Origin of the sequence: Mesorhizobium humile, from assembly GCF_033977215.1 — a bacterium.
Taxonomy (GTDB): domain Bacteria; phylum Pseudomonadota; class Alphaproteobacteria; order Rhizobiales; family Rhizobiaceae; genus Mesorhizobium; species Mesorhizobium humile.
Genome location: NZ_JAVIIV010000009.1, coordinates 1 through 111387, shown reverse-complemented (window position 1 = coordinate 111387; position 111387 = coordinate 1). Strand labels below are relative to the sequence as shown.

Annotated in this window: 112 protein-coding genes, 1 tRNA gene and 1 pseudogene (1 of these 114 only partly in view); 63 read left to right on the top strand and 51 right to left on the bottom strand. The window is 63.9% G+C overall.

What is annotated here, in order from left to right; genetic code table 11:
* Together RFM52_RS15655 and RFM52_RS15650 are read left to right on the top strand one after the other, a co-directional pair.
* Window positions 1-771 carry the final stretch of a glucan ABC transporter ATP-binding protein/ permease gene (locus tag RFM52_RS15655; protein WP_320297356.1) on the top strand. It extends 999 nt beyond the left edge of the window, so 771 of the gene's 1770 nt are visible here — the last part of the coding sequence; its start codon lies off the left edge, out of view; its stop codon occupies window positions 769-771.
* A gap of 69 nt (window positions 772-840) precedes the next feature.
* Window positions 841-1593, top strand: coding sequence for a heme ABC transporter permease (locus tag RFM52_RS15650; RefSeq protein ID WP_320297355.1), 753 nt, complete (start codon window positions 841-843; stop codon window positions 1591-1593).
* A 157-nt stretch (window positions 1594-1750) separates the two neighbouring features.
* Here the strand turns inward: RFM52_RS15650 and RFM52_RS15645 are convergent, their stop codons facing one another.
* Complete coding sequence (locus tag RFM52_RS15645) at window positions 1751-2809, bottom strand: D-TA family PLP-dependent enzyme (protein ID WP_320297354.1); 1059 nt, start codon at window positions 2807-2809, stop codon at window positions 1751-1753.
* 190 nt (window positions 2810-2999) lie between these two features.
* Here RFM52_RS15645 and RFM52_RS15640 point away from each other — a divergent pair, with 190 nt between their 5' ends.
* Window positions 3000-3686, top strand: coding sequence for a D-lyxose/D-mannose family sugar isomerase (locus RFM52_RS15640; RefSeq protein WP_320297353.1), 687 nt, complete (start codon window positions 3000-3002; stop codon window positions 3684-3686).
* 15 nt (window positions 3687-3701) lie between these two features.
* Here the strand turns inward: RFM52_RS15640 and RFM52_RS15635 are convergent, their stop codons facing one another.
* The 6 genes from RFM52_RS15635 to RFM52_RS15610 are packed head-to-tail and all read right to left on the bottom strand — an operon-like array spanning window position 3702 to window position 9655.
* Window positions 3702-4580: an RDD family protein gene (locus RFM52_RS15635; protein WP_320297352.1), complete on the bottom strand. Its 879-nt coding sequence runs from the start codon at window positions 4578-4580 to the stop codon at window positions 3702-3704.
* A complete protein-coding gene (locus RFM52_RS15630) occupies window positions 4567-5583 on the bottom strand; it encodes a stage II sporulation protein M (protein WP_320327857.1) in 1017 nt (338 codons plus the stop codon). The genes RFM52_RS15635 and RFM52_RS15630 overlap by 14 nt, the downstream gene beginning before the upstream one ends.
* On the bottom strand, window positions 5580-6884 hold the full coding sequence (locus tag RFM52_RS15625) for a DUF58 domain-containing protein (RefSeq protein ID WP_320297350.1): 1305 nt from the start codon (window positions 6882-6884) through the stop codon (window positions 5580-5582). Before RFM52_RS15625 ends, RFM52_RS15630 begins: the two co-directional genes overlap by 4 nt.
* Window positions 6881-7837: an AAA family ATPase gene (locus RFM52_RS15620; RefSeq protein ID WP_320297349.1), complete on the bottom strand. Its 957-nt coding sequence runs from the start codon at window positions 7835-7837 to the stop codon at window positions 6881-6883. Before RFM52_RS15620 ends, RFM52_RS15625 begins: the two co-directional genes overlap by 4 nt.
* On the bottom strand, window positions 7824-9038 hold the full coding sequence (locus tag RFM52_RS15615; RefSeq protein WP_320297348.1) for a DUF4350 domain-containing protein: 1215 nt from the start codon (window positions 9036-9038) through the stop codon (window positions 7824-7826). Before RFM52_RS15615 ends, RFM52_RS15620 begins: the two co-directional genes overlap by 14 nt.
* A complete protein-coding gene (locus tag RFM52_RS15610; RefSeq protein ID WP_320297347.1) occupies window positions 9035-9655 on the bottom strand; it encodes a hypothetical protein in 621 nt (206 codons plus the stop codon). Before RFM52_RS15610 ends, RFM52_RS15615 begins: the two co-directional genes overlap by 4 nt.
* A gap of 149 nt (window positions 9656-9804) precedes the next feature.
* Between RFM52_RS15610 and RFM52_RS15605 the strand changes: the two genes are divergently transcribed.
* Complete coding sequence (locus RFM52_RS15605; protein WP_320297346.1) at window positions 9805-10587, top strand: YciC family protein; 783 nt, start codon at window positions 9805-9807, stop codon at window positions 10585-10587.
* 135 nt (window positions 10588-10722) lie between these two features.
* Here the strand turns inward: RFM52_RS15605 and RFM52_RS15600 are convergent, their stop codons facing one another.
* The 4 genes from RFM52_RS15600 to RFM52_RS15585 form a co-directional block, all read right to left on the bottom strand.
* Window positions 10723-12408 carry a tetratricopeptide repeat protein gene (locus RFM52_RS15600; RefSeq protein WP_320297460.1) on the bottom strand — a complete coding sequence of 562 codons (1686 nt, stop codon included), beginning with the start codon at window positions 12406-12408 and terminating at the stop codon, window positions 10723-10725.
* A gap of 79 nt (window positions 12409-12487) precedes the next feature.
* The gene (locus RFM52_RS15595) at window positions 12488-13612 is read right to left on the bottom strand and encodes an NAD(P)/FAD-dependent oxidoreductase (protein ID WP_320297345.1); all 1125 of its coding nucleotides are present in this window, start codon (window positions 13610-13612) and stop codon (window positions 12488-12490) included.
* Window positions 13613-13685: 73 nt separating this feature from the next.
* A complete protein-coding gene (locus tag RFM52_RS15590; protein WP_320297344.1) occupies window positions 13686-15200 on the bottom strand; it encodes an amino acid ABC transporter permease/ATP-binding protein in 1515 nt (504 codons plus the stop codon).
* Window positions 15201-15304: 104 nt separating this feature from the next.
* Window positions 15305-16141: an ABC transporter substrate-binding protein gene (locus RFM52_RS15585; RefSeq protein ID WP_320297343.1), complete on the bottom strand. Its 837-nt coding sequence runs from the start codon at window positions 16139-16141 to the stop codon at window positions 15305-15307.
* Between the two features lie 192 nt (window positions 16142-16333).
* Between RFM52_RS15585 and RFM52_RS15580 the strand changes: the two genes are divergently transcribed.
* Complete coding sequence (locus RFM52_RS15580) at window positions 16334-17410, top strand: LacI family DNA-binding transcriptional regulator (protein ID WP_320297459.1); 1077 nt, start codon at window positions 16334-16336, stop codon at window positions 17408-17410.
* 61 nt (window positions 17411-17471) lie between these two features.
* On the opposite strand, the gene RFM52_RS15575 is transcribed toward RFM52_RS15580, so the two are convergent.
* From RFM52_RS15575 to RFM52_RS15550, 6 genes are all read right to left on the bottom strand, one after another.
* Complete coding sequence (locus tag RFM52_RS15575; protein ID WP_320297342.1) at window positions 17472-19112, bottom strand: ABC transporter substrate-binding protein; 1641 nt, start codon at window positions 19110-19112, stop codon at window positions 17472-17474.
* A gap of 350 nt (window positions 19113-19462) precedes the next feature.
* A complete protein-coding gene (locus RFM52_RS15570) occupies window positions 19463-20506 on the bottom strand; it encodes an alpha/beta hydrolase (protein ID WP_320297341.1) in 1044 nt (347 codons plus the stop codon).
* Between the two features lie 5 nt (window positions 20507-20511).
* The gene (locus RFM52_RS15565) at window positions 20512-21189 is read right to left on the bottom strand and encodes an isochorismatase family protein (RefSeq protein ID WP_320297340.1); all 678 of its coding nucleotides are present in this window, start codon (window positions 21187-21189) and stop codon (window positions 20512-20514) included.
* Window positions 21190-21466: 277 nt separating this feature from the next.
* Window positions 21467-22762 (bottom strand): M24 family metallopeptidase, encoded by a 1296-nt coding sequence (locus RFM52_RS15560; protein WP_320297339.1) that lies wholly within the window; start codon window positions 22760-22762, stop codon window positions 21467-21469.
* A 294-nt stretch (window positions 22763-23056) separates the two neighbouring features.
* Window positions 23057-24034 carry a GlxA family transcriptional regulator gene (locus RFM52_RS15555; RefSeq protein ID WP_320297338.1) on the bottom strand — a complete coding sequence of 326 codons (978 nt, stop codon included), beginning with the start codon at window positions 24032-24034 and terminating at the stop codon, window positions 23057-23059.
* The gene (locus tag RFM52_RS15550; RefSeq protein WP_320297337.1) at window positions 24031-24459 is read right to left on the bottom strand and encodes an NUDIX hydrolase; all 429 of its coding nucleotides are present in this window, start codon (window positions 24457-24459) and stop codon (window positions 24031-24033) included. Before RFM52_RS15550 ends, RFM52_RS15555 begins: the two co-directional genes overlap by 4 nt.
* Window positions 24460-24639: 180 nt before the next feature.
* Between RFM52_RS15550 and RFM52_RS15545 the strand changes: the two genes are divergently transcribed.
* Genes RFM52_RS15545 through RFM52_RS15535 form a run of 3 tightly spaced genes read left to right on the top strand, consistent with a single transcriptional unit; the run spans window position 24640 to window position 26041 of the window.
* Complete coding sequence (locus RFM52_RS15545) at window positions 24640-24948, top strand: type II toxin-antitoxin system TacA family antitoxin (protein WP_320297336.1); 309 nt, start codon at window positions 24640-24642, stop codon at window positions 24946-24948.
* Window positions 24945-25496 (top strand): GNAT family N-acetyltransferase, encoded by a 552-nt coding sequence (locus RFM52_RS15540; RefSeq protein WP_320297335.1) that lies wholly within the window; start codon window positions 24945-24947, stop codon window positions 25494-25496. The genes RFM52_RS15545 and RFM52_RS15540 overlap by 4 nt, the downstream gene beginning before the upstream one ends.
* 35 nt (window positions 25497-25531) lie before the next feature.
* A complete protein-coding gene (locus RFM52_RS15535) occupies window positions 25532-26041 on the top strand; it encodes a GAF domain-containing protein (protein ID WP_320297334.1) in 510 nt (169 codons plus the stop codon).
* Between the two features lie 25 nt (window positions 26042-26066).
* On the opposite strand, the gene RFM52_RS15530 is transcribed toward RFM52_RS15535, so the two are convergent.
* On the bottom strand, window positions 26067-27119 hold the full coding sequence (locus RFM52_RS15530; protein WP_430699281.1) for a YeiH family protein: 1053 nt from the start codon (window positions 27117-27119) through the stop codon (window positions 26067-26069).
* Window positions 27120-27473: 354 nt separating this feature from the next.
* Here RFM52_RS15530 and RFM52_RS15525 point away from each other — a divergent pair, with 354 nt between their 5' ends.
* The 4 genes from RFM52_RS15525 (at window position 27474) to RFM52_RS15510 (ending at window position 30763) form a co-directional block, all read left to right on the top strand.
* A complete protein-coding gene (locus tag RFM52_RS15525) occupies window positions 27474-27938 on the top strand; it encodes a GNAT family N-acetyltransferase (protein WP_320297333.1) in 465 nt (154 codons plus the stop codon).
* A gap of 28 nt (window positions 27939-27966) precedes the next feature.
* Window positions 27967-28350, top strand: coding sequence for an ACT domain-containing protein (locus RFM52_RS15520; RefSeq protein ID WP_320297332.1), 384 nt, complete (start codon window positions 27967-27969; stop codon window positions 28348-28350).
* A gap of 163 nt (window positions 28351-28513) precedes the next feature.
* The gene (locus RFM52_RS15515) at window positions 28514-29947 is read left to right on the top strand and encodes an aldehyde dehydrogenase family protein (protein WP_320297331.1); all 1434 of its coding nucleotides are present in this window, start codon (window positions 28514-28516) and stop codon (window positions 29945-29947) included.
* Window positions 29948-30244: 297 nt separating this feature from the next.
* Entirely contained in the window at window positions 30245-30763 is a 519-nt protein-coding gene (locus tag RFM52_RS15510) for a DUF2867 domain-containing protein (RefSeq protein ID WP_320297330.1), read from the top strand.
* A gap of 240 nt (window positions 30764-31003) precedes the next feature.
* Here RFM52_RS15510 and RFM52_RS15505 read toward each other — a convergent pair whose 3' ends face one another.
* On the bottom strand, window positions 31004-31435 hold the full coding sequence (locus RFM52_RS15505) for a hypothetical protein (RefSeq protein ID WP_320297329.1): 432 nt from the start codon (window positions 31433-31435) through the stop codon (window positions 31004-31006).
* Between the two features lie 69 nt (window positions 31436-31504).
* Between RFM52_RS15505 and RFM52_RS15500 the strand changes: the two genes are divergently transcribed.
* Window positions 31505-31678 carry a hypothetical protein gene (locus RFM52_RS15500; protein ID WP_320327856.1) on the top strand — a complete coding sequence of 58 codons (174 nt, stop codon included), beginning with the start codon at window positions 31505-31507 and terminating at the stop codon, window positions 31676-31678.
* 130 nt (window positions 31679-31808) lie between these two features.
* On the opposite strand, the gene RFM52_RS15495 is transcribed toward RFM52_RS15500, so the two are convergent.
* The 3 genes from RFM52_RS15495 to RFM52_RS15485 all read right to left on the bottom strand — a co-directional run bounded on the left by RFM52_RS15495 (window position 31809) and on the right by RFM52_RS15485 (window position 33754).
* Complete coding sequence (locus tag RFM52_RS15495; protein WP_320297327.1) at window positions 31809-32042, bottom strand: hypothetical protein; 234 nt, start codon at window positions 32040-32042, stop codon at window positions 31809-31811.
* Between the two features lie 560 nt (window positions 32043-32602).
* A tRNA-Gln gene (locus RFM52_RS15490) sits at window positions 32603-32676 on the bottom strand.
* Window positions 32677-32821: 145 nt separating this feature from the next.
* The gene (locus tag RFM52_RS15485) at window positions 32822-33754 is read right to left on the bottom strand and encodes a lysylphosphatidylglycerol synthase transmembrane domain-containing protein (protein ID WP_320297326.1); all 933 of its coding nucleotides are present in this window, start codon (window positions 33752-33754) and stop codon (window positions 32822-32824) included.
* Window positions 33755-34018: 264 nt separating this feature from the next.
* Between RFM52_RS15485 and RFM52_RS15480 the strand changes: the two genes are divergently transcribed.
* Both RFM52_RS15480 and RFM52_RS15475 read left to right on the top strand, forming a co-directional pair.
* On the top strand, window positions 34019-35380 hold the full coding sequence (locus RFM52_RS15480; protein ID WP_320297325.1) for a Ppx/GppA phosphatase family protein: 1362 nt from the start codon (window positions 34019-34021) through the stop codon (window positions 35378-35380).
* On the top strand, window positions 35377-36072 hold the full coding sequence (locus tag RFM52_RS15475) for an RlmE family RNA methyltransferase (RefSeq protein ID WP_320297324.1): 696 nt from the start codon (window positions 35377-35379) through the stop codon (window positions 36070-36072). Before RFM52_RS15480 ends, RFM52_RS15475 begins: the two co-directional genes overlap by 4 nt.
* A 159-nt stretch (window positions 36073-36231) precedes the next feature.
* Here the strand turns inward: RFM52_RS15475 and RFM52_RS15470 are convergent, their stop codons facing one another.
* Entirely contained in the window at window positions 36232-37653 is a 1422-nt protein-coding gene (locus RFM52_RS15470; protein ID WP_320297323.1) for an MFS transporter, read from the bottom strand.
* A gap of 208 nt (window positions 37654-37861) precedes the next feature.
* On the opposite strand from RFM52_RS15470, the gene RFM52_RS15465 reads away from it, so the two are divergent.
* From RFM52_RS15465 to RFM52_RS15450, 4 genes are all read left to right on the top strand, one after another.
* Window positions 37862-38098, top strand: a complete 237-nt coding sequence (locus RFM52_RS15465; RefSeq protein WP_320297322.1) for a type II toxin-antitoxin system Phd/YefM family antitoxin — start codon at window positions 37862-37864, stop codon at window positions 38096-38098.
* Between the two features lie 165 nt (window positions 38099-38263).
* Window positions 38264-39766, top strand: a complete 1503-nt coding sequence (gene guaB / locus RFM52_RS15460) for an IMP dehydrogenase (protein WP_320297321.1) — start codon at window positions 38264-38266, stop codon at window positions 39764-39766.
* 43 nt (window positions 39767-39809) lie between these two features.
* A complete protein-coding gene (locus RFM52_RS15455) occupies window positions 39810-40358 on the top strand; it encodes a hypothetical protein (protein WP_320297320.1) in 549 nt (182 codons plus the stop codon).
* A 20-nt stretch (window positions 40359-40378) separates the two neighbouring features.
* On the top strand, window positions 40379-40798 hold the full coding sequence (locus tag RFM52_RS15450) for an MAPEG family protein (RefSeq protein WP_320297319.1): 420 nt from the start codon (window positions 40379-40381) through the stop codon (window positions 40796-40798).
* A 7-nt stretch (window positions 40799-40805) separates the two neighbouring features.
* On the opposite strand, the gene rnd is transcribed toward RFM52_RS15450, so the two are convergent.
* Together rnd and RFM52_RS15440 are read right to left on the bottom strand one after the other, a co-directional pair.
* On the bottom strand, window positions 40806-41957 hold the full coding sequence (rnd, locus tag RFM52_RS15445) for a ribonuclease D (protein ID WP_320297318.1): 1152 nt from the start codon (window positions 41955-41957) through the stop codon (window positions 40806-40808).
* Between the two features lie 129 nt (window positions 41958-42086).
* Window positions 42087-43298 carry an MFS transporter gene (locus RFM52_RS15440; protein WP_320297317.1) on the bottom strand — a complete coding sequence of 404 codons (1212 nt, stop codon included), beginning with the start codon at window positions 43296-43298 and terminating at the stop codon, window positions 42087-42089.
* A 111-nt stretch (window positions 43299-43409) separates the two neighbouring features.
* Between RFM52_RS15440 and RFM52_RS15435 the strand changes: the two genes are divergently transcribed.
* Together RFM52_RS15435 and aspS are read left to right on the top strand one after the other, a co-directional pair.
* Window positions 43410-44168, top strand: coding sequence for a DeoR/GlpR family DNA-binding transcription regulator (locus RFM52_RS15435; RefSeq protein WP_320297316.1), 759 nt, complete (start codon window positions 43410-43412; stop codon window positions 44166-44168).
* A gap of 114 nt (window positions 44169-44282) precedes the next feature.
* Entirely contained in the window at window positions 44283-46079 is a 1797-nt protein-coding gene (gene aspS, locus RFM52_RS15430) for an aspartate--tRNA ligase (RefSeq protein ID WP_320297315.1), read from the top strand.
* 97 nt (window positions 46080-46176) lie between these two features.
* On the opposite strand, the gene RFM52_RS15425 is transcribed toward aspS, so the two are convergent.
* Window positions 46177-47367, bottom strand: a complete 1191-nt coding sequence (locus tag RFM52_RS15425; RefSeq protein ID WP_320297314.1) for a hypothetical protein — start codon at window positions 47365-47367, stop codon at window positions 46177-46179.
* A 416-nt stretch (window positions 47368-47783) separates the two neighbouring features.
* Between RFM52_RS15425 and parC the strand changes: the two genes are divergently transcribed.
* Window positions 47784-50039, top strand: coding sequence for a DNA topoisomerase IV subunit A (gene parC, locus RFM52_RS15420; protein ID WP_320297313.1), 2256 nt, complete (start codon window positions 47784-47786; stop codon window positions 50037-50039).
* Window positions 50040-50270: 231 nt separating this feature from the next.
* Window positions 50271-51470 (top strand): AI-2E family transporter, encoded by a 1200-nt coding sequence (locus RFM52_RS15415; RefSeq protein ID WP_320297312.1) that lies wholly within the window; start codon window positions 50271-50273, stop codon window positions 51468-51470.
* On the opposite strand, the gene RFM52_RS15410 is transcribed toward RFM52_RS15415, so the two are convergent.
* The 4 genes from RFM52_RS15410 to RFM52_RS15395 form a co-directional block, all read right to left on the bottom strand.
* Window positions 51458-52354 carry a DMT family transporter gene (locus RFM52_RS15410; protein ID WP_320297311.1) on the bottom strand — a complete coding sequence of 299 codons (897 nt, stop codon included), beginning with the start codon at window positions 52352-52354 and terminating at the stop codon, window positions 51458-51460. The two genes, RFM52_RS15415 and RFM52_RS15410, sit on opposite strands and share 13 nt — an antisense overlap.
* A gap of 124 nt (window positions 52355-52478) precedes the next feature.
* A complete protein-coding gene (locus RFM52_RS15405) occupies window positions 52479-53243 on the bottom strand; it encodes an arginyltransferase (protein ID WP_320297310.1) in 765 nt (254 codons plus the stop codon).
* Window positions 53244-53391: 148 nt separating this feature from the next.
* Window positions 53392-53862 carry an RDD family protein gene (locus tag RFM52_RS15400; RefSeq protein ID WP_320297309.1) on the bottom strand — a complete coding sequence of 157 codons (471 nt, stop codon included), beginning with the start codon at window positions 53860-53862 and terminating at the stop codon, window positions 53392-53394.
* Window positions 53863-53970: 108 nt separating this feature from the next.
* Window positions 53971-54654, bottom strand: coding sequence for a methyltransferase family protein (locus tag RFM52_RS15395; protein ID WP_320297308.1), 684 nt, complete (start codon window positions 54652-54654; stop codon window positions 53971-53973).
* Between the two features lie 193 nt (window positions 54655-54847).
* Between RFM52_RS15395 and sthA the strand changes: the two genes are divergently transcribed.
* Window positions 54848-56236, top strand: coding sequence for a Si-specific NAD(P)(+) transhydrogenase (sthA, locus tag RFM52_RS15390; protein ID WP_320297307.1), 1389 nt, complete (start codon window positions 54848-54850; stop codon window positions 56234-56236).
* A 69-nt stretch (window positions 56237-56305) separates the two neighbouring features.
* Here sthA and RFM52_RS15385 read toward each other — a convergent pair whose 3' ends face one another.
* The 5 genes from RFM52_RS15385 to RFM52_RS15365 all read right to left on the bottom strand — a co-directional run bounded on the left by RFM52_RS15385 (window position 56306) and on the right by RFM52_RS15365 (window position 61607).
* Window positions 56306-57412, bottom strand: coding sequence for a type 2 periplasmic-binding domain-containing protein (locus RFM52_RS15385; RefSeq protein WP_320297306.1), 1107 nt, complete (start codon window positions 57410-57412; stop codon window positions 56306-56308).
* Window positions 57412-58029 carry a 5-bromo-4-chloroindolyl phosphate hydrolysis family protein gene (locus RFM52_RS15380; protein ID WP_320297305.1) on the bottom strand — a complete coding sequence of 206 codons (618 nt, stop codon included), beginning with the start codon at window positions 58027-58029 and terminating at the stop codon, window positions 57412-57414. The genes RFM52_RS15385 and RFM52_RS15380 overlap by 1 nt, the downstream gene beginning before the upstream one ends.
* A gap of 8 nt (window positions 58030-58037) precedes the next feature.
* On the bottom strand, window positions 58038-59609 hold the full coding sequence (locus RFM52_RS15375) for a VWA domain-containing protein (RefSeq protein ID WP_320297304.1): 1572 nt from the start codon (window positions 59607-59609) through the stop codon (window positions 58038-58040).
* A 120-nt stretch (window positions 59610-59729) separates the two neighbouring features.
* Window positions 59730-60809 carry a toxic anion resistance protein gene (locus RFM52_RS15370; RefSeq protein ID WP_320297303.1) on the bottom strand — a complete coding sequence of 360 codons (1080 nt, stop codon included), beginning with the start codon at window positions 60807-60809 and terminating at the stop codon, window positions 59730-59732.
* Window positions 60810-60902: 93 nt separating this feature from the next.
* Window positions 60903-61607, bottom strand: coding sequence for an alpha/beta hydrolase (locus RFM52_RS15365; protein WP_320297302.1), 705 nt, complete (start codon window positions 61605-61607; stop codon window positions 60903-60905).
* Between the two features lie 198 nt (window positions 61608-61805).
* Between RFM52_RS15365 and RFM52_RS15360 the strand changes: the two genes are divergently transcribed.
* Window positions 61806-63002, top strand: coding sequence for an OpgC family protein (locus RFM52_RS15360; RefSeq protein ID WP_320297301.1), 1197 nt, complete (start codon window positions 61806-61808; stop codon window positions 63000-63002).
* Between the two features lie 54 nt (window positions 63003-63056).
* Here RFM52_RS15360 and RFM52_RS15355 read toward each other — a convergent pair whose 3' ends face one another.
* Window positions 63057-64289, bottom strand: a complete 1233-nt coding sequence (locus RFM52_RS15355) for a serine hydrolase domain-containing protein (protein ID WP_320297300.1) — start codon at window positions 64287-64289, stop codon at window positions 63057-63059.
* 100 nt (window positions 64290-64389) lie between these two features.
* On the bottom strand, window positions 64390-65469 hold the full coding sequence (locus tag RFM52_RS15350; protein WP_320297299.1) for a LacI family DNA-binding transcriptional regulator: 1080 nt from the start codon (window positions 65467-65469) through the stop codon (window positions 64390-64392).
* Window positions 65470-65638: 169 nt separating this feature from the next.
* Here RFM52_RS15350 and RFM52_RS15345 point away from each other — a divergent pair, with 169 nt between their 5' ends.
* The gene (locus tag RFM52_RS15345) at window positions 65639-65782 is read left to right on the top strand and encodes a hypothetical protein (RefSeq protein ID WP_320297298.1); all 144 of its coding nucleotides are present in this window, start codon (window positions 65639-65641) and stop codon (window positions 65780-65782) included.
* A 59-nt stretch (window positions 65783-65841) separates the two neighbouring features.
* Entirely contained in the window at window positions 65842-65979 is a 138-nt protein-coding gene (locus RFM52_RS15340) for a hypothetical protein (RefSeq protein WP_320297297.1), read from the top strand.
* 17 nt (window positions 65980-65996) lie between these two features.
* Here the strand turns inward: RFM52_RS15340 and RFM52_RS15335 are convergent, their stop codons facing one another.
* Window positions 65997-66371, bottom strand: coding sequence for a DUF423 domain-containing protein (locus tag RFM52_RS15335; RefSeq protein ID WP_320297296.1), 375 nt, complete (start codon window positions 66369-66371; stop codon window positions 65997-65999).
* A gap of 37 nt (window positions 66372-66408) precedes the next feature.
* The gene (locus tag RFM52_RS15330; RefSeq protein WP_320297295.1) at window positions 66409-67656 is read right to left on the bottom strand and encodes an MFS transporter; all 1248 of its coding nucleotides are present in this window, start codon (window positions 67654-67656) and stop codon (window positions 66409-66411) included.
* A gap of 115 nt (window positions 67657-67771) precedes the next feature.
* On the opposite strand from RFM52_RS15330, the gene RFM52_RS15325 reads away from it, so the two are divergent.
* A complete protein-coding gene (locus RFM52_RS15325; RefSeq protein WP_320297294.1) occupies window positions 67772-68437 on the top strand; it encodes a GntR family transcriptional regulator in 666 nt (221 codons plus the stop codon).
* Window positions 68438-68552: 115 nt separating this feature from the next.
* A complete protein-coding gene (locus RFM52_RS15320; protein ID WP_320297293.1) occupies window positions 68553-69524 on the top strand; it encodes a glycosyl transferase family 90 in 972 nt (323 codons plus the stop codon).
* Between the two features lie 5 nt (window positions 69525-69529).
* Here the strand turns inward: RFM52_RS15320 and RFM52_RS15315 are convergent, their stop codons facing one another.
* A complete protein-coding gene (locus RFM52_RS15315) occupies window positions 69530-70573 on the bottom strand; it encodes an aldo/keto reductase (protein ID WP_320297292.1) in 1044 nt (347 codons plus the stop codon).
* A 254-nt stretch (window positions 70574-70827) separates the two neighbouring features.
* Here RFM52_RS15315 and ppk2 point away from each other — a divergent pair, with 254 nt between their 5' ends.
* On the top strand, window positions 70828-71748 hold the full coding sequence (ppk2, locus tag RFM52_RS15310) for a polyphosphate kinase 2 (protein ID WP_320297291.1): 921 nt from the start codon (window positions 70828-70830) through the stop codon (window positions 71746-71748).
* Between the two features lie 201 nt (window positions 71749-71949).
* Here ppk2 and RFM52_RS15305 read toward each other — a convergent pair whose 3' ends face one another.
* The 4 genes and pseudogenes from RFM52_RS15305 to RFM52_RS15290 all read right to left on the bottom strand — a co-directional run bounded on the left by RFM52_RS15305 (window position 71950) and on the right by RFM52_RS15290 (window position 75067).
* Complete coding sequence (locus RFM52_RS15305; RefSeq protein WP_320297290.1) at window positions 71950-72594, bottom strand: dihydrofolate reductase family protein; 645 nt, start codon at window positions 72592-72594, stop codon at window positions 71950-71952.
* Between the two features lie 158 nt (window positions 72595-72752).
* Window positions 72753-73048 (bottom strand): annotated as a pseudogene (locus tag RFM52_RS15300) (nucleotidyltransferase family protein).
* 49 nt (window positions 73049-73097) lie between these two features.
* Window positions 73098-74129 (bottom strand): porphobilinogen synthase, encoded by a 1032-nt coding sequence (gene hemB, locus RFM52_RS15295; protein WP_320297289.1) that lies wholly within the window; start codon window positions 74127-74129, stop codon window positions 73098-73100.
* 125 nt (window positions 74130-74254) lie between these two features.
* The gene (locus RFM52_RS15290; protein ID WP_320297288.1) at window positions 74255-75067 is read right to left on the bottom strand and encodes a DUF2066 domain-containing protein; all 813 of its coding nucleotides are present in this window, start codon (window positions 75065-75067) and stop codon (window positions 74255-74257) included.
* A 165-nt stretch (window positions 75068-75232) separates the two neighbouring features.
* Here RFM52_RS15290 and RFM52_RS15285 point away from each other — a divergent pair, with 165 nt between their 5' ends.
* The 15 genes from RFM52_RS15285 to RFM52_RS15210 all read left to right on the top strand — a co-directional run bounded on the left by RFM52_RS15285 (window position 75233) and on the right by RFM52_RS15210 (window position 88956).
* Window positions 75233-76276 (top strand): enoyl-CoA hydratase/isomerase family protein, encoded by a 1044-nt coding sequence (locus tag RFM52_RS15285; RefSeq protein WP_320297287.1) that lies wholly within the window; start codon window positions 75233-75235, stop codon window positions 76274-76276.
* Window positions 76273-76695: a DUF6163 family protein gene (locus RFM52_RS15280; RefSeq protein ID WP_320297286.1), complete on the top strand. Its 423-nt coding sequence runs from the start codon at window positions 76273-76275 to the stop codon at window positions 76693-76695. The genes RFM52_RS15285 and RFM52_RS15280 overlap by 4 nt, the downstream gene beginning before the upstream one ends.
* 300 nt (window positions 76696-76995) lie before the next feature.
* Complete coding sequence (gene ldtR, locus RFM52_RS15275) at window positions 76996-77511, top strand: transcriptional regulator LdtR (protein ID WP_040983294.1); 516 nt, start codon at window positions 76996-76998, stop codon at window positions 77509-77511.
* Between the two features lie 407 nt (window positions 77512-77918).
* Window positions 77919-79172: a L,D-transpeptidase family protein gene (locus RFM52_RS15270; RefSeq protein WP_320297285.1), complete on the top strand. Its 1254-nt coding sequence runs from the start codon at window positions 77919-77921 to the stop codon at window positions 79170-79172.
* A gap of 280 nt (window positions 79173-79452) precedes the next feature.
* A complete protein-coding gene (locus tag RFM52_RS15265; RefSeq protein WP_320297284.1) occupies window positions 79453-81093 on the top strand; it encodes a Na+/H+ antiporter in 1641 nt (546 codons plus the stop codon).
* Window positions 81094-81218: 125 nt separating this feature from the next.
* Entirely contained in the window at window positions 81219-82532 is a 1314-nt protein-coding gene (glyA, locus tag RFM52_RS15260; RefSeq protein ID WP_320297283.1) for a serine hydroxymethyltransferase, read from the top strand.
* A 110-nt stretch (window positions 82533-82642) separates the two neighbouring features.
* Window positions 82643-83230: a hypothetical protein gene (locus tag RFM52_RS15255; RefSeq protein ID WP_430699280.1), complete on the top strand. Its 588-nt coding sequence runs from the start codon at window positions 82643-82645 to the stop codon at window positions 83228-83230.
* Window positions 83231-83342: 112 nt separating this feature from the next.
* Window positions 83343-83822, top strand: a complete 480-nt coding sequence (gene nrdR, locus RFM52_RS15250) for a transcriptional regulator NrdR (RefSeq protein WP_320297281.1) — start codon at window positions 83343-83345, stop codon at window positions 83820-83822.
* A 2-nt stretch (window positions 83823-83824) separates the two neighbouring features.
* Window positions 83825-84952: a bifunctional diaminohydroxyphosphoribosylaminopyrimidine deaminase/5-amino-6-(5-phosphoribosylamino)uracil reductase RibD gene (gene ribD, locus RFM52_RS15245; RefSeq protein WP_320297280.1), complete on the top strand. Its 1128-nt coding sequence runs from the start codon at window positions 83825-83827 to the stop codon at window positions 84950-84952.
* A 61-nt stretch (window positions 84953-85013) separates the two neighbouring features.
* Entirely contained in the window at window positions 85014-85631 is a 618-nt protein-coding gene (locus RFM52_RS15240) for a riboflavin synthase (RefSeq protein ID WP_320297279.1), read from the top strand.
* Window positions 85632-85690: 59 nt separating this feature from the next.
* Window positions 85691-85981 (top strand): type II toxin-antitoxin system TacA family antitoxin, encoded by a 291-nt coding sequence (locus tag RFM52_RS15235; RefSeq protein WP_320297278.1) that lies wholly within the window; start codon window positions 85691-85693, stop codon window positions 85979-85981.
* Between the two features lie 39 nt (window positions 85982-86020).
* Window positions 86021-86497, top strand: coding sequence for a GNAT family N-acetyltransferase (locus tag RFM52_RS15230; protein ID WP_430699278.1), 477 nt, complete (start codon window positions 86021-86023; stop codon window positions 86495-86497).
* Between the two features lie 256 nt (window positions 86498-86753).
* A complete protein-coding gene (ribH, locus tag RFM52_RS15220) occupies window positions 86754-87248 on the top strand; it encodes a 6,7-dimethyl-8-ribityllumazine synthase (protein ID WP_320297276.1) in 495 nt (164 codons plus the stop codon).
* Window positions 87245-87739, top strand: coding sequence for a transcription antitermination factor NusB (gene nusB / locus RFM52_RS15215; protein WP_320297275.1), 495 nt, complete (start codon window positions 87245-87247; stop codon window positions 87737-87739). Before ribH ends, nusB begins: the two co-directional genes overlap by 4 nt.
* Window positions 87736-88956, top strand: coding sequence for an MFS transporter (locus tag RFM52_RS15210; RefSeq protein ID WP_320297274.1), 1221 nt, complete (start codon window positions 87736-87738; stop codon window positions 88954-88956). The genes nusB and RFM52_RS15210 overlap by 4 nt, the downstream gene beginning before the upstream one ends.
* Before the next feature lie 162 nt (window positions 88957-89118).
* Here RFM52_RS15210 and RFM52_RS15205 read toward each other — a convergent pair whose 3' ends face one another.
* Window positions 89119-89691 carry an NADPH-dependent FMN reductase gene (locus RFM52_RS15205; RefSeq protein WP_320297273.1) on the bottom strand — a complete coding sequence of 191 codons (573 nt, stop codon included), beginning with the start codon at window positions 89689-89691 and terminating at the stop codon, window positions 89119-89121.
* 239 nt (window positions 89692-89930) lie between these two features.
* On the opposite strand from RFM52_RS15205, the gene osmF reads away from it, so the two are divergent.
* The 5 genes from osmF (at window position 89931) to RFM52_RS15180 (ending at window position 96303) form a co-directional block, all read left to right on the top strand.
* A complete protein-coding gene (gene osmF / locus RFM52_RS15200; RefSeq protein ID WP_320297272.1) occupies window positions 89931-90842 on the top strand; it encodes a glycine betaine ABC transporter substrate-binding protein OsmF in 912 nt (303 codons plus the stop codon).
* Window positions 90843-91055: 213 nt separating this feature from the next.
* Entirely contained in the window at window positions 91056-92222 is a 1167-nt protein-coding gene (locus RFM52_RS15195; protein ID WP_320297271.1) for an ABC transporter permease, read from the top strand.
* A complete protein-coding gene (locus tag RFM52_RS15190; protein WP_320297270.1) occupies window positions 92219-93160 on the top strand; it encodes an ABC transporter ATP-binding protein in 942 nt (313 codons plus the stop codon). The genes RFM52_RS15195 and RFM52_RS15190 overlap by 4 nt, the downstream gene beginning before the upstream one ends.
* Window positions 93157-93906, top strand: a complete 750-nt coding sequence (locus RFM52_RS15185; protein ID WP_320297269.1) for an ABC transporter permease — start codon at window positions 93157-93159, stop codon at window positions 93904-93906. The genes RFM52_RS15190 and RFM52_RS15185 overlap by 4 nt, the downstream gene beginning before the upstream one ends.
* A 255-nt stretch (window positions 93907-94161) precedes the next feature.
* The gene (locus RFM52_RS15180; protein WP_320297268.1) at window positions 94162-96303 is read left to right on the top strand and encodes a sodium-translocating pyrophosphatase; all 2142 of its coding nucleotides are present in this window, start codon (window positions 94162-94164) and stop codon (window positions 96301-96303) included.
* Window positions 96304-96358: 55 nt separating this feature from the next.
* Here RFM52_RS15180 and RFM52_RS15175 read toward each other — a convergent pair whose 3' ends face one another.
* The 3 genes from RFM52_RS15175 to RFM52_RS15165 all read right to left on the bottom strand — a co-directional run bounded on the left by RFM52_RS15175 (window position 96359) and on the right by RFM52_RS15165 (window position 98570).
* Window positions 96359-97351: a glycosyltransferase family 2 protein gene (locus tag RFM52_RS15175; RefSeq protein ID WP_320297267.1), complete on the bottom strand. Its 993-nt coding sequence runs from the start codon at window positions 97349-97351 to the stop codon at window positions 96359-96361.
* Window position 97352: 1 nt separating this feature from the next.
* Window positions 97353-97898 carry a dTDP-4-dehydrorhamnose 3,5-epimerase family protein gene (locus RFM52_RS15170; RefSeq protein WP_320297266.1) on the bottom strand — a complete coding sequence of 182 codons (546 nt, stop codon included), beginning with the start codon at window positions 97896-97898 and terminating at the stop codon, window positions 97353-97355.
* A gap of 156 nt (window positions 97899-98054) precedes the next feature.
* A complete protein-coding gene (locus RFM52_RS15165) occupies window positions 98055-98570 on the bottom strand; it encodes an outer membrane protein assembly factor BamE (RefSeq protein WP_320297265.1) in 516 nt (171 codons plus the stop codon).
* 117 nt (window positions 98571-98687) lie between these two features.
* On the opposite strand from RFM52_RS15165, the gene RFM52_RS15160 reads away from it, so the two are divergent.
* From RFM52_RS15160 to RFM52_RS15130, 7 genes are all read left to right on the top strand, one after another.
* Complete coding sequence (locus RFM52_RS15160; protein WP_320297457.1) at window positions 98688-99230, top strand: ubiquinol-cytochrome C chaperone family protein; 543 nt, start codon at window positions 98688-98690, stop codon at window positions 99228-99230.
* 11 nt (window positions 99231-99241) lie between these two features.
* Window positions 99242-99790, top strand: a complete 549-nt coding sequence (locus RFM52_RS15155; protein WP_320297264.1) for a YceD family protein — start codon at window positions 99242-99244, stop codon at window positions 99788-99790.
* Between the two features lie 130 nt (window positions 99791-99920).
* Window positions 99921-100988: a phosphate acyltransferase PlsX gene (gene plsX / locus RFM52_RS15150; protein WP_320297263.1), complete on the top strand. Its 1068-nt coding sequence runs from the start codon at window positions 99921-99923 to the stop codon at window positions 100986-100988.
* A 9-nt stretch (window positions 100989-100997) separates the two neighbouring features.
* Window positions 100998-101969, top strand: a complete 972-nt coding sequence (locus RFM52_RS15145) for a beta-ketoacyl-ACP synthase III (RefSeq protein WP_320297262.1) — start codon at window positions 100998-101000, stop codon at window positions 101967-101969.
* 105 nt (window positions 101970-102074) lie between these two features.
* On the top strand, window positions 102075-102398 hold the full coding sequence (locus RFM52_RS15140; protein ID WP_320233628.1) for an integration host factor subunit alpha: 324 nt from the start codon (window positions 102075-102077) through the stop codon (window positions 102396-102398).
* A gap of 131 nt (window positions 102399-102529) precedes the next feature.
* Complete coding sequence (locus RFM52_RS15135) at window positions 102530-103069, top strand: MerR family transcriptional regulator (RefSeq protein ID WP_042640150.1); 540 nt, start codon at window positions 102530-102532, stop codon at window positions 103067-103069.
* 94 nt (window positions 103070-103163) lie between these two features.
* Complete coding sequence (locus RFM52_RS15130; protein ID WP_320297261.1) at window positions 103164-103466, top strand: ElaB/YgaM/YqjD family protein; 303 nt, start codon at window positions 103164-103166, stop codon at window positions 103464-103466.
* Between the two features lie 221 nt (window positions 103467-103687).
* Here the strand turns inward: RFM52_RS15130 and RFM52_RS15125 are convergent, their stop codons facing one another.
* The 3 genes from RFM52_RS15125 to RFM52_RS15115 form a co-directional block, all read right to left on the bottom strand.
* Complete coding sequence (locus tag RFM52_RS15125; RefSeq protein WP_320297260.1) at window positions 103688-104677, bottom strand: ATP-grasp fold amidoligase family protein; 990 nt, start codon at window positions 104675-104677, stop codon at window positions 103688-103690.
* Between the two features lie 114 nt (window positions 104678-104791).
* The gene (locus RFM52_RS15120; protein WP_320297259.1) at window positions 104792-105004 is read right to left on the bottom strand and encodes a hypothetical protein; all 213 of its coding nucleotides are present in this window, start codon (window positions 105002-105004) and stop codon (window positions 104792-104794) included.
* A 221-nt stretch (window positions 105005-105225) separates the two neighbouring features.
* Window positions 105226-105834 (bottom strand): hypothetical protein, encoded by a 609-nt coding sequence (locus RFM52_RS15115; RefSeq protein ID WP_320297258.1) that lies wholly within the window; start codon window positions 105832-105834, stop codon window positions 105226-105228.
* A gap of 298 nt (window positions 105835-106132) precedes the next feature.
* On the opposite strand from RFM52_RS15115, the gene RFM52_RS15110 reads away from it, so the two are divergent.
* The 6 genes from RFM52_RS15110 to RFM52_RS15085 form a co-directional block, all read left to right on the top strand.
* Complete coding sequence (locus RFM52_RS15110; RefSeq protein WP_320297257.1) at window positions 106133-106399, top strand: helix-turn-helix domain-containing protein; 267 nt, start codon at window positions 106133-106135, stop codon at window positions 106397-106399.
* A 153-nt stretch (window positions 106400-106552) separates the two neighbouring features.
* Window positions 106553-107011, top strand: coding sequence for a YbaK/EbsC family protein (locus tag RFM52_RS15105; protein WP_320297256.1), 459 nt, complete (start codon window positions 106553-106555; stop codon window positions 107009-107011).
* Window positions 107012-107315: 304 nt separating this feature from the next.
* Complete coding sequence (locus RFM52_RS15100) at window positions 107316-108644, top strand: NAD(P)H-dependent oxidoreductase (protein WP_320297255.1); 1329 nt, start codon at window positions 107316-107318, stop codon at window positions 108642-108644.
* A gap of 2 nt (window positions 108645-108646) precedes the next feature.
* Window positions 108647-109693, top strand: coding sequence for a thiamine pyrophosphate-dependent dehydrogenase E1 component subunit alpha (locus RFM52_RS15095; protein WP_320297254.1), 1047 nt, complete (start codon window positions 108647-108649; stop codon window positions 109691-109693).
* The gene (locus RFM52_RS15090) at window positions 109693-110691 is read left to right on the top strand and encodes an alpha-ketoacid dehydrogenase subunit beta (RefSeq protein ID WP_320297253.1); all 999 of its coding nucleotides are present in this window, start codon (window positions 109693-109695) and stop codon (window positions 110689-110691) included. The genes RFM52_RS15095 and RFM52_RS15090 overlap by 1 nt, the downstream gene beginning before the upstream one ends.
* A gap of 3 nt (window positions 110692-110694) precedes the next feature.
* A partial coding sequence (locus tag RFM52_RS15085; protein WP_320327855.1) for a biotin/lipoyl-containing protein occupies window positions 110695-111387 on the top strand: 693 nt, incomplete at its 3' end.

The window sequence follows — 111387 nt, the reverse complement described above, 5'->3', positions numbered from 1 at the left end:
CATGTGCGCTTCGAGGACGTCAGCTTCGAGTTCGCCAATTCCGGCCACGGCATCGAGGACGTCTCCTTCGAGGTCCAGGCTGGCCAGACCGTTGCGATCGTCGGCCCGACCGGCGCCGGCAAGACGACGCTCATCAATCTCTTGCAGCGCGTCTTCACGCCATCCAGCGGCCGTATCCTGATCGACGGCATCGACACCCGCACGGTGACCCGCAAGTCGCTGCGCCATTCGATCGCCACCGTCTTCCAGGACGCCGGCCTGCTCAACCGCTCGATCGAGGACAACATCCGCGTCGGCCGCGCCGATGCGAGCAATGACGAGGTGCACGCTGCTGCCAATGCCGCCGCCGCACAGGACTTCATCCTGTCCAAGAGCTGCGGCTACGACACCGTCGTCGGCGAGCGTGGCGGCCAGCTCTCGGGCGGCGAACGCCAGCGTATCGCCATTGCCCGCGCCGTGCTGAAGGACGCCCCGATCCTGGTGCTCGACGAGGCGACCAGCGCGCTCGACGTCGAGACCGAGGACCGCGTCAAGGAAGCGATCGACGAGCTGCGCCGCAACCGCACGACCTTCATCATCGCCCACCGTCTGACCACGGTCCGCGACGCCGACCTCGTCGTCTTCATGGACAAGGGCAAGGTGGTCGAGTTCGGCGGCTTCACCGAGCTATCGCTGCGCAACGGCCGCTTCGCCAGCCTGCTGCGCGCCGGCGGCCTGCTCAACGACGAAGAGGTCCGCCGCCTCAGCCGTGCGGTCAACGAAGCGGCGTAAGTTCTTCCCTTCTCCCACAAGGGAGAAGGGGAATTGCCCCCGACACACTGCCGGTCTATTTAGATCGGCATGAGCGATACCACCTCACGGCTTGCCGCCTGGACCGATCTCGCCAACCCGACGCGCTTCGTCGGGCTGGCGGACAAGGTCATTCCGTGGCTGGCGGCGGTCGCGGCGATTCTGCTCGCCGTTGGCCTCTATATGAGCTTCACCGCGCCGGAGGATTTCCAGCAAGGCATCACGGTGCGCATCATGTATATCCACGTGCCTTTCGCCTGGCTCGCCATGATGTGCTACACGATCATGGCGCTCTCGGCGCTTGGCACGCTGGTCTGGCGTCATCCGCTGGCCGATGTCGCGCTGAAATCTGCGGCCCCGATCGGCGCCACCTTCACAGCGCTGGCGTTGATCACCGGCTCCATTTGGGGCAAGCCGATGTGGGGCACCTGGTGGGTGTGGGACGCCCGGCTGACCTCGGTGTTTGTGCTCTTCCTGATGTATCTCGGCATCATTGCGCTGACGCGCGCGCTGGACGATGCCGGCCGCGCCGCCTGGGCCGCCGCCATCATCACGCTGGTCGGCTTCATCAACATCCCGATCATCAAATTCTCGGTCGACTGGTGGAATACGCTGCACCAGCCGGCTTCCGTTTTCCGCCTCGGCGGCCCGACCATCGATCCCTCGATGCTGTGGCCGCTCGCCGTGATGGCGCTCGGCTTCACGGTGCTGTTCTTCGCGCTGCATCTGATGGCGATACGCACGGAGATTTTCCGGCGCCGCGTCACCGCGATGCGCAGGGTTGCGGCAAGGCAGGCCGCTTAACCTTCTCCCCTTGTGGGAGAAGGTGGATCGGCGCGTCAGCGTCGAGACGGATGAGGGGTGTTCCAGCGGAGTGAGGCGCTGGTTTTCCCTGGAGCACCCCTCATCCGTCGCCTTCGGCGACACCTTCTCCCACAAGGGGAGAAGGGAAGGGCGCTCCTCACCCCATCCGCCCCCTTGCCGCAACCGGCAGCGTTTCCAGCACCTTGTCGCCGTCGATCAGATGCACCTGGTCGAACAAATTCGTCACCACGCAGCAATGGTCGGGAACGACGCGCACGCGCTCGCCGATGTGCAATGCGGCGCCGTCCGATAGCGTGACGGTGCCGTGCTCTTCGCTCAAGCCAGTGACGCGGGCGCCGGGCACGCCCAGCAACTCGCCGAACTCCGGCAGCCCCAGCGTATCGGAGGACAGTGCCTTGCTCCCGCTGTCCAGGATGGCTCGGGTCGGGGTCGGATGGCTGACCACCGTGGCGAGTACCGTCAGCGCGCAATCGTTCAGCGTGCCGACGCCTTTGGCGACCTGGTAGCGATCGAGATAGATGTAGGTGCCGGGCCGATATTCGGTGACGACGCTGTCCTCGCCGGAACGCCACATGTCCGGCGTGCCGCCGCTGGAGATGCGCTCGCATGCGAGGCCGGCCGCCGCAAGCGCGTCGCGCGCGGCCTTCAGCCACGCTTCCGCCTCGGCGGCGCGGCCCGCGGCCGGATAGGTCATCAGCCCGCCGAAGGCGAGCCCCTTGGCCTTGTCGATCACTTTCGCCAGCGCCAGTGCATCGTCGGCGCTCTGCACGCCGCAGCGGCCCATGCCGGTGTCGCACTCGACCAGAACCTGCAACGGATGGTCGGTATCCGTGAAGGTGGCGGCAAGGCCTTCCAGCGTCTCACGGCTGTCCGCCGTCACCGACAGCGTCACGCGCCCATGCAATGCCTTCAGCCGCTCCAGCTTGGCGCGGCCAAGGATGTTGTAGGGCAGAAAAATGTCGGTCAGCCCGGCATCGGCCATCACCTCGGCCTCGCCGATCTTCTGGCAGGTGATACCGACGGCGCCGGCCCCGACCTGCTTCTTCGCCCAATAAGGCAGCTTGTGCGTCTTGATATGCGGTCGCAGCTTCAACCCATGTGCGTCGGCATGCGCCTGCGCCTTTTTGATGTTGGCTTCGGCGCGTGCCGCATCGATAAGGATCGCCGGCGTGTCGAGGTCGTCTATGCTTGGCATGAGATCACCGTCCAAAGCATGCCTGCCGATTCCGGCACGAGGACATGCGCTTCAAAAACCGACTGGGTTATGGCCCCGATCCGGCCAGATGTCACGGTCCAGAACCGCCGGTTTGCGTCGACAGCGGATCGGCATTGGGTTATTCGGAAGGGCAGATTTCAGCAGGCAGCGGCCGGAAGGAAAAGAACCCATGAAGCGCTCAAAGATCAACGACATCATCCGCGAAGCCGACGCCTTCATCCGCTCCTTCGGCTACATCATGCCGCCCTTCGCCTATTGGTCGCCGGAAGAGATGAAGGCGCACAAGACCGACTCCTCGGCCATCTTCACCTCGCGCCTCGGCTGGGACATCACCGACTACGGCCAGGAGAAGTTCGACGAGCTCGGCCTGTTCCTGTTCACCGTGCGCAACGGCCGCTACGAAGACATGAAGCTCGGCATGGGCATGCTCTATGCCGAGAAGATCATGATTTCGCGCAAGGATCAGCTGTCGCCGATGCACCGCCACAACATCAAGGCCGAGGACATCATCAACCGCGGCGGCGGCAAGCTGGTGCTGGAACTGTTCATGCACGACCGCGACGGCGGCATCGACCCGAAGGCCGAAGTCTCGGTACCGGTCGACGGGACCATCACCAGATTGCCGGCCGGCGGCCTGCTGAAGCTCGATCCCGGCCAGAGCGTGACACTGCTGCCCGGCGTCTGGCACGCCTTCTGGGCCGAGGGCAAGGATGTGCTGATCGGCGAGGTTTCCACCGTCAATGACGACCTCACCGACAACGTCTTTCGCGAGCCGATCGGCCGCTTCTCCAACATCGACGAGGACGTCGCGCCGGTGCACCTCTTGGTGTCGGACTATGAGAAGTGGGTCGGGTAGGCGAGGGACGCTTCGCTACCGCGCATACTTGTCCGCCTTGCGGTTCCCAAGCAGCAGCTTGCGCTCCAGATGGGCGCGGAGCTCGCCGTAATAGGCGGTGAGAAAAGCTTTTGAATCGATCGGCTCGACCCTGGCGCCGATCTTGCGGGCGATGGTCTCCGCCACCGCCTTCAGCGCGGAATAGTCGTCGCGGCGCAGCACTTCCTCCAGCTTCTGCAGTTCGGCGATGCCATAGGCGTCGAGCTGCGCCGGACTGAATTGGAAGCGGGCCGCGACCGGATCCTTGCGCTGCGAAAGGTCTTCGAGCAGCGCCACTTTTGGCGCCTCGACCACCCAGGTGCCGGCGAGCAGGTCGCCGATTCTGAGCCGGTCGCGGTTGAACAGCGGGAACAGCGAGAACAGCAGCGCCCAGACCAGGCCGAAGATGGTGGTCAGCGTGTCGGCGACATCGGCGCTGGCGCGCGCGGCGAGGATCGACAGCGGCAGGAAAACTTCGATCTCGCGCATCAGGTTGCGCGCGATGACCTGGTCGAGCGTGAGGCCGGCGCCACTGCGCGACGCGACCCTCACGCCAACCATGCGCTTGCCCGGTGTGGCTGCCCGCCGGCCCGCTTCGAAGGCGATGAAATAGACGTTCCGCAGAAAGAAGATGAAGATGATCCAGACGATGAACAGCGGTTCGGCATCCTGCACGCCAAGCCCACCAAGGCCGAACAACGCGACGAGGCTCACCACGATCGCCGCCACGATGATGAGCACCACATCGAGCAGGAAGCCGGAGGCGCGGGTGCCGGCATCCGCCAGCTTCACCCTGAGGTCGACGCCCTCCGGCGTGACCAGCGGACGGATCAGCGCTGCCGGGTCCTTGACCTTCGCTGCCCTAGCGGTCGCCATGCCGCACCATCCGGAACAGGTAGAAATAACAGATCCAAAAGGCCAGCATGCCGCCGCCTATCGAATAGCGGGTGAGGTCGCTGGTGATCGTCTGCCGGCCGATGCCTTCCAACAGTCCGGCGAAAAGCAGCATCACCGTGACGCCGATCATGGCGGTCGCCGCCACGCGACCGGCCCGCGCTGCGGCCGCCATACGGGTCAGTTCGCCGGGAAAGGCGATGCTGGTGCCGATGCGCATGCCGGCAGCACCCGCGATGGCGATGGCGAACAGCTCCGTCGTGCCGTGGATCGAAAGCCAGCCGCCGAGCTCGAAGCCAAGGCCCTTGGCGGCATAGATATGGAAGATGGCGCCGAGCATGCAGCCATTCATCAGGATGATCAGCACGCTCGGCACGGCGAAGGCGAAGCCCAGCGCGAAGGCCAGGATCGAGACCTGCGTGTTGTGGGTGAAGAGATAGGCGGCAAAGCCCGACAGAAAATGGTCGCCGCCGCCGTAAAGCACGGCCCGCAGCGTCTCGGTCGACGAATCCGGGTTGCGCCCGCCCGCCAGGCTCGGCGCGATGATGGCGTCGTACCAGCGCTTGTCGGAGGCGACCAGCCAATAGCCGGCGATGGCGCCGATCACCGTCAACCCGACCGATGTCCACACCTCGCGCCAAAGGTCGCGGATCGCCGCCGGCCAATCATGCAGGAAAAAGTCGCCGATGCGTGTCCTCAACGATCGCCGCGCGCCGTAGAGATAGAAATAGCCGCGCAGGCACAGCGCCTCTAGATAGGCGATCAGCGCGCTGTCGAGCGAGGTCGCGCGCGCTACCGAAAGCGAGGACAGCGCCGAACGGTAGAGGAGCGGCAGCGACAGGAGTTCGTCTTCCGACAGCGCGCGCGGCGCACGCTTCTCGACGCGCGCCAGCAGCGCCTCGAAGGCTTTCCAGTCGGCTTCGCGCTCCTGGCGGAAGCTTGCCAGCGACTGGCGCACCGCATCGGTGCCGGCCGACAGCGTCATAGAAGGTTCTCCTCCTTGAGCTGGATATAGCGCTCGACCAGCGCCGGGCCGAGCCGCTGATGATCGGCCTCGATGACATGCGCGCCAAGCAGCCTGAGCCTGCCGATCACCACCTGCCGCTGCCGCAGGAGGTCGCCGGCGGTGACGGAGCGGGCGACATCCTCGGGCGCCGCTGGCGCCATGTCGGCCAACGTTTCGAGCTCCACATCCTTCATCAGCATGAAGAGCACCAGATGCCGTTCGGTCAGCCGGCCCACGGTGCGCAGCATCAGCTCGGCGCTGATCGGATCGACGAAATCGGTGAAGACGATGACCAGCGAGCGCCGGTCGAGCCTGGCCGAAAGCGTAGTGAGCGCCAGGGTGAAGTTGGTTTCCTCGGTCGAATAATCGATCTCGGTGGCGCGCTTCTGGATCATGGTGAAGCTCGGCGAGCCGCGCACCGCGCCGCTGGAGACGCGCGGCCTGGCGTCGAAGGAAAACAGGCTGACGAGATCGCCGCCCTTGAGCGCGATGAAGGCCGACAGAAGTGCTGCCGTCACCGCACGGTCGACTTTCGGCACGCCGTCGACGGGCTCGCACATCAGCCGGCCGCTATCGATGGCCAGGACGATGTTGTTGTTCTCCTCGATCCGGAATTCGCGCGCCAGAAGCTTGCCGTGGCGGGCGCTGCGCTTCCAGTCGATCATGCGCCGGCCCATGCCGGGCTGGTAGTCCTTCAGCGCCTCGAACTCGCGGCCCTGGCCGGCGCGCTTCTGTGCATGGCCGTCGGCAAGCGCGGAGCGCTGCAGAAGCGTGATCGCTTCGTCGCGCGCGCTGCTGACGTCGGGCAGCACCGCGACCTTGCGATCGACCCGCAGAACGACCTGGTTCCAGATCAGCCCGAACGGACCCTGCCAGCGCAGCCACAACCGGTCGAAACTGGGGATGCCGCGGCGGATGGCCTCGAATTCGAGGTCGAGCGTGCCGCCATTGGCCGGCAGCGCGCCGCCGGTGCCGGCGACCGGCTGGAGCCGCTGGTCATGCCCGACACGCGCCTGCAGGCGCCGCGGCTTGGCGCCGAAACCCGCCGCGATGTGCAGCGTGAAGCGCCCGCCGACGCCGACCTGCGGCGGCGCCGTCAGCGTGGCGTTGAGCGAGGCGCGGCCTCGCCCGGCGGCGGCGTCCACCGCCAGGAAGGCGAGCAGCAGGCAGATCCACAACAGGCCGAGATACCAGACATGCGGCAGAGCGAGCGCGATCAGGAAGGCGGGGATCGCCCCCGCCGCCGCTGCCCAGACCGCTCTGCCGCTCGGATAGATCAACGCGGCGCTTCCGTGTGGTCGACGAGGTCGGAGACGATCTGCTCGACCAGCCGTCCGTCGATCTGCGCTGCCGGCGAGAGAACGACGCGGTGGCGCAGCGCCGGCACGGCCAAAGCCTTGACGTCGTCCGGGATGACGTAGCTGCGACCGTCGAGCGCCGCCCTGGCGCGCGCGGCGCGCGCCAGCATGGCGCCCGCGCGCGGGCTGGCGCCGACCTCGAGGTCAGGACTTTCGCGCGTGCCGCGCACGAGTGCTGCGATATAGCCGACGATATCGTCGACCAGCGTGACCTCGCCGACCGTGGCAAGGGCGGCTTCCAGCGTCTTGCGGTCGGTCCGCGCCTTGATGCCGTATTGCTCGATATCGTGCGAGGCCGAGCCGCCGCCGTGATGGATGATGATGGCGCGCTCTTCCCGGAGGTCCGGATAGCTCACCCGATGCTTGAACAGGAAGCGGTCGAGCTGCGCTTCGGGCAGCGGATAGACGCCCTGATGCTCGATCGGGTTCTGCGTCGCCACCACCATGAAATTCCGGCCAAGCGAATGCGTGGTGCCGTCGAAGGTGACGGCATGCTCCTGCATGGCCTCGAGGAGTGCTGCCTGCGTCTTCGGCGGCGTGCGGTTGATTTCGTCGGCAAGCAGAAGGTCGCAGAAGATCGGGCCGCGCGTCAGCGTGAACTGCCCGCTCTGGAAATTGTAGATGTTGGCGCCGACGATATCGCCAGGCATCAGGTCGGGCGTGAACTGGATGCGGCCATAGGCGACGCCGAGCGCTTGCGCGAAGCAGCGCGCCGTCATCGTCTTGGCGGTGCCCGGCGGGCCTTCGAGCAGGATGTGCCCGCCAGCAAACAGCGCAGTCAGCATCAGGTCGACGGTATCGCGCTGCCCGGTAATCGCTTTCGCTACTTCTTCCCTGATCGCGTTCGCCAGGGCCTTCACTTCATCGACGTTCACCGAGCCTCCTTGCCGTCCAGTCATGCAGCTTTTCCGCTGCTTCATGCATTCCGGCCAAACTATTGGAATCATTCACTGCCTTGAACCGCGCGGTGAAGCCGTGCGCTTCATCCTTGTCGCGGGAGTCCAGCCAGCGGTCGAGCGCCTCGCCTTGCAGCCCGTGCGGCGCGCCAAGCAAGGCAGCGGCGCGTTGGCGCATCAGCGCCGCATAGCGGTCGCCAAGCTCTTGCAGCCGCCCGGCGCGCCTCAGCAGCATCGCCGTGGTGTCGACCAGCGCCCGCTTGCCGAAGGCGATGGCGCGGCCTTCCGCACGCGGCGGGCCGAAGCGGCCGAGCCCATGCAGGAAGGCGAGCCCGGCGGCCACCAGCACCGACAGCGTCAGCGCCAGGAAGGGCGGTTCGACCAACAGCTTGGCAAGATCGTATTTCTGGCCGATGCCGTGCAGCGTCAGGTCGAACATGACGGCGCCCTTGGCGGGCTCGATCATGGCGATCATGTCGAGCGCGGCGGCTGCCGTCTGTTCGTCCTTCAGCCCGGCATTGTTGATGAAATCGGGATCGGTGAGGATGTAGAAGGGCTCGTTGTCGAGTTCGGTCAGGATAGCCCTGCCGTCGCCGGCCGCGATCAGCGGATGGTCGTCCGCCACCCATTGCAGGTCCTCCGGCGCGGGCACCGTTCGGCCGGCGATATTGATCTGCGAGAGCGTGTTCTTCGCCTCGCCGAGCTTCGCCTTGGCGATGCGGCCGAGCCAGTCGTTGACGACCGTGTTGGGCAGCCGCTCGACCTTGGTCTCCCAGCCGTCATGGCTGAACAAGGGAAAGGTCTGCCATTTCGGCAGCACGAAGAGCGTGTCCTTGCCCGAGCGCAGCTTGATGATGTGGTCGAGCGCGGCCGGGTCGCTGCCCGGTGCGATGGTGACGACGAGCAGGAAAGTCGAGGCCAGCGGGGACGCCAGGTCCTTCTCGCCGCGTTCCATCGGCGGCGCTTGTCCGTTGGTCAGCTTCAGCCATTCGACAAGCCCGGCATAGCCGGTGCCGCCCTTCGAGAACGGCGTGCCGCCGCCTTCGGGTTCGCGGAAATCGGGGGCATAGGTGGACAAAAGGAAAAACCCGGCCGCCGCCAGCAGGCTGGCGAAAATGCCCCAGAACAGGGTTTTGCGGCTGAACGGTTCTTGCGCTGCCCCTGTCACCTGCGCGGTCATGCCCAGGCATCCGGAAAGGCGAAACGCTCATAGGCGCCGCGCGCCTGCCGCCAGCCCTCGACTCCGACGGGACGGCGGGCAAACAAGGCTGCCTCGACGATGCGGGCGATCTCGCTGAAGGCGGCGCGGGGCCGGGTGGGGATGGAGCCCGCGCCGGCGATATCGCGCGCGGTGAGCGACGGCCGCAGGAAATCGGGCAGCCGCGTGGCGATGTCGGCGACGCTGCGGCGAAGCAACAGATGCACCGCCTCGTCATATTCGCCGCGCGCTGCCAGCGCATCGGCCTCGGAGAGCAGGATCTGGGCGGCGCCCGCGTCAGGACGCCACTCTTCCTTCGCTTCGGTCTCTTCGCGTTTCCGCCGCCATGGCAGGCGCCAGGCAACGCCTTTGGCCTCGAGGAAAAGCAGGAAAGCAATGATCGCGACGCCGACAATCACCGCGCCCCAGAACAGGTAGATCATATACGGACCGAGCTTTGCCAGGCCGTCCAGAAACGGCTTCAGCCACGCCGGCGGCTCGGGCCGCACATAGGTCGGCAGCCCGAACTGGATCGAATCGTCGGCCAGCAGCTGCTTGTGCAACTGCGCCAGTCGTCCGGTCCCCTCCGTCGCTGTCACCCGCTCGTTCCCCCTGCAACCTGCGGTTCGGGGCCGACACTGGCAATACGCCATGACAATTGCAAGCGCACTGGACGTAGCCCTTTAATCTTGGCAAATTTACTTTGAAGTCACCGATTGGACACGGCGGTGACTCGGGGGAAATTATCATGACGACTGCGACATTGGGACAACCCGGCAGATTCGAGATCGGCAGGGTATTCAGCAACACCTTCGGCGTGATTGGCCGAAACATCGGACTTTGCGTGGGGTTGGCGGCTTTGTTTGCGGGTCTGCCGGCATTGCTCATCAGGCTGTGGACCCAGCCGCAGATCGACGCGATGATGCAGCGCGACCCCGCCGCCATGGCCGACCCAAGCGCCATGTTCCGCAATTCCTACATCACCATCTTCGCCGGGCTGATCTCGTTCATATGCGCGCTGCTGCTGCAATCGGCGCTGGTGCGGGCGACCATCGAGGACCTCAACGGCAAGCGGCCGTCCTTCGGCGACTGCATCCAGATTGCGATCCGCTTTCTGCTGCCGACGCTCGCGGTCGGCCTTCTCGTCGGTCTCGGCGCGGGTATCGGCCTGATGCTGTTGATCGCGCCGGGCATCATCCTGTGGCTCGGCTGGTCGATGTCGGTGCCGGTCCTGATCCAGGAGCGTCGGGGCGTGTTCGGCTCCATGTCGCGCAGCCGGGCTCTGACCAAGGGCAGCCGCTGGTCGCTTTTCGGCCTGTTCCTCATTCTCATCATCATCGCGATGATCATCCAGTGGGGGATACTGCTCATTCTCGTGCTGTTCGGCGGCATCATCGCCGAGATCGGAGCGGCGCTGGTACAGACCGTGGTGTCGATGGTGCTGTCGATCGCGACGGCGGTGAGCTACGTCGAACTGCGCCAGGCCAAGGAAGGTGCAAGCATCGACGAACTGGCGGAGATCTTCTCGTAGCGGCTGGCGCCGTCGTCGCGGAGCAACAGCACGCCTAGAGCAATTCCAGGAAAAGTGTGAGCGGTTTTCCGTCCGGAATTGCGTCAAAACAAGGAGATAGAGCGTTCCACCGTTTCCCTGAAACGGTGGAACGCCCTAGTGACAGCAGCAATGATCCGCTGGCACGCTCGTCCTGCAGAGGCAGGACGAGGTGATCGCCACATCCGCCTTGGCCAGCGCCGTGGCAAGCTTCGCCTGCAACCTGGGCAGTTCCTCTTTCTCGCCGCGCCGCTTCAGGCATTCGACCAAGCCGTGCAGCGCCCAGACATTGTCCGGATGCTGGGCGCAGCGTTGCACGGCGCCGCTCAGGCCCAGATCGTCGCGATAGACCTGCTCGGCCTCGGCCGCGTGGCCCTGGTCGAGCAGGAGTGCCGCCAGCGCATGGCGCGGCGGATGCATCCAGGCCCATGGCTCGGTGTAGGAGAGATTGTCGTCGATCTCGACTGCGCGGCGCAGATGCGAGTAGGCCTCGTCGTGACGGCCCTGGTGATAGGCGAGCTCGCCGTCGAGCAGCGCCGCGCCCACGGCGAGCGAGGCTTTCGTAGGGTTGCTTAAGAATCGGCGCTCGGGCGGAATACTCTCGATTTGCCGGCTAAACAACTCGCGTTCGCGCTCGGCGGAAGCGAAGTCGCGCAGCGTCGCATGCGCCACGCCCTTGGCGTAGTGCTGCAGCGCGGCGGTCACAACATAGAGGTCGGGCTCGCTATTCATCGGCTCGTCGATGATCTCGCGCCAGCGCCCGAAGCGCACCTGCACATGCGATTTCATCGCGTGATAGCCCTCGACCGTCTGCGTCAGCTTCGGCCGCTCGGGGATGCTGACGACGTCGCGCGTCACCAGGTTGCGCACCTTGTCGGCCGCCCACAGAGCAGGGCGGTACTGGCCAAGAAACATGCAGGTGAACATCATTAGATGCAGGTCGTGGCAGCATCCAAGCAGGTAATAGGTCGGCTCGCCGGCATAGGCGAGGTAGAGGTCGTTGGCGCGCGCCGCCTTCTCGCTGGCGATCTTCGCCTTCTCATACTCGCCGCAGAGCACGTAAATGTGCCCCGGCATATGGTTCATGTGACCGGCATCGGGGCACATCGTGACCAGCCGCTCCGCCGAGCGCATGCCGCGCTCCGGCTGCGTCGACATTTCGAGCAGGTGGATGTGGAGATGAAGCGCCGCCGGATGCGGCGCGGCGCCTGCCTCATCCGAGAGCCGGATCGAACGTTCGCAGATGTCCAACGCCTCCAGCACATCGGAATTCGGCGCCGGCGCGCCGGTCTTGAGGTTCCACAGGCGCCGCACCGTGCGCATCATCAGCGCCTCGACCGTCAGCGCCATCACGTCATGGTCGTCGGGAAACGCGCGAAAAACTTGCCGCATGGCGGCGGCATAGGCGTCGTCCCACTTTTCGAACTCCGCGGCGCTCACGCCGTGCGGCTGCTGGAAGCGGGCGGCCAGCGCATCGATCAGCCGCTGCTCGACAGGGCTGGCGCTCGCCGCATTGGCTTGCGCCAGCCGCACATGCTCGAAGCAGCGCCTGGCGACATGATCGGCCTCGGCCTTGCCATGTTCCTTCCAGGTGAGGTTATAGAAAGGCCCGGCGGCATAGGCGATGCCCCAATGCACGAAGGCGCAAGCTGGATCGGTCTCCAGCGCCTTCTCGAAGCACTTTATGCCTTCCTCGTGGTTGAAGCCGTAGCACCAGTTCAGCCCGATATCGAACCAGCGCTGCGTTTCGGGGGAGGACGTGGAGATGGGGCGGCGATAAGTGCCGAGGTCGAAATGATCCATGCCTTGCTGCTTCTCGCATTCCGTGCGGGCGGACCCGGCGCAATCTGAGCCGAAACGCAACAGCTTGGCAAACGGCTTCTCAGCCATCGAAGCGCGAGGGGCGAAACGGCTCGAGCAAGGGATTGGCCGTCCCGCTGACGATCTCGCCGGCCAGCAGTTCGCCTGCGATGAGCCCCAGCGTCGCGCCACTGTGACTGAAGACGACATGATAACCCGGAATATCGGTCAATTGGCCGACGACCGGTTCGCCGTCCGCCGGAATCGGCTTCGGCCCCACGTGAAGGCTCTGCAGGACAAGCCTCGGGTTGCCCTCCAGCACCGAGGAGGCTTCCTTGAGCAGCCCTGCGATCGTGGACGGCTTTGCCTCGTATGTGCCATCGTCTCGCACGATGACTTCCTCTTCCGACCATGCCGAATCCAGCGCGAAGGCGCCGTTCGGAGTGGGCCTGATGGCGACGCGAGGGGTGTTGAGCACGGCACGCAGCGGATGCGGAACCGGTTTGCTGAAAACCAGCAGCGCACGTGTCGTGCCGTCGCCTATATGCCTGCCGACCTTGGCAGCCATTGCCGGCACTGCCGGGCCGGTCGCGACCACCACGACATCGGCACCGACCACCTCGCCGGAAGTGGTCTTCACGCCGCTGACGCGGCCGTTGGCGAGTGTGACGTCGGCGGAGCCGGCGTCGCTGAGAATGCGGCCGCCGCGTTCGCGAAATTCCGCCAAGAGGAGGTTAATCAATGAAGGCAGGTCTACCCAGCCTTCGCCGGCATTGAAGATGGCGCCCTGGGGCGAGACAGCGCGCGGGTCGACACCAGGCGTGACGGCGCTGAGTTCAGAAGGCGCGAGTAGCTGTGTCTGGTAGCCAATAGACTGCTCGTGCCGGTGGATCTCCGCTATCTGGTTGGAAGCATCGTCGGCGTCCCAGGTCAGGCCGCCGTCGAACCGCAGCCAGGCGCTGCAATCATGACTGGCCGCAAAAGCCTTGTAGCGTTCAAGGCCTTGAATACGCAGCTTGTGATACGCCGCGGAGCGCTTCCGCGCCGAATTGAGCCAGGCCAGCGAGCGCGACGATGCCCCGTTGGCGACGGCGCCGTCGTTCACAATGGTGGTTTGGACGCCGAGGCGAGCGAGGTGGAAGGCTGTGGAGACGCCAAAGACGCCGGCGCCGACGACGACGGCCTTGAGGGCGGTGTTATTGGTCATGGAAGCAACTTTCGATGGTTCGGACGATGAGTTCTATTGGATATCGGAACGATAGGTTGGGGGCCGACATCGTTCACAGCACCTCGGCCAGGAATTGCTTCAGTCGCGGGCTCTTCGGCCTGTCGAAGACTTCGGCTGGCGGACCGACCTCGACGATGCGGCCCTCGTCCATGAACGCGACCTGGTCGGCGACCTTGCGGGCGAAACCCATCTCGTGGGTGACGACGATCATCGTCATACCGCGTCGCCCCAGATCGGCCATCAGGTTGAGCACGCCTTTGACGAGTTCGGGATCGAGCGCGCTGGTGACTTCGTCGAAGAGGATGACCTCGGGTTCCATGGCGAGAGCCCGCGCGATTGCAACGCGCTGCTGCTGGCCGCCCGAAAGGCGGCTCGGCCGGTAGTCCGCGCGGGCGGCGAGACCCACTTCCGTCAGGCGTCCCTCGGCAAGTCGCCTGGCCTGGCTTTGCGCCATGCCTTTTATCCTGGTCAGCGCCAGCATGACGTTCTCTATTGCCGTATGGTTCGGGAACAGGTTGAAATGCTGGAACACCATGCCGACACGTCGCCGCAACTTCTCCGGTCGCATCGCCAGGATGCTCTCGCCGTCGAGCATCACGTCGCCGCCTTTGGGTTCGACGAGCCGGTTGAGGCAGCGCAGCAGGGTCGATTTCCCTGAGCCGGACGGGCCGATGATGCAGGTGACCGTCCCCGGCTCCACCTTGAGCCGGATCTGCTTGAGAACCTGATGCTCGCCATAGGCCATGTCGAGATCGCGGACTTCGAGGCTGCCGGCCTTGATGGCTGGTTCCTTCTCGGCCTTGGCCACTGAATCCTTCAGTTCGCCCACTTCGACGAGGCCGCTGACAACGCCGCCCGCCTTCTGTTTGCCGAGGCGCAGCCGGTTGTCGATGTAGTTGACCACATGGGTCAGTGGGACGGTGATGACGAGATAGAAGACGCCGGCCAGGAGCAGCGGCGACAGATTGCCGGTTACGACCGCCTGGTCCTGGCCGATGCGGAATATCTCTCGTTCTGAGGCCAGCAGGCCGAGAAAGTAGACGAGGCTGGAATCCTTTACGTTGCCGATGAACTGATTGACCAGCGCCGGAAGCACGCGGCGTATGCCCTGTGGGATTACGATCAGCCGCATGCCCTGGTTGTAGCTCATGCTGAGCGCGCGGCAGGCTTCCATCTGGCCGCTTTCGACGCTCTGGATACCCGAGCGGAAGATCTCGCCGATATAGGCGCCGGCAATCAGGCTGAGCGCCAGGATGCCGAGCGGGTAGGGCGAGGGGCCGAAAATCTCACGCCCGATACGGGCGAATCCCTGGCCGATCAACAGGATGGTGAGGATGGCGGGGAGGCCGCGAAAGATGTCGGTATAGACGCGTGCCGGGATGCGCAGCCAGGCGGAGCGGGAGATGCCCATCACGGCGATCACCATCCCAATCAGGACGCCGAGGACCGTCGATGCGGCGGCGAGGATCAGCGTATTCTTCAGTCCGACCGCCAGCAGCGATGGCAGCACCGATGCCATCGCGTCCCAGTCGAAGAAACTTCGTTGAAGATTTGCGAGCCAGTCCATCCGTCATCCTGCCTTGCGAGGCGGCGCAAATTGCCGCTCGGCCGATCATTTGCCGTCTGCCAAGGGAATGGCCACCGGCATTCGCGCCGGCGGCCGAGCCCAGGTCAGTTCTTCTTGGGCAGGTATTGATCCGGCATCGGGGATCCGGGGAACCATTTCTGGTAGAGGTCCCGCCAGGTGCCGTCCTGCATGGCTTCGTGGATGCCCTTGTTGAGCGCCTCGCGGAACGCGTCGTTGCCTTTGCGCACCACAAATCCAGCGGGTGCGTCGAACGACGGGATGTTGACGGCGATCTTCAGGCTCGGATAGCGCTCGCCATATTGCTTGGCGGCTTCATAGTCGAGGAAGTGACCGTCGATCGTGCCGTTGTTGAGCGCGGCGATGGCCGAGTTGTTATCCGGGAATTTCACCAGGTCCGTGTTCTTGAAATTCTTGGTCGCGTAAATCTCCTGCAGCGTCCCCTGGACGACGCCCAGCCGCTTGCCGGCAAGGCCGTCGGCGGAGGTGATCTTGGGGTCCGACGTCAGCACCGACAGATATCCGGCGAGATAGCCGTCTGAGAAATCGACGGTCTTCTTCCGCTGCTCGGTCGTTCCGATCGCGGCGACCGCGACGTCGAAGCGCTGGTTGGCGACCGATGGCATCAGCGCCGAGAATTCCTGGCCGGTGAAGGTCACCTGGTCCGGCTTGAAGCCCATCCGGCCCACCACGTTCAGGAAGAATTCGAGATCGAAACCGGTGAACTTGCCGTCGGCCGTGGTGAAGGCATAGGGCTTGGCATCTCCCATCGTGCCGACGCTGATCGTCTTTGGGTCTATGAGATTGTATGGGTTGTCCGTCGCCCAGGCCTTGGGCAGCGATAGGACTGCAAGTGCGACTGCCAAGATCAAGGAGCCGACGCGCTGACGCCGGCTTGATATGAAAAGACCTCTGATATTCATGGTTGTTCTCCACTCTGAAGATCGGCCCGTGCGGGGGCACAGCGAACAATTTTCTGTACGGCCTGCGATCCGGCGCCTGTCGCGCTCTTGTTATCGTGAGACCGGTCTCAAGTTGGCTTGAGACCGGTCTCTTGACATTTGTAGGCACGACGACGAGCATCCGTCAACGAATTTGAGAGTGACTTGTCCACAATGAAGCGGCCGCCCAAGATTTCCTCAATCACCGTTAGCGACGTAGCCCGGGAGGCGAAGGTTTCGAAGGCGACCGCCGCGCGCGTTCTGGGCGGCTATGGCCGGGTCAGTCAGGCGGTGCACGTGGCCGTGTTGGAAGCGGCGAAGGCGCTGGACTATCGGCCGAATGAGCTGGCGCGCAGCATGACGACCGGCCGTTCGGGCAGTATCGGCGTCGTCGTCGGTGATATCGAAAATCCCTTCTTCTCGCTCGCGGTGCGTGGCATCAGCGATATCGCGCGGTTGTCGGGCATCAACGTCATCCTGGCCAACTCGGGTGAGGAGGTCGAAGCGGAAAGGAACGCCATACGCGTGCTCCTGGCAAAGCAGGTCGACGGCCTGATCGTCACGCCCGCCCAAGCTGGAGACATCGCCCACCTCCGGGAGATTTCCTGCCCGCTGACGCTGCTCGACCGGGCACTGCCGGAGCTCGATGTCGACACGGTCACGGTCGATGACCGCGACGCCGCGCTACGCGCCACGCGCATGTTGACCGAAGCCGGGCACCGTAGAATCGCCTATGTCACCGCCGCGGTGCTGTCCGGGGATTTTCGCGGTGCCGCCTCAAGGATCAATACTTCCACGGTGCGCGAGCGCATACTGGGCTTCCTCGAAGCCTGCCGCGAAGCCGGCATCGAGGATGCGGAGCGCAACATCCGTTTCGGCAGCAGGCGGTCGGAGAGGTCGCATGCCTCGCTGGTGCAGTTGCTCCGGAGCGCCGACAGGCCAACCGCAATCCTGGCCTCCGACAGCGTCGTGGCGCTCGATCTCTTCAAGGCGATCCGGGAATGCGGCCTCGGCATTCCACGGGACATATCGCTGGTGACCTTCCATGATGCCGACTGGACCAGCGTGACGACGCCCCCGATTACCGTGATCGATCAGCCGGTCTACGCGCTCGGAAAATCGGCGGCGGAGCTGCTAATCCGCCGCCTGAAAGGCGATGACCGGCCACCTGAAAGGATAGTCCTGCCGACGACGATCATCGAGCGGATGTCGGTAGGTGGCCCCCTGACCCAATCGGACGATCGATCCTGACCCGTGCAGGCCGCCACAAACGGCCCGGAAGGCCGCGCCGGCCGTCTCAGTTCCGGAAGGATCAGCTCTCCAGCCAGACTTTTTCGAAATGCTGCTCGAGCGCCTGGTGCTGTTCGCAGCCCTGCACGCCCTTGCGATAGGTGCGGTAGACCGAGCGCCAATAGGGTTGGATGATGATGCCGGAGTCGCGCAGGTTCTGTTCGATCTTGGCCATGATCTCCTTGCGCGCCGCCGCGTCCGGGGTCGCCAACGCCTTGTCGAGAAGCTCGTCGAACTCCTTGTTCGCATAGGCGCTTTCGTTCCACGCCGCGCCCGACTTGTAGGCGAGTGCCAGCACCTGGACACCGAGCGGACGTCCCAGCCACTCGGTGCAGGAATAGGGGAACTTGGCCCAGTCGTTCCAGAAGGTCGCGGCCGGCAGAACGGTGCGCTTGATCTTGAGGCCAGCCTCGCGGATTTGAGCGGCGATCGCGTCGGCGGTGCTCTTTTGCCATTCGATGTCGACAGAGATCAGCTCATATTCATGGTCGGCCTTGCCGGCTTCCGAGATCAGCTTCTTGGCCTGGTCGACATCGCGTTTGGCAGGGCCGATATCCGCGAATTCGGGATGCATCGGGCCGACATGGTGGTTGTCGGCCGGCTTTCCGCGGCCGTCGATGCCGAGCTTCAGCACCGCCGCATTGTCGACGGCGAGCTGGGCGGCCCGCCGCACCTTGACGTCGTCATAGGGCGCATTGCCGACGTTGAAGCGCGCGACGATGGTCGAGCCGGTGGCGATTTCCGAATTCTGCAGGCCCATCTTGTCCGTCTGCGAGACTGCGTCCGACGCGGTCTCGTGGTCGGTGTCGATCTCGCCGGATTCGAAGGCCGACAGCGTGGCGTTGGGATCCGAGCCGTAGTCGACCCATTTGATGCCGTCGAGGTGGAACTCGCCCTTCCACCAGGGCTTGTCCTTGCGCTTCACCTCGGCGCCCGTCTCGGCGTCCCAGCTCACCAGCTCGCAAGGGCCGGTGGTGATGGCCAGGGCCTTCTTCGGGTCGGCATCACCCTCATAGGAGCGGTGCATGATCAGTGCCGGATAGTCGGCCATGCCGGCGATCAGCGAAATGTCGGGCTTCGGCAGGTTGAGCTTGACGGTGTAGTCGTCGACCTTCTGGATGCCGCCGTCGACAGGTTTCTTGGTGTCGGCGTTGACCAGCGCGCCCATGCGCGCCGCGACCGAATTGCCGGCGACCGAGGCATCGCACCAGCGGTTGAGATTGTGGATCACGTCGTCGGCGTTGAAAATGTCGCCGTTCGACCAGGTGATGCCCTTGCGCACGTGAAGCGTGATCGTCTTGGCGTCGTCGCTGGTCTCCCAGCTTTCCAGCAGCCAGGGTTCGAAGGAAAAGTCGGTTTTCCAGCGCACGAGATATTCGTTGCACTGGCGCGCGACATTCGACATCTCGACGCCGTCAAAGGTGCGCGGATCCTTGAAACCCTTGACGTTCATCGCGACGCGGAGCACGCCGCCCTTTTTCGGCTCGGCGGCACGGGCAGGCGAGGGAGCGATCCCGCCCAGCGCCATCGCGCCGGCGGCGCTGACGCCGAAGCCGGCCATCAAAGCCAGATATTCGCGCCGGCTGATCGCGCCGGTCTTGAAATCGGCGGCGATCGGCTTGGCCTGCGGGTGCAGTTTTCTGTCGGTCAGCATGAATTTCATCGTCGTTCCCTCTGTGTTGGCGCATGTTGCCCGCGCGGCGGTCTGTTGGGGCAACGAGTTGCACGAAGCCAACGGTCGCCCCGGGATCGCGAGGCGGGGGCGGATGCGACCGCCAGGGCGCCGTTGCCTGCGAGGGAATGATAGGTCCGCTTCCCGCGGCGAAATGGTTGGATTTCCGCAGTTCTTGTGCGCTGTTCCGCAAGGCGTTGATACAGCTGATCTCCCCCTTGTGAGAGTTGAGGAGCGATCCGCGCAGCGGACGGGAAGCCAATTGCTTGGCTTTCCGAGCGACGAAAGCCGCCCAGCGTCTCAGGTATTCAGCGCCGCTGCGATAGACGAATGGTTCTGGCTCAAGATTCCGAGAAGCCGCGATCCTTCGCGCCCCCCTCTGGCCTGCCGGCCATCTCACCCACGCGGGGGGAGATCAGCGCGTTACCGCCGGCACCCAGCTTGCCGATGTCGCCGATAATCCTAGCAAACGCCTCCGCCGCCCTTGGCACCGTTGCACGCGCCCGCAGAAAACTGTGCACCAGCCGCTTCTCTTCGCGCCACAAGGCCTGTCCGCCAGATGCAACAATCCGGTCGCGATAGGCTTCGCCGTCCGAGGAGAGCGGATCGCATTCGGCGGTGACGATGATCGTCGGCGGCAGGCCGGAGAAATCCCGGTCTTTGAGCGGCGAGAAGGTCGGGTCGTCCTGTGGCTGCCCGGGTGCGGAACGGACGCGCCGATAGAAGTCGATGTCGGCGAGCGTCAGCAGCGGCGCTTCGGCGTGCTCGATGTAAGAGCGCCCGCTCTCGTCGCCGCCCAGCCCGGGATAGATCAGCATCTGGCCTATCGCATGTCGCGGATGGCGGCGCGTCGCCTGCGCCACCGCGGCGGCGAGATTGCCGCCGGCGCTTTCGCCGCAAAGGACGATCGGCAGCGTGCCGGTCGCGGCGACCCTCTCGAACACGGCAAAAGCATCGTCGAAGGCGGCTGGATGCAGATGCTCCGGCGCCAGCCGGTAGTCGGCCGAGACCACCTCGAAACCGGTGCCGGCGCAGATCTCGGCGCAGATGTCGTCATGGCTGTCGAGGTCGCCGAGCACAAAGCCGCCGCCGTGATAATAGACGACAATCGCCGCTGCCGGCTTGCCCGCCATGCGGTAGCGCCGGACCGGGATCGCATGCGCGGCCGTGGCGACGAGGCTGTCACTGGTGGTCACGCCTTCCGGGCGGCCCAGGTGGAATGCCACGCACATCCGGTTGTAGACCGCCCGCTGCTCGGCGATCGGCGCGGCGACAATCTCCGGCGGGTACCAACTGTTGACCTTGTCGATATAGTCCCACAGCTCCGGATCGAGCCGATCGGCATATTTGCCGCGGCTCGCCGGATTGCTTGGGTTGCTGGCCACCGCCGTCAGAGCTCGGCGTAAAGCCGCGCCGCGTTCTCGAAGGTGAAGCGCAGCGGCACCGAGCCTTCGACCTGCCACACATTCACCGTGTCGCCGGCCATGAGCCGGCAGGCGTCGAGCGTGTTGGTGACGGCGCCGCCATAGAGCCGGTTGGCGAGGTTGAGGATGCCGGTCTGGTGCATGGCGGCACTGGCGCTGCCGCAGGCATCCTTGACCAGCAGCACGCGAAACCCGCGCGCCACTGCATCCTTCACCGTGGCGTCGATGCAGGCCTCGGTCCAGACGCCGGCGATCACCAGCCATTCGATGCCGGCGGCCTTTAGCTTGTCGCCAAAATCGTTCTTGCCGAAGGCGCTGGCTTCCTGCTTGACCAGCATGGCTTCGTTGTCCTGCGGGGCCACTTCATGGCAGATCGCGGTCAGCGGATCGTCCTTGTCGGAGAAAGCCGACTTGCCGCTCTCGTCGACGGGATGGAAAGGCCGCGCCGCCGCGAGATCGACGATATAGGCCCAGTGGTGCAGCGGCACGAAATTGCGCCGCGCCGCCTCCTGCAGGCGCTGGACATTGGCGAGGATGTCGCCAAAACCTTCGACCAGATAGCGCTTGTCCTTGCGATGCTCCTCCTGGAGATCGATGAACACCGCGGCCACGGTGCCGCGTCGGATGGAAATGGGCGTTTTCATGCGGATGCCCGAACTTCGTCATTCCAGGGCGAAGCAGCCGCGTAGCGGCGTCGCGAAGACCCTGGATTCCATGCCGTTACCTTGGTTGTCGATCGCTGCCTAACAGAATTCCGCACCGTGGCGAAGCGGAGACGGAACGGCATGGATTCCAGGGTCTGCGCCGCGTCGCTTCGCTCCTTGCTCCGCCCTGGAATGACGACGGCAGGTACGCCACGGCTAGTCTCGAAGCCTTGCGGTATTGCGCACCGGCTGGCAGTGGACGCCGACATCACTTCGCTCATTCCAAAAACTCGTCTTCATAAGGGAAGCGCGAGAGCAGCTCGGTGCCGGTCTCGGTGATCAGGATCTCGTCCTCGAGCTTGACGCCCTCGCGGCCGCCTTTCTCGCCGATATAGCTTTCGACGCTGACCACCATTCCGGGCACGATGATGCCGTCGCGACCATAGGTCTCGTAGTCCATCGAATGCGCGATGAAGGGCGTCTCGCCGTGCATGCCGACGCCGTGCATGACCGACGTGTAGCGCTGGTCGACAAAACGGTCCGGGATCTTCCACGCCTTCTCAGCGATCTCGCGGAAGGCCATGCCGGGCTTCACGATGCCGATATTGTGCTGAACCTGGTCGTGCGCCATGCGGTAGAGCGACTTCTGGTAGGGCGTCGGTCTGCCCGGGCCGCAGCGGAAGGTACGCGAGAAGTCGGAATAATAGCCGTAGCAGCCGATCGTGTCGGTATCGAGCGCGACAAGCTCGCCCGGCCTGATCTTGCGACCGCTCGCCTCGTTGAACCATGGATTGGTGCGCTGCCCCGAGGTGAGCAGCCGGGTCTCGATGAACTCGCCGCCTTGGCGGATGACCTCGCCATACATGATGGCGAACAGCTCGTTTTCGGAAACGCCGGGCTTGATCGCCTCACGCACGGCCGCCACCGCAGCCTCGGCACCGGCCATCGAGGCCTGCAGGCACTTCACTTCCTCCGGCGTCTTCACCGCGCGTACGGCCAGGATCTCGCCCTGGCAGTCCTTGACCTCGCAGCCGCGCTTTTCCAGCGCCAGCGCCTGCAGATGGCTGCAGCGGTCGAGGCCGAGCTTCATCGAGCCACCGCCATGCTTCTTGAGCAACTCGGCGATCTCGTCGGCGAAGGGCCCGGCCGTCTCGTCGTCGCGACCGGAGACGGACGACCAGACGAGCTTGGAAGGCCGCGCCTCGTCGATCGTGTCGAGCACCATCGAGACATGGTAGCTCTGCGGATATTCGAACAGCACGACCGGCCCTTCGGTCGGGACGAAGAAGTATCGCGTCGAGTTGCGCAGGAAATAGCCGAACATGTTGCGCGAGCCGGTGGCGTAACGCTGGTTGTAGGGGTCGAACAGCACGACGCCGCCATAGCCCGCCTCGCGCATCCAGGCGCGCAGCTTGGCCAGCCGCCCTTTGCGCAGCGCGTCCGCGTCGATGAAGGACGGCTCGGTGTCGGACAGCCACATGCCGCCGGCCGGATCGGCCGCGACCGGGTGGCGCATGCGGTCCTTGAAGTCCACATCCTCGGTGCTGTCGGGGTCGAAAACGACGATGCTCATGCGGGGCCTCCTGATGCGGAGACCATAGCCGGATGGCGTTTGGAGCTTGTGCGGCATTCCGCAGATGTTGTGCTGAGTGCCGCAGAGATGTCGGCGGGACAGCACCCCTCCCTGTCCTGCCGGACATCTCCCCCGCAAGGGGGGAGATTGGATGTCGCCGTCACTTTCGCCAATGGCCGACGTTGCAGGAACAGTGCCGTCGGCGGGACTGCTGATCTCCCCCCTTGCGGGGGAGATGGCCGGCAGGCCAGAGGGGGGTGTGAAGGAACTCGGCGTGGTAGGAAGAAGGCGCGTCTAATGCCTTCGCACCGCCTTCGGCGCGTGCCCATGCTCTTCCCGAAACGCTCTCGCAAAGCTCGACATCGAAGCAAACCCGCAGGCCAGGGCCACGTCGCGCACCATCAGCGTCGAATGCGCCAACAAATCGGCCGCCCGCTTCAGCCTGAGCCGCCGGTAATATCCGTTGGGCGAGACATCCAGCTCGGCCCGGAAATTGCGCTCGAGCTTGTCGGACGACACCCCGAGCCGTTCCGCCAGCTCAGCCATGCCGAGCCTTTCCTCCACCGCGTCCTCCATGATGGCGATGGCCGACAGCACCAGCTCGTTCTGGACGCCGGTGCGCAGCCTGAGCGGCATCAGCTTGCGGTCGACGCTGGAGCGCAAGGGAGAGTGCACGAACCATTCGGCGACGCCCGCCGCGATCTCGGCGCCACAGTCGCGCGTGATGATTTCCAGCATCATGTCGAGGCTGCCGACGCCGCCGGCGGAGGTGAAGCGCTTGCGGTCGATGACGAAGAGATCGCGCTTCAGCTCGATATCCGGAAAAGCCTCGGTGAAGGCGGCCTGGCTGGTCCAGTGCAAGGTGCAGGCATGGCCGTCGAGCAGGCCGGCCCGGGCGAGGAAGAAGGCGGCGTCGGCGACAGCGCCGATATGCGCGCCGCCGCGCAGGCTTTTGCGAATCCAGCTCATCGCCTCGTCGGCCACGACATGGTCGGCGTCGCCGCCCGAGCAGACCACTATGCGGTCGACCTTCGGCGCGTCCGCCGCGGAAAAGCCCGGCTGGATGACGACGCCGTTGGAGGCTTCGACCGTGCCACGGTCGGCGCCGACGATCACCCAGCGATAGCAGTCGCGCCTGGCAAGCACGTTGGCGGCGCGCAGCGGCTCGATGACGGACGAAAACGCCATCATCGGAAAGCCGGGAAAGACCAGCACGGCGAAGGTGAGGGGCGCTCCGCCCGCCTCCTGTTTTGGCTGGTTGCGTGAACTCATGGCTGACGACCGTAACGCGGCAGCACGATATCGGCGGTCAGCGGCGCGAGCTCCATGCCGCTTGCCAGTTCCGGGTTCAGCCAGATCATCTCCTCGATCTCGGCCGCCGGAACCGGCTCGCCGGTGATGGAGAGTTCGAACAGCTCGGCCTCGACGCGGGCATCCGGCTCATTGGCGGCAGGCGCCGAGAAGGAGCCGAGATGGAAGGCCGCGGCCGGATCGACGGCCACGCCCAGCTCCTCGCGCAATTCGCGGGCAAGGGCGGCGGCCGGCAACTCGCCCGGCTCGATCTTGCCGCCGGCCTGCATGAAGGCGCTGGTGCCGCGCTTGCGCACCAGAAGCAGCCTGCCGCCGTCGTCGCGGATGACAGCGGCGGCGATTCGGATCGTCCTGGCCCTCGCTGTTCTGGAGTGGCTGGTGGTCACGATAGGCAGTTTCCCGGCGGCGTTTTGGTGGCAGAGAGGCCGGACTGTATCGGGCGCCTCAGTGTTCTTGCAACGGAGAAACGACCAGGATGTGTCTGTGGCTGCCGCAACTCGCACTTGTGCGATTTCCTTGATTTGTACGCCGATGCGACGTACATATATACACAAAGGAGCAGGAGCATGGAAACTTTCCGTGATGAAATTCCAGAGATCGAGGAGCGCAGCAGCGAGCGGATGAACTTCCGCACAAAACCGCGCATCAAGAAAGCGATTCAGCAAGCCGCGGCTCTTGCCGGTGTCGATGACTCGGTTTTCACGATGAATGCCGCATACAGGGCCGCCATGGAAACGATAGAGGCTCATGAGCGCACCGCTCTGCGGCCTGTTGATCATGCTGCCTTCTTTGCGGCCCTCGACAATCCCCCGCAGCCGACGGATCGGCTACGGGCGTCGTTTGCCCGCTATGCCAAAACCGTCATTTCCAAGTGACGCGACAGCCTGAAGTCGCCAACATCATAGAGCCGTTCGATCCCGAAAAGCATGATCGAACGGCTTTTTCCTGTGGCGCGGATCAGGTCGACAATTTCTTCAAAAAGACAGCCAACAAGCTATCCAAAGCCGACAATCTTCGTGTCATCGTGATGCTCGGTTCAGCTGAAGACCTGATCGGCTTTTACGCCATCAATTCGCACTCGGTGGATTATAGCGAATTGCCGCACAAATATGGGAGAACCCGGCCGGGGCATGGGAGCATCCCTGCGGCCTATCTGTCGATGATGGGCGTCGATCTGCGATACACGGGCAAAGGATATGGCGGCGATCTTTTGCTTGACGCGCTGGCACGCATAGCGAGGGTTGCCGACCAAATCGGTATTGCTGTTGTCATGCTGGATGTGCTGGATTGCGGCGACCCGGCCAAGGTAGCGCGCAGGAAAAAGCTCTATGTCGATCATGGTTTCACCGCATTGCCATCCAACGAATTACGACTGTTCCTGCCCATCAAAACCGTTCAGGAACTGATGAGCCACAACCAGTAAGCCGCGCGGCTGGCTTGCAACGGAGAGATCAAGCGATGTTTGCGGCAACGGCAATCGACACGAGCAACAAGCCGGCCTTCTACAAGGAGTTGGCCACGCAATTGAAAGCATTGCTGGAAGGCGAGGGCGATTCCGTCGCCAACGCCGCCAACACGGCTGCGCTGATCTACCAGATGGTGCCCGACCTCAACTGGGCCGGCTTCTATTTCCTCGCCTCCGAGGACGAACTGGTGCTCGGGCCTTTCCAGGGCAAGCCCGCCTGCGTTCGCATCGCCGTCGGCAAGGGCGTCTGCGGCAAAGCCATCGAGCTCGACATGTCGATGCTGGTCAAGGACGTCAACGAATTTCCCGGCCACATCGCCTGCGATGCCGATTCGCGTTCCGAGCTGGTCGTGCTTTTGCGCGATGCCGAAGGCGCCTTCGGCGTGCTCGACCTCGACAGCCCGCTGCCTGGGCGCTTCGACAAGGAAGACCAGGCCGGCATCGAGAAGTTGGCCGCGATCTATGTCGCGGCGTGTGAGTTAGAGGACGATGACGAGGACTAAGAGGTAAGGCGACCCTACCTCGATCTCAGGCGAACCGCACCAGCACCAGGCTGAAGCCGGCGATGAAGATAAAGGCCGAGAAGGCCAGCATCAGCGGCCGCAGGCCACGCGAGCGCAGTTGGGAAATGTCGGCCTGAAGGCCCATGGCGGCGAGCCCCATGGTCAGCATCACCTGAGCGGCCAGGGCGATTGCGGCATGGAACTGGGCCGGGATCGCGACCAGGCTGTTCAGCGCCACGACCGCGACGAAAGCAGCCACGAACCAGGGCATCGGCGGCTTGGCGCCGGATGCGTCGGTGTTGCCACGGCGCGCCATCAGGCCGAGCGCGATCACCATCGGCGCCAGCATGGCGACACGCGTCAGTTTGGCGACGGTCGCTGTCTCGCCGGAGAGCGTGCCGTTTTGGAAGCCGGCGCCGATCACTTGCGCCACCTCATGGATCGAGGCGCCGGCCCAGAGGCCGAAGGCGTGCTGGTCGAGGCCGAAGACCGGCGCCAGCAGCGGAAAGCCGAGCATGGCGACGGTGCCGAACAGCGTGATGGCGGCGACGGCGTAGGTGACATCCTCGTCGCGCGCATCGGTGACGATGTTGGTGGCGACGATCGCCGAGGCGCCGCAGATCGAGGTGCCGGCGGCGATCAACTGCGCGAGCTTGCGGTCGACGCCGATCAGCCGGCCGAGCGTGACGGTGAAGAGGAAGGTGGCGCCGAGCGTGGCCGCGACGACGCCGACGCCGCTCAGGCCGATGCCCGCCACCTGGCCGAGGGTGAGCTGGAAGCCGAGCAGCACGATGGCGAAGCGCAGCAGGCGCTTTTGCGAAAAGGCGATGCCGGCCTTGGCGTGGGCGGGCATGCCGAGCACGTTGGAATAGACCATGCCGGCGACGACGGCGAGGATCATCGGGCTGAACAGCGTGAGACCGGAGAAGCCGCGCGCCGAATAAGCGACGCTGGTGATCATCGCCACCAGCACCAGTCCCGGCACGACGCCGGTTGAGATCGAGGTCAGGGCGGGGCGCTTGTGCCCGGCTTTGGCCGAATTCAGGCCGTTTGGAAGATCGTTCGCGGTGGCGGGCAGGAAAGACAATTGAATTCTCCAGACACTTTCGCCGCCGAAATGCCATTCCAGAACCAATCTTTCCAACGAATTATTCGAGTTACAATGATCGATTTTTACGAACGATGCGGAGCCGTTCGCTGGATGAGCTATACGCCTGCCCGTCGGCGCTGCCGGCTTGACAGCGTCTCGGCTCCCGGTCCAACTTCCCGCCATGACCGCCTTTTTCGCAAATCCGCAGCGACGCCGCCGTTCGAAGGAGCGGCAAGCTGATTGCGTGAAGACAAAGGCCGGCTAACAAGTCACCCCGGTTCGTCCATCCCAGCCCCGCCCATCGCAACGATCGGCGGGTTTTTTGCATTTTGGAGTGTCTGAATGAGCGTCGTTTCTACCCTGGAGTTTCGGCCGGCCACGCCAGCGGATGCCGCGGCCATCAAGGCTGTCGTGCGCGAAGCCTATGCCAAATGGGTGCCGGTGATCGGCCGCGAACCCTTGCCGATGCGCGTCGATTACGACAAGGCCCTCCGCGAGCATCGGTTCGAGCTCGCCATCGAGAACGGCCGCATCGTCGGCCTGATCGAAACGATGGCGCATGAGGATCATATCTGGATCGAGAATGTGGCCGTGGCTCCCGCGGCGCAGGGCAGGGGTATCGGGCGCAAGCTGCTCGACAGCGCCGAGCGCGCGGCGCTTCAAGCCGGCTTTCGCGAGCTTCGCCTGCTGACCAACGGCGCCTTCGAGGCCAATGTGTCGCTGTACGAAAGGCACGGCTATGCGGTCGACCGTGAGGAGCCGTTCATGAACGGCACGACGGTCTATATGAGCAAGAGCCTTCCGTGACTGCGCCACCAAGGATGGAGTTCGACGAATGGCTGCGCGGATCCGACTGAAGCAACTCCCCGGTCTTTATGCGATTTCACGGCTTGAAGCTGGCGAAACTATTCCCGACTGGGCGGACGGAGCAGGCTTCGTCAGCATCACCAGGACGCAGGACGAACTGTCGATTGTCTGTTTGCAGGAGCGTGTCCCGGCTGCCGTCAGGCAGGACAAGGATTGGGTCGCCTTCAAATTCGAAGGCCCCTTTGCCTTCGGCGAAACCGGCATCGTGCTGTCGGTCGTCAGGCCGCTGTCGGAAAATGGCCTGGGCGTCTTTGTCGTCTCCACCTTCGACGGCGACCACCTGTTGGTGAAGGCCGCGGACGGGGGCGCGGCGATACGCTTGCTGGGGGAGGCAGGGCATAGGCTGCTCTAGTCGAGAATGCGGCGGCGACACCAGCTCTGGCGCAATGCCCGACGCGCTGGCTCAAGCACTTCTCGCTTGCGTTTGACAGAGCACATGCCGCATCGTTATTTCTGGCGATATACGACGACCACCTCACCACAATCGAGCAAAGCGGCCCGCAGGGAGCGAAACCATGTCACACAATCTGCAATTCTATATCGACAGCGCCTGGGTCGATCCGGTGGTGCCGAACACGCTCGACGTCATCGACCCTTCGAACGAGGACGCTTTCGCGCAGATTTCGCTCGGCTCCAAGGCGGATGTCGACAAGGCGGTGGCCGCCGCCAAGCGCGCTTTCAACACGTTCGGCTTCACCTCGGTCGAGGAGCGGCTCGATATCCTCAACCGCGTCATCGAAATCTATAAGAAGCGCAGCAAGGACCTGGCGCTCGCCGTCTCGCGCGAGATGGGCGCGCCGCGCCAGATGGCGCTGGACAGCCAGGTCGGCGTTGGCCAGGCGCATCTGGAAAAGATGGCCGAGGTGCTGAAGACCTTCCAGTTCCGCCATGTCAAAGGCTCCTCGCTCATCGTCAAGGAGCCGATCGGCGTCGTCGGCCTGATCACGCCGTGGAACTGGCCGCTGAACCAGATCACCTGCAAGGTCGGCCCGGCGCTTGCCGCCGGTTGCACCATGGTGCTCAAGCCGTCCGAGATCGCGCCGCTCGACGCCATCATCTTCGCCGAGATCGTCGATGAGGCTGGCGTGCCGAAGGGCGTCTTCAACCTCGTCAATGGCGACGGCCCGGGCGTCGGCCAGGCTTTGGCCAGCCATCCCGATGTCGACATGATGTCCTTCACCGGATCGACCCGCGCCGGCATCCTGGTCGCCAAGGCGGCGGCCGACACGGTCAAGCGCGTGCATCAGGAACTGGGCGGGAAGTCGGCCAACATCCTGTTCCCCGATGTCGATCTGGAGCGGGCCGTGACCAAGGGCGTCGCCGGCTGCTTCGGCAACAGCGGCCAGTCCTGCAACGCGCCGACCCGCATGTTCGTGCCGCGCGACCTTCACGACGAGGCGGCCGGCTATGCCAGGAAGGCGGCGGAGAAATTCACCGTCGGCCCGGCCGATGCGCCGGCGTCCAAGCTCGGCCCGGTGGTCAGCCAGATCCAGTTCGACAAGATCCAGGACCTGATCCAGAGCGGTGTCGACGAGGGCGCCACGCTGGTCGCCGGCGGCCCCGGCCGGCCGGCCGAGCTCAATCGCGGCTACTACGTCCGCCCGACCGTCTTCGCCAATGTCACGCACGACATGCGCATCGCCAGGGAGGAGATCTTCGGGCCGGTGCTGTCGATCATGCCGTACGACACGGTGGAGCAGGCGGTCGAGCAGGCCAACGACACGGTCTACGGCCTCGCCTCCTACATCCAGGCCAGGGATATCGAGAAGGCGCGCGACGTGGCGGCACGCATGCGTTCCGGCAATGTCTACATCAACTACCCGACCTGGGACGCCGGCCTGCCCTTCGGCGGCTACAAGCAATCCGGCAATGGCCGCGAATACGCCGAATACGGCCTGGAGGATTTCCTCGAGATCAAGGGCATCGCCGGCTACGAGGCTGCGGAGTAAGCGCCTGGAGAACCAGGCCTCCGAAGAGCTTGGGAAGGGCGCGGTCTCGGCCGCGCCTTTTCATTTGGGCTGAGAGCCTCACTCGAAATTAGGATCCATCCATTGTTGGCTTGCGACCGCGCCGCTTGGGCTGCGGTAGCAACGGCTCTTCAGAGCGTATTCTTCACCGGACAAATCACTTGTATAGCGCTCACGCACAATATTATATCGTTTCCGATCGGCTTCCGTTCCAGGGCATGTCCTCCCTCACCGCTATTGGCAAGCTGTCGCGGAAACTGCCACGATTGAGCTTTCAGCATGGGTTTAGACCGCAAACCGCGGGTACGCCGGACGACGCCGCCGTCGGAAAGTATCGTTGCGAGCTGGTACGAGAACGCCAGTTCACTCGATAGCTACAGCATTGACTTGATTGCATCGGAACGGTCGAGCATGCGCGAGTTGGCGACGCGGACACTCGTCAATCCACCCGCGTGGCAAAAGGCGTTGATCGCGCTGCGCGACGCCATGGTTATGCCCTTTGGCATCAAAACCTCCGATACGGTCAGGGCGTCCCAGGACAGCCGTGAACGGGTGGACTTCTTCCCGGTGCACTGGGAGGGCAAGGACGAAATTGTGCTCGGCACGGATGACCGACACCTGGACTTCCGGCTATCTCTGCTCCGACGCCATTCTCCAACGGGTACGTTGCTCATCGCGACAACCGTTGTGCATTCCCACAATGCCTTGGGCTTCACCTATCTCAACGCAATCAGGCCTTTTCATCACCTCGTGGTCAGGGCCAACCTGGCACGCTGCGCACAAACGCACATGCAATAGAGCTGCAGGAACCTCGAATTTTAAACGATAAAATACGGCAGGGGCGCTCCCAGCTGCCGGCGATGCGGGCTGCATCCTTTCGAGACGTCAGCAGGAGGGTGTTGCCTCTCTATTCCGGTCAATCCGGCGCCGTCTGGTGATCAGGGCAATCCCACTCGCTGGGACGAGGAGCATCGCTTCGAACAGAAAGAAGCCCCGCCGGCGAGATGCCTGCGGGGCTTTTTTCAGCGGACGTGCCGATCAGCGACGATCGCCGCGGCTGCCATGGTGGCCGCCATTGTTCGCGGCGCCCAGGCACATGCCATAGTAATCGTCGTGGTTGCTGCACGAATTGACGGTCGTCTGCTGAGCATAAGCCGAACCGGCCAGGCCGGAGACGGCAACAACGGCGAGAATTACATTGCGAACGATCTTGGACATTTCGTTTTTTCCTCTGTTTAAATTCCGGTCGCGCCGGTCGATAGCGGTTTTCCCGCAGTTTGGTTTCGGTTTGATGGCGCTTGAGCGCGAATTTGTTTCGAAATGGCAACTTGTCATACGGCAGCGGGCCCAGCCGGCCGACGCCTCGCAAGCTGTGACGGGCTCGTTTGCATGCAAATGTTTCAGCGGCAGCCGGTTCTCGTTACGGGCCTCGCGCTTGCGTGCAATGCGCCGGAAACGGTGGTCGATCATTTAGATCGCCATGGTGAAGGCGGCGGGGATTGCCTCCGCGACAGCCATGGCGAGCCAGGGATGAAGTCTATGTCGATAATGAAGACGTTGAACCGCATGGGTGCGGCCTTGAAATATGCGCAGGATGCCCGCAAGACCACGCGGATGCGGAACGGTCTGCCGTCCGACAACCAGTTGGATATTTGCTGGCCGGTAATGCCGACAGCCAAACATTTGTCGTCGGACACTTCGGGCCCGATCTGAGACAGCGATCGCGCGAAAGCCTGATCGCTGATCTGCACAGGCAGTCATCGTCTCGCGAGATTCGGATAACGCGCCGTGGCCTTGCTCTCGGCACCTTCCGAGCGCGTCGCGAACTTGTCGAAGTTCGCGGTTACCCGCGTCCTGCCTCGATGATACCGACCATTGCCCTGGTAAACTCGACCATGCTGTTTGCAGTGAGGGCCGCATTGTCGGGAGACTGCCCGATATGCTCGGCCGCTCCGCAACACGACCGGCGGATGCTGTCGTAGTACGGATCTCTCTCATCGTCCGGCATCGTCGCCAAATTCAGGGCTCGACGGTGAATCATGCGCAATAGCTGCGCCAATGCTGTTTCGACACTCATGCGTTTGCTCCGCATCGGTCGAGCGTCTCGGCACATTGAGTGCCGGATCGTCGATCGGGCATATTCCCGATTCGTACAGGCTGCACGGTAGTCACTAATATATCGTTGATTGCTAATATATAGCGCCAACAACAGGGAATTGGGCAAGCGGGAACGTTGGTGACGGCTGCAACTTATGCATGTGACTTCTGTCACGTTCTGTGCTGCAGCGTTTAGTATAAGCCTTGTGGGCGAGGGGGCGGCACAGCCTGCTCGGCCAGGAGGGATGATGACCCTGTCAAATGACCTGCATGACAAGAACCTGACGTTCCAATGTCAACACTGCTCCCAGACGATCGTCAGGAAAGGCTCCTGGATCAAGAGCATCAGTACCTTTAGGTGCGAAGGGTGCCGATCCGAGATGCGGTTGACATATGGGCACAAACTGGCGATCTTCGAACGGCATCGGCACTTAGCGTGAAAGGCTCAAAATGAGCGTTCAAGGCATCACGTGCCTGCACGCGGTGCGCATAACATTGCGCCGGCACGCATTTCCATAATCAGCAACCGATGCGAAGAACTGGCTGGGGAACCTGGATTCGAACCAGGACTAACGGAGTCAGAGTCCGTGGGTCTACCGTTAACCTATTCCCCAGCAGGCGCGGCTGGTACCGCGCGAAGCGGGCGGCTCATGTGCCGCGAGCGCTGCCTTGTAGCCGCCATCCGAAAATAGTCAAGCCCGCAACTGAGATCAACCGCAGCCTTTTTGCCGGTGACTTCCTTCGGGCGCTCGCAAGGCCTCAACTCTCTCCGCGGCTGTATTGCGAATGCTCGAAATAGAGCACCACGCCAAGGCCGATCAGCAGCGGAATGATCAGATAGAACAGGCGGAACACCAGGAGCGCGGCGAGCACGCCGACCGGATCCATGTCCGAAAGGCCGGTGAGGAAGACGACTTCGAACACGCCAAGCGCGCCAGGCGCATGCGACAGGAGCCCAATCGAGAACGACACCATGAACACGCCGAGCACGACGAAATAGCCGGGATTGCCGGCCTCGGGCAGGACAAAATAGATGATCGCGGCGGCCCCCAGCAGTTCGACCGGGCCGACCAGCAATTGCCGCGCCACGATCGGCAGCGCCGGGTAGTGCAGCTGGAAGGAGCCGATCTTCAGCGGTCTCAGCCGCAGCCAGCTGCCGAAGGCGTAGGCGCCGACGAGAATGAGCATGGCGAACCCGGCGGCGAAGGCCGCGCCATGATGCGGCGCGCCCGTGAAGCGATCAACGATCTGGGGTTCCAGCAACAGAACGAGGCCGCCGAGGAAAACGCTGGACAGGATGAAGGTGAACCAGCAGATGGCCACCAGCACGCCGATTTCCTGGCCAGTCAGCCCCCGCGTGGCATAGGCGCGGTAACGGATGACCGCGCCGGAAAACACGGAGCCGCCGATATTGTGCGACACCGCGTAGGTGGTGAAGGAGCACAGCGTGACGAACAGCCACGATACTTTCTTGCCGAGATGCAGCAGCGCGATGTGGTCGTAGCCGGCGAGCGAGGCGTAGGCGACGACCGAGCTCAGCGCCGCGAGCACCCAGCCGCGCGGCGGGATGGCGGCGATGCCGGCCCAGACATCGTCGAGTGAAATGCCGCGCAGTTCATGAATGAGCAGCCACAGCGAGAACGCGACGGCCGCGATGCCTACGACCGGCCAGAAATAGCGCCTCCAATTCATGGCGTCGTCATCATACGTTGCAGCTCATTGATTTGATGTGCCCAAGCCCTTCGAACCCTCATTTGAGACATGCCTGATTGAAGCCGGCTATTCAACCGGCAAGACATTGCCCCAACGTGACGCTGGCAAAAAGTGACGTCAGCGAAATTCGACCTCGCGCTCTTGGTGATTGCGAAGGGCACTGCTACTCTGTCGCCAACTTGAAACAAATCGAGGTGCCTGCTGCGTCCGTTCCCGGTTCGCGCGGCGCCGGAAGGAACTGAAGTGGAAGACCACGATACCGGCGCCGGCGCGTCGGCAGTGGGCATGTCCGGGGCATCGCCGACGCAGTCGGCAGGCCCGCAGCCGGCGCGATTCAGCCGCCACGCGGGTGCGCACCAAAGACATGCCGACCCCAGACATGCCAACCAGAGGCAGACTGGCGCGAGCCTGGCCGACCAGCAGGGCGATCCGCCGAAAGGCAAGACGCGCAAGCGCCGCAAGCGCCGGCGCGGTCGCAAGGTGTTTGCGCGCGACGACAACGGCGCCCCGCCGCCTGCCGCGCCCGCCGCCATTCCCGCAAGCCAGGCTCAGAGCGCGCCGTCGCAGGTCGAGCCAAGGCCGCCCCAGTCCCCGCCACGTCCGCCGCAGCAGGAATTGCCGGTTTTCGCCGCGCTCGACCTTGGCACCAACAATTGCCGGCTACTGGTCGCGGTGCCCGGCCGTCACGGCCAGTTCCGTGTCATCGACGCTTTCTCGCGCATCGTCAGGCTGGGCGAGGGGCTCACGGCCAGCGGCCGGCTGAGCCAGGCCGCAATGGACCGCGCCGTCGAGGCGCTGAAGATCTGCGGCGACAAGCTGCGCAACCGCAAGATCAGGAAAGCCAGGCTGATCGCCACCGAAGCCTGCCGTTCGGCCGCCAACGGCGTCGAGTTCCTGGATCGTGTCGAGCGCGAGGCCGGGCTGAAGCTCGAGATCATCGACCGCCAGACCGAGGCCCGCCTTGCCGTTTCCGGCTGCGGCTCGCTTGTCGAGCGCGACACGCAGGGCGTGGTGCTGTTCGACATTGGCGGCGGCTCGTCGGAAATCGCCTTGATCGACCTGACCGGACGGCGCTCTCCTCGGCTCGCCAACCACATCGTGTCGTGGACCTCGCTGCCTGTCGGCGTGGTGTCGCTCGCCGAGCGCTTCGGCGGACGCACGGTCACGCGCGAGACCTTTGCCGCCATGGTCGACGACGTGGCCGCGCGGCTGAAGGTCTTCGACGGCCGCGACAGGCTCGCGCATGTGCTGGCCAGTCCTAACTTCCATCTGCTCGGCACCTCCGGCACGGTGACGACGCTGGCCGGCGTGCATCTCGATCTCGAGCGCTACGACCGCCGCCGCGTCGACGGGCTCTGGATGGACCGCGACAGCGTCGATCGCATGATCGAGCGGCTAATCGGCTGGGATTTCCAGCAGCGTTGCGCCAACCCTTGCATCGGCGCCGACCGTGCCGATCTCGTGCTCGCCGGCTGCGCCATCCTGGAAGCGATCCGCGGTGTCTGGCCGTCCGAGCGGTTGCGCGTCGCCGACCGGGGACTGCGCGAGGGAATCCTGAGCGAGCTGATGGCCGATGACGGCGTCTGGCGTGGCGGCCGACCATGAGCAAGAAGCCTGAAAAGCCGGGTTCGGGAAGCATTCGCGTGCTGAAGACCCGGATCAAGAAGAAGAGCGGTCTGAAGGAATCCTCGCGTCGCTGGCTCGAGCGCCACATGAACGATCCTTATGTGCAGCGCTCCAAGGCAGACGGGTATCGCTCCCGCGCCGCCTACAAGCTGATCGAGATCGACGACAAGCATCACTTGTTGAAGCCCGGCATGAAAGTGATCGACCTGGGTGCTGCCCCCGGCGGCTGGTGTCAGGTGGCGGCCGCGCGGACGAAGTCGACGGCGGAGAATCCGCATGTCGTCGGCATCGACTATCTCGAAATGGACGCGGTTCCGGGCGCGGTCATCCTGCAGATGGATTTCCTCGATCCCGATGCGCCGCAAAAACTTGCCGAGGCGCTGGGCGGCCAGCCGGATGTGGTGTTGTCCGATATGGCGGCGCCCACGACCGGGCACCGCCGCACCGACCATTTGCGCACCATGCATCTGTGCGAAGTCGCGGCCGATTTTGCGCTGCACGTCCTGAGGCCGGGCGGGCATTTCCTCGCCAAGACTTTCCAGGGCGGCGCCGAGAACGAGCTTTTGTCGCTGCTGAAGCAGAATTTCCGCTCGGTCCATCACGTCAAGCCGCCGGCCTCGCGGGATGAGTCGGTGGAGCTTTATCTGCTGGCCAAGGAGTTCAAGGGGTAGCGCCTCTCCCTTCTCCCCTTGTGGGAGAAGGTGGCCGCGAAGCGGCCGGATGAGGGGTGTTCCAGGGAATACCAACGTCTCACTCCGCTGGAACACCCCTCATCCGTCTCGGCGCTGCGCGCCGATCCACCTTCTCCCACAAGGGGAGAAGGCAAGGGGCTACTTCCCCGCGGTTCCCGCCGTTTCCAGCGTCTTCGGCGTTGTCAGCCGTCCATGCCCGGAAACGGCATTGCCGGCGTCCGGCGCCAGCCGCATGAAGGTGATCGACGCCGCCGCCGAGACGGCCGCCACGATGAAGAAGGCGATGTGGAAATCGCTGAGCGTCAGCGGTCCGCCATGGATGGACGTCGACACTTCGAGGATGCCGCCGGCCAGCGCCACGCCGAGCGCGATCGACAATTGCTGGAAGACCGCGGTGATCGGCGTCGCCTTGCTGGTGTCGGCGGGCGTGATCTCGGCATAGGAGAGCGCATTGACGCCGGTGAAGAACATCGAGCGGATGAAGCCGCCGACCAGGAGTATCGCCAGCATCAGCGCATAGGGCGTCTGCGGCGTGAACAGGCCGTAGATGGCGATCGAGGCGGCCGCGACAAGCGAGCCCCAGATCAGCACGCGGCGGAAGCCGGCGAGCCGGAACAGCAGCGCGGTGACGAACTTCATGCCGATGGCGCCAATCGCCGAAACGAAGGTGATCATGCCGGACTGGAAGGGCGTCAGCCCGAAGCCGATCTGGAACATCAGCGGCAAAAGGAACGGCACCGCGCCGATGCCGATGCGAAACAGCGAGCCGCCGAGCACGGAGGATCGGAAAACCTGGTTGCGGAACAGCTCCAGGGCCAGCAGCGGGTTCTTGGCGCGCCGCGCATGGAGGAGATAAAGCACGCCGGAGATCACCCCGACAGCCACCGTGATGAAGCCGGCCATCGGCGGCAGCGCCGGCAGGCTGACGACGGAAAGGCCGAAGACGACGCCGGAAGCGGCAAGCCCCGAAAGCACGAAGCCGGGGAAATCGAGCGGCGGCGTCTGGGCAGGCTCCGTCTCCGGCAGATAGTGGGTGGCGAGCCACATGCCGACCAGGCCGATCGGCACGTTGATGAGAAAGATCCAGTGCCAGGTGAAATAGGTGGTGATGAAGCCGCCGATCGGCGGACCGACCAGCGGGCCGACCAGCGCCGGCACGGTCAGCCAGGACATTGCCGCGACAAGCTCGTTCTTCGGCGTGGCGCGCACCAGCACCAGGCGGCCGACCGGCGTCATCATCGCGCCGCCCATGCCTTGCAGGAAGCGCGACACCACGAAGGCCGGCAGCGAATTGGCAAACGCGCAGGCGACCGAGCCGGCGATGAAGACGCCGATCGCGGCGCGAAAGACGTTCTTGGCGCCGAACCGGTCCGCCATCCAGCCGCTGATTGGAATGAAGATCGCCAGCGACACCAGATAAGCCGTCAGCGCCAGCTTCAGCGCGATCGGGCTGGTGTGGATGTCGACGGCGATCGCCGGCAGCGACGTCGCGATCACGGTCGAATCCATGTTCTCCATGAAAAGTGCGACCGCCAGGATGAGCGGGATGATGCGGTTCAAGGGAAACGCCCTGATTTGTCTTCACGAATCTGGCGCCTGGCTGGGGGCGAGCCGGCACGTCCGGGCGGTTATCACGCCTCGGCCGGGATGTCGCATTAAATTGCTGTCACTTTTGTGCGACCGCAACCACTGGTAGGGGCAATTTCTCGACGGAATCTGATTGTGCCAGGCTTACTGCCATACTACCGATGCCGCATGGAGTGCTGAGATGGACAACACCGTCCCCATAGCTGACGTTAAACGTAAACTCTCCTTCATCCTGCGTGGAGCCAGTGAAGGACAGAGCTATGTCGTGGTCAGTAATGGGCGGCCGGTGGCGCGGATCATTCCTGCCGACACGCAGGAGTTATTTCCCCACTTGCGCGCAGCGTTGTTGTCCCGGCTCAAGCAACAGCCCGTTGTCGCTGTCGAAAACTGGACGCGCGACGACGCGTATGAGGACTAACGATGAAGGTCTTAGCGCGAAACGAGAACCCGTCGCGTCGCGCAACGATCGGCTTTTCAACCGCGACAGGACGTGTTACCAGCCAGCGCCAATCCTGAAAGGGAAGATGAGAGTCGGCGCTGGCCAATCGGCCCGGCGCCTTTTCCGCATTCAAAAGGACTGGCCATGGCAAAAATCATCGAAACGTCCACCGGCGCATTGGCGCTGACCTTCGACGACGTGCTTCTGCAGCCCGGCCATTCCGAAGTCATGCCGGGCGAAACCGACATCCGCACCCGCATCGCCGGTGACATCGATCTCAACGTGCCGATCCTGTCGGCGGCCATGGACACCGTCACCGAGGCGCGGCTGGCGATCGCCATGGCGCAGGCCGGCGGCATCGGCGTCATCCACCGCAACCTCACGCCGGCCGAGCAGGCCGAGCAGGTCCGGCAAGTGAAGAAGTTCGAATCCGGCATGGTGGTGAACCCGGTCACCATCGGCCCGGACGCCACGCTCGCCGACGCGCTGGCGCTGATGCGCACAAACGGCATCTCCGGCATTCCCGTGGTCGAGAATGGCGGCACCGGCGGTCACACGGTCGGCCGGCTCGTCGGCATCCTCACCAACCGCGACGTGCGCTTTGCCTCCGATCCGGCGCAGAAGGTCTACGAGCTGATGACGCGTGAGAACCTGATCACCGTCAAGGAGAACGTCGACCAGGACGAGGCCAAGCGCCTGCTTCACAAGCACCGCATCGAGAAGCTGGTGGTGGTCGACCGGAAGGGCAATTGCGTTGGCCTGATCACCGTCAAGGACATCGAGAAGTCGCAACTCAACCCGCATGCCACCAAGGACGCCCAGGGACGCCTGCGCGCCGCCGCCGCCACCAGCGTCGGCGATGACGGCTTCGAGCGTGCCGAGCGCCTGATCGACGCCGGCGTCGACCTGCTCGTCATCGACACCGCGCATGGCCATTCGCAGCGTGTCCTGGATGCCGTGACGCGGGCGAAGAAACTCTCCAATTCAGTGCGCATCCTGGCCGGCAACGTCGCCACCGCGGAAGGCACGAAGGCGCTGATCGATGCCGGCGCCGACGCCGTCAAGGTCGGCATCGGCCCGGGCTCGATCTGCACCACGCGCATCGTCGCCGGCGTCGGCGTGCCGCAGCTCTCGGCGATCATGTCGGCGGTGGAGATGGCGCAGAAGTCGGGTGCGACGGTGATCGCCGATGGCGGCATCAAATATTCCGGCGACCTCGCCAAGGCGCTCGCCGCCGGCGCTGGTGCCGCCATGATCGGCTCGCTGCTGGCCGGCACGGAGGAGAGCCCGGGCGAGGTCTATCTGCACCAGGGCCGCTCCTTCAAGGCGTATCGCGGCATGGGCTCTGTCGGCGCCATGGCGCGCGGCTCGGCCGATCGCTACTTTCAGGCCGAGGTCCGCGACACCCTCAAACTGGTTCCGGAGGGCATTGAAGGGCAGGTTCCCTACAAAGGACCTGTGGCTGGCGTGCTGCACCAGCTTGCAGGCGGCCTGAAAGCCGCTATGGGTTATGTGGGTGGACGTGACCTTGCAGACTTCCGCGAGCGCGCCACTTTTGTGCGCATATCCAATGCCGGACTTCGTGAAAGCCACGCCCATGACGTCACGATCACCCGCGAAAGCCCAAATTACCCGGGCGGAATTTGATCGGGAGGCCGATCAGGCCGACCGCCAGGGCCTGTGGCGTGGCTTGAGCGTGGCGGTTCTGCGGCTGTCGCGGCACGCGGCGGCCCTCTCCATCGCCTCAATTGCGCTTTTCCTTGCCATGACGGCGCTGGAGTTTCTCTATTTCCAGCGTCTGAGCGGTGGCCTGGCTTCGCTCGACATGCGCGTCGCCGGCTTCACGCCCGACGAAGGCATGGCGTGGCTCACAGCACTCGGCCGTCGCGGCGGCGAGATCATCATCGTCTGGCACTATTTGACCTTCGACCTTTTGTTCCCGGCCCTGCTGTCGCTGACGCTGGTCAGCCTCATCCTTGCCTTCGGCAGGCGGCTCAGCACCTTCCGAGCCATGCCGGCGCAACTGCAGGCCTTGTTCTCGCTCGTCCTGGTGTTGCCCTACACGGTCGCCGACTACGCCCAGAATTTTGCCTTGGCGCGGCTGCTTTCCGATTTCCAGTTGGCCAATCCCGATTCGCTGGCCTTCGCCTCTTCGCTGACCGTCACCAAATTCGCGTTGCTGGCGATCCCAGTCTTCGTCGTCGCATTCTTCGCGCTGGCCGGGCAACGGCGGCGCTGACGGGAGGAGAGGGCGCACATATGCACCAGACCGCCATCTTCTGGCCAATGCTGGCGCATGTGCTCCTGGTCTACATCGTCTATCTGGTGATGCTGAAGCGGCGCTATTTCGCCGTGAAATCGGGCGAGGCGAAGGTCAGCCAGTACAAGGTCCGCTCGACCGAGCCGGCGTCCAGCGTCACCGTCGCCAACAATCTGATCAACCAGTTCGAGCTGCCGGTTCTCTTCTACGCGCTCTGCCTGGCGCTGTTCGTCACCAATGGCGTGAACTACCTGACTCTGGCATTGATGTGGCTGTTCATAGCCACGCGCTATATCCACGCCTGGGTGCATCTCGACAGAAACTATGTGCTGCACCGCAGCCGCGCCTTCTTCCTCGGCGCGGGCATACTTTTCGTTGCCTGGATCTGGTTTGCGCTGCACCTGGTTGGGGCGGTGTGAAGAGGCGCTAAAGATCGAACACCGCGATCCTGCGCCTGTCGAATTTGATGCCGATCTCGCCGCGGACCAGCCTTAGCGCCTGCTCGCCGAAAACGGCGCGCCGCCAGCCCTGCAGCGCCGCCACGTCGGCCTCGTCGCCCTCGGCCGCTATGCGGTCGATATCGTCGCTGGAGGCAAGCACCTTGGTGGCGACGCCTTCCTTCTCCGCGACGATCCTGAGCAGCACCTTGAGCAGTTCCGCCGCCGCGCTCGATCCTTCCGGCGGCTGCACGCTTTTCGGCAGTTTCGGCATCGAGTCCTTGGGCAGCGCCAGCGCCGCGTTGACCGCGCCAAGCAGCGCGATTGCCGTCGCGGAGCGCTCCCAGCCTTTCGGCGTTGTGCGCAGCTTGCCGAGCGCCGCCGCGTCGCGCGGCGCCTGCTGCGCGATCTCGTAGATGGCATCATCCTTGAGCACGCGGCCGCGCGGCACGTCGCGCTCGCGCGCCTCGCGTTCGCGCCAGGCGGCCACCGCCTGCACGATCGCCAGCTCCTGCGGCTTGCGCAGCCTCATCTTCAGCCGCTTCCAGGCATCTTCGGGATGCGGATCGTAGGTCTCGCGCGAGGTCAGCACATCCATCTCCTCGTTCAGCCAATGGGCGCGATCCTCGCGCTTCAGCTCGGCGCTGAGATGCTGGTAGACCTCGATCAGGTGGGTGACGTCGGCAAGCGCGTATTCGAGCTGCTTGTCGGAGAGCGGCCGGTGCCGCCAGTCGGTGAAGCGCGAGGACTTGTCCAGCCGGGCTCCGGTGACCTTCTGGACGAGCTGGTCATAGGAAACGCTGTCGCCGAAGCCGCAGACCATAGCCGCCACCTGGGTGTCGAACACCGGATGCGGCACCAGATCGCCGAGATGGACGATGATTTCGATGTCCTGCCGCGCCGCGTGGAAGACCTTCAGCACCGCCTCGTTGGCCATGAGCCGGAAGAACGGTTTCAGGTCGATGCCGGGCGACAATGGATCGATAAGCGCCTCAATCCCAGGCGCGGCAATCTGGATCAGGCAGAGGATCGGCCAAAAGGTCGTCTCGCGGATGAATTCGGTATCGACGGTAACGAATTCCGACTTTTCGAACGCCGCGACAACGCTCTCGAGTTCTTCTTGTGTGGTAATGACGTGCATCAAATCGCTTTTGGCACAATATTAGGCCTCTTTCAATTTCAGCCGCGCGCGCTTTCGTCAAGCGCCGCGACGTCGTCACGCACCGCTAGTTTCGCGCGATCGCGATATCCGACGGCTGGGCGCAGCGTTTCAGGCCTCTGCGACCGGCGCTTCCACTCTTTGCCGTGCGATATCCGCGACTTCGGCCGCGGACCGTCGGCCAAGCGCGCCGGCGGCGGCCAGGCTGAGCAGGATGAAGGGGAGGCCGATGCCGAAGGCCGAGCGGATGCCCCAGTGATCCGATACGAAGCCGAGCAGCGGCGGACCAAGCAGAAAGGCGACGAAGGAGATCTGCGACAAGGCGGCGACATTGATCGCCGCGGGACGGTCGGTGCGCTGCGCCGCCGCCGAGATCGCCAGCGGAAAGATGGCGCTGCTGCCGATGCCCAGAAGCGCGAAGCCCAGCATCGAGACGAAGGGCAGGGGCGAGAAGAAGACGATGAACACGCCGACCAGCATTGTCGCCAGCAGCACGCGCGCCACGCCGCTCGGTGAGTGGCGATCGACAAAGCTGTCGGCGAAGAAGCGTGTCGTCGCCTGCGAGAAGGCGAACAGCGCCACGGTGAAGCCGGCAACGAAGGGCCCTGAGTCGAACACTGCGCGCATATAGATCGCCGACCAGTCCATGCTGGCCCCTTCCATCAGCATGGCCGATAGTGTTACCGCGACGAGGATGAGGATCGGCAGAGTCGGCCGGGCATACATCGGCGGCTTGTCGCCGGTCGCGGCTAAGCGGGCGGGCGCCGGTTCGAAATTGCCGAGGAACAACGCCATCGCAACCGCCACAATCGGCACGACCAGCGCCAGATGCACTTGCGGTGACAGGCCGAGATGAGCCACGGCGCTGCCGAACAGGCCGGCGCCGAAGAAGCCGATGCTCCAGAATGAATGTGCCCGGTTCATGATGCGGCGTTGGAGCAGGAACTCGGTCCTGTCGGCCTCGACATTCAAGATGATCTCGATGCTGCCGATCATCAATCCGACCGGGAGCAGCATCAGGAACAGAGCGGCCGGGCCCGGTGCGTGCACCGCGATGGCATAGGCGAGCGCGAGCAGCGGCACCAGCCACAACAGCGCGCGGCGAAAGCCGACGCGCTCCAGGATCGGCGTCGCCAGCGTCAGCGCGATCAAGGTAGCGATCGGCGTGCCGATCAGGGCCAGACCGAGCGTGCCGTCCTCGATCCCCATGGCTCGCTTGATGTCGGGCAGGCGCGGAAAGATGTTGCCCATGGCAAAGGAATAGATCGCGAAGCCGGCATAGACGCGGTGCTGGGGGGCGAGTTTCGGGCCAAGGGTCATCATGGGCAATCCAACAAGGAGATTCTGTCGGGCCTCGTCGGGCCACCAACGACTCTGCTTCTTGCATGAACAGGCAAAACATGCAACAATGTGCACAAATAAATAGGATCGTGCATGCTCACCGAGGAACGCCACCAACTCATTCGCGACCAGCTTGCGGCCGACGGAAAGGTGCTGGCCGGTGAACTCGCCAGCCGTTTCGGCGTGTCGGAAGACACGGTGCGCCGCGATCTCAGGGAATTGGCGAAGGCCGGGCAGTTGCGCCGCGTCTATGGCGGCGCGGTCGCGTCGGCGCCCTTTGCCGCCGCGACGCTCGGCCAGCGCAGCCGTCATGCGGTCGAGGAGAAAACGCGGCTCGCCAGGGCGGCGGTTGGGCTGCTGAGCGCGGGGCAGTCGCTGTTCATCGACGGCGGCACGACCAACGAGGCGATCGCCAGGGCGATCCCGCGCGACATGGAACTCACCGTCGCCACCAATTCGCTGGGTGTGGCCTCGGCTCTGACGGACCTTCCCCTGGTCGAGCTGATCGTGCTCGGCGGCCGCTATGTGCCCGATCTCGGCACCTGCGTCGGCGCCGACACGCTCGTCGCCGTGGCGCAGCTCGGCGCCGATCTGTTCTTTCTTGGCTCCTGCGGGCTGGATGTCGCGCGCGGCGTCACCGCCTTCGATTCGGCCGAAGCCGAGGTGAAGCGCGCCATGGCGAAGAACAGCGCCGGCATCGTCATTGCCGTCACCAACGACAAGCTCGCCACCGCCGCGCCCTATCGCGTGGCGGGAGCGGATGCGATCCGCCATCTGGTGGTGGAAAAGACCGCGCCCTCCGCCACGCTCGCCGATTTCCAAAGCCGGGGCGCGCAGGTCCACTTTGCCTGAACGGCCGCGCTGGCGCGCCTGTGTGACCGGTTGCCTTGACAAAGCCGGCCTCTCATGCGCTTTTCGCGCCAATTTTCGAGCCGGGCCAATGCCCGCAATTTCCGGACTTTACCCATGACCACGCATCGTTACCGCAGCCATACCTGTGCCCAGTTGAGAAAGAGCGACGTCGGCAATTCCGTTCGCCTGTCGGGCTGGGTGCATCGCGTGCGCGACCACGGCGGCCTGCTCTTCATCGACCTGCGCGACCACTATGGCCTGACTCAGATCGTCGCCGATCCGGATTCGCCCGCCTTCAAGGTGGCCGAAACCCTGCGCGGCGAATGGGTGGTCCGCGTCGACGGCGAGGTCAAGGCGCGCCTGCCCGAGACGACCAACGCTAACCTGCCGACCGGCGAGATCGAGATTTTCGCACGCGAGATCGAAGTGCTGTCGGCCGCCAAGGAGCTGCCACTGCCGGTGTTCGGCGAGCCGGACTACCCAGAAGACATCCGCCTGAAATACCGTTTCCTCGATCTGCGCCGCGAGACGCTGCACAAGAACATCGTGGCGCGCACCAAGATCATCGCCGAGATGCGCAAGCGCATGGGCGAAGTCGGCTTCACCGAATTCTCGACGCCGATCCTGACCGCGTCGTCGCCGGAAGGCGCGCGCGATTTTCTGGTACCGTCGCGTATCCATCCCGGCACCTTCTACGCGCTGCCGCAGGCGCCGCAGCAGTACAAGCAGTTGATCATGGTCTCCGGCTTCGACCGCTATTTCCAGATCGCGCCCTGCTTCCGCGACGAGGACCCGCGCGCCGACCGCCTGCCGGGCGAATTCTACCAACTCGACCTCGAGATGAGCTTCGTCGAGCAGGACGACGTGTTCTCCACCATGGAGCCGGTGCTTCGCGGCGTCTTCGAGACCTTTGCTGCCGGCAAGCCGGTGACGCAGAAATTCCGCCGCATCCCCTATGACGAAGCGATGCGCACCTATGGCTCCGACAAGCCGGACCTGCGCAACCCGATCGAGATGCAGGCGGTCTCGGATCATTTCCGCGATTCCGGCTTCAAGGTGTTCGCCAACATCCTGGCCAACGATGCAAAGGCCGAAGTCTGGGCCATCCCGGCCAAGACCGGCGGCAGCCGCGCCTTCTGCGACCGCATGAATTCCTGGGCGCAGGGCGAAGGCCAGCCGGGTCTCGGCTACATTTTCTGGCGCAAGGAAGGCGAAAAACTCGAAGGCGCCGGCCCGCTGGCCAAGAACATCGGCGAGGAACGCACCGAGGCGATCCGCCAGCAGCTCGGCCTCGCCGACGGCGACGCGGCCTTCTTCGTCGCCGGTGACCCGAAGAAGTTCGTCACCTTCGCGGGTGCGGCGCGTACCCGCGCCGGCGAGGAGCTGAACCTCGTCGACCGCGAGCGGTTCGAGCTTTGCTGGATCGTCGACTTCCCGTTCTTCGAATGGAACGAGGACGAGAAGAAGATCGACTTCGCCCACAATCCGTTCTCCATGCCGCAGGGCGGCATAGACGCGCTCAACGGCGAGGAGCCGCTCGGCATCAAGGCCTTCCAGTACGACATGGTCTGCAACGGCTTCGAGATCGCGTCGGGCGGCATCCGCAACCATCTGCCGGAAACCATGGTCAAGGCTTTCGAGATGGTCGGCCTGGACCGCGCGACGGTGGAGGAGCGCTTCGGCGGCCTCTACCGCGCCTTCCAGTATGGCGCGCCGCCGCATGGCGGCATGGCGGCGGGCGTCGACCGCATCGTCATGCTGCTCGTCGGGGCAAAGAACCTGCGCGAGATCACCATGTTCCCGATGAACCAGCAGGCCTATGACCTGCTGATGAACGCGCCTTCGGAAGCGACCCCGCAGCAGCTGCGCGAGCTGTCGCTGCGTGTCGCCGTGGCCAAGAAGGAAGGCTAGGGCTCAGAGCCAGGCCTTTCTTTCTGCTCGCAGAAACAGCATCCATTGAAAAGCCCGGCATCGCTGCCGGGCTTTTTGCTTGAAGCGTGTCGCTCGATCAGTCCTGATTCGCCTTGACCTTGACGCCCAGCGTCTTCGGCAGGTCGAGCGGGTTGGACATGGCGCCGGCCATGATCAGCGCGAACGGCACCGACGACGGCGGCTCGGCCGAGATTTCCAGGCTCTTCGGATCGTCGAGGAAGGTGTTGACCGCCGACGAGACTTCCGCCGTCAGCTCGGGATTGTTGAGCTGCGCCATGCCGAACGGCACGATCGCCTTGGCCTGGTTGGCGACGTCCTTGGCCGACATGCCCTGCTGCTTGCCGACATAGTCGAGCACCTTGCCGGTGAGCGAATCGTCCTCGAAGCGCACCGAGGCGCCGTTGAAGGAAAGCTGCTGCATCAGGCCGAGCATGGCCATGCCTTGCGCGGATTTGTCGGCGCCTTCCGGCTGGGCGGCGAGCTGCTTCTGCATGGCCTGCATCGACTTGATGAAGTCCAGCGTATAGCCGCCGAGGTTGAAGGTCATGCCGAGCGTGCCGGCATTCTCGACCGAGATGTCATATTTCGACAGCTCCATCTTGCCGTCGCTCGGCTGCCAGGTGCCGGCCATGTCGATGTTGCCCGAGATGTTCTGGTAGCCGAGCGCCTCGATGGCTTCCTTCGACTTCGGGTCGTCGACCAGCGACAGATCGGCGGTGAATTTTTCGGTGTTGGCGGTGAAGTCCATCGCCTTGCCGTCGGCTGGCGGGGTGATCTGGACGGCAAGCCCGTCCATCGCGAACGCCGTCTTGTCACCGACCTTGACCGTCATGTTGGAGAGCTCCGCCGACTTGTACATCATCAGCGAGCCGAGCGGATCGGTGCTGCCTTCGGCCGGGACCTTCATGTCGTGGATGACCACGGGGCTGAGGTTGAGCGTCACGCCGTCCTTGCTGTGCTCGAAAGCCGAGGTCGAGACGGTGGCGATCTCGTAGCCGCCATCGGCTTCGGTGACCCCTTCCAGCTTTACGTCGCCGATCGGCAGCGCTTCCTTCTCGGCCGCCGGCTTGATCGAAACACCCTGCAGCACGGCATTCGAATCGTCGCCGGAGACACCGGTCCACGAAATGTCGACGCCCTGGGCGCCGAGAGCTGCCTTGATGCGCTCGGCCACCGCCGGATCGGCGGCGAAGGCCGTGTTGAGCGGCAGCGTCAGCAGAAAGGTCGAAAAGGCCAGTTTCTTGAGCGTTGAGCGTTGGATTGTCATGGCGAGTTCCCTGTCCTGATTTGGCTATGATGAGATTGTTTTGAAAGCTGCTCCATCACCATTCCGTGACGAACGGGACGGGAAAAAGGCATTTCCCCGCACATTTGTCGAAAATGGCGATGAAAGGCAAACGCCGGCCGGCAGCCATTCCCGATGCGGTGAATTTATCATGAAGGCCGCGGCCCCTTGCGCCAGCGCGTTGCATTGCCAGATAGCGGCCGCATGTAACGGATTGATGTTGGCCGGCGTCATGTTGCCGACTAAGCCTGTTGCAGATCGGTGGCAAATTGCCGCCGTCGCCTTGCCGCTTCCGTGAAATCCTTCACACCCGCCGGCTGCATGTCCAAGGCCGCGACGAACGCGCCGATGTTCACGCGGCGCTTGCCGCGAATCGCCTGCTCGGCTAGTCCAAATCCATGGGAAAGAGGCTTTTGCCGCCTGATGACAATGGCGGCGGCGACAAAATCGAACCGGTCGATCTGAAGGAAGCGCTCGAGCGGCGCTACCTCGCTTACGCGCTGTCGACCATCATGCACCGGGCCCTGCCGGATGTGCGCGACGGGCTGAAGCCGGTCCATCGCCGCATCATGCATGCCATGCGGCTGCTCAGGCTCAACCCCGATCAGGGTTTTGCCAAATGCGCCCGCATCGTCGGCGACGTGATGGGCAAGTTCCATCCGCATGGCGACCAGTCGATCTACGACGCCCTGGTGCGTCTCGCGCAGGACTTCTCGATGCGCTACCCGCTGGTCGACGGGCAGGGCAATTTCGGCAACATCGACGGCGATAACGCCGCCGCCATGCGCTACACCGAAGCGCGCATGACCGAGGTGGCGAGCGAGCTGCTTGCCGGCATCACCGAGGACGCGGTCGATTTCCGGCCGACCTACAACGAAGAGGACGAGGAGCCGTCCGTCCTGCCGGGCGCCTTCCCGAACCTGCTCGCCAACGGTTCCTCCGGCATTGCCGTCGGCATGGCGACCTCGATCCCGCCGCACAACGCGGCCGAGCTTTGCGATGCTGCGCTTCATCTGATCGAACATCCGGATGCACCGGTGGCGAAGCTGATGGATTTCGTCCAGGGACCGGATTTCCCGACCGGCGGCATCATCGTCGACAGCCGAGCCTCGATCCTCGAAGCCTATGAGACGGGCCGGGGCGGTTTCCGCGTGCGCTCGAAATGGGGCCAGGAGGACCAGGGCAGGGGCACCTGGAGCATCGTCGTCACCGAAATCCCTTACGGCGTGCAGAAGGCGAGGCTGATCGAGAAGATCGCCGAGCTGTTGATGGCGCGCAAGCTGCCGCTGCTCGAAGACATCCGTGACGAGAGCGCCGAGGACATCCGCGTCGTGCTGGTGCCGAAGAGCCGCACCGTCGATCCCGGCATCCTGATGGAATCGCTGTTCAAGCTCACCGAGCTAGAAAGCCGTTTTCCGCTCAACATGAACGTGCTGTCGCGCGGCAAGGTGCCGAACGTCCTGTCGCTGAAGGGCGTGCTGAAGGAGTGGCTCGACCACCGCCGCGAAGTTCTGATCCGCCGCTCGAAATATCGGCTCGGCGAGATCGAGAAGCGGCTGGAAATCCTTGCCGGCTACCTGATCGCCTATCTCAACATCGACGAGGTCATCAGGATCATCCGCGAGGAGGATGAGCCCAAGCAGGTGATGATGGCCCGCTGGTCGCTCACCGACAACCAGGCCGAAGCCATCCTCAACATGCGCCTGCGCGCTTTGCGCAAGCTCGAGGAGATCGAGATCCGCAAGGAGTTCGACGGCCTCACTGCCGAGAAGAAGCAGATCGAGGCCCTGCTGGCGTCCGACGCCAAGCAATGGTCGACGATCAAGTGGGAAGTCGCCAAGGTCCGCGACACGTTCGGTCCGGAGACCGAGCTCGGCAAGCGCCGCACCCAGTTCGCCGACGCGCCCGAGCATGACCTGACCGACATCGCGCATGCCATGATCGAGCGCGAGCCGGTCACCGTGGTGGTGTCGGAAAAGGGCTGGCTGCGCGCCATGAAGGGTCATTTGACCGACCATTCACAGCTCACTTTCAAGGAAGGCGACGGCCTGAAGCTTGCCTTCCACGCCCAGACCACGGACAAGATCCTGGTCTTCACCACGGGCGGCAAGTTCTACACCATCGGCGCCGACCGGCTGCCGGGCGGGCGCGGCCATGGCGAGCCGATCCGCATCATCGTCGACATGGAGAACGACCAGGACATCGTGACCGCCTTTGTCCATGATCCCAAGCGCAAGCTGCTGCTCGTCTCCTACGATGCCAATGGTTTCGTCGTTTCGGAGGAAGAGGTCGTCGCCAACACCCGCAAGGGCAAGCAGGTGATGAACGTCAAGGCGCCGGACGAGGCCAAGCGCTGCATCCCGGTTTCGGGCGACCATCTCGCCATCGTCGGCGAGAACCGCAAGATGCTGGTCTTCCCGCTGGCCGAAATTCCGGAAATGGCGCGCGGCAAGGGCGTGCGCCTGCAGAAGTACAAGGACGGCGGCGTGCTGGACCTCAAGACGTTCACACTCGAGACCGGGCTCTCCTGGCAGGATTCGGCGGATCGCACTTTCGTCAAGTCGCGCGAGGAACTGGCCGAATGGATCGGAGCGCGCGCCGCCGCCGGCCGCATGGTGCCGAAGGGTTTCCCGCGGACGGGTAAGTTCGGGTAGCACGGCCTTTTCCTTCTTCCCTTGTGGAAGAAGGTGGACGAGCGAAGCTAGGCCGGATGAGAAGTGTTCCAGGGAACGCCGACGTCTCACTCCGCTGGAGCACCCCCTCATCCGTCTCGGTGCTACGCGCCGAAGAGCGCCCAGCCAATCATTTGGACTATCGTCACGATTGCTGCACTATGATGGTGCGTAAGCATCCATTGAACCTTCGGGCAGGGGAGAAACGCCGGGTTGAAGCGGGCTGAGATCCAGAAGCCGGGGCAGCGCCTGTTCGGCCTGTCGACGCCGCTGCGGGCGGCCGTCATCCCGCCGCTGTCGGCGGCGCGCTGGCTCCTGGTCCTGATCGTCGCCGCCGGCGTCTATTTCTTCCACGGCTTCCTGTTTCCGGTGCTGGCGGCCCTCGTCATCGCCTTCGCCAGCTGGCCGCTCTACCGCCGGCTGCTCGTCGTCGTCGGCGGCAACCGCACCGCCGGCGCGACGCTTGCGATCCTTTTCATCCTCACCTTCCTGGTGGTGCCGATCGCGCTTGCCGGCACCTATGCCATCAACGAGCTGCGCGAGTGGGTTACCTGGGCGATCGAGACCAATCGGCACGGCGCGGTAACGCCGCAATGGATCGCCACCATGCCGGTGGTCGGCGAGTGGCTGAACGAGCAGTGGACGGCGTATCTCGGCCATCCCAGCGGCATCGGCGAATTGATCCAGCTGATCAGCGGCTCCAACATCGGCACCATCTATCGCGGTGCCCTGGCCGCCGGCGGCAGCGCCTTCGGCCTGTTGCTGACACTTCTGTTCATGATGATCGCGCTGTTCTTCGCCTATCGCGACGGCGAATCTTTCGCGGCCCAGGTCGATCGCCTCGGCGAACGCATTCTGCCGACGCGCTGGGAGCGTATCTCGCGCGTCGTGCCGGCAACCATCTCCTCGACCGTGACGGGCATGACCATCATCGCCATCGGCGAGGGCCTGGTGCTGGGCATAGCCTATTGGCTCGCCGGCGTGCCGTCGCCGGTCACGCTCGGCGCGCTCACCGGCATCATGGCGCTGATACCGGGCGGCGCGCCGCTCTCCTTCACCCTGGTGTCGATCTACCTTGCCGCCAGCGGCCAGCTTTTTGCCGGCGCGGCGCTGTTCGTCTGGGGCGCGGTCGAGCTCTTCATCGTCGACAAGACCTTGCGGCCCAAGCTCGTCGGCGGCCCGATCAAGCTGCCGTTCCTGCCGACCTTTTTCGGCTTGATCGGCGGCGTCAAGACGATGGGCTTCCTCGGCCTGTTCATCGGCCCGGTATTGATGGCGCTCCTCGTCGCCATCTGGCGCGAATGGCTGCGCGAGGTTGAGTTGATGGACGAGATCCCGCCAGTCGCCGACGAGGCTGGCGCGCCGCCCCGGATCGAGGCGGCCGCGGAGCCGAGGAAGATTCAGGCCGGATGATGCACCGCGAGGTCCGCGCGGCGCTTGCGGCCCTCATGCAATTGCCACAGCGAATGCGCGACCAGCGTCACGATCATGATGCCGCCGCCGATCAGGCTGTTGCGGGACGGTGTCTCGGCGAAGATCATCCACACCCAGACTGGCGCCAGGATCGTTTCCAGGAGATAGAACATCGCCACTTCCGCGCCCGAGATGTATTTCGGTCCGTTGGCGAGGCAGAAGAATGCGATCGGCATGACGACGCCGCCATTCAGCATGATCCACCACGGCGCCGCTACCTGGAAGCCGGTCCTGGAAACCATGAACGCCGCCACCCCGAAAGGCAGGATGACGCCAATCAGCGCGGTGAAGCCCATGTCCTTGCCGCTGGCGCGCGAGATGGTGATGGCGCAGGCAATCAGGAAGGCGGAGCACAAAGCCATCAGGTCACCGAACAGATATCCGGTGCCGACGGAATCGCCAACGATGATGGCGACGCCGACGATCATCAGCGCCATCGCGGCGAGGGTCAGCGGCCGCGGCCGCTCTTTCAGGAACAGCCAGGACAGCAGCGCCGCGAAGACGGTGTTGAAGGCCAGGATGAAGACGAGATCGGCCGTCGATGTATGGTAGACGGCTGTCATGAAGGCAACCGCGCCGAGCCCGTAGATCACGGCCACGATCAGTCCCGACCAGCCCGGTATGAGCTGCGGCGCATTCTTGCTGTACGAGCGCCAGACGGCCCACATGATCAGCGCCGCCGCCAAGGTGCAGCTGGTGCGCAGCAAAAGGATGGTCCAGGCCTCGCCATTCGCGAGCCGGATCAGCGGAATATCGATGCTCAGCACCAGCCCGCCGATGGCGGTGACGAGAAGGCCTTTCTGATGATCGGTGTGGGAAGACATGTGATCGTTCTCGAAACAAAGCGAGAGCAAGGGCCGGCGCGATTGCGCACGTCTCGCGCGAGGGCGCGCAAGACCGGCGTCTTCTCCCTTGAAACACTATAAGGGCGGGTTCGGGAAAACTGTTTTAGCGACTGACCGCTTCGTGGTCGAAGCGTTCCCAGCCTTTCGGGCCGAGATGCTCCTGCGGCATGAAGCGCATCTTATAATTCATCTTGCGCGAGCCGTTGACCCAGTAGCCGAGATAGACGTGGGGCAGGCCCATCGCCTTGGCGCGGGCGATGTGGTCGAGGATCATGAAAGTGCCGAGCGAGCGCTCCTCGAAGTCGGGATTGAAGTAGGAATAGACCATCGACAGGCCGTCGGCCATCTTGTCGGTGAGCGCGACGGCGATCAGCTCGCCATGGCCCTTGCCGGTGATGAACGTGTCGGGGCCACGACGCCGGTATTCGATGATCTTGGTGTCGACATGCGTGTCTTCCACCATCATCGCATAGTCGAGCACGGTCATGTCGGACATGCCGCCGCGGCGATGGCGGGCGTCGAGATAGCTGCGGAAGAGCGAATATTGCTCGGTCGAGGGCTGCGCGTCATGCATGGCCCCGACGAGATCGGCATTGTGCTGGATGACGCGGCGCATGTTGCGGCTGGGGTCGAATTCCTGCGCCAGGATGCGCACCGAGACACAGGCGCGGCACGATTCGCAGGCCGGGCGGTAGGCGATGTTCTGCGAGCGCCGGAAGCCGCCTTGCGTGAGCAGGTCGTTCATCTCCGGCGCCTTGTCGCCGACAAGGTGCGTGAACACCTTGCGCTCGAACTGTCCCTCCAGATAGGGGCACGGTGACGGCGCGGTCAGGAAGAACTGCGGCGACTGGGTCGGATGCTGCGTCATCTAATCTTGGAAACGCTCCTGCGAATCGCTCTACCTTTGGCCCGGTCGGCGAAAAATTCAACAGGATTGTGCTGACGCGACGGGCTCGACCTGTTCATATTTATGCGCAGGCGGTGCGGCGGTTTGATCGACGCGGCCGTGGACACCGTCAGATATCGGTGCGGGTGACCACCGTGCCGAGCAGCAGATCGTGCAGCGTGCGCTTGCGGTCGGAGAACAGCGTGACCAGAAGCACCAGCGGCGTCAGGATGACATTGCCGGCCCAAAACAGCACCGAGTGAACGACGGCCGTCATGCCGTCGATGCGGCTGCCGTCGAGCTTCTCCAGGCGGATGCCCATGATCTTCATGCCGGTCGTCGCCTGGTCGCGGCTTCCAAGCGTGTTCCAGATGTAGAGAATGGCTACCATCGGCACCAGCACCGAAAACAGCGTCCAGCCGAGGCCGAAGGTCAAAAGCCCGAGGATGGCGACCAGGATGGCGAAGGGAATGGTGAGCAGCGCGACGAAGAAATAATCGAGCAGGAAGGCGAAGATGCGCCTCGTGCGCACGCCGCGATAGGCGCGGGTGTCCTCGAACCTGGTGGTGATGATCTCGCCGTCCAACACGCGTGCGTTCATGTCCGTTCCTCGATCGCGGCATCCGCTTGAGGATGCCTGTCGCCCCTGTCAAATGGTGAGGGCGGACCGGAATTCAAGGAACATGCACGCCGGTGGACCGACGCGATGTCAGAAGATGCCGGGGCAGAGCCTGTAGCGGACCCGCGAGAGATAGTCGCGATACTCATCGGTCATCGCCAGGATACGCTCCTCGCGCAGGATGCGATGGATCTGGAACAGGGTGATGATCGCGTAGACCGCGAAATTGTAGATGGAGAAGCTCGAAAGCAGGAACAGGATGTGCCCGGCCAGGTAGCCGGCATAGATCGGGTGCCGCACGAACCGGTAGGCGCCGCTGGTGACGACGCCGCGATTGGCAGGCAGGATGGCGAAAGAACGGCCGAGCGACATCTTGCCCCAGATAACCACCCAAAGCGCCAGGAACTGCAGCGGCGCCGCAATGTAAAGCGGGACGATCGCGATGCCTTGCTGCAGCGAAACCAGGGCGGAGCCGAAGCCCGCGGTCAGCGAGATGAAGACGGTGAGCGGGCTCCAGTCGCGCACAAGCGGCCGGCGCGCCAAGAGCAGCCAGACAAAGGTGAGCGTCTCGGAAATCAGCAGCATCAGGACGTTGAGCCGGCCGCTGTCGATGACGAGGTTGTTCACGCCGCGATAGATGAAGACTGCTGCTACCGCGAGCGCGATGAAACGAAACAGCCCCTCGCGCAGGTCGGTGAGAACCGCGCTGCTCTGCAGGCCGGACCAAAAACCGTTCTCCGCGCCAGGCAGCGCATCGCTCTTGGAAATCGCCAACTCTGTTACCCCGGTGGTCCCCTCGCGAGGGACCATTGCACGCAAGCCTTGCCGTCCGGTTAAGGTTTCGCACGCTTTTGATTGCATCTGGAGGATTTGCGTCGTTACGCACGAATACCGGATGATGTGTTGGCAGTTGAACATGACATTCTTCCCGGTCTAGCTTGCTGCGGCGCACAAAGGGGACAGGGACATGGACTACGACATGCTGGTCATCGGCAGCGGCCCTTCGGGGCGCCGGGCCGCGGTGCAATCGGCCAAGCTCGGCAGGTCGGTGCTGGTGGTCGACAGGGGCCGGCGCCTGGGCGGCGTCTCGGTGCACACCGGCACCATCCCGTCGAAGACGCTGCGCGAGACGGTGCTCAACCTCTCGGGCTGGCGCGAACGCGGCTTCTACGGACGCGGCTACCGGGTCAAGCAGGACATTTCGATCAGCGATCTGGTCGACCGGCTGCACAAGACGCTCGACCATGAGGTGGAGGTGCTGCAGCACCAGTTCATGCGCAACACGGTGAGAAGCGCGCGCGCCGCGGTGAAATTCCTCACGCCGAACAAGGTCAGCCTGACCGCCGACAATGGCGACTACAGCGAGGTTGGCTTCGCCAACGCGCTTATCGCCGTCGGCACCAGGCCGCACCGTCCGGCCGACGTGCCCTTCGACAAACAGCGCGTCTTCGATAGCGACGAGATGCTGGAGCTCCACCATCTGCCGCGCACGCTGACGGTGATCGGCGCCGGCGTCATCGGCGTCGAATACGCCACCATCTTTTCCGCGCTCGACGTGCCGGTGACGTTGGTCGAGCCGCGCAACACCATCCTCGACTTCATCGACCGCGAGATCGTCGACGACTTCATCCACCAGATGCGCGACCGCGGCATGACCATCCGCCTCGGCAGTGCGGTGAAGGAGATCGCCTCGAAGCCCGACCATGCCGAAGTGACGCTGGCCGACGGCCGCACCATCCGCTCCGAGATGGTGCTCTACGCCGCCGGCCGCACCGGCAACGTCGCCAGCCTCGGCCTCGACACCGTCGGGATCGAGGCCGACGCCCGGGGCCGCATCAAGGTCGATCCGGACACCTTCCAGACCAGCGTGCCGAACATCTATGCTTCCGGCGACGTCATCGGCTTCCCGAGTCTCGCCTCGACCTCGATGGAGCAGGGCCGGGTGGCGGCCTGTCACGCCTTCGGCGTCCACCTGCCGCCGCCGCCGGAGAGCTTTCCCTACGGCATCTACGCCGTGCCGGAGATCTCGACGGTCGGCCTGTCGGAAGAGCAGGTGCGCGACAGCGGTGCCGCCTATGAGGTCGGCCTGGCACGGTTCCGCGAAACCTCGCGCGGCCACATCATGGGCGTCTCAAGCGGCTTCCTGAAGCTTCTGTTCTCTGTCGAGACGCGCCGCCTGCTCGGCGCCCATATCGTCGGCGAGGGCGCCACCGAACTCATCCATATCGGCCAGGCGGTGATCAACCTCGGCGGCACGGTCGACTTCTTCGTCAACAACACTTTCAACTACCCGACGCTGGCGGAAGCCTACAAGATTGCGGGTTTGGACGCCTGGAACCGGATGGGACGGGGCTAGAGCAATTCCAGGAAAAGTGCGTAGCGGTTTTCCGTCCGGAATTGCGCAAAAGTAAATACTCTGGGTCGACTAGACTTCCAACTGCGACAGCAGCGACAGCATGACGTCGGCCGACGGCATCGGCAGTACCGCCTCGATCTCTGCCGGCCGCACGCCGGCAACGGCGTCGGCGTCGCCCGCCACGGTGCCGAGCGGCCCGCGGAATCCATGTTTTGACCAGGCGAGTTGCTGCAGTTTCGGGCTGGTCAGCGCCTCGAGCAACTGGTCGACCGCCGGATCGATGACGATCAGCGGATGCGCCGAATAGACGGTGGGACGCGGGTAGAGGATTTCCGGCTTGGCGCCGGCGCCGGCCTGCACGCGCTGCCAGCGCGCCGGATCGGCGAGCGCCCATTCCACGAGCTGGTTTTCGTAACCCACTGCCATCGGTTCGGCGCCCAGGCCTCCGGCGATGTATTGGTCGAACAGCTTGCCGGATGACGACGATTTGAGGCCCATGCTGCGGAAGATCGACTTCGCCTGCTCGCCATGCTGCACCAGCAACTCCTGCGTCGCCACGTCGCCGCTCATCAGGCTGAGCACCAGGCCCGCGAACATGAAGCCGGAGTTGGAGCGGTTGGGATCGGTGGAGACGATACGGGCGCGGCCATAGAGTTCGGAAATGCCGAGATCCGACCAGTTCTTGCCGGCAAGGATGGCATCGAGCAGCGCCTTCAGGTCGAGCTGGTTGTAGCCGCCCTTGGCGGCGACCGTGACCAGGCCGCTCTTCTTCAGCCCCTCGACCACCGGGCCCCAGGTGTAGACGACGATCGGCGAATTGAGCACGACCTGGTCGTTGCGGATGGAAACGCCGCTCTTGCGCGCAAGGTCGACCATGATCGAGGAGGACGGCCAAAGGAACTGCGGCTTCTGTGTCAGGAGAGCCGGCTCGCGCACCATCTCGACCGAGCCTGCGACGCGGGCGTCGAGCTCCAGCCCGTAGCCGCCCAGCGCGCTCACCACATCGGGGTCGGCGAGGAACGCCTGCTTCTCGCCGCCGATGAAGCCGAACAGATGCGCCCGGTTGCCGAGATAGCCGCGGAATTCAGGCCGGTCCTTCAGCGTCAGATAGCCGCCCGTTCCGGCCGCGGCGGCGGCAAGCAGTCCAAGTCCGAAAGCGCGGCGAGAAAGGGCCATCAGCGACCGATATCCTCTTTCAGCGACTCCTGGATGAGTCGCAGGTCAACGTCGAGCGTGCCAAGCTCGGAGTCCGCCTGGCTGTCGGCGTAATGCACGAAAGCGTCCTGCAGCTTGGTGATCACCGAGCCGATCGAGGCAAGCCGCTGCTGGCTTGGCGCGCGACGATCGGCGAGCGTGGCATAGCCTTCCGCGATCTCCGCCGCCTGCGGCACGTAATAGGTAAGGAAGCGCCGCACGGAAGCAGCGCTTGCCGGCTTCGCCTCGACCTTGGAGATGACGTCGGCGGCGATGTCGGACAGGTCCTTCACCTTGGCTTTCATGTCCTTGTCGGCGATCGAGCCGGCCGCCGCCGCCAACCGGTCGGCCGCCGGCTGCGCCTTCGCCAGCAATTCACGCGCGAACGCCACCTGGCCGCCGCCGATGGAGCGCAGATCGAGCCCTTCGAACAGCTGCCGCGGCGCCAGCACGAAGACCAGTCCGAAAAACACCAGCACCGAAATCACCGCCGAGACCAGGAAGGGGAAGCGGGTGAGCGTGCCGAGACCGATCAGCAGCGCGGCCGATACCAGCCCCGCCACGATCCAGTTCCAGTCATTGCCGAACAAGCCGCGCATGGTTGGCCTTAATTGTAGCCGCGCGCGGCGCGGAAGGCACCGGCAAGGTCGCCGCCCCCGTCGAAGACTCGCGCCGAGGTCTCCTTGGCGAGACTGTCGAGCTGGCTCTTGTCGGCATCGCCGAAGGTGATGCCGAACACCGGGATCCGTAACGGCGCCTGCCGCCACTCAGCCAAAAACGGTTCGGCGCTGCCGTCGGTGCGGCCGTCCGTCATGATGACGATGGCCGGCAAATATTTAGAAAGGTCGGGCGTCGCCAGGATCTTCTGCAGCGCCTGTGAGGCGCAAGCATACATGTCCGTGCCGCCGCCGGCCCGCTGCTGCGCCACGTCGCCAAGCAACTGGTTCTGGCCCGCCGGATCGCCGGTCGCGTCGAAAATGTCGCGCACCGTGCTGTCGAACGGCAGCACGAAGATGTGGTCGGACGGCGTCCACTGCACAAGCACTTCGCTCGACTTTTCCGGCGTGAACAGGAACTGCGCGGCCTCCTGCAACTGCTTCTCGCCTTCATTCTCCATCGAACCGGAGAAGTCGAAGCAGAGCGCCGTCAGCGACGGCTTGCGCAGGGCTTCCTGATAGAGATTCAGCGCCGTACGGATCACCGCGGGTTCCGGCATGCGGATCGACGTCACCAGCTTGCCCGGATCGAAATTCCAGTCGGGCTCGGCCGTCGCCTGGACCGCGGCGCCGCCAAGCGGCAGTCGCCGGCCGGTGTCGGCGATGCGCTTGCGTACTGCATCCGACTGCAGATAGGCGAGCAGGTCGGTGAAGAATTTTTCGAGATCGGCGCCGCGCCCATGGTCGATGAAACCGAGCGGGGAATCGCCGACCGCGACGCCGTCGGCCGGATAGACCGCATAGAGCGGCTCGTCGCCCATCTGCTTCAGCTTGTCGTTGGTCTCCTTCAGCGTCGCCTCGTAATTCCACATCGCGTCATAGAGCGTGCCTTTGCGCGCGCTGTCGACATAGAGGTCGGCCAGCCAGCCTGAGGACCCGGACGAGCGCTCGACGCCCTGCAACAGGGCACCGACCGTGTCGTGCACGGAGGCATTGTCGAGGTCGCCGGGTTCGATCACCTGCTTGCCGCCGAGCGCGCTGGAGAGCATCGCCAGATAGGCGCTGGCGCCGGAATTGGACTGCGTGGCCGAAGTCATCAGGAATTTGAGCTTGCCATCCTTCACTGCGGCAAGGATGTCCTTCATGTACACGTCCTTGCCGACCCAGCCGAGTTCGGCGGCCTTGGATTTGCGCACGCCGAGGATGACCGGCATTTGCGCGATCGAGGTGAGGTTGCGCACCTTGCGGCCGGTATCGAACAGGTCGACCCAGACGCTCGACGCCGGCCACACCGCGTCCTGATCGAGCCCGCCGGCCTTCTGCAACCCGAGACCGATATCGAGCGAGCCCTGGTAGGTGATGGTGCAGGTCGCGCCCTGCTTGGCGCAGAACTCCTGCACGATCGGTTCCAGCACCGTGTTCTCGGACCCGGAGACGATCGAGAATTTGACGTTGCTGGAATTGCAGGCTGCTAACAGCAGCGCGGCCGCCAGCGCAAGAACGGACGAAAGCTTCATTCGCATCGAGGCCCCGTCAGCCCTTGAGCCGGATGATTTCAGGTCGAGTGGACCTGAAATCATCCGGCTCCAAATCAAAGAGATGGAGCATGATGTCGTCCGAAAACCGCTTCACACTTTTCGGCATCATGCTCCAGTGAGCGCTTTCTTGAGGTCGGCGGTCATCTGGTCCATCTGCTTTTCGGCATCGGCCCGCTTCTGCCGGCCTTGCTCCTGGACCTTGAGCACGCCCTGCACGGTGTCGATCAGATCGCGGTTGGCCTGCGCCAGCGTCTCGACATCGACGATGCCGCGCTGCGCCTGCTCCTCGATGGAGATGGCCTGATCCTTCATCATCTTCGATGTCTGGCGGATCATCTCGTTGGTGGCGTCGGTCACCGTCTTTTGCAGCTCCAGCGCCGATTTCTGGTTGGTCAGCCCAAGCAGGATGACCATCTTCTGCTTCCAGGCCGGCACGGTCAGCGCCGAGGTCGCCTGCAGGTTCTCGATCAGCGTCTCGTCGCCGGACTGCACGATGCGGATCTGGGGCAATTGCTGGATGCCGAGCTGGCGCGCCTGCACCAGGTAGAAGATGCGCTTCTCCAGCCGGTCGAGCGCCTGCACGGCGTCCTGGTAGGTCTGTGCCTCTAGCGCTCCGGCGGAATCGCTCGCCTTGGCGTCTGCCGCGGCCTTCAGCTTCGGCAGTTCGTTGGCGCGGTAGTCGTCGACGAATTTCTTGCCGGCCTGCACATAGGCGTCGAGGTTGAGGATGGACTCCTTGGTCTGTTCGTGCAGGTCGTCGAGCACGGCGATGTCGCGGCGCAGCGTGTCCTTGTGGCGGTCGAGCTCCAGGCCGATGCGGTCGATCTGCCCGGCGACGTCCTCGTATTTCTCCTTGAAGCGTTCGAGCCTGGCCTTGAACGAGGAGAACAAATTGCCCAAGAACCCTTCTTCCTTCAGCGAAGCCGGATCGAGGTTCTTGGCCTTCATGATGATGTCGGTCAGCAATGTGCCGGTATCGCCGAGATCGCGGTTGCGGATCTGCGACAGGATCTTGTCGGCATAGTCGCTGACCGCTTGCTGGGCGCGGTCGCCGAAGACCGAAATCGCCGCGCGGTCGCGAATATCGATGCCGCCTTCAATCCTGGCGACCTCGCCCGGACTGGCGGCGATGACGGGCAATTTCGAAGTGTCGTCGAGCAAAGTGATGCTGTTCTCGTCGGCCATTCAGACCTCCCCTCGGTGAACAGTATCTCGATAGACAGTGTGTGACAGACATATGACAATGGAGCGACATGCCGCGCCAGGCTGTGAAGTGCGTCACCTTTTTGGCGCCTGGGCGATGGAAGGAGACGCTCTCCGCGCAACCGGCGCAGACTCTGCAAGCCACTGCCGCATGATCGCGGCGTCCGCATCGCCAAATTCATGGCCCGAGGCGACGATGCGCGCGTCGACCTCGGCGCCACGCTGGCTGAACAGCGTTACCAGAGCGGGTGCGAACGGGCCGTAGGTCTGGTCGGCGGCGCCAGCGACGATCAGCACGCGGCTTCCGTCGAGGTCGGTCATGGGCGAAGTGTCGAGCACCGGCATTGCCCGCAAGAGCGCCGCCTGCCTGACCACACCCGGATGGAGCAGCATCAGGCTGGAGACGACATTGGCGCCGTTCGAATAGCCAAGGAAGGTCGAACGCTGAAGGTTGAGCCCATGCTCCCTCACGGCTTCCATTGCGAACTGGGCGTAGGCAGCCGTCTCCGCATGGATGCTGGCCTGCTCGAAACTGGTCGGCGTGATTCGCTCGAACCAGCGAAATCCATCCTCCTGCGGGATGCGGCCGCGCGCTGCGACGATCACCGAACGCGGCGCGATCTGCATGGCCAGCGGCAGCATCGTCGTCTCGTCCACACCCGAGCCGTGCAGCACGAACAGGCACTCGCCGCTTGCGTTTGCCGGCCTCAGCAGACGGTAGGGAAATCTCAGATCCTCGCGCAGGATGCTGTTTTTGTCGCTATATTCGGGAACGCTCATATCCATTTGATTCCATGAGAGATTCGTTGATTTGCCGGCTTCAAAACGGAATATTTTGGCGCTCCGCGAAAGTTGATTGAACCATGCGCATTTCAGTCCGTTTCTGCGCCGATACACTCCTCATGGGAGGAATCGAAGCGGTGCGCCCCGGGGGTCGCATTGCTGGCTATGAACAACCAGCTTTGAGGCCTTTTGTCGATGACCACCCCTGTTCCTAACGATCGCCATAGGCGTATCGACGAGCGCGATACGCGTATCGACGTGCTGCGCGCGCTCGCGCTGCTCACCATTTTCGTCGACCATGTGCCGGGCACTGTCTTCGAGAACTGGACCTACAAGAATTTCGGCTTTTCCGATGCTGCCGAAGCCTTTGTGCTGATTTCCGGCATCTCGGTCGCGCTGGCCTACGGCACGAAGTTCAAGCCGGGCGGCCGATTGCTCGCGACTTTGAAGATGTGGCGGCGCGCCGGCGTGCTCTACATCTCCCACATCGTCATCACGATGGTGGTGATTGCGCTGTTTTGCGCCGCCGCGGTGTTGGCTCATCGTCCGGAAATGCTGACGATGATCAACATCGAGCCCTTGATGAAGAACACGCCGCAGGTGCTGCTCGGCATCGTCACGCTCGGCCACCAGCTCGGCTACAACAACATCCTGCCAGTCTATGCGGCGCTGCTTCTGGCGGCGCCCCTTTTCGTGCTGTTCGTCAGCTATCGGCCGGTGCCGGCGCTGATCGTGTCCGGCCTGCTTTGGCTCGTCGCCGGCATCTGGCAGATCGCGCCGCCGAACTATCCGGAGCCGGGCTTCTGGTTCCTCAACCCGCTGTCCTGGCAGTTCCTGTTCAACATCGGCCTTGCCGCCATGCTGCATGTGAAGCGCGGCGGACGGATCCCGGTCAATCCGTGGCTGCTTGGTGGCGCCGGCATCTATGTGGCCGGCGCGGCGATCTGGGTGCACACCCCGCTTTGGGGGCAGATCACCTGGTTCAACCTGCCGGTAGTGATCGGCGGCTTCGACAAGACCTTCCTGTCGCTGCCGCGGCTCTTGCACATTCTGTCGGTCAGCTATCTGATCGTGGCCCTGCCAGCGGTCTCCAACTTCTTCCGCGTCCGGCCCGACAATCCTCTGGCGATCCTGGGTAAGCGCTCGCTGCCGGTGTTCGTCGCAGGCACGCTACTTGCCATGGCGGCGCAGGTGCTGAAGCTGATCAATCCGGGCGGCCTGGCCTACGATACGCTGCTGATCGCGGCCGGCATCGCCATGCAGCTCGCGCTTGCGCTCTATCTCGAATGGTTCGCCGGCCTCGGCCCGTCCCGCGCCAAGCCGATGCGCGAGGAGCCTGCGCGCGCACCTTTCGGCGCGCAGCCGCTGCCGGCGAGGGCGGGGGGATACTAGCGTGATGCCGAACTGATCTGAGCGCGCGCACTGCGCAGTTTCTGTTGACGAGTCTCAGACCCCTGTAAGCGCACCATGGACGAGTGCGCGCAGTTCCTTGCGCACCGGAATGGCGCTCGAGGGCAAGAGTTGCGTGAAGAGAATGACCACCATGTCGTCGACGGGACTCACCCAGAAGAAAGTGCCTGCCGCTCCGCCCCAGCCATAATCTCCGACCTGCGCCGAAATTTTTGCCTTGGCCGGATCAAGGACGACGGAGCCCAACAAACCGAACCCGATACCATCGAATTGGGTCTCGGCCCAAACTTCGGTTGCCAACGAGGCAAGATCTCCCGGCAGGTGATTGCACGCCGCCAATCTCAAAGTGCGCGGACCGAGGATGCGTTCGCCGTTGAGTTCGCCTCCAGCGCGTAGCATTTCGGCGAACCGCCAATAATCGTCGATGGTTCCGACGAGGCCGCCTCCGCCGCAGAACGTATCAACCTTGCCTTGCCGCCACGCCGAAATCTCCGGCGCTTCGTTCAATGCTATGCCTGCGGGGGTTACCTCATACTGCGGGGGCAAGCGGCTCATCTCGGATTCCGGCACCGAGAAACCTGTGTCGGTCATACCGAGAGGCTCGAAGATCCGTGTTACGAAATATTTGTCGAGCGTCATCCCCGAAACGACTTCCACGATACGGCCGATGACATCACTTCCGACGCTATATTGCCATCTCGTACCCGGCTCCCACTCCAACGGCAGCTCGGCGATCCGGCGCACCATCTTGTCGAGCCCACCATAGCCCTTGGCTAGGCCGAGCGCTTCTCTAGCATAAGCTTCACCGAGTAAGCGAGGGCCGGTAAAGAGGCTCAAACCCGATGTGTGGGTCAGTAGATGGTGGATCGTCGGCTTCGTCTTGACGGGCACCGTCTGGTCGAGCGAGGTCGCGCCGGGTATCAGAAGTTGCATATCTTTGAATTCCGGCAGATAGGCTTCGACCGGGTCGTCGAGATGCACGCGCGTTTCCTCGTACAGCATCAGCAGCGCGACCGCGGTGACAGGCTTGGTCATCGACCAGATGCGGGCGATGAGGTCACGCTGCCAAGGCCGCTTAGCTTCGACGTCGGCGTGCCCGGCGCATTCGAAAAAGGCGAGCTCTCCGTGGCGAGCGACGAGTACCGCACCGCCGGGCCAGCGCCCCGTGTCCGTGTAGCGCTGCATCCAATGCTTGAGTCGCGTCAACCGTACCTTGTCGAAGCCGAGGTTCGCAGGATCACCAACCGGTTCGCTGTCCAAGTGACTCATTGCGCCGATGTCCTCGTCGCCATCAAAGGCTAACTAGGCATCCTGCACGCTCTCCGCGCCATTGCCAACTATTGCTTGCTAGCTGCAAGCGAAAGGTCGCTCAGCCTCTTGGAGCGGGGCCGGTCGAGCCTCTGACGATGAACTCGACGCCCATCGTCTCGCGCCGCACCGCGCCGTCATGGTCGAGGATCATGCGCGCGGCGCGGCGGCCGATCTCGATGATCGGCTGGGCGATGGTCGTCAGCGGCGGCGTGGACAGCGCGCCGTCCGGCACGCCGTCGAAGCCGACGATGGAGACGTCGCCGGGAACGTTGAGGCCTCGGGCTTTCAGCCAGTCGATGGCTATCAGCGCCATGCGGTCCGACATCGCCAGGATGGCGGTCGGCGGCTCCTCCTTGGCAAAGATCGCCTCGAGGCCGGCCCTGGTGCTTTTGTCTTCGTTCTCGGTCTCGTAGACCGGGATCTTCGCCGTATCGATGCCGAAGCGGGAAAGCTCCTCGAAATAGCCGGCAAGGCGATCGCGCGTTCCGGTGTAGACTGCGCTGCGCACGGCTTCCGGCGTGGCGAAGCCGGTGGGATTGTCGGCAAAGCCGAGCGACAGCACGGCGAAGCGGCGATGGCCGAGCTCGGCGAGATGGCGCGCGGCGAGCCTTGCGCCGGCGACATTGTCGACGCCGATGGCCGATACCGTTTCGTCCTGGAAGCCGAGTTCCAGCGCAACGAAAGGCAGCCTGCGCTCGCGCGTCAGGTCGACAAGGCGCGAGCCGCCTTCGATGCAGAACAGCACGAAACCGTCGACGAGCGCGCTCTGGATGTTCCAGGCGAGCTTTTCCTGGTTGGCGGCCGAGACCAGCGCGATGCCCGCGCCGGTGGCGTCGCAGGCCTGCGAAATGCCGGCCATCATCACGCGGGCGAACGGATCGTCGAAGAAGTAGGAGAGGGGCTCGGTGGTGGCGACGCCGATGGCGTTGACCTTGCCGGCGCGCAGCAGGCGGCCTTTCGGGTCCGGGCCGGCATAACCCATCTGCTCAGCGACCGCCTTGACCCGTTCCCGCACTTCGGCGCGCACGATCTCGGGGCGGCTGAAAACGTTCGAGGCCGTGCCATGCGAGACGCCGGCGGCCTTGGCGATGTCGGCCAGCCTGATCGGTCTTGCCTGGCCTTCGAGGAGTGATGCCATGTCGTTCCTCCGAATCCGGTCACGCGACGAACATGACCGCTGAATTGTCGCAGGTCATCTAACATTTTTGTTGGATCGATTCAAATTTTAGCTTGACTTGAGGTGGATGAGGCCTATGGTTTGAATCGATCCAAGTCCCGTATATGGCGGGTTTCGACAGGAGGGCGCCGTGCATCCGGTGAGCTATTTGTTCGAGGACATCTACCGCGACGACTGGGGCATCGCCTCGGTCGCCGCCAGCGAGAAACGCCGGGGCAGATTGGGCCCGTGGAAGCGCGCGCCGCGCTTTCTCGTGGAGCGCAAGCGCGGCTGACCCACGGTCATATTTTACGCCGGCGTATTGGATCGATTCAATAGAAGGAGAACGTGGTCATGCATCCGATCGGCCATCTGTTTCAGGACATCTACCGCAACTATTGGGGCATCACGCCCGGAACCGAGCAGCCTGAACGGCGTCGCGTGGACGGATTGCCGGTGCGCCAGCGCAAGCGGCGTTTCGGGCAAAGGTAGGTCAGGGCAAAGATAGGTCAGGGTCGCGGGCGCCACAGCGCCGAGACGGCGATCGCCACCCAGCCGGCGATCAACAAGGTGCCGCCGATCGGCGCCGACATCGGGAACAGCCGCGAGCCGAGAAAATCGCGGGCGAGCAGATCGCCGCAGAACAGAAGCAGGCCCGCGAGCAGGACGAGGCTGGCGATCCTGAGGCAGCGGTTGCCGCCGGCAAGGCCGATGGCGAGGAACGCCGGCGCATGCATCAGCAGGAAGTTGGCCGCCGTGCCGGTGAAGGCGCCGCCGCGATGCGCGGCCGCCGCCGACAACGCCACGCCGGCCGCGCCGACGAGGCCGGCTGCCAGCACGAGGACGCGGCTCCCGCCGCCTGATGCCTGGGCCGTAAGACTCATCCTGGATGCTCCATGCTGCGGTTGGGCGATGTGCCGGTCAGGACTCGCCGGCTTCAAGCAGCATATGCCGTGCCCGCCGGGACTGGACAATCCAGTTATAGACCGCGCCGAGCGCCATCAGCACCGATGTGCCCAGAAAGACCGAGCGCATGCCGAAATGGCCGCCGACGTAGCCGCCGGACAGCGGTCCCGCGACCTGGCCGACATATTGCGCCGAGATCGCCAGGCCAAGCACATTGCCGCCGATCCCGTCGGGGATGTTGTGGCGGATAACGCTGGTGATGCAGGGCAACAGTCCGCCCAGCGCCAGTCCCATCAGGAAGCGCAGGCCGATCAATTGCCAGCCATTGGTGACGAAGGCCTGCGGAATGAGCAGCAAGGCCGAGACAGCAAGGGCGCCGACCACGACGTTCCAGTGGCCGACGCGGTCGGCGAGTTTTCCCAGCCAGGATGAGGACAGGATGGTGCCGAGCGCCGCCGCGGACATGACGACGCCGGCGACCATGGTGACCTTGCTCTGGTCCTCGACGAGCTGCTGCACATAGACGGTGATGATCGGCTCGATCGACATGGTGGCGAAGGCGAGCAGCATGCCGGTGGTCAGCATGGCGATGATCGGCCGCTTGTCGGGAATCTGCGACCAGCCGCTTTTCGGCTTCGCCGTCGAGGCGGGCTTGGGCGCCGGCGGATTCTCCTTGATCAGGAAAGTCGTCGCCAGGAAGGTCAGGAAGATGACGGCGCCGGACAGCAGGAAGGTCGCGCGGATGCCGATCAGCGGCGGCAGCAGCCCACCGAGCAGCGGTCCGACCAGCGAGCCCGCCGTGATGCCCGCCGCCAGCACGCCCAGCGCCCAACCCGAACGCTCCTTCGGCGTCTGCATCGCCACCAGAATTGTCGAACCTGACGAATAGCCACCGGCAAAACCGATCAGCAGCCGAAGCAGCACCAGCTGCCACACACTTTGGACCATGCCGGTCAGCGACATGCAGATCGCCATGCCGAACGAAGCGCGCACCAGCATCAGTTTGCGGCCGTAGCGGTCGCCCAGTCGTCCCCACAAGGGCGCGACCAGTGCTGCCGCGAAGAAGGTCGCACCATAGGCGATACCCGACCACTGCACGATGGCCGCGTGGCCCTCAGCGCCGAGTTGCTCGACGTAAAGCGGCAGGAACGGCAACAGCAGCGTCATGGCGATAAGCGTGCTGAACGAGCCGGCGAAGCAGACGGCGAGGTTGCGCCGCCAATGGATGTTGAAGCCGCTCTGTTCGGATTCGTTGGACGTCATGTCAGGCATGCCAATGCTGGGGTTGTTTCGGATACCGATTTGGGATACCAAGCTGGTATTCGTCATGGACCTGACATTAGCCGCTGTCAATGCGGCGTTGGAAAACGGAACGACAATGTCGCAGATGCAAAATGTCGAAAGGCAGCTTCGCGAGATGATCCTCGGGCTGGAGATCGGCCCGGGCGAACGTTTGACCGAACGCTGGATCGAGAGCCAGTTCGGCGCTTCGCGCACGCCGGTGCGAGCGGCGCTGCTGCGCCTGGAAACGGAAGGGCTGGTCGGCCGCGATGGCCGCGGCTGGACGGTGGCGCCGATCAACCTCGCGGAGCTCGGACAGATCGCCGTCTACCGCGAGGCTGTCGAGGTCGCGGCGGTTCGCCTGACGGCGGCGCTCGACGACCGCGGCGGCATCGAGGTGATCGCGGCGATGCTCGATTCCTGCGATGCCGAGACGCCGCGCGAGGAGTGGCATCGCGTCGGCCTGGATTTCCACATCGAATTGGCAAGGCTTTCCGGCAACGAGTTTCTGCTCAGGGCCGTTCGCGATGCAATGACCAGGCTGTCGCGGGCGCGCTGGCTGGAGGTGCGCGATGAGAAGGCCCTCGGCCGCGCCTGGACCGAACATCATGCCATCCTCGCCGCCGTCAGGAGCGGCGATGCCGAGCAAGCGGCGCGGCTGCTTTCCGCTCACATCGCCGGCAGCCGCGATCGACTGGTCACCTCACTGCATGACGACCGGCGCGGTCTGCGCGCAAGAGGGTTCGCCGTCGTCGCAGCGTAAGGTCCTGTGGGGTCATTCGCATTAGCGGGCTTGCAACATGGCTGGGAGAATGCTGTAGGAGACGAGGGGGATGAAGGCCGACTACCATTGACCATCTTGCTGAACTCGCGGACGCATGGCCACACTCTCACGAACCGCCGCAAAGCTGTTCTACTACGCGCGCAATTTCGCGCGTGACCGCGCACCGCAATCCCTGTTCCGCGACCGCCTGGCCAGCAGGCTCGAGCAGGCCAGGCTTTCGGGCAAGACGGTTCGCGAGCGACTGAACTACTACAACAAACTGCAACACCCGTTCGTGACCAGTCCGGACGCCATAGCTGTCGGCAAGCTGCCGTCCGCTTCCAGCATGTATTATTACGACCTCAAGGAATTCGCCCGCTATTTCGATCCCGGCCTGCTGATCGATTTCGAATTCGGCGACGTCGTCGGCGTTCCGGAGGTACCGAGGATCGTCAAGGACCGGCCCATCGGCGACGACAACGCGAACGGCGTGCTGATGAAGCTGAACAAGTTCCGTCACTTCTACATGCCGCCCGACAAGCTGTCTTTCGCCGATAAGCGCCCGATGGTGGTCTGGCGCGGTCACCTCAACAATCCGCTCCGCACCCGGTTCGTGGAAAAGGCCGCCGAGCTGCCGATTTGCGATGCGGGTTCCCACAGGGCCGACGCGCCGGATGGGTACCGCAAGCCGTTCCTGAACATCGAGCAGCAGCGACAGTATCGCTACATCGTCTCGCTCGAAGGCAATGACGTCGCGACAAACCTGAAATGGATCATGAGCTCCAATTCGCTCTGCCTGATGCCGGAGCCGACCTACGAAACCTGGTTTGCGGAAGCCCAGGTCGAGCCCAATGTCCACTACGTGCCGCTGCGGCAGGACTTCTCCGACCTGGTCGACAAGGTGGCCTATTTCGAAAAGCATCCCGCCGAGGCGGGGCGGATAACCGCCGCCGCCAACGCCTATTGCCGCAAATTCGGCAATGAACAGGACGAGCAGGCGATCTCGCTGCTCGTCCTGTATAAATATTTCGTGCTGAGCGGACAGATAAAGCCCGACCCGGAAGTCTGGCGCTTTATCACCGGCTGACTGTTTTAGGCATGCGAGCGGTCGAGCACCTTATCGGCCGGTCCGAACCGGTCCCTGGCGGTGAACTGCTGGTGCCAGTAGGGATAAAGCACCGGCGGTCGGCTAACCACGTCAAGGCGCTGCCGTTCTTCTTCGCTGAGCGACAGGCTGGCCGCGGCGAGGTTGTCCTTGAGCTGCGCCTCGTTGCGGGCGCCGATCACCAGCGAGCTTACGGCCGGACGTCCAAGCAGCCAGGCAAGCGCGACTTGCGCTCCCGACACCCCTCGCGCGTTGCCGATGTCGACCAGCACGTCGACGATGCGCCACAGGCGGTCCTCGTCGCGGATCGGCGGTTCCTTCCAGCCGCCAAGCTGGCGCGCGGTCGGGCTGTCGCGACGGTATTTGCCGGAGAGCAGCCCGCCGGCCAGCGGGCTCCAGACCAGCACGCCGAGGCCCTGGTCGACCGAGATCGGCAGCAATTCGTATTCGGCCTCGCGCGCTTCCAGCGTGTAGTGGATCTGCTGGGTGACGAAACGGGCCTGATGGCGGCTGTCGCTGACGGCAAGAGCCTTCATCACCTGCCAGCCCGACCAGTTGGAGCAGCCGATGTAGCGGATCTTGCCCTGGTTGACCAAGGTGTCGAGCGCCGCGATCGTCTCCTCGACCGGGGTGAGGCCGTCCCATTGATGGACGAAATAGACGTCGATGACGTCGGTCTTGAGCCGCTTCAGGCTCTTTTCGCATTCGCGGATCAGATGGTGGCGCGACAGGCCCTCGTCATTGGGGCCGGTGCCGATACGCATGCGCGCCTTCGAGGCGATCAGCACATCGTTCTTGCGCTTGCCGCCAAGCGCCTCGCCGATGATCTCTTCCGACAAGCCGTTGGAATAGACATTGGCGGTGTCGATGAGGTTGATGCCGGCATCGATGCAGGTGTCGATGATGCGTCTGGCTTCCGCGAGATCCGAATTGCCGACGGCGGCGAACGGACCGGTGCCGCCGAAGGTCATGGTGCCAAGCGTCAATGTCGAGACTTTCAAGCCGGATCGGCCCAGCGTGCGGTATTCCATGTCAGTCCTCGCAATTTGTTTGAAAGAAGCGCCGTGGCGAGCGCTGGAAGAGGCGAGGGGATTTGTAGGACAATTCGCGCCGCTTGTCGCCCTGCTGTCGATACGGACCGATCACATATCTTCGAGGTTTGCGACGGGCGATTGCAATAAAACCGTCATTGCGCCTCTGTATCTCAGTCGGCTTACGGAGTGTCCGGCCGGAGCCGGAGCGGATTCCGAAGCGATGATGGCCGACAGGCAGACGGAGCTGCGCGATGAATGAACTGAAATCGAATTCCGGGGCGAAGGACTGGCTCGAAGCCGAACTCGAGGACACGCTCGACGAAGACTATGAGCTGGAGCTTTCCGAGCCGGCGCTCTCGCTCGAGATCGCCAAGATCTACAAGAAATCGCATCCGCCCTCCATGGAGCGCATGACCTATTTCCGCGAGTTGCTCAGGTTGCAGTCCGAGCTGATCAAGCTGCAGTCCTGGGTCGCCTACCACAAGAAGAAGCTGGTGGTGATCTTCGAGGGCCGCGATTCTGCCGGCAAGGGCGGCGTCATCAAGCGCATCACGCAGCGGCTGAACCCGCGCATCGCCCGCGTCGTGGCGTTGCCGGCGCCGACCGAGCGCGAGAAGTCGCAGTGGTATTTCCAGCGCTACGTGCCGCATCTGCCCGCGGGCGGCGAGATCGTGCTGTTCGACCGCTCCTGGTACAACCGCTCCGGCGTCGAGCGGGTGATGGGCTTTGCCAATGGGGACCAGGTCGAGGAGTTCTTCCACGACGTGCCGGAATTCGAGCGCATGCTGGTCCGTTCCGGCATCACGCTGGTGAAATACTGGTTCTCGATCACCGACGAAGAACAGCAGATGCGCTTCCTGATGCGCATCCACGATCCGATGAAGCAGTGGAAGCTGTCGCCCATGGACCTGCAGTCGCGCGTGCGCTGGGAGCAGTACACCAAGGCCAAGGAAGAGACCTTCGCACGCACCAACATTCCGGAAGCGCCCTGGTTCATCGTCGAGGGCAACGACAAGAAGCGCGCGCGGCTGAACTGCATCGACCATCTGTTGCAGCAGATGCCGTATGAAGAGGTGCCACACGAGGAGATTTCGCTGCCGGAGCGTGTCTTCAACCCGCAATACGAGCGCCAGGTTCTGCCGCGCGACCTCTACGTGCCGGAGAAGTATTGAGGCGCCTCTTCCTTCTCCCCGTAAACGGGGAGAAGGTGCCCGAAGGGCGGATGAGGGGCGGCGCCGACGTGGGCGATTGAAATCCCATTCGCCGCAAGGGCAGGTGCCACAGGTGCTTGGCCAACCTCTAACCGGCAGCGCTGCCCCTCATTGCCCTACCGGGCATTTCTCCCCGTGAACGGGGAGAAAGAGCTACTTCGCCTACACCCGCCCGATCATCACATGCGTCGCATCGGCGGTCGCCACCTGCCCGGTACAGCGGTATCCCAGCTTCAGCATGTCGAGCCCGGCGAACAGATGCTCGCCCGAGCCGAGCAGGAGCGGCGAGACAACCAGATGCATCTCGTCGATGAGCTTCTCCTGCAGATATTGACGGACGGTCGAAACGCCGCCGCCGACGCGCACATCCTTGTCGCCGGCAGCTGCCTTCGCCTGTTCGAGCGCCGACTGGATGCCGTCGGCGACGAAGTAGAAGGTCGTGCCGCCTTCCATCTCGATCGGCGCGCGCTTGTGATGCGTCAGAATAAAGGTCGGCACGTGGTAGGGCGGGTTGGGGCCCCACCAGCCTTTCCAGTTGTCGTCCGGCCATTCGCCGCGGCTCGGCGCGAACATGTTGCGACCGAGGATCCAGGCGCCGACATTCTCAAAACTGCGCACGGCAAACTCGTCATCGGTATCCGTCGTCCCGCCATCCTTGCCGATCATCTGTTGGAACGAGCGGGTTTTGATCATCCATTTGTGCAGATTTTCGCCGCCCACCCCGAGCGGGTTGGCGAGGCTCTGGTCGGGGCCGGCGCCGTAGCCGTCGAGCGACAAGGTGAAAGCGTTGACACGCAGCCTGGACATCATTGCCTCCTAAACCAGTTGTAATTTGCAAGCGGTTGTTAGGTAGCTTGGCTGATTGCGAAATGCAAGCGGTATTTTTTCGGTGCGATCGATTTAGGCGATGCCATCCAGGGCCGCAATGATCTCTGCGATGATCGGCTTGGTCTGACGCGGTGCCATCAAAATACGCGCACGGCCGATCGTTCGATATCAGCCTTCAACATCGGATGAAGACTGTCCCGTGTGGTGATGTCGACTTCGGCCGACATCTTCTCTTCGAGAAATTGTTTGATGACGACGAGGTCGATCAAGGAAAAGCGCCGCGCCGGATCATAGTCTATGAAGAGATCGAGATCGCTGTCCGGCGTGCGTCGCCGCGGGCGGCCGATCCAAACAGATAAAGCGAAGTCGCGCCCATGCCCCTGATGGCATCTGCGTTCTTCCGTAACCGTTCGATGACTTCATTCCTGCTCATGGATGCATTCTAACGAATCCCGTTAGAATTCCAACATCGCGAAGCAGCCCTAGCCCTTCAGCATCTGCGCCACCACGGGCGCGAAATAGGTCAGCACGCCGTCGCAGCCCGCCCGCTTCAGCGCAAGCAGCGATTCCAGCATCGCCTTCTCGCCGTCGATCCAGCCATTGGCGGCGGCCGCCTTGATCATCGAATATTCGCCCGACACCTGATAGGCGAAGGTCGGCATCTGCAGCTCGTCCTTCAGCCGGCGGATGATGTCGAGATAGGGCAGGCCGGGCTTCACCATCAGCATGTCGGCGCCTTCGGCGAGGTCCTGTTCGGCCTCGCGCACCGCCTCGTCCGAATTGGCGTGGTCGATGTAGTAGGTCTTCTTGTCGCCCTTGAGCAGGCCGGCGGTGCCGACCGCCTCGCGATAGGGACCGTAGAAGGCCGAGGCGAATTTCGTCGCATAGGACATGATCGCCACGTCCTGAAAGCCGTTGGCGTCGAGCGCGTCGCGGATGGCGCCGATGCGGCCGTCCATCATGTCCGACGGCGCGATGATATCGGCGCCCGCCGCCGCCTGGATGACGGCCGCGGCCGCGACCTGCTCCACCGTCTCGTCATTGACGATGACGCCGTCGCGCAGGATGCCGTCATGGCCATGGCTGGTGAACGGGTCGAGCGCCGCGTCGTTGATGATGCCGATCTCCGGCACCGCGTCCTTGATGGCTCGTGTGGCGCGGTTGATGACATTGTCCGGATCGAGGATGTGCGAACCGGTCTGGTCGCGCAGCGCAAGCTCGACATTGGGGAAGGTGGCGATGGCCGGGATGCCGAGCTTGGCCGCGCGCTCGGCTTCCTTCACCGCGAGGTCGATGCTCAGGCGATAGACGTCGGGCATGGCTGCGATCGGCTCGCGCGTGTTCTTGCCGTCGACGACGAAGATCGGCCAGATCAGGTCGTTCACCGAAAGCTGGTTCTCCTGCACCAGCCGGCGCGACCAGTCGGCCTTGCGCATGCGCCTGAGCCGCCGGCTGCCGGTGATCTCGTCGACGCTGCGCGCGCCGGCAGGTTTTGCGGGGGTGAATTTGTTCATGGCCGAAAACTCTCTTTTGGGCCGGCTTTTACCACGCGTCTCCGCCCCTGACCAATGCGACACGATTGTGCCAGAGGTTGAGGCGCAAGTTTCCTCTCCCCATTCCATGGGGCGAGGAAACGCTTTCACGGCTGTCCGTGCCCTGACAAGATCTGCGCCGCGCCCCTGATCGCGACCCGGAACGCCTCGTCGAAGCTGACGCCGCGCGCCTGCCAGCGATAGGTCTTGCCGTGGTCGGCCAAGCGCCAGTCGGCGACCCAGCCGAGTTCCTTGTCGCTCCACACGATGCTGCCGGCGAGCGCCCGGGCCGCTCCCGCTTTTTTCGCGAGCTTGTCGAGCCGTGCCATATCGGCCCCCGAAAGCGCCTTCTCACCGAGGCCGCCAAGCTGTCCGGGCTTTGGAAAGATGACGCGCATCAGCATCGGATCGGTCGCATTGGCGAAGGATTCACGCATCGTCTTGCCCTGGTCCTCATCCGCCGTCAGCACGAAATGCCGCGCGCCCTGCTCGGCGGTCATGAAGACGGCAATCGGCGACCGCTCGCCGAGCCATGGCCTGCTGCCGAGCTGCGCCAGAAGCTTGTTGACCACGGCCGGCTTGTAGAGGCAGGTCAGGTCGTGCGGCCGGTCATGCGTGCCTTGCTCGTCATGGATCGGAATGCCTTCCAGCCGATCATGATAGCGGAAGGATTGAACGAAATGACCGGCCTTGTCGCGCAGCGCCAATATCTCCGGTTTCTGCGTCAGGCGCTGGTCGCCCGAGACCTTGACCAGCACCTTGTCGAGGCATTCGCGAAAGCCGATCTGCCGGTTGACCTCTCCGGTGCCGGTGACGATCGACTGCGCTTGGTAAAGGTCGTTAATCGCCGCTGCATGCGCGGCAACCCCCAGAGCGAGGAGACCGACCAATCCAACCACGAAGCGGGAAATTCCAGGCATGTCGGTCTGCTCGAAACCTGTCGGGCGCGGGCGCGGTGCTTTGCCGGTTACCTAACATCTGGCGCGGCCGCCCGCCAGCGCAAGGACCGCTGCCATTGACGCGTCCCCATGCCGCCTTTAGCACTTCTCTCCCCCGGCAGGGCGCAGAGAGGGATTCTCCTGGTGATGGATTTTGGCGGAGGCGACGAGATCCGCTTCGAGCGGCTGGGCAAAGCGGGCGTGGTCACCTTGACCCGGCCCAAGGCGCTCAACGCCGTCACGCACAACATGGTCAAGGCGCTCGGCAGGGCGCTCGACGCCTGGGAGCAGGATGCGGGCGTCGGCGTCGTCGTCGTCAAGGCCGAGGGCAGGGCGTTTTCCGCCGGCGGCGATATCCTGCACATCTATGAGGCCGGCCGGGCCGGCAGGCCGCCGGTCGACTTCTTCGCCGACGAGTACCGGCTCAACGCCCGCATCGCGCGCTTCAAGAAGCCCTATGTCGCGCTGATCGACGGCATCGTCATGGGCGGCGGCGTCGGCATCTCCTTCCATGGGTCGCATCGTGTGCTGACCGAAAACGCGCAATTCGCCATGCCCGAGGTCGGCATCGGCTTCTTCCCCGATGTCGGCGCCAGCCACTTGCTGCCGGATCTCGGCGGCTCTTTCGGCATGTATCTCGGGCTGACGGGAAATCGCATCCGCCATGGCGATGCGCTGTGGTCGGGGCTGGCCACCCACACGATCAAGGCCGAGGACCAGGCGGGCCTGCTCGACGAACTGGCGACAAGCGGCGACGCCAATGCGGAGATGCGCGATTTCTTCGTGCCGGCCAAACGCGAGACCGAGCGGCAGGACCTGGAAGCGATCGCGCGCCATTTTTCGCAGAGCTCGCTCGGCGGCGTCATCGACAGCCTGGAGCGGGCAGGGGCGGAGGATGCTTTTGCCGCAAAGACGCTGGCGACGCTGAAAACCCGCTCGCCGACCAGCCTCAACGTCGCCTGGCGCCAGATCAGTGCGGGATCGACGCTGTCGATGGACGAATGCATGAAGATGGAATTCCGCATCCTCAACCGCATGCTGGCCGGCCATGATTTCTATGAAGGCATCCGCGCCGCCATCATCGAGAAGGGCTCGACACCCGAATGGCGGCCGGCGGGCCTGGATGAGGTCAGTGCTGCCGACATCGACGCCTATTTCGCGCCGCTCGGGGATAAGGAACTCGCGCTGTGAGCGAGGTCACCTCCAGGCGCGTGGTGCTGCAGCCTTCGACCACCGAAGTCATCTTCGCCTGGTTCCAGCGCGTCATCGCCGGCTACTGCCTTTTGTTCGGCATCCTCTACTGGATCCGCCTGATCGGCATCTATCCGGGCGAGTTGTGGCGCTTCGACCTGATGCCGGTGCATTGGCAGGTGGCGGCGGCGACGCTTGCCGTCTTCTTCCCATTCGCCGCGGCGGGCCTGTGGATGCTGGCGTCCTGGGGGCCGGTGATCTGGTTCATCTGCGCGGTGACCGAGACGGTGATGTATGCCGGTTTCCCCGACCTCTTCGGCCACCGCATCCTGATCGTCGTCTCGCATGCCTGCGTGGCCTTGCTCTACATCGTCTTTCGCGTCACCATATGGCTGCAGAAGCGCCAGCTCCGCCAATGAGCATGATGCCGAAAAGTGTGAAGCGGTTTTCGGACGACATCATGCTCCACTCATAGAGCCGGCCGAAGACGGGCCTCCCGGGCCGATTTCCGAGCCCGGTTTCCCCCAAAATCCATTGGCTAAATCTTTAGGTTAATTGTTCTTGCTCGGGTGACCGATCGTTAAGCGTCTTCCGAAACCTCTTACCGGTAAGCTCTTGTTAGCCCTGGCGTTTAAGTCGAATTTTATGAGTATTCGATAGTGTCGCGATCAAGGTGAAAAACAAAAAATCACCAAGGCGACAAACGAGAGGCAAAGACAATGATCAATTCGCGTCCGGCGGCGAAGACCGCAAACGTATCCGACGATCGCCGCGAGGCTATCCGCTCGCTGTACATGGAATCGCTGCAGCTGGTGGAGCGCCTGCACCGCCGCCTGCTTGACGTGATCAAGGACGAGTTCGACCGCAACGGCCGTTCCGACATCAACGCCATCCAGGCGCTGCTGCTCTTCAACATCGGCAACTCCGAGCTGACCGCCGGCGAGCTGCGCTCGCGTGGCTATTATCTCGGCTCGAACGTCTCCTACAATTTGAAGAAGCTGGTCGATCTCGGCTTCATCAACCACCAGCGCTCGCGCATCGACCGCCGCTCGGTCCGCGTCTCGCTGACGCCGAAGGGCAACGAGGTGGCCGACGTCGTCGCCGGCCTCTACGAGCGCCATGTCGGCTCGATCGAGGCGGTCGGCGGCATCAACACCGACGAGTTCAAGCAGATGAACCGCGCCCTGCAGCGCCTGGACCGCTTCTGGAACGATACGATCGCCTATCGGATGTAAGAGCTACGAACTGGAACGGGAAGCCGCGCCGAAGAAGTGCGGCCCGGGGGAAAGAATAGGGAGGGGGCCGGTGCCGAAACGCGCCGGTCCTTTTCTTTTTTGCGAAGGCAGGCAACCGCGGAAAGCGCTGATGCAGAAAAGCATCGGTATTTTTTCCTTCATTGCGCCACCACAACCAAATCGCGGGCCAAGGCCACGTTGCCGCCATAATCGCGGGCAATGCGAAGTGTGGGTGATGCTGCGGGCCTATGCCCTGCGCTCCTTGGAACCTGGGTGGCGGCAGCGCGTTTCTGGCAGCCGGCGATGCGGGTCATGGTTGGCGAATTGTTAAGTTCGCCGCCCCTAGAGTGCGGACAAGCCGCCCTGCAAGCGAGTTGAGCGAGAGCGATAAAGCAAGAATGTCTGCCATGAGAACCAGCCGCCGTTTCTTCCTTACCGGAGCCTCCGCGCTCGCTGCTGCCATGGTCGCAGGCCATGCCAGCGCGCAGGACGTGGTCGGGGACATCCTGAAATCCTCGACGCGTGGCAATTGGGACGACCAGTTCGACGCCCGCGCCAGCGACACCAACAAGGTCGCCTCGACGCTGCCGATCTTCAGCCAGCAGACCGTCGCCTTCACCGAGCAGGCCGTGGCGCAGTACCAGAACATCGTCTCCCAGGGTGGCTGGGAGCAGGTGCCGGCGACCAAGAAATTGCAGCTCGGCGACGACGATCCGGATGTCGTGCCGCTGCGCAAGCGGCTGATGGTTTCGGGCGACCTGCCGCAGAGCGCCGGCATTTCAACGGCCTTCGATTCCTATGTCGACTCGGCGGTCAAGCGCTTCCAGCTGCGTCATGGCCTGCCGGCCGACGGCGCCATGGGCAAATACACCTATACGGCGATGAACGTCTCGGCGCAGATCCGGCTCGGCCAGTTGCAGACCAATCTGCAGCGCCTGAAGGAAAAGGCCGGCACGCTCGGCAGCCGTTACGTGCTGGTCGACATTCCCGGCGCCCAGATCGAAGCGGTCGAGAACGAACGCGTCGTGCTTCGCCATACCGCGATCGTCGGCAAGATCGACCGCCAGACGCCGATCGTGAATTCGAAGATCAACGAGATCATCGTCAATCCGTACTGGAACGCGCCGGTCTCGATCGTGCGCAAGGACATCATTCCGCTGATGCGGAAGGACCCGAACTACCTCAAGGAGAGCCACATCCGGCTGTTCGCGCCCGACGGCAGCGAGGTCGATCCGATGAACGTCGACTGGTCGACGGACGATGCCGCGAAATACCGTTTCCGCCAGGATCCGGGCAGCAACAACGCCATGGCCTCGGTCAAGATCAACTTCCCGAGCCCGGACGGCGTCTACATGCACGACACGCCGCAGCAGAGCCTGTTCGGCAAGCTGATGCGCTTCGATTCCTCCGGCTGCGTGCGCGTCCAGAACGTGCGCGACCTCGTCACCTGGATCCTGCGCGACACGCCCGGCTGGGATCGCCAGCATTTCGAGGCGGCGATCAAGACCGGCGAGAACACGCCGATCCAGGTCGTCAATCCGGTGCCGGTGCACTTCCTCTATCTGTCGGCCTGGTCGACGGGTCCGGGCGTCGTGCAGTTCCGCGACGACATTTACGGCCTCGACGGCGCCCAGGAACTGCAGATCAGCTCCGCGCAGTAAATATCTGATCTTGGATGCAAAAAGGCCGCTCTTGCAGCGGCCTTTTTTGTTGGATGAGGCGCTGTCGGCCGCGGGTAGAGCCGCGTCTGCAGATGGGTGGCGCCGAATCCTGCATCGTCGCGAGAACGCCACGCTTGCGTCTTCGTCGGTAGGCGGCGCATACGCCGCTTCGACATGCGTCATCAATCGTGGCCGGCGGACGGCATTGCTGGACGGCGCGCGTTCAATTGCGCATGGTCGGATCAGATCAGCTCGGCATTTGGGCAACCGGAATCGTGCCATGGACGTCGCCGTCTTCATTCTCGTCGTGCTCGCCTTCGTCACCGTTTCCGGCGCGTTGGTGCGGCTGGTGCGCGTGCCGCTTCCGGTGCTGCAGATCGCGATCGGCGCCGCCCTGGCATGGCCAGCGCGTGGCTTCCATCTCGAAATCGATCCGGAACTGTTCCTGCTGGTGTTCATTCCCCCGCTGCTGTTTGGCGATGCGTTCTCGGCGCCGAAGCGCGAGCTCATAGCGTTGCGCGGCCCGATCCTCGACCTCGCCATCGGGCTCGTCTTCTTCACCATCGTCGGCTTCGGCTACGCCTTGCACTGGCTGGTGCCGAGCATTCCGCTGGTGGTCGCCTTCGCTTTGGCCGCCGTGCTGTCGCCGACCGACGCGGTCGCCGTTTCCTCGATCGTCGACCGCAATGTCGTCCCGGTCCGGCTGATGCACATATTGGAGGGCGAGTCGCTGCTCAACGACGCCTCCGGTCTGGTGATGTTCCGCTTCACGGTCGCGGCAGCGCTGACCGGCAGCTTTTCGTTTGCCGCGGCATCCCTGAGCTTTGTCTTTGCCGTGGCAATAGGCATCCTCGCCGGTGTCGCGGCGCTGTTCATCGCCGCGAAGTCGTTGCAGATCCTTGGCCGTATCACCAGCACACCGGCCGAAGCGCAGGTGCTGGTCATGGTGCTGCTGCCCTTCGTCGCCTATCTGATCGCCGAGCATTTCGGCGCTTCGGGCATTCTGGCGGCGGTCACGGCCGGCCTGCTGACAGGATACTCCGGCATAGTCCGCCACATGGCGGTCTCGGCGCGCATCCAGACGATCTCGCTCTGGTCAATGCTGATCTTCATGTTCAACGGCTCGCTGTTCATCCTGCTTGGCCTGCAATTGCCCGACATCATCCGCAAGGTGCCACCGGAGCTGACGACCCGGCACTGGCTGTTCGAGCCGGCATTGACCGTGCTGTTGCTCACGCTCTGCCTGATCGCCTTGCGCTTCGTCTGGGTCTGGATCGGCGATATCGGCGCCGTGCTCGCCGCGCGGCTTGGCAAGCGCAAGGCTGAACCCTTTGGTTTTCGTGTCCGGCTCGCCGGTTCGATCGCCGGCGTGCGCGGCGCGGTGACGCTGGCCGGCATCCTCTCCCTGCCGCTTACCTTGCAGGACGGCTCGCCGTTCCCGGCCCGCGACCTCGTCATCTTCCTTGCCGCCGGCGTCATCATCTGCTCGCTGGCGATCGCCAGCCTTGCCCTGCCGACGGTGGCGCGGGGCCTCGTCGAACCCGGCGAGCATCCGGGTGCCGCGGAAGAGCGCCGGGCCCGCGTCAGCGCCGCCAACGCGGCCATCGCCAGGATCGAAAACCTCGCCAGCGACGGCAATGAAGGAGAGGCGGCGGACATGAAGCTCGCCATCGCCGAGAGCGTCGCATCCATCTACCGGCGGCGCATCTCGCTTTCCGACGGCGCCGACGAAGCCCGCGCCGAGGCCCGCGAAACCGGGCGGATCGAGCTGGAACTCAGGCTTGCCGGCATCGAGGCCGAGCGCGCGGAACTTCAGGCCATGTTCCGCCGCGGCGACATCAACGATCACACGGCGCGCAAGCTGTTCACCGAAATCACCTTCTCCGAAGCGACCCTCAAGGGGCGCCTACCGCGGGATTAGTGCCGGTCGGCCAGTCTTGGCGCAAACCGGCCAGCAAATTTCGCGCCGCAAACGTGGCGGCCCCAAAACAACTGTGTTAATGCGCGGCGACCTCGCAGACCTCCGGCCCCAAGGGAAAGCAAGCCATGTCAAATGCAGCGGCAGCCTCCAGCAAATTCGAATCCTTCTTCGAGACCACGCTTGCCGACGCCGATCCGGAAATCTTCGGCGCCATTCGCAACGAGCTCGGTCGCCAGCGCCATGAGATCGAGCTGATCGCGTCGGAGAACATCGTGTCGCGTGCGGTGCTCGAAGCGCAGGGCTCGATCATGACCAACAAATACGCCGAGGGCTATCCGGGCAAGCGCTACTATGGCGGCTGCCAGTTCGTCGACGTGGCCGAGGAACTGGCCATCGACCGCGCGAAGAAGCTCTTTGGTTGCAACTTCGCCAACGTCCAGCCGAATTCGGGCAGCCAGATGAATCAGGCCGTGTTCCTGGCGCTGCTGCAGCCTGGCGACACCTTCATGGGCCTCGACCTGAATTCGGGCGGCCATCTTACGCACGGCTCGCCGGTCAACATGAGCGGCAAGTGGTTCAAGGTCGTCTCCTACGGCGTGCGCAAGGACGATCACCTGCTCGACATGGATGCGATCGAGAAGACCGCGCATGAGACGAAGCCGAAGCTGATTCTCGCCGGCGGCACCGCCTATTCGCGCATCTGGGACTGGAAGCGCTTCCGCGAGATCGCCGATTCGATCGGCGCCTATCTGATGGTCGACATGGCGCATATCGCCGGCCTCGTCGCTGGCGGCATGCATCCGTCGCCGTTGCCTTATGCCCATGTCGTGACCACGACGACCCACAAGTCGCTGCGCGGCCCGCGTGGCGGCATGATCCTGTGCAACGACGAGGAAATCGCCAAGAAGATGAACTCGGCGGTGTTCCCGGGTCTGCAGGGCGGCCCGCTGATGCATGTCATCGCCGCCAAGGCGGTGGCGCTCGGCGAGGCGCTGAAGCCGAGCTTCAAGGCCTATGCCGAAAGCATCGTCGCCAACGCCAAGGCGCTGGCCTCCAGCCTCCAGGAGACCGGCCTGGATATCGTCTCCGGCGGCACCGACAACCATTTGATGCTGGTCGATCTTCGTCCGAAGAACGCCACCGGCAAGCGCGCGGAAGCCGCGCTCGGCCGCGCCAACATCACCTGCAACAAGAACGGCATCCCGTTCGATCCGGAAAAGCCGTTCGTGACGTCGGGCGTGCGCCTCGGCACGCCGGCCGGTACCACGCGCGGTTTCGGTCAGGCTGAATTCCGCGAGATCGGCAAGCTGATCGCCGAGGTGCTGGACGGGTTGAAGGTGGCGAATTCCGACGAAGGCAATGCGGCGGTCGAGGCCGCCGTCAAGGCCAAGGTCACGGCGCTTACCGATCGTTTCCCGCTCTACCCCTATCTCGGCTGATCCACGCTCGGTTGCCCTCCGTCGGTTGACCGCGCGACATACGTCATCTTTTATCCCTGCGCTTCGCGCCGCTCCTTGATCGGGGGCGCGGCCTACCGGAGACTTTGATGATGCGCACTTTCCGTCTTGCCATCCTGGCCCTGTCCGGCTCGCTGGCCGTTTTCGCCCTGTCCGGCGCGGTTGCGCAGGAGCAGCAGCCCAGCTCCGACATGCCGGCCACCAATATCTTTGGCAAGTGGACCACCATCATCGATACGCTCGATACCGGGCAGGATGCGCACAAGACTTGCGCCGCCTCGACCGCATTCGTCGACGGCGACGGCAATGCCGGATCCTTGACGATGTCGATCTCCACCGGCGACGCGCTGCCGCCGGATGCGTATCCGGCCATCATGTTCATCGTCGACAACAAGACGTTGCCGACCGGCAACAAGATCGCCGCGACCTTCGGCGATCCTGGCGTGAAGGTAACGGCGACCGTAACCTCCAACGCCGCCGCCGGCGGTCGCCCCAGCTGGATGGTGGACAACCAAGCCAAGACCAGCCTTGCCTTGCTGCGGGCCATGCGCAAGGTCACCTCGCTCGATGTCACCTTCGGCAAGCAGGCCGTCGCCAGCATCCCGATGGATGGCTTCACCAAGGCCTATCGCAATCTCGGTACATCCTGCGGTTTTTCGACCAAAGACGTGGCGCCCTGAGCCTGCTGACGGTCGGGACAGGGCGCTGGCAATCTTGCTCGCGCATCGCTATCTCTGAGGCATAAAAGGCTCTAAGCCTTTCGCCCACAGAATCGCGAACCCAAGGCTCTCCATGCGCTGTCCCTATTGCCAGTCCGAAGATACGCAGGTGAAGGATTCGCGTCCAGCCGAGGATGGCGCGGCGATCCGCAGGCGGCGGGTGTGTCCTGATTGCGGCGGCCGCTTCACGACCTTCGAGCGCGTCCAACTGCGCGACCTCGTCGTCATCAAGAAATCCGGCCGCAAGGTGCCTTTCGACCGCGACAAGCTGCTGCGCTCCGTCGAGATCGCCGTGCGCAAGCGCAACGTCGACCCCGAGCGCATCGACCGCGCCGTCACCGGTATCGTGCGCCAGCTTGAAAGCTCCGGCGAAACCGAGGTTGCTTCGGGCGAGGTCGGCCGGCTGGTCATGGAGGCCCTGAAATCGCTGGATGACGTGGCCTATGTCCGCTTCGCCTCGGTCTATCGCAATTTCCGCGAAGCCAGGGATTTTCACGAGCTGCTGGGCGAGCTGAAGGGCGACGAGGAAAAAACTGAAGAGGAAGCCGGCTGATCATGGCGGGACAGCGACTGGACGAGGCCGCGCAGGCGGCCCTTGACCGCCGTTTCATGGCCGCGGCCATCAGGCTGTCGCGCCGCAATGCCGGTCGTACCTCGACCAACCCTTCCGTCGGCACCATCATCGTGCGCGACGACGGCGCCGGGCCGATGATCGTCGGCACCGGAGTGACGGCTGTCGGTGGCCGCCCGCATGCCGAGACCGAGGCACTGGCCGAGGCCGGCGAGTTGGCCCGTGGCGCAACCGCCTATGTCACGCTGGAGCCTTGCGCCCATCACGGCCGCACCCCGCCCTGCGCCAACGCGCTGGTCAATGCCGGCATAGCGCGCGTCGTCGGCGCCGCGAGCGATCCAGATCCGCGCGTCTCCGGCCAAGGCTACGCCATCCTGCGCGCCGCAGGTGTCGAGGTGGTGGAGAAGGTATTGGCCGCCGAGGCCGCAGAGCAGATGGCCGGTTATCTGACTCGTTCTCTGAAGAAGCGCCCGGAAGTAACTCTGAAGCTTGCGCTTTCGAGCGACGGCAAGATCGGCCGTAAGGGCGCGGGCCAGGTCGCCATCACCGGCGAGGTCGCGCGGCGCGATGTCTATCTGATGCGCGCCGAGGCCGACGCCATCCTGGTCGGCATCGGCACCGCGCTTGAGGACGACCCGGCGCTGACCGTGCGTCTGCCCGGGCTGGAGAACCGCTCGCCGGCGCGCATCGTTCTCGATCGGCAGATCCGGCTGCCGGAGACCTCCAAGCTGGTATCCGGCGTCGACCGCGTGCCGCTCTATATCGCCTCGTGCCTGGAGGCCGATGCGCATCGACGCGCGGCGCTCGAACGCGCGGGCGTGCGCTTCATCGGCACTGAAACCCATGACGGCGTCGTCGCCTTGCCGGAACTGCTCGAGGACCTTGCCGCGCTCGGCATGGCAAGCGTTTTGGTCGAGGGTGGCGCTCAAGTCGCCAAGGCATTCCTTGACGAAGATTTGGTCGACCGCATCGTGCTGTTCCAGGGACCGGACGCGATCGGGAAGGACGGCATTGCGTCGCCGATCGACGCCGACCATATCCCGACAGGTTTTCGCAAGCTGCGCGAGATGCGGTTTGGCGAAGACAGCTATGCCGAGTGGGTGAGACCATGATCCCAAAAAGTGGGAACCGGTTTTTGGATCAGATCATGGTCAAAACGAAAGACACTCTCTGATGTTTACTGGAATTGTGACTGACGTTGGCACCGTTGCGAGCGTGAAGCCGCTCGCCGAGGGCGTCGGCCTGCGCATCGATACCGCCTACGATCCCGAGACCATCGCCATCGGCGCCTCGATTTCTTGCGGCGGCGTCTGCCTGACTGTTACCGCTTTGCCTGAGCATGGCTCCAACGCGCGCTGGTTCGAGGTCGAGGCCTGGGAGGAAGCGCTCAGGCTGACCACCGCATCGAGTTGGAGATCCGGCACCAGGATCAATCTCGAACGGGCGCTGAAGATCGGCGACGAGCTCGGCGGCCACATCGTCTCCGGCCATGTCGACGGCACCGCCGAGATCGTCGAACGCAAGGAGGAGGGCGATGCCGTGCGCTTCACGCTGGAAGCGCCGCGCCATCTGGCGAAGTTCATCGCGCCGAAAGGTTCGGTAGCGCTCGACGGCACCTCGCTCACCGTCAACAAGGTCGAGGGCACCCGCTTCGACGTGCTTCTGATCCATCACTCGCTGAGCGTCACCACCTGGGGCGAGCGTCAGGCCGGCGACCGCGTCAACATCGAGATCGACACCATGGCCCGCTATGCCGCGCGCCTGGCCGAGGCCGCGAAAGAGGGGCTTTGAGGCGCCAGCCTTGAAATTCCCGGCCATTGGCCGTACATTGCTGCGCCAGGAGAGCGACAATGACGGCACACCCACCACGCCGCGTTCGTGGCGAGCGTCTGGAAACACGCGTCACGGCCGACCAGAAGAGCCTTATCGAGCATGCTGCGGCGCTACAGGGCCGCACCGTGACGGATTTTGTGCTGACCAGTCTCCAGGAAGCTGCCCGCCGCGCAATCGAGGAGCACAAGCGCCTGGAGCTATCTGTCCGCGACAGCCGGGCCTTCGTGGACGCTCTCATCAATCCGAAACCAGTGAACGATCGCCTGCGCGATACAGTACGTCGTTATCGCCAAGCTACTGGCATCTGAGGGGTGACGGGCTCAACCGAGGTCTCTGTACGAGTTGAGGTGCTCGGTCCGCAGCACGTCAGAAGCGCATTCGAAAGTGGCGTAGAACCGCTCGATCGATATCTTCGGCTGCAGGCCGGGCAAGACGCCCGCAAGAACATTGCGGCGCCGTTCGTGCTGGTCATGCCGGATGGAGCTATCGCCGGCTACTACACGCTCTCGTCCACTGCGGTGAATGTCGGCGAATGGCCTGCCGAGACCGTACGCAAGCTGCCGCGCTATCCTTTCGTTCCCGCGACGCTACTCGGACGCCTGGCCGTCGATCGACGGCAACAGGGTAGGGGTTACGGCCGATACCTCCTGGCCGATGCATTGCACCGGTCTCTCCGTAGTGAAATCGCCTCGTTCGCGGTCATTGTCGACGCAAAGGACGAGAACGCGCGGCGCTTCTACGAACGGGAGAGTTTCTTGCCATTTCCGGATCAACCGATGAAGCTGTTTCGACCAATGGCCGATATCGCGGGATTGTTCAGATGAAAAAGGGGGCTCCAACGGAGAGTGATAATTCCGAGTTCAAGGAACGGCTGACACGCGAAGCAATGGCCGATGTGGACGCAGGCCGTGTGGTAGACCACCGAGCCGTTCTTGCCTGGGCTGAAAGCCTGGGGTACCGGCTGTCCGCTCCCGCCGCCTCGGATAAAGATGCGATAGACCAAGCGGCACCCGGACCAATCTTCCGCTTGCGATAAACCCGGCTTCGGCCTAAGTCACCGGCAACCCCCCGGAGACTTTTATGGCTGGAACATCCCAACACGGCAAAGCGTTCATTCGCCCAAAGGCGAAGGCGCATCTGCTCATTGTCGAAGCGCGCTTTCATGACGACCTCGCCGACGCCCTGCTCGAAGGCGCGACCGGCGCGCTCGACGAGGCCGGCGCTACCTATGACGTCGTCACGGTTCCCGGCTCGCTCGAAATACCGGCGGTCATCACCTTCGCGCTCGACGGCGCCGCCGAAGGCGGCACACACTACGACGGTTTTGTCGCGCTCGGCACCATCGTCCGCGGCGACACCTATCACTTCGACATCGTCGCCAATGAATCGAGCCGCGCGCTGATGGATCTGTCGGTGCAGGAGGCGATTGCGGTCGGCAATGGTATCCTGACCACAGAGAACGATGCGCAGGCATGGGCGCGCGCGCGCAAAACGGAAGGCGACAAGGGCGGCTTCGCCGCCCGCGCGGCGCTGACCATGATCGCGCTCAAAGAGAAATTCGGAGCCCAATCGTGAGCGATCCCGCCTCGACCGGTGCGGTGCGCCACGCCAACAAGCGCGGTGCCGCCCGTCTTGCCGCCGTCCAGGCGCTCTACCAGATGGATGTGGCCGGCGTCGGCGTTTTCGAGATCACGGCCGAATACGAGGCCTTCCGCCTCGGCAAGGAAGTCGATGGCGCGCTCTATCGCGAGGCCGACGCGCAATGGTTCCGCGCCATCCTGACAGGCGTCGTCGAGAACCAGAAGACCATCGATCCCGTCATCCGCCAGGCGCTGACCGAGGACTGGCCGCTGTCGCGGCTTGATTCGACGCTGCGCGCCATCCTGCGCGCCGGCGTCTATGAATTAATGAAGCGCGAGGACGTGCCGGTGGCCGTGATCGTCTCCGAATATGTCGACATCGCAAAGGCCTTTTACGAGGAAGACGAGCCGAAGCTGGTGAACGCCGTCCTTGATCGTGTCTCGCGCCGGGTTCGCGGCGAGGGGCGTGGCAAGGACGCTTCGTGACGACCGCAACGGCCGCGGTCGCCGAGACCGGCAGGGAAGGGCGCCGCACCGCGGTGCTGCTTGCCGCCGCGCAGGCGATCGTCGGGTCGGCCGCGCCAATCGCCATTTCGCTCGGCGCGCTTGCCGGGCAATATCTGCTTGGTCCCGACAAGTCGCTCGCCACCGCGCCGGTCACCGGGTTCAACATCGGCGTGGCGCTTGGCGCCTTGCCGGCCGCCGCCCTCATCCGCAACCTCGGCCATCGCGGCGGCTTCATGACCGGCACGATCGTCACCGCGCTTGGCGGCCTGATCGCGACGCTCGCGCTCTATCAGTCGAGCTTCTGGCTGTTCGCCTTCGGCCTCTGCGTCATCGGTATCGGCGGCGCCTTCGTCCAGCAGTTCCGCTTCGCCGCCGCCGACAACGCGCCACCCGAATTCAAGGCGCGCGCCATCTCCTTCGTGCTGGCAGGCGGCATCATCACCGCCATCCTCGGGCCGCAGATCGTCATCTACACGCGCGAATTGCTGGCCCCGGTGATGTTTGCCGGGTCCTTCGCCTCGATCCTGCCCCTGGCGGCGGCCGGCGCGCTCATCTTGTCGTTCCTACGGGTTTCGTCCCGCACGGACACTGTCACTGAAACCGCCGCAAGCGATGCCCGCCCGCTGATTGAAATCGTCACCCAGCCGCGTTTCGTCGCCGCATTGTTCTGCACCGTCGGCAGCTACGCGCTGATGAGCTTCGTCATGACCGGCGCGCCGCTCGCCATGGTCGGCTGCGGCCTGTCGGAAGACAATGCGACGCTCGGCATTTCCTGGCACGTCATGGCAATGTTCGGGCCGAGCTTCTTCACCGGTTCGCTGATCCATCGCTTCGGCGCCGAACGCATCGTCGCCACCGGCCTTATCCTGCTGATCGGCTGCGGCGTCGTGGCGCTTTCCGGACTGGCGCTGTGGCAGTTCTGGACGGCGCTGATCCTGCTCGGGCTCGGCTGGAACTTCGGTTTCATCGGCGCCACGGCGATGGTCGCCGCCAGCTACCGGCCTTCGGAGAAGAGCAAGGTCCAGGGCTTTCATGATTTTGTCTTGTTCGGCTCCGTCGCCTTCTCCTCGCTGATGTCGGGCGCGATCTACAATGCCTGGGGCTGGACCATGCTGAACTGGATCGTGTTCCCGGTCGTCCTGCTTTGTTTTGTCGCGCTCGGCACATTGAAGATGGTGGGCGCCCCCAAACTTTGAAGAAGGCGCCGGATCAGTTCTTCCAGCCCGCTCGCACAGCCTGCCCTAATGCATGTCGCCCAGAAGTGCCCAGCGGTTCTGGGACAACGACTTGCATCCAAACAAGGACTTGAAGCGCGTCGCCTGAATCCGTTTCAGCGAGACGCGCTTAGACAGCCAGCGTCATGCATCCGGCGGGAGCACCTGCAGGACCCGCGCGATGAACATGTGGAATTCGTCCATGTAGTTGCGCAGGAATGTTTCGGTCGACTCCACCGTCACCTCGCCATCGTCGGTGATCAATCCCGGGGTAAACTGAATGTAGGCTTCGGGAGAGTTCATCTGGGGTGCGTTGCAGAAGCTCAAGACGCTGCGCAGGCTCTGCTGGGCGACCGCGGTTGCGATCGCGCCGGGTGAGGTTCCGATGACCGCAGACGGTTTACGGGCAAAGGAGTTTTTGCCGTAAGGGCGGCTGGCCCAGTCGATCGCATTCTTCAGGCCGCCCGGGATCGAGCGGTTGTATTCCGGCGTGACGAAAAGCACCGCCTGGACGGACGCGATGGCTTTCTTGAACTCCAGGGCGACCCGAGGAAAGTTGGCATCGTAATCGTAGCTGTAGAGCGGCAGGTCCTTGAAGGAGATCTCCGTCATTTCAAGTTCCGGAGGCGCCAGTTTCACGAGGGCCTTCGCGAGCTTGCGGTTGATGGAGCCCTTGGCGAGGCTGCCGATGAGGTAGCCGACTTTGTGCTTGGCCATGACATACTCCCGTGTTGGCCGCCGACCCCGCCGCTCCTAATATTCCCCAGAACAGGGGAAGTCGCCAGCCGACCTTAGGTCGGCATTGCGTTATGTCGGGTGGGGTAAGGCTTAACCCCGGCCGAACAAAATTATTGCGCGTGTCCCCCTAGTTATGAAACCGTATGCCCCGACTGGCCGTTAAAGCCGTGCTCATATGCGGCCACCGATCGATCGGTTCATAGCAAGGGATTTTCACAATGTTTTCAATCAGAAAGCTCGCTTTCGCGGCGATAGCGCTCGGCATCGCGACGGCTTCGGCGGATGCCCAGGTGGTGGTGTCCTCGAAGATCGATACCGAAGGCGGGGTGCTGGGCAACATCATCCAGCTCGTTCTCAATGCCAACAACATCAAGACGACGGACCGCATCCAGCTCGGCGCGACGCCGGTCGTGCGCAAGGCGATCACCGCCGGCGAGATCGACATCTATCCCGAATACACCGGCAATGCCGCCTTCTTCTTCCAGAAGGCCGACGATCCGGTCTGGAAGGATGCCGCCAAGGCCTACGAAACCGCCAAGAAGCTCGACTACGATGCCAACAAGATCGTCTGGCTGTCGCCGTCGCCGGCCAACAACACCTGGGCGATAGCGCTGCGCAAGGAAGTGACCGACCAGAACAAGCTCGTGACCTTGACGGATTTCGGAAAATACGTTGCGGGCGGCGGCAAGGTGGTGCTCGCCGCTTCCGCCGAGTTCGTCAATTCGGCGGCGGCACTTCCGGCCTTCCAGACGACATACGGCTTCACGCTGAAGCCCGACCAGCTGATCACGCTCTCCGGCGGCGACACCGCGGCGACCATCGCAGCCGCCGCCAACCAGACCAACGGCGCCAACGCCGCCATGGTCTATGGCACCGATGGCGGCATCCAGCCTTCCGGCCTCGTCGTGCTCGAGGACGACAAGGGCGTGCAGCCCGTCTATCAGCCCGCGCCGATCATCCGCGAAGAGGTCCTGAAGCAGCATCCCGAAATCGAGGCGCTGCTGAAGCCGGTCTTCGCCAAGCTCGATCTCGTCACGCTGCAGGAGCTCAATGGCCGCGTGCAATTGGGCGGCGAACCCGCGAAGGGCGTGGCGGAGGATTTCCTCAAGAAGAACGGGTTTTTGAAGTAACAAGTTTGGCCTGAAGCGCGCGAAGTCGGTGCGAGGCACCCCCCTCTGTCCTGCCGGACATCTCCCCCTCAAGGGGGGAGATCGCCGGCTGCTGCCTCCCGCTTTCTTCTCAACCCCAGGTGATTGGCGAAAACTTTCGCGACATCTGATCTCCCCCCTGGAGGGGGAGATGGCCGGCAGGCCAGAGAGGGGCGCTTCGCGCAACCCCTCCTCATGAACCTCCGCTTCGACAAGCTCGGCGTCGTGATCACCGCGATCGTCGCCTACGCCGCCTTGGCGGCCCCCTTTGCCACGTTCCGTGCCAACCGCATCGTGCCGGGGCAGGCGCGTTCGATCCTCGAGGCGCTGCCGCCCGCGCTAGGCATGCTGCTGCTGGCGATAGTGATCGCCGCCGCCATCGTCGCCTTGCTCAGGACCCCGCTGGTGCTCAGGCTGGCGGCCAGCGTTGTCGCGCTTGTCGCGATCACGATCCTTATTGGCGTTGCCGGCGGTTTCCTGACACCCGCCGGCAACACTTTTGCCCGCGTCGCCCCAGCTTCGGGTTTCTGGCTGCTGGTCTTTGCTTTCGCCTTGCTGTTGGCCGACGTGCTGACCAGGCTGAACCTGTCGCCCTGGGCGCGCGTCAGCGTGCTGGTGCTTGCCGCTTTGGCCATCGCAGCGCTGCTCGTCTCGGGAAGCTGGGACAGCCTCTCCATTCTCAAGGAATACGCCAGCCGCGCCGACAGTTTCTGGACGGAAGCCTCCAAGCACGTCACGCTGGCGCTCGGCTCGCTCGCTGGCGCGGTGATCGTCGGCATACCGCTCGGTATCCTTTGCCATCGCGTCGACAAACTGCGGGCGGGGGTGCTCAATGTGCTCAACATCATCCAGACCATTCCCTCGATCGCGCTTTTCGGCCTGCTGATCGCGCCGCTCGGCTGGGTTGCCGTCCACGTGCCGGGCGCCGCCGCGATCGGCATCAGGGGCATCGGCACCGCGCCGGCTTTTGTCGCCCTTTTCCTCTATTCGCTGCTGCCGGTGGTGGCCAACACCGTGGTCGGCCTCGCCGGTGTGCCTCGCGCCGCCAATGACGCCGCGCGCGGCATGGGCATGACCGATCGCCAGCGCCTGTTCGATGTCGAATTTCCGCTCGCCTTTCCGGTGATCCTGACCGGCATCCGCATCGTGCTGGTGCAGAATATCGGCCTTGCCACAATTGCCGCGCTGATCGGCGGCGGCGGCTTCGGCGTGTTCGTTTTCCAGGGCGTCGGCCAGACGGCGATGGATCTGGTGCTGCTCGGCGCGCTGCCCACCGTGGCGCTGGCCTTTGCGGCGGCCATCATCCTTGATGCGGTGATCGAGATGACCGCCACCAAGCGCAGGGTAGTTGAAACGGCATGATCGAGATCGAAGGCATCACCAAGCGCTATGACGAGACGACGGTGGTCGACAATGTTTCGATGGTCATCGAACCGCGCACCATCGCAACCATCGTCGGCACGTCGGGGTCCGGCAAGACGACGCTGCTCAGGATGATCAACCGGTTGGTCGAACCGACCTCCGGCGTCATCAAGCTCGACGGCGCCGACAACCGCTCGGTGCCCGGCTACCAACTGCGCCGGAGCATCGGCTACGCCATCCAGGGTCACGGCCTGTTTCCGCATCGCACGGTGGCGCAGAACATCGCCACCGTGCCGCTGCTGCTCGGCTGGGACAGGGACCGCATCAAGGCCCGCGTCGACGAGTTGATGACGCTTTACCAGCTCGACCCGCAGGCCTATGGCCCGCGCTATCCGCACGAGCTTTCCGGCGGCCAGCAGCAGCGCGTCGGCGTCGCCCGCGCTTTGGCCGCCGAGCCCAACGTGCTTTTGATGGACGAACCCTTCGGCGCGCTGGATCCGATCATCCGCACCAAGGCGCAGGAGGATCTGCTGGCGATCCAGAAGCGTTTCGGCACCACCATCATCCTCGTCACTCACGACATGGAAGAGGCCGTGCATCTGGGCGATAAGATCGCCGTCATGGATGCCGGCAAGCTGGTGCAATACGCCAAGCCGGCTGAAATCCTGGCGAGGCCGGCAAGCGACTTCGTCGAGGAATTGGTCGGCGCCAGCGAAAGGCCGTTCCGGCTGCTGTCGCTTGGTGCCGTGCGCGATGCCGTGGAGCCGGGCGGCGCCGAGGGCGAGGCTATCCCAGGCGAGGCCACGCAGCGCGATGCGCTGGCCGAACTGTTGTGGTCGGGCCGCCCTGCGCTGCCGGTGAAGGCCGCCGCCGACGGCAAGCTCATTGGCCGCGTCACCGTCGAAGGCCTGGTGAAGCGCGCGGCGAGGCCGCAATGAAGGCCTGGCTGCCCGCGCTGCTGAGGCTGGCCGTTCTGGTGCTGCTGGTGGTCTTCATCACCAACCCTGGCTGGTTCGAGCCATTGCTGAAGCCGCTGACCGAGAATGGCGCGCCGGCAATCTACAACCAGGGCAGTCTGCTGACGCTGACCTTGCAGCACCTGCGCACCGTGCTGATCGCGACGGTCGCCGCGACGATCGTCGCGGTGGCGCTGGCCATCCTGGTCACCAGGCCGGCCGGCGCCGAGTTCCTGCCCCTGTCGCGCAGCCTGGTCAATATCGGCCAGACTTTCCCGCCGGTTGCCGTGCTGGCGCTTGCCGTGCCGGCCGTCGGCTTCGGCGAAAAGCCGACGCTGATCGCGCTCTTCCTCTACGGCCTGCTGCCGATCTTCGAGAACGCGCTGACGGCGCTCACCACGCTGCCCGGCAACGTGATGGAAGCGGCACGCGGCGCCGGCATGACCGGCTGGCAAAGGTTGATGAAGGTCGAGCTGCCGCTGAGCGCACCGGTGATCCTCGGCGGCATCCGGCTCTCCGTGGTCATCAGCCTCGCCACCGCGACCATCGGCTCTACGGTCGCGGCCAAGACGCTTGGCGAGGTGATCATCGCCGGCCTGATCTCGAACAACCTTGCCTTCGTCCTGCAGGGCGGTCTGATCGTCGCCGCGCTTGCGGTGCTGATCTATGACGGCCTGTCGGCGATCGAACGATACGCAGCCCGGCGGATGGGGCAGGGGGAGGAATAACGCTGCGTCTGCGGATTGGGCGAGAGTACCCTAGCGTCATTTCAATCGATCTAATTCCAGGCTCGCGCTGGCACAACGATTCGTGCCTTCTTCTTTTGGGCGAAAGCCGGGCAAAAACCGAACAATATCTTGACGTTCCAAGCCCTGTTTCGCATACACCCCAGCCAAGGGGTGGATTCCGTGCGCGGCACTCATCTCCGTTCCAACGGCCCAGGGAGGGGTTCTTTTGGGCCATCAATCGAGGAAAATCCGGCAATGACCATCATTACCGCCGTCATCGCCTGCGGCTTGCTGTCAGTTCTATACGCCATCTGGGCGACACGTTCGGTCCTTGCGTCCGATCAGGGCAATCAGCGCATGCAGGAAATCTCTGCCGCCATCCGCGAAGGCGCCCAGGCCTATCTGGCGCGCCAGTACACGACCATCGCGGTCGTCGGTATCGTCGTTCTCCTGCTTGCCTGGTGGCTGCTTTCGATCACCGCCGCTATCGGCTTCCAGATCGGCGCGGTGCTTTCGGGCGCCGCCGGCTTCATCGGCATGCATGTCTCGGTGCGCGCCAATGTGCGCACCGCGCAAGCCGCTTCGAACAGCCTCGCCGCCGGTCTCGACATCGCCTTCAAGTCGGGCGCCATCACCGGCATGCTGGTCGCGGGCCTGGCGCTCCTCGGCGTCTCGATCTACTACGCCATCCTGACCGGCCCGATGGGCCTGCAGCCGAACGACCGCGTCGTCATCGATTCGCTCGTCGCGCTCGGCTTCGGCGCCTCGCTGATCTCGATCTTCGCCCGTCTCGGCGGCGGCATCTTCACCAAGGGCGCCGACGTCGGCGGCGATCTCGTCGGCAAGGTTGAAGCCGGCATTCCGGAGGACGATCCGCGCAACCCGGCCACCATCGCCGACAATGTCGGCGACAATGTCGGCGACTGCGCCGGTATGGCCGCCGACCTGTTCGAGACCTATGCGGTGACCGTCGTCGCCACCATGGTGCTCGCCGCCATCTTCTTCGGCGGCACGGCCGCGCTGGGCGCGGCGATGCTCTATCCGCTGGCCATTTGCGGCGCCTGCATCCTGACCTCGATCGTCGGTACCTTCTTCGTCAAGCTCGGCGCCAACGGCTCGATCATGGGCGCGCTCTACAAGGGCCTTATCGTTACCGGCCTGCTGTCGATCGTCGGCCTCGCCATCGCCACCTCGGCCACGGTTGGCTGGGGCGAGATCGGCACCGTTGCCGGCATCGCCATCACCGGCAAGAACCTGTTCATCTGCGGCCTCATCGGCCTCGTGGTGACCGGTCTTATCGTGGTGATCACCGAATACTACACCGGCACCAACAAGCGTCCGGTGAACTCGATCGCCCAGGCGTCGGTGACCGGTCACGGCACCAACGTCATCCAGGGTCTCGCGGTCTCGCTGGAATCGACTGCGCTGCCGGCCATCGTCATCGTCGGCGGTATTATCGCCACCTACCAGCTCGGCGGCCTCTTCGGCACGGCTATCGCCGTCACCACGATGCTCGGCCTGGCCGGCATGATCGTGGCGCTCGACGCCTTCGGTCCGGTCACCGACAATGCCGGCGGCATTGCCGAAATGGCCGGCCTGCCCAAGGAAGTCCGCCACTCGACCGACGCGCTCGACGCCGTCGGCAACACCACCAAGGCGGTAACCAAAGGCTATGCCATCGGCTCGGCCGGCCTCGGCGCTCTGGTGCTGTTCGCCGCCTACTCGAACGACCTCAGGTTCTTTGCCGCCCATGGCGATAAGTATCCCTACTTCCAGGGTATGGGCGAGATCTCCTTCGATCTCTCCAATCCGTACGTCGTCGCCGGCCTGATCTTCGGCGGCCTGATCCCCTATCTGTTCGGCGGTATCGCCATGACCGCTGTCGGTCGCGCCGCCGGCTCGATCGTCGAGGAAGTGCGCAAGCAGTTCCGCGAGGACAAGGGCATCATGGCGGGCACCTCGAAGCCGAACTATGCGCGCGCCGTCGACATCCTGACCAGGGCGGCGATCCGCGAAATGATCATCCCGTCGCTGCTGCCGGTGCTGGCGCCGCTCGTCGTCTATTTCGGCGTGCTTCTGATCTCGGGCTCGAAGGCCTCGGCCTTCGCGGCGCTCGGCGCCTCGCTGCTCGGCGTCATCGTCAACGGCCTCTTCGTCGCCATCTCGATGACTTCCGGCGGCGGCGCCTGGGACAACGCCAAGAAGTCGTTCGAGGACGGCTTCACCGACAAGGATGGCGTCAAGCACCTCAAGGGCTCGGACGCGCACAAGGCGTCGGTCACCGGCGACACCGTCGGCGATCCCTACAAGGACACCGCGGGGCCTGCGGTCAATCCGGCGATCAAGATCACCAACATCGTCGCGCTGCTTCTGCTCGCCGTGCTCGCGCACGGCTGATTGCAGCCGCGGCTCGAAGGCAAGGCCCGCGGGATCGCTCCCGCGGGCCTTTTCCTTAAAGTGGGCCTTCCGGTCCTCCGTCGCTGCCGCGATAGCGAGCCAGCAACTCCTTCAAGCCCGGTTCGCGACCGGGCATTGGAGGCAGGCCACGTTTCCGCCGCAACATTTCGATGAACGCGCCGCGGCGGTAAAGACGGCGGAAGGTACGTGCCCGCGGGTGCACGCCAAGCATAGCCAGAAGCCTGCGTTTGAGGTAGCGGAAGCGCTTGAGAGGAACAGGTTCCTCGGCGTTGCCGAGAACCCTGACGCGCAACGCGTCTGGCGCGTTCATTGCGTCCATCAGTTCTTCCTGCTCCCGCGCCGTGTCTCGTGCATAGCTGCCTTCGCGCTTGCCCGAATGCAGCATGAGCACGGTTAGATGGGGCATTGTCGCAATCACCGCACCCTTGCGCCATGCACGGAACAGCCAGTCCTGGGAACTCTCGCAAACGCATTGGCTTGCCGGGCGCCATGGCCCCAGTCCTGGCAGCGACGTCCTCCGGATCATTTGCGCGGAGCCGAATCCGACTGTGGTGACTGGGTCATAGAAACCGCCCCGCCCCATCCCGAGGATCATGTGCCTGGAACCTTTGCTCGCGGCCGACTCGATGACTGCCCCTCGGGCGATCACCACGTCGGCGCCGGTGGCTTCGATCCAGCCGCACATGGACGCCAGATGGTCGGGAAACCAGAGATCGTCATGGTTCAAGATGGCAACGAAACGGCCGCGGGCCCGGGCAAAGCCGATATTGTTGGGCCCTGATTGCTCGCCGAAATTCACCGGAAGGTCGATATAGGAGATGCGGGCGTCTTCGAATGCGGCGACTGTGGTCGCGGTGTCCGCCCGACATGCGTCGCCGACGACGATCGCTTCCCAGTCCTGCATGGTCTGGGCCAGCAGGCTCTTCAGCGCCTGGCGCAGCACCGCCGGACGATTATGCGTCGCGATGACGACGGAAACCAGCGGCTCGAACCGTCCGGTTGGCGCGCGAGGGTCGGTGGGTTCCACGCTACACCAGCTTGTAGGGGATGTGCTCTGTGTCCGGCGGCAAGCGCCAATGGTCGGGTGCGTCATAGGCGTAAGCCTTGTCGACGAGGTTGAGCAGCAACGCCGTCTCCGGTCCGAGGGCGACGACCCCGTGCCAGACGCCCGGCGGAATGGTGACGATTGCCGGCCGCAAGGGGCCGACGATCTTGTGCCAAAGCGCGCCGAAACTGGGCGAGGCCTTGCGCCCATCGAAAAGCGATATTCGCACGCTGCCGGCGCAGCAAAACAGGCGGTCGAGGGTCGCCGCATGCGCGTGCCAGCCCGTCACCGCGCCCGGATACATCGTGCGCTGAAACACTTGCCCGACCGGCGATTGATCGAGAGCCCATTCCTCACGAAAGATCTCGGTCAGGTAGCCGTTGGACGTTGCAACGGAACTGATTTCCTTGACCCGGACGCCCTCGATTGCCGGAGGGTCGATTGCGAGCCAGCCGGGGGTCACGGTTGGCTGGTCAGGTGTGCCCGTGGCCATCCAGCCGTGCGGCCTTGGACGCTCATCGCTGGACATTTTCAAGCCCTCCCAACCCGGTCGGCTTGATAAGGGTTCACCTTGGAGATGACAAGCTGGACTATCCCAGGGATGGAAAAAAAGCCCGTGAGAGCGATCGCACGAGCTTTGTTGCCGCGACGAGAGAAGTCGCCGAAAACGGCGGTGCCGGAGGCCTCAGGGAGTGCCGCCGCCGGGGACGCCGGGCGCGAGCTTGCTGGCGCCATTGATGATCTGGCTCAGGAAGTTCTGGTCCTTGCCGCCGGTCGGCGTCGTCCGCGAGATGAAGTCGAAGACCTTGCCGTCCTTGAGGCCGTAATTGGCGATCTGGGTGACGCGGCCGTCGGCGCCGAAATAGACCGCCAGCACATGCTGGTCGATGATGCGGGGGTTGTCGAAGGCAACGTAGCGCTTGCGCGTTTGCGAGATGTAGTAGAAGGCCTCGTTGTCGAAGGTCGCCGTCGTCGACGGCGTGCCCAGCGCCAAAAGCACTTGTTCGCGGCTCGATCCGACCGGCACCGAATCGATCGCCTGCTGGTCGATGACGTAGCCTTTCGTCAGCGTCTCGCTTGGATGGAGATCACCGAACATCTTGGACGAATTGCAGGCGGAAAGCGCTGACACCATTACCAGCAGCGAAGCCACGCCCACTGGGGCGGACGCAAAGAACGACTTGAATTTCAGCGCACCCAACAACAATTCTCCATCACATCCCCGCAACTTGCGCTGGGCCGCAAAACCGGTAAACCAGCTTGCATGCCGATGCAACAAGGCCAAATTAAACAACAGGTCCCCGGGAGACCGCCCTCAATGTTCCAGCGCCTTTTTGGCCGCGAACGCAATGCCAACCGCGCTATCACCGAGGCGCTCTACGCACAAATCGTGGCGGCGGCGCGGCAAACGGTGTTTTATTCCGACTGGAATGTGCCGGATACGCCGCTCGGCCGCTTCGAGATGTTGTCGCTGCACATGTATCTCGTCCAGCACCGGCTGCGTGGCGAGCAAGGTGTGGCCGCCGAGGTCGCGCAAGTGCTGATCGACGAGTTCTTCCTCGATGTCGAGCATTCGTTGCGCGAACTTGGCATCAGCGATGTCGGCGTGCCCAAACGCATGAAGAAGCTGGCAAAGATGTTTTACGGCCGTACGGCCGCTTATGACGACGCGCTCAGGGAAAACGACCGAGTGGCGCTTGCGGCGGCGCTCGCCCGCAACGTCAGGCCGGACTCCGGCTCCTGGCCGCAGGCGTCGCTGCTGGCGGACTATGTCTGTGAGGCTTGCCAAAAGCTTGCCGCGCAGCCGACCGAATCGATCACCGCCGGCACCGCCGCGTTCCCGGCCGCCGGGGCCGCGTGAAGGAGGCCGCGATGAAAGACGACGAATTGCGCAGCCCCGTATCCTTTGTCGCCAATGTCGCGCGGTTGCCGCAGAAGGGCCTGCCTGTCCTGGTCGAGGCCGATGAGCGCCAGCGCGAAGCGCTTGCCGCCCAATATGAGTTGCTTTCGGTCGAAAGCTATCGCGCCGAGCTGCTAGTGGCTTCCTGGAAGCGCAATGGCGTCAAGGTCACCGGTCGCGTCCAAGCCGACATCACGCAAGCCTGCATCGTCACGCTCGATCCGGTGACCGCGCATATCGACGAGCCCGTCGAGGCGCTGTTCCTGCCCGAGCAGTCGAAGCTTGGGCGCGAGGGTTTCGAAGGCGGCGGCGAGATCATCCTCGACGCCGACGGGCCGGACAGTCCGGAGACATTTTCCGGCGACGCCATCGACGTCGGCGCGCTGGCCGAACAGTTTTTCGGCCTGGCGATCGACCCCTATCCGCGCAAGGCGGGGGCCTCGCTCGACGTCGCCGGCGACGATCAGCCCGAGGAAAGCGATTTCCAGAAAAAGCTGCGTTCGCTGCTTGGAAAATCCTGAGAGTGGTGCGGATTTTGGAAAAGCTGGTTGTGTGCAGGCGCAAAACCGCTATTTTCGCCGAACCTTCGCGAGCCCCCTTACCCTGGCAGGCGTCCGCCGCAAGCCATGCAAACCGTGAGAAAAGCACTACGTGATCAGGATTTCCATCGATGCCATGGGCGGCGATCACGGACCGAGCGTGGTCATCCCGGCGCTGATGACGGTTGCCATCCGCCGCCCGGACATCCGCTTCGTCATCTATGGCCGCGAGGACGTGGTGCGTCCCGAACTCGCCAAGTTCCCGAAACTCGCCGAGATAAGCGAATTCGTCCATTGCGAGATCGCCGTGCGCATGGACGACAAGCCGAGCCAGGCGCTGCGCCATGGCCGCTGGAAGTCGTCGATGTGGAAGGCCGTCGAAGCGGTCAAGAACGGCGGCGCGCAGGCCTGCATCTCGGCAGGCAACACCGGCGCGCTGATGGCGATGTCGAAATTCTGCCTGCGCACCATGGCCACGATCGAGCGCCCGGCGATCGCGGCGCTGTGGCCGACGACGCGCGGCGAGAGCGTGGTGCTGGACGTCGGCGCCACCATCGGCGCGGACGCGCACCAGCTTATCGATTTCGCCATTCTGGGCACCGGCATGGCGCGCTCGGTGTTCGGCATCGATCGGCCGAGCGTCGGTCTGCTCAATGTCGGCGTCGAGGAGATCAAGGGCCAGGAAGAGGTCAAGGAAGCCGGCCGCATGCTGCGCGAGGCCAACATGGCCTCGATGAATTATCGCGGCTTCGTCGAGGGCGACGATATCGGCAAGGGCACGGTCGACGTGGTGGTTACCGAGGGTTTTGCCGGCAACATCGCGCTCAAGACCGCCGAGGGCACCGCAAGACAGATCGCCGGCTATCTGCGCGCCGCCATGAGCCGCACGCTCATGGCCAAGATCGGCTATGTCTTCGCCAAGGGCGCCTTCGACAGGCTGCGCGAAAAGATGGATGTCGGGCGCTCCAACGGCGGCGTCTTCCTGGGGTTGAACGGCATCGTGGTGAAGAGCCATGGCGGCGCCGATTCGGACGGCTTCGCGGCCGCCATCGAACTGGGCTATGACATGGTGCGCAACAATCTGCTTGACCGGATCGAGGCCGACCTCGATCTGTTCCATGCGCGTAACCCGACCGCGCAGGCAAACAGGAAGTCCGGCGTCGCCGGCTCCGAGGAATAGGAAAGAGCCTTGATCAGATCAGTCGTGCGCGGCAACGGTGCCGCGCTGCCACGCCGCATCATGAAGAATGCCGACTTCGAAGGCATGGTCGAAACCTCCGACGAGTGGATCGTCCAGCGCACCGGCATTCGCCAGCGCCACGTCGCTGCCGACGACGAGACGACGGCCTCGCTTGGCGAAGCCGCGGCGCGCGCTGCGCTCGACAGCGCCGGCATGACGCCCACCGATATCGACCTCATCATCCTGGCGACCTCGACGCCCAACAACACGTTCCCGGCGACCGCTGTCGAAATCCAGAACCGGCTCGGCATGCATCACGGCTTCGCCTTCGACATGCAGGCCGTGTGCTCGGGCTTCGTCTATGCCGTCGCCACCGCCGACCTTTATATCCGTGGCGGGCTGGCCAAACGCGTCCTGGTGATCGGTTCGGAGACCTTTTCGCGCATCCTAGACTGGAACGACCGTTCGACCTGCGTGCTGTTCGGCGACGGCGCCGGCGCGGTGGTTCTGGAGGCCGGGGAGGGAACCGGCGCCATTGCCGATCGCGGCGTGCTGGCGGCGAGCCTGCGCTCCGACGGCGTGCACAAGGACAAGCTCTTCGTCGACGGCGGTCCTTCGACCACGGGGACCGTCGGCCATCTGAGGATGGAAGGCCGCGAAGTGTTCAAGCATGCCGTCGGCATGATCACCGATGTCATCGAGGCGACCTTCGGCGAGGCCGGCATAACGGCCGGGGACCTCGACTGGTTCGTGCCGCATCAGGCCAATAAACGGATTATTGACGCTTCCGCCAAGAAGCTCGGGATTGCCGAGCAGAAAGTGGTGGTCACCGTCGATTTACACGGTAACACCTCGGCTGCCTCGGTGCCGCTCGCTTTGTCGGTGGCGGTCGCCGACGGCCGCATCAAGAAGGGCGACCTTGTGCTTCTCGAGGCGATGGGTGGAGGTTTCACCTGGGGCGCGGTATTGCTTCGCTGGTAAGTGCCGAACTCGCCGGTTCGGTTCTTGACCTTGCCGGATCAATTACTTAGGCTCAGCCTTTACCTGTATCGATTTATTTTTTTAGCGAGCTGATGGGACGGTCGCATGGGGGGAAAGACACTTACGCGTGCCGACCTTGCTGAAGCCGTTTACCGGAAGGTTGGCTTGTCGCGAACTGAATCCGCGGAGCTGGTCGAGGCTGTCCTGGATGAGATCTGCGAGGCCATCGTTCGCGGCGAGACGGTGAAGCTGTCGTCCTTCGCCACCTTCCATGTCCGTTCCAAGAACGAGCGCGTCGGCCGCAACCCCAAGACGGGCGAGGAAGTGCCGATTCTGCCGCGCCGGGTGATGACGTTCAAATCGTCGAACGTGCTCAAGAGCCGGATCCTGCGTTCGCACCAGAACAGCAAGGGCAAGGGCGGCAAGTAGTTTGCTGGCGAATGCGGTTGAAAACCGCCGGCCGTTTTGAAGCCGGGCTTGAATATCGTTTCATAAATCGCTGAAATAAGGGGCGATTCGGCACCATGCCCGGATCGCGGTCCAGTGTGGAGGATTGGCCCATGGACAAGAGCCCGGATGCTTTCCGCACCATCAGCGAAGTCGCGGAAGATCTCGATCTGCCGCAGCACGTGCTGCGTTTCTGGGAGACGCGCTTCACCCAGATCAAGCCGATGAAGCGTGGCGGCGGCCGGCGTTACTACCGACCGCAGGACGTCGAGCTGATCAAGGGCATCCGGCATATGCTCTACGATCAGGGCTATACGATCAAAGGCGTGCAGAAGCTGTTGCGCGAGAACGGCAACCATTTTCTGGTCGCCATCGGCAATGGCGACATGGCCGCAGTGGAGGCTATCGCCCAGCGCCGCCAGGCCGAGCAGGTGCCGCTGACGGCGGCCGCGCAGCCGCGCGGCGACGAAGACGCGCTGGTCGGCCAGCCGAAGGTGAAGCCCAGTCGTCGGTTCTTTGGTCTCGGTAAGAGCGACGACGAAGGTCCGGTACAACCAGACGCTTCGAAATTGTCGCGTGACAACCGCGCCTTGCTGCAGGAGGCGCTGTTCGACCTCTTGGAATGCAAGCGCCTGCTCGACCAGGTTCGTTGAACGGTCATTATCCCAGTTGATGCCGCGCGGTCGGCCCGCCGGAACTGGCTCGTCGTCCGCGCGTTAGGCCTTCTCGAAGAGAAGGACAACAAGCATGGCATCGTTCTCGACCCTCTCCGACCTGGATATCGACAAGCAGGTCGCGGCGCTTTCGCGACAATTGCACGACCTCAGGAAGGTTCTGGCCAGGCGTGGTGACGACTATTACGAGGATAGCCGCGAGGCGGCGTCCGACTATTATTCGCAACTTGCTGATCGCCTCCACGAGGCCCTGCCGGCAATCCGGCGCAGGGGCAGGGTGATCGAGCGAACGGCGCGCGATCACCCGGCGACGGCCGCTGCAGTCGGGCTGGTCGTGGTCGGATTGCTTGCGGGCCTTTTGATCAGCCGGCGCTGATCGATCGACGCGATTGAAACAGAAATGGCGGCCGTCCTCGACGACCGCCATTTTCGTGCCCTGTGGTTTCAGGCGATCAGTTCGCCAGCTTGAGCCGGGTCTTCGCCGTTTTTGTCGGTGGTGTCGGTACAGATGCTCCTGCGGCACCAGGCACGAGCCATGGCCCTTACAGATCGCGCGGCCGTCGCGCGATTTTTCTCGTTTGACCGGCGAGTCAGTGTTCAGCCGTCAAAATTATCGGTGCCGCGCATCGCGCATCTGGCACGCAGCGCCTCGGCATAGAAGCGGCTCACTCCGCGATGCCGACGCCTGAGGTAGGCCGAGTCCTCAAGCCGCCACAGCCGTGCGAGTTGCTCGGCGATTGCAGGATTGGTCCATGTGCCGTAGCCGGCGGCGGAATAGATGCAGATTTCACCGGCATAGAGACCCTTGTCCGTGACCAGGAAATCGATCCTGGCATGATCGAGGTCTCCGGCGATATGGGGCGCCAGCGCTATCGCTTGCCGGACAAGGTCGAGCAGGGCGGGACCGACCGGCAGGAATTGGTCCTCACGCGGGTAGTCAGGGTCGCGTCCGGGTAGCGGACGCCCGTCGCCATCGAACAGATGCGAGCGCTCGGCGAGCTTGTCCTCGGCCCAGACATGGCTGATGTCGCCGCTGCAGACATGAACCTTGATGTCGGTGGCGATCGTTCTGCCGCTGAGTTTCAGCCGCTCCTCGACGAGAACGACGGGGGCGATTGGCCAATAGGCCCATTCGCCGCTACGCCGCCCGAAGCGTTTCGTAAGCCACCGCCTTGTCTTGCGCACGATCTCCGCCCGCCCGGGCTGGCCGTCGGAAACGAAGAGGTTCATTTCGCAGCCATGGTTGGTTTTAACGACGACTTGGCCGGCAAGCAGTGCCGCCGGTATGTCTTCCGGATTGCTGCCGGACCACAGCGTTTCAGGCACCGGCAACTCAGGACAGGCGGCGCGGATATGAGCCTTTGCCGCCAGCTTGTCGGTCAGCGTCACGAACAGCGGATTGTGGTCGACGATCTTCCGCCACAGCATCAGCTCGTTGTAGCGCGTTGGGGCGGCTGGGTTCGGCAGATAGCCAAGTCTCATGGCGAAGCGGGCAACGAGAACCGGATGGCGAAGGGTCAGCAAGATTCGAGCGGCCATCAGCACCAGGCGGTGTCTGGCCGGAAGGTCGGCGCTGGCCTCCTCCATCAGACACATTCCGGAGCGTGGTGCGGCATCACCGGATGCTAAAGCAGAAAAATTCCGATGGGGAGGCCGGACCGCGCAACAAGCGAAGGCCTGCCCATCGGCAAAAGCGAAAGGTCAGTACTTCTTCGGAGCCATCTTCTTGTGGTGGTGATGATGATGGTGATGGTGATGGTGGTGATGATGATGCCAACGATGATGCCTGTGGTGATGACGATGATGATGATGCTTCTTCATCGGAGCTGCATCAGCGCTGGTGGCGCCCAGGATCGGCATGGTGAACGCCAGGGCCAGAGCCAGCCCGAGCGCTGAGAGAAGGGACTTCTTCATGACTCGTTTCCTTGTTAAGCGGGCGTTCCGGATGCACCGGATCAAATCCGGGACCCAAGCCTCGCAACAAGGACTATCCTCCTGGTTTTTTTCGACAATTTTTCCCAACTGTAGATTTTTGTTTCTGGATTGTTTCCGGGAAGCCCGTTGCGTCGCGCCCCCGCCCCGAAGGACGAGGATTGCGCGATCTTCTGGAAATCCAGAGACGCGGCCGCCTGGCCTTACATGGGCGGCGCGATGCCGTGATTTCCGACCACGACCCGGTTGGCGACGAGCTTGCCGTCGCCGCCGCGCTCGGCGTTGACGAACACCGCGATGCCAGGCGTCAGATCCGCCGGCGTGGCGGCGGCGAATGTCACGATCGGCGTCGTCTGCGGGATCGCGATCTGCTTCTTCTGGCCGTTGTCATAGGTGAGCGTGACCGAGCGGCCCTGGATCTCGGTGACGTCGGCGACGGTGCCGTTGGTCATGCGGCTGTTGGGCTGCAAATCCCAGTCGCGGTCGCCTTCGCCCGTGCCCTTAAGCGCGGCCGGGAAGATCACGACCTCAAGCGCGCCGCTGCCGCCATCGGCCTTGGACACCGAGGCGATGCCGAGAAAATCGCCCTGCTTGATATCGGCTGCCGATGCCTTCGCGACCCCCGAGATCTTCCAGCCGCCGGCAAGCGTGATCGCGTCGGTTTTGCCATCGCGGTCCTTCACCGTCAGCTTCGATCCGGCAACGCTGACGACGCTGCCTCGAATGCGCGTGACGTCCACCGCCTGCGCATGCGTCGCGCTGATGACGCTTGAGATTGTGCCGAGCACAATTGCGAACGATTTCAAATCCATGGCATTCGATCCTTCCGTGAAGTGCCCGGCGCGCGGGTTTCGGCTGCCGGTGACGGCGAGCTAACGAATAGAGGCGTCGAAAATGCCGGCGAATCCGGCCGCCGCCCTTCAAAAGAACTTGATTGAGCGCCGCGCGGCCTTACATGTACGAAGCCCGAGGCATTAGGCCAAAACGCGCTTCACGATGGCGTGACGCCGTACCGGTGCTCTTGGCAAATCATTTGTTAACGAGCATTCTCCCGCCCGTCTCAGGCAACGCCACATTTCATCCGACCTGTTTCACCTTTAAGGAGTTGCCATGCCCAACACCGTACGAAACGCTGTTGCCAATGACATCATTGCCGCGTCCGGCCTCAATCCATTGAAAGCCGCTCGCGAAACGAGGGGATACACGATCGAGGAGCTTTCTCTGACCTGCGGCCTGGCCGTGGGCGAGATCGTCGACATCGAGGACGGCAAGGACGCCGACCCCGCCAAGCTTCGCCGCATCGCTTCCGCGCTGCAAATGCCGGAAGAGGAATTGATCAGGGTGCCGTCCACAGAGAATCGGCCCACGCAGCAATAGAGGCGCCAGAAGCGTCAATTCAGGAGCCCGCCGCGGTTTGTCCCGGCGGGCTTTTTAGTGCCTGCGAGGCGCAGGCGCTGGCTCTTGCCAATAATGGCCGCGCCATGCGATTCGCCCATCGCTGCTGTCCGACAGACCTGACGAGGGTTCATCATGAGCTTGGAATCGGTTCACGCCTTCTTTGCCGAGCACGCGCCGGACGTGGAGGTCGTCGTCACCGAGGCAAGCTCGGCCACTGTCGCGCTGGCAGCCGAAGCCCATGGCGTCACGCCGGCACAGATCGCCAAGACGATCTGCCTGCGCGTCGGCGAGGAGACCATGCTGGTCGTGACCAGCGGCATCGCCAGGCTCGACAACCGCAAATTCAAGGACAGGATGGGCGGTAAGCCGCGCATGCTCAGCGGCGAGGAGGTGCTGGCAGTCACCAGCCATCCGCCGGGCGGCGTCTGTCCGTTCGGTCTGCCGGCGCCGCTGCCCGTTTATTGCGATCTGTCGCTCAAGGCTTTCGACGAAGTCGTTCCGGCGGCCGGCGCGACAAATGCCGCAGTGCGCATCACGCCGCAGCGCATGGCCGATCTGGTTGGCGCCGTTTGGGTTGACGTTTGCCAGTAACAATTGCCACCCGAAGCAATTCCCGGAAAAGTGCGTAGCGGTTTTCCGGCCGGAATTGCGTCAAACAAGAGACAGATATCTCTTCATGGTTCGTCGAGGGCCATGGCGCGGTTTTGACCGACATTCGGCCGCGGCTGTTCGCTTCTACAGGCGTCCGCTGCCCGTGCCTTTCGCCGTTGCGCCTCGAGCAATTGGAAAAGCGTCGACCAATGCCCAAAACCTGGACATTAGTCTTGACAGAAATACATATGTTCAATACCGGTCAAGCAACCGAACAGCATGCGACATGGGAGGAATACACGGTATGGCATCCAACATTTCGTTGACGGGCCTTGCCCGCGACCTTGAGGAACGAGCCAAGTCCGGCAAGCCCATCCGCATCGGCCTGATCGGCTCCGGCGAAATGGGCACCGACATCGTCACCCGCGTCGCCCACATGTCCGGCATCGAGATCGGCGCCATTTCCGAACTCAACCTGCCGGCGGCCAGCAAGGCCGTCGACATCGCTTTCCAGGAAACCGGACACGCGCGGGAAGTGTCGACCGCCTCGGCGATGAATTCGGCCATGGAGGCCGGCAAGATCGCCGTCACCAACGATTCCAGCCTGGTCATCGGCAACGACTTGATCGACGTCGTCATCGACGCGACCGGCGTTCCGGCCGTCGGCGCCGAGATCGGCCTGCGCGCCATGGAGCATGGCAAGCACCTGGTGATGATGAATGTCGAGGCCGACGTCACCATCGGAGCCTATCTCAAGAGCGAGGCCGACCGGCTGGGCGTCACCTATTCGCTGGGCGCCGGCGACGAGCCGTCTTCCTGCATGGAGCTGATCGAGTTCGTCTCGGCCATGGGCCATCCGATCGTGGCCGCGGGCAAGGGCAAGAACAACCCGCTCAACATCGACGCCACGCCTCCGGATTATGAGGAGGAAGCGAAGCGCCGGCATATGAATGTGCGCATGCTGGTCGAGTTCGTCGATGGTTCGAAGACCATGGTCGAGATGGCGGCGATCGCCAACGCGACCGGGCTGGTCCCTGACAAGCCCGGCATGCACGGTCCGGCCGCGACGCTGGGCGAATTGTCGAAGGTGCTGGTGCCTGAGAAGGACGGCGGCGTGCTGTCGAAGGTCGGCGTGGTCGACTATTCGATCGGCAAGGGTGTTGCGCCGGGCGTCTTCGTCGTCGCCGACATGTCGCATCCGCGCATTTCGGAGCGCATGGAAGACCTGAAGATGGGCAAGGGCCCGTATTTCACCTTCCATCGCCCCTATCACCTGACCTCGCTTGAAGTGCCGCTCACCTGCGCCCGTGTCGTGCTTTACGGCAAGGCCGACATGGTGCCGCTGGCCAAGCCCGTGGCCGAGGTCTGTGCGGTCGCCAAGAAGGATTTGAAGCCCGGCGACAAGCTCGATGCCATCGGCGAGTATTGCTATCGCGCCTGGATCATGACGGCCCCGGAGGCCCATGCGGCCCGCGCGGTTCCCTGCGGCCTGCTGCAGGGCGGCTCGGTCACCGCACCGATCAAGAAGGGCGAGCTCATCACCTATGCCAACGCGGCGCCCGCGCCGGGCTCGAAGATCGCCGAGCTGCGCGCCCGCCAGGACAAGCTCGTTTACGGCGCTGTGGAGGCGTGATCATGGCTGGAGCCAGCAAAGCCGTCGTGGCCGGCAAAGCCGTCCTGGATAGCCGGGCCAACCTGCCTTTCGTCTATCGCCAGTACAGCCCGGAGCAGCTGAGAGCGGTGCTTCATAAGATGTACCTCATCCGCCGCTTCGAAGAGGGCGCGGAAGAGTGCTACACACGCGGCCTCATCCACGGCACGATGCACCTGTCGATCGGCCAGGAAGCGAGCGCCATGGGCATCTGCATGCCGCTCGCCGAGGACGACCAGATCACCTCGACGCATCGCGGCCATGGCCATTGCATCGCCAAGGGCGCCGAAGTCAGCCGCATGTTCGCCGAGTTCTTCGGCAAGACCACGGGTTACTGCAAGGGCCGTGGCGGCTCCATGCATATCGCCGATGTCGCCAAGGGCAATCTCGGCGCCAACGGCATCGTCGCCGGCGGCATTCCGATCGCGGTGGGCGCGGGGCTCTCGTCCAAGATGATGAAGACCGGCAAGGTCGTGGTCTCCTTCTTCGGCGACGGCGCCAACAATGAGGGCGCCTTCCACGAAGCGCTGAACATGGCGGCGATCTGGAAGCTGCCGGTGATCTTCGTGTGCGAGAACAACGGCTACGGCATGTCGACCTCGACGGCACGCTCGACCGCGGTGAAGAACATCGCCGAGCGGGCGGCCGCCTATTCGATGCCCGGCGTCATCGTCAACGGCAATATCTTCTCCGAGGTGGCCGAGGCGTCCTTCAAGGCCGTCGAGCGGGCGCGTGCGGGCGAGGGACCGACGCTGATCGAATCCAAGACCTACCGGCATCGCGGCCATTCCAAGAGCGACCGCAACCGCTACCGCACCAAGGAAGAGATCGAGGATTGGATGGCGAACCGCGATCCGATCACGCTGTTCGAGACCGAGCTGCGCGATTTCGGCTTCATCGACGACCAGGGTATCCAGGCGATCCGCGACGCGGTCACCAAGGAGATCGCCGACGGCATCGAGTTCGCCAAGGCGAGCCCGGCGCCCGAGATCGCCACCCTTCAGAACTATGTTTACACGGAGCATGCGTGATGGACGCCGCGGTGCGTGAACTGAGCTACGCCCAGGCGATCCAGGAAGCCATGGCGATCGCCATGGACATGGACGAACGCGTCTTCCTGATGGGCGAGGATATCGGCGTCTATGGCGGCGCCTTCCAGGTGACCGGCGACCTGGTCGAGCGCTACGGCGCCGACCGGGTGATCGACACCCCGATTTCGGAATTGGGCGGCGCCGGCGTCGCGGTAGGCGCTGCCGTCACCGGCATGCGGCCGATCTTCGAATTCCAGTTCTCGGATTTCGCCACGCTCGGCATGGAGCAGATCGTCAACCAGGCGGCCAAGATGCGCTTCATGCTCGGCGGCGAGGTCTCGGTGCCGGTGGTGATGCGTTTCCCTGCCGGCTCCGGCACGGGTGCCGCCGCACAGCACAGCCAGAGCCTCGAAGCCTGGCTCGGCCATGTGCCTGGCCTCAAGGTCATCCAGCCGGCAACGCCGCACGATGCCAAGGGCATGCTGCTTGCCGCGGTCGCCGATCCGGACCCGGTCATGATCTTCGAGCACAAGCTGCTCTACAAGATGAAGGGCCATGTGCCGGAAGGCCATTACACGGTTCCGATCGGCAAGGCCGAGATCCGCCGTGAAGGCCGCGACCTCACCGTCGTCGCGACGTCGATCATGGTGCAGAAGGCGCTCGACGCCGCTGCGGCGCTGGAAGGCGAGGGCATCGACATCGAAGTGGTCGACCTGCGCACGATCCGCCCGATCGACCGGCAGACCGTTATCGACAGCGTGAAGAAGACCTCGCGCCTGCTCTGCGTCTACGAAGCGGTGAAGACGCTCGGCATCGGCGCGGAAGTGAGCGCGCTCGTCGCCGAAAGCGAGGCGTTCGACTATCTCGATGCGCCGATCGTGCGCCTTGGCGGCGCCGAGACGCCGATCCCCTACAATCCGGATCTGGAAAAGGCGACGGTGCCGCAGGTTCCCGACATCATCACTGCTGCCCGCGACCTCGTGAAAGGGGTCCGCTGAGCGATGCCGACAGAGGTCATTCTTCCCAAGGTCGACATGGACATGGCGACCGGACAGATCTCGCGCTGGTTTGCCGAGGAGGGGGCTCACGTCAAGAAGGGCGATGTGCTCTTTGAGATTGAGACCGACAAGGCGGCGATGGAGATCGACGCCCCTGCCAGCGGCACGCTGCGCAATGTGACAGGCAAGGAGCGCGTCGACATCCCGGTCGGTGAGCCTGTGGCTTGGATCTATGCTGACGACGAGGTTTATGCGTCTGAGAACAAGGCTCCAATCTCCCCCCAAGTGGGGGCGCTGTCGGCAAAGCCGACAGAGGGGGGCGCTGTCCCTCCGGCCTCTCAGCCTGTCGCGCCCCCGTCTGCGCTGCCGGCCATATCCCGCACAAGTGGAGATATCAGCCAATCGCCGACCGGCGAACGCGCGACGCCGCTTGCGCGCCGCCTGGCCCGCGAGGCAGGTCTTATGATTGCCGATATACGAGGCAGTGGCCCTCGCGGTCGTGTGGTGCGCGCCGATGTAGAGGCCGCAGTCGCCGCGAAGGGCTCAGCTACACTTGAGCAGCCGGCCGAGATCACGTCGCCGGCCTTGGCTGAAATCACGTCAGCCGCTTCAGCCCCACCCAAATCGATGTCGGACGACCAGGTGCTGAAGCTGTTCGCCGAAGGCTCCTATGAGCTCGTGCCGCATGACAACATG

What these genes read in the sequence shown, in the direction of transcription:
- glyA (WP_320297283.1), top strand. Translation starts at nt 81,219, where the DNA reads ATGTCAAATGCAGCGGCAGCCTCCAGCAAATTCGAATCCTTCTTCGAG.
- RFM52_RS15555 (WP_320297338.1), bottom strand. Translation starts at nt 24,034, where the DNA reads ATGAGTTCACGCAACCAGCCAAAACAGGAGGCGGGCGGAGCGCCCCTC.
- RFM52_RS15105 (WP_320297256.1), top strand. Translation starts at nt 106,553, where the DNA reads ATGAGCTTGGAATCGGTTCACGCCTTCTTTGCCGAGCACGCGCCGGAC.
- RFM52_RS15595 (WP_320297345.1), bottom strand. Translation starts at nt 13,612, where the DNA reads ATGACCAATAACACCGCCCTCAAGGCCGTCGTCGTCGGCGCCGGCGTC.
- RFM52_RS15290 (WP_320297288.1), bottom strand. Translation starts at nt 75,067, where the DNA reads ATGCCTGGAATTTCCCGCTTCGTGGTTGGATTGGTCGGTCTCCTCGCT.
- RFM52_RS15510 (WP_320297330.1), top strand. Translation starts at nt 30,245, where the DNA reads ATGGGTTTAGACCGCAAACCGCGGGTACGCCGGACGACGCCGCCGTCG.
- RFM52_RS15500 (WP_320327856.1), top strand. Translation starts at nt 31,505, where the DNA reads ATGTCGATAATGAAGACGTTGAACCGCATGGGTGCGGCCTTGAAATAT.
- RFM52_RS15545 (WP_320297336.1), top strand. Translation starts at nt 24,640, where the DNA reads ATGGAAACTTTCCGTGATGAAATTCCAGAGATCGAGGAGCGCAGCAGC.
- RFM52_RS15110 (WP_320297257.1), top strand. Translation starts at nt 106,133, where the DNA reads ATGCCCAACACCGTACGAAACGCTGTTGCCAATGACATCATTGCCGCG.
- RFM52_RS15255 (WP_430699280.1), top strand. Translation starts at nt 82,643, where the DNA reads ATGCGCACTTTCCGTCTTGCCATCCTGGCCCTGTCCGGCTCGCTGGCC.
- RFM52_RS15190 (WP_320297270.1), top strand. Translation starts at nt 92,219, where the DNA reads ATGATCGAGATCGAAGGCATCACCAAGCGCTATGACGAGACGACGGTG.
- RFM52_RS15185 (WP_320297269.1), top strand. Translation starts at nt 93,157, where the DNA reads ATGAAGGCCTGGCTGCCCGCGCTGCTGAGGCTGGCCGTTCTGGTGCTG.
- nrdR (WP_320297281.1), top strand. Translation starts at nt 83,343, where the DNA reads ATGCGCTGTCCCTATTGCCAGTCCGAAGATACGCAGGTGAAGGATTCG.
- RFM52_RS15650 (WP_320297355.1), top strand. Translation starts at nt 841, where the DNA reads ATGAGCGATACCACCTCACGGCTTGCCGCCTGGACCGATCTCGCCAAC.
- RFM52_RS15090 (WP_320297253.1), top strand. Translation starts at nt 109,693, where the DNA reads ATGGACGCCGCGGTGCGTGAACTGAGCTACGCCCAGGCGATCCAGGAA.
- RFM52_RS15320 (WP_320297293.1), top strand. Translation starts at nt 68,553, where the DNA reads ATGGCCACACTCTCACGAACCGCCGCAAAGCTGTTCTACTACGCGCGC.
- RFM52_RS15305 (WP_320297290.1), bottom strand. Translation starts at nt 72,594, where the DNA reads ATGTCCAGGCTGCGTGTCAACGCTTTCACCTTGTCGCTCGACGGCTAC.
- RFM52_RS15605 (WP_320297346.1), top strand. Translation starts at nt 9,805, where the DNA reads ATGACGACTGCGACATTGGGACAACCCGGCAGATTCGAGATCGGCAGG.
- ribD (WP_320297280.1), top strand. Translation starts at nt 83,825, where the DNA reads ATGGCGGGACAGCGACTGGACGAGGCCGCGCAGGCGGCCCTTGACCGC.
- RFM52_RS15335 (WP_320297296.1), bottom strand. Translation starts at nt 66,371, where the DNA reads ATGAGTCTTACGGCCCAGGCATCAGGCGGCGGGAGCCGCGTCCTCGTG.
- RFM52_RS15355 (WP_320297300.1), bottom strand. Translation starts at nt 64,289, where the DNA reads ATGAGTCACTTGGACAGCGAACCGGTTGGTGATCCTGCGAACCTCGGC.
- RFM52_RS15560 (WP_320297339.1), bottom strand. Translation starts at nt 22,762, where the DNA reads ATGAGCATCGTCGTTTTCGACCCCGACAGCACCGAGGATGTGGACTTC.
- RFM52_RS15520 (WP_320297332.1), top strand. Translation starts at nt 27,967, where the DNA reads ATGGCTGCGCGGATCCGACTGAAGCAACTCCCCGGTCTTTATGCGATT.
- RFM52_RS15365 (WP_320297302.1), bottom strand. Translation starts at nt 61,607, where the DNA reads ATGAGCGTTCCCGAATATAGCGACAAAAACAGCATCCTGCGCGAGGAT.
- aspS (WP_320297315.1), top strand. Translation starts at nt 44,283, where the DNA reads ATGACCACGCATCGTTACCGCAGCCATACCTGTGCCCAGTTGAGAAAG.
- RFM52_RS15440 (WP_320297317.1), bottom strand. Translation starts at nt 43,298, where the DNA reads ATGATGACCCTTGGCCCGAAACTCGCCCCCCAGCACCGCGTCTATGCC.
- RFM52_RS15265 (WP_320297284.1), top strand. Translation starts at nt 79,453, where the DNA reads ATGGACGTCGCCGTCTTCATTCTCGTCGTGCTCGCCTTCGTCACCGTT.
- RFM52_RS15465 (WP_320297322.1), top strand. Translation starts at nt 37,862, where the DNA reads ATGGACAACACCGTCCCCATAGCTGACGTTAAACGTAAACTCTCCTTC.
- RFM52_RS15640 (WP_320297353.1), top strand. Translation starts at nt 3,000, where the DNA reads ATGAAGCGCTCAAAGATCAACGACATCATCCGCGAAGCCGACGCCTTC.
- RFM52_RS15635 (WP_320297352.1), bottom strand. Translation starts at nt 4,580, where the DNA reads ATGGCGACCGCTAGGGCAGCGAAGGTCAAGGACCCGGCAGCGCTGATC.
- RFM52_RS15285 (WP_320297287.1), top strand. Translation starts at nt 75,233, where the DNA reads ATGGATTTTGGCGGAGGCGACGAGATCCGCTTCGAGCGGCTGGGCAAA.
- RFM52_RS15370 (WP_320297303.1), bottom strand. Translation starts at nt 60,809, where the DNA reads ATGGCCGACGAGAACAGCATCACTTTGCTCGACGACACTTCGAAATTG.
- RFM52_RS15435 (WP_320297316.1), top strand. Translation starts at nt 43,410, where the DNA reads ATGCTCACCGAGGAACGCCACCAACTCATTCGCGACCAGCTTGCGGCC.
- RFM52_RS15525 (WP_320297333.1), top strand. Translation starts at nt 27,474, where the DNA reads ATGAGCGTCGTTTCTACCCTGGAGTTTCGGCCGGCCACGCCAGCGGAT.
- guaB (WP_320297321.1), top strand. Translation starts at nt 38,264, where the DNA reads ATGGCAAAAATCATCGAAACGTCCACCGGCGCATTGGCGCTGACCTTC.
- RFM52_RS15330 (WP_320297295.1), bottom strand. Translation starts at nt 67,656, where the DNA reads ATGACGTCCAACGAATCCGAACAGAGCGGCTTCAACATCCATTGGCGG.
- RFM52_RS15235 (WP_320297278.1), top strand. Translation starts at nt 85,691, where the DNA reads ATGACGGCACACCCACCACGCCGCGTTCGTGGCGAGCGTCTGGAAACA.
- RFM52_RS15645 (WP_320297354.1), bottom strand. Translation starts at nt 2,809, where the DNA reads ATGCCAAGCATAGACGACCTCGACACGCCGGCGATCCTTATCGATGCG.
- RFM52_RS15240 (WP_320297279.1), top strand. Translation starts at nt 85,014, where the DNA reads ATGTTTACTGGAATTGTGACTGACGTTGGCACCGTTGCGAGCGTGAAG.
- parC (WP_320297313.1), top strand. Translation starts at nt 47,784, where the DNA reads ATGGGAAAGAGGCTTTTGCCGCCTGATGACAATGGCGGCGGCGACAAA.
- RFM52_RS15130 (WP_320297261.1), top strand. Translation starts at nt 103,164, where the DNA reads ATGGCATCGTTCTCGACCCTCTCCGACCTGGATATCGACAAGCAGGTC.
- ribH (WP_320297276.1), top strand. Translation starts at nt 86,754, where the DNA reads ATGGCTGGAACATCCCAACACGGCAAAGCGTTCATTCGCCCAAAGGCG.
- RFM52_RS15160 (WP_320297457.1), top strand. Translation starts at nt 98,688, where the DNA reads ATGTTCCAGCGCCTTTTTGGCCGCGAACGCAATGCCAACCGCGCTATC.
- RFM52_RS15405 (WP_320297310.1), bottom strand. Translation starts at nt 53,243, where the DNA reads ATGACGCAGCATCCGACCCAGTCGCCGCAGTTCTTCCTGACCGCGCCG.
- RFM52_RS15120 (WP_320297259.1), bottom strand. Translation starts at nt 105,004, where the DNA reads ATGAAGAAGTCCCTTCTCTCAGCGCTCGGGCTGGCTCTGGCCCTGGCG.
- RFM52_RS15195 (WP_320297271.1), top strand. Translation starts at nt 91,056, where the DNA reads ATGAACCTCCGCTTCGACAAGCTCGGCGTCGTGATCACCGCGATCGTC.
- RFM52_RS15505 (WP_320297329.1), bottom strand. Translation starts at nt 31,435, where the DNA reads ATGATCGACCACCGTTTCCGGCGCATTGCACGCAAGCGCGAGGCCCGT.
- RFM52_RS15350 (WP_320297299.1), bottom strand. Translation starts at nt 65,469, where the DNA reads ATGGCATCACTCCTCGAAGGCCAGGCAAGACCGATCAGGCTGGCCGAC.
- RFM52_RS15425 (WP_320297314.1), bottom strand. Translation starts at nt 47,367, where the DNA reads ATGACAATCCAACGCTCAACGCTCAAGAAACTGGCCTTTTCGACCTTT.
- RFM52_RS15630 (WP_320327857.1), bottom strand. Translation starts at nt 5,583, where the DNA reads ATGACGCTGTCGGCCGGCACCGATGCGGTGCGCCAGTCGCTGGCAAGC.
- RFM52_RS15270 (WP_320297285.1), top strand. Translation starts at nt 77,919, where the DNA reads ATGAGAACCAGCCGCCGTTTCTTCCTTACCGGAGCCTCCGCGCTCGCT.
- RFM52_RS15205 (WP_320297273.1), bottom strand. Translation starts at nt 89,691, where the DNA reads ATGGCCAAGCACAAAGTCGGCTACCTCATCGGCAGCCTCGCCAAGGGC.
- RFM52_RS15100 (WP_320297255.1), top strand. Translation starts at nt 107,316, where the DNA reads ATGGCATCCAACATTTCGTTGACGGGCCTTGCCCGCGACCTTGAGGAA.
- RFM52_RS15325 (WP_320297294.1), top strand. Translation starts at nt 67,772, where the DNA reads ATGTCGCAGATGCAAAATGTCGAAAGGCAGCTTCGCGAGATGATCCTC.
- RFM52_RS15315 (WP_320297292.1), bottom strand. Translation starts at nt 70,573, where the DNA reads ATGGAATACCGCACGCTGGGCCGATCCGGCTTGAAAGTCTCGACATTG.
- RFM52_RS15135 (WP_042640150.1), top strand. Translation starts at nt 102,530, where the DNA reads ATGGACAAGAGCCCGGATGCTTTCCGCACCATCAGCGAAGTCGCGGAA.
- ppk2 (WP_320297291.1), top strand. Translation starts at nt 70,828, where the DNA reads ATGAATGAACTGAAATCGAATTCCGGGGCGAAGGACTGGCTCGAAGCC.
- RFM52_RS15485 (WP_320297326.1), bottom strand. Translation starts at nt 33,754, where the DNA reads ATGAATTGGAGGCGCTATTTCTGGCCGGTCGTAGGCATCGCGGCCGTC.
- RFM52_RS15340 (WP_320297297.1), top strand. Translation starts at nt 65,842, where the DNA reads ATGCATCCGATCGGCCATCTGTTTCAGGACATCTACCGCAACTATTGG.
- RFM52_RS15535 (WP_320297334.1), top strand. Translation starts at nt 25,532, where the DNA reads ATGTTTGCGGCAACGGCAATCGACACGAGCAACAAGCCGGCCTTCTAC.
- RFM52_RS15615 (WP_320297348.1), bottom strand. Translation starts at nt 9,038, where the DNA reads ATGACCGCGCAGGTGACAGGGGCAGCGCAAGAACCGTTCAGCCGCAAA.
- RFM52_RS15360 (WP_320297301.1), top strand. Translation starts at nt 61,806, where the DNA reads ATGACCACCCCTGTTCCTAACGATCGCCATAGGCGTATCGACGAGCGC.
- RFM52_RS15125 (WP_320297260.1), bottom strand. Translation starts at nt 104,677, where the DNA reads ATGGAGGAGGCCAGCGCCGACCTTCCGGCCAGACACCGCCTGGTGCTG.
- RFM52_RS15600 (WP_320297460.1), bottom strand. Translation starts at nt 12,408, where the DNA reads ATGGATCATTTCGACCTCGGCACTTATCGCCGCCCCATCTCCACGTCC.
- RFM52_RS15580 (WP_320297459.1), top strand. Translation starts at nt 16,334, where the DNA reads ATGAAGCGGCCGCCCAAGATTTCCTCAATCACCGTTAGCGACGTAGCC.
- rnd (WP_320297318.1), bottom strand. Translation starts at nt 41,957, where the DNA reads ATGCACGTCATTACCACACAAGAAGAACTCGAGAGCGTTGTCGCGGCG.
- RFM52_RS15590 (WP_320297344.1), bottom strand. Translation starts at nt 15,200, where the DNA reads ATGGACTGGCTCGCAAATCTTCAACGAAGTTTCTTCGACTGGGACGCG.
- RFM52_RS15410 (WP_320297311.1), bottom strand. Translation starts at nt 52,354, where the DNA reads ATGTCTTCCCACACCGATCATCAGAAAGGCCTTCTCGTCACCGCCATC.
- RFM52_RS15495 (WP_320297327.1), bottom strand. Translation starts at nt 32,042, where the DNA reads ATGAGTGTCGAAACAGCATTGGCGCAGCTATTGCGCATGATTCACCGT.
- RFM52_RS15575 (WP_320297342.1), bottom strand. Translation starts at nt 19,112, where the DNA reads ATGAAATTCATGCTGACCGACAGAAAACTGCACCCGCAGGCCAAGCCG.
- ldtR (WP_040983294.1), top strand. Translation starts at nt 76,996, where the DNA reads ATGATCAATTCGCGTCCGGCGGCGAAGACCGCAAACGTATCCGACGAT.
- RFM52_RS15385 (WP_320297306.1), bottom strand. Translation starts at nt 57,412, where the DNA reads ATGGCCCTTTCTCGCCGCGCTTTCGGACTTGGACTGCTTGCCGCCGCC.
- RFM52_RS15380 (WP_320297305.1), bottom strand. Translation starts at nt 58,029, where the DNA reads ATGCGCGGCTTGTTCGGCAATGACTGGAACTGGATCGTGGCGGGGCTG.
- osmF (WP_320297272.1), top strand. Translation starts at nt 89,931, where the DNA reads ATGTTTTCAATCAGAAAGCTCGCTTTCGCGGCGATAGCGCTCGGCATC.
- RFM52_RS15140 (WP_320233628.1), top strand. Translation starts at nt 102,075, where the DNA reads ATGGGGGGAAAGACACTTACGCGTGCCGACCTTGCTGAAGCCGTTTAC.
- RFM52_RS15375 (WP_320297304.1), bottom strand. Translation starts at nt 59,609, where the DNA reads ATGCGAATGAAGCTTTCGTCCGTTCTTGCGCTGGCGGCCGCGCTGCTG.
- sthA (WP_320297307.1), top strand. Translation starts at nt 54,848, where the DNA reads ATGGACTACGACATGCTGGTCATCGGCAGCGGCCCTTCGGGGCGCCGG.
- RFM52_RS15115 (WP_320297258.1), bottom strand. Translation starts at nt 105,834, where the DNA reads ATGGATTTGAAATCGTTCGCAATTGTGCTCGGCACAATCTCAAGCGTC.
- RFM52_RS15400 (WP_320297309.1), bottom strand. Translation starts at nt 53,862, where the DNA reads ATGAACGCACGCGTGTTGGACGGCGAGATCATCACCACCAGGTTCGAG.
- RFM52_RS15450 (WP_320297319.1), top strand. Translation starts at nt 40,379, where the DNA reads ATGCACCAGACCGCCATCTTCTGGCCAATGCTGGCGCATGTGCTCCTG.
- RFM52_RS15565 (WP_320297340.1), bottom strand. Translation starts at nt 21,189, where the DNA reads ATGAAAACGCCCATTTCCATCCGACGCGGCACCGTGGCCGCGGTGTTC.
- RFM52_RS15095 (WP_320297254.1), top strand. Translation starts at nt 108,647, where the DNA reads ATGGCTGGAGCCAGCAAAGCCGTCGTGGCCGGCAAAGCCGTCCTGGAT.
- RFM52_RS15180 (WP_320297268.1), top strand. Translation starts at nt 94,162, where the DNA reads ATGACCATCATTACCGCCGTCATCGCCTGCGGCTTGCTGTCAGTTCTA.
- RFM52_RS15515 (WP_320297331.1), top strand. Translation starts at nt 28,514, where the DNA reads ATGTCACACAATCTGCAATTCTATATCGACAGCGCCTGGGTCGATCCG.
- hemB (WP_320297289.1), bottom strand. Translation starts at nt 74,129, where the DNA reads ATGAACAAATTCACCCCCGCAAAACCTGCCGGCGCGCGCAGCGTCGAC.
- RFM52_RS15475 (WP_320297324.1), top strand. Translation starts at nt 35,377, where the DNA reads ATGAGCAAGAAGCCTGAAAAGCCGGGTTCGGGAAGCATTCGCGTGCTG.
- RFM52_RS15170 (WP_320297266.1), bottom strand. Translation starts at nt 97,898, where the DNA reads ATGTCCAGCGATGAGCGTCCAAGGCCGCACGGCTGGATGGCCACGGGC.
- RFM52_RS15155 (WP_320297264.1), top strand. Translation starts at nt 99,242, where the DNA reads ATGAAAGACGACGAATTGCGCAGCCCCGTATCCTTTGTCGCCAATGTC.
- RFM52_RS15585 (WP_320297343.1), bottom strand. Translation starts at nt 16,141, where the DNA reads ATGAATATCAGAGGTCTTTTCATATCAAGCCGGCGTCAGCGCGTCGGC.